Here is a 114765-nt window from a genome sequence, read left to right as displayed (position 1 = left end):
GAACGCGCTCGACCGGTTCCGCATGGACTCGACAGGCAACCTGGCCGGGGTGTACCTCCCTGCCGGCGACTACCAGACCGCCAGCAAGTTCCAGGTCTACGGCAAGGCGGTCGACATCGTGGGCGCCGGGCCGTGGTTCACCCGGTTCCACGCACCCGCCACGCAGGAGAACACCGACATCGGGTTCCGGGCCGAGGGCACGGCGAACGGCTCGACGTTCCGCGACTTCGCCTACTTCGGCAACTACACGTCGCGGATCGACGGGCCGGGCAAGGTCTTCGACTTCGCGAACATCTCCGACATGACCATCGACAACATCTGGGTCGAGCACATGATCTGCATGTTCTGGGCGGCCAACATGGACAACTCGGAGATCAAGGACTCGCGGATCCGCAACACGTTCGCGGACGCTCTGAACATGACCAACGGAAGCGCGAACAACCATGTCCACAACAACCAGGCGCGCGGCACCGGGGACGACTCCTTCGCGCTGTTCGCCGCCACCGACGCCGGGGGCAGCGGCCAGCGGGGCAACGTGTTCGAGAACCTGACGTCCACGAACACCTGGCGGGCTGCCGGGCTGGCCGTCTACGGCGGGCAGGACAACACGTTCCGCAACATCTACATCGCGGACACGCTCGTGTACTCGGGGGTGACCATCAGCTCGCTGGACTTCGGGTACCCGATGGAGGGGTTCGGTCCCGCGCCGACCACCTTCGAGGGCATCTCCGTGGTGCGCTCCGGCGGACACTTCTGGGGTGACCAGGTGTTCCCGGCGGTGTGGCTGTTCTCCGCGTCGAAGGCGTTCACCGCGATCCGGGTCGACGACCTCGACATCGTGGACCCGACGTACTCCGGGATCATGTTCCAGACCCAGTACGTCGGCGGACAGCCGGTGAACCCGATCCAGGACACCGTGTTCACGGACGTGTCGATCACCGGTGCGCAGCGCAGCGGCGACCAGTACGACGACCGCTCGGGGTACGGGATCTGGGCCAACCCGATGCCGGAGGCAGGGCAGGGCCCGGCCGTGGGTTCGGTGACGTTCAACAACCTGACCCTGGAGAACAACTACCGCGACATCGTGAACGACACGTCGACGTTCACGATCAACCGCAACTAGCCGCACCCGGTCCTTGACGTGCCGCATGGGGGGACTGCGGCCCTGACTCGGTGTACCTGGTACAGCGAGTCAGGGCCGCAGTCCGTGGCCCGGTGGGCGCTGGGCTGGCCGTACCGCCGACCGGAGCCAGGCGATCAGCTCGGCCGCCGTGCGGGGCACCGGGAGCCGAGCCGCCAGCGCCGGCGCGTCCGGCGGCCCCAGGACCGCGCGCAGCAGCGCCTCCCCCGACAGGCCCACCTCGCCCAGCAGCTCGATCTCGCGCTCGTTCACGCCGACCGGCGTCGGGCCGTTGCCCATGTCCGTCCCGTAGACGAGCGTGCCCCCCGCGGCGACGAACCGCCGCGCGTTGTCGAGTGCGCGGTCGAGACCGGCCGACCCACCGGGCGCGTCGTGGATCGCGAGCGTCGAGACCCAGGTCATGTGCGCCGCCCGGGCGATCAGCCCGGGCGACAGCGGCTCCGTCCAGGGCACGTGCACCAGCGTGTCCGCACCCGCGGTCACGGCGCGCTCGGTCTGGCCCGCACCCTCGGCGTGCACGACGACGGGCAGCCCCACCGAGTGCGCCTCCGTGACCAGCGCGCGCAGGACGTCGTCGGACAGCAGCGCCATGCCCGCGTGCAGGGCGACCTTGACCGCGAAGCCGCCCCCGGCGACGACGTCGGCCACCGCCTCGGCAGCGGCCCGCGGAGAGCCCACCTGGCGCACGGCGGCATCCGGTGCCCACGAGCGCCCGCTCGGATACCCGCCCGGCGCGGTGTGGAACGGACCGACGTACCGCACCCGGAGGCCCGACGGCGGGGCGGCCGCCCAGGCGATCGTCTCCCGGGGGTCCCAGCCCAGGTCGTGCACCTCGGTGACCGGGCCGTCGGCGAGGAGCGCCCGGTCGACCAGACCCAGGTGCACGTGGCGATCGACGACGCCGGGCAGCGCCACCTCCGGCACGGCGTCCGGCGCCGGTGCCGCGTCAGGCACCGAGCGGGCCGTCGATCTCGGTGCGCACCGAGATGAGCTCGGGAAAGAACGTCAGGTCCAGGGCACGCTTCAGGAAGCCGACGCCGCTGGAGCCACCGGTGCCGGTCTTGAAACCGATGGTGCGCTGCACGGTGCGCAGGTGGCGGAACCGCCAGAGCTGGAACGCGTCCTCGATGTCGACCAGGTCCTCGCACGCCTCGTACAGCTCCCAGTGGGCGTGCGGGTCCTCGTAGATCGTCTTGAAGACGGCGGTCAGCTCGGGGTGCTCCGTCCAGGCCTGCGTGACGTCGCGGTCCAGGATCGCGGCCGGTACCTCGTGCCCACGCCGGGCCAGCAGGCGCAGGAACGCGTCGTAGACGGTGGGCTCGCCGAGCAGCTGCTCCAGCTGCGCGTGCACCTCGGGCTTGCCCCGGAAGACCTGGAGCATGCCCGCGTTCTTGTTGCCCAGCAGGAACTCCACCGCCCGGTACTGGTGCGACTGGAAGCCCGAGGACTGCCCCAGCGACCCGCGGAACTCCGCGTACTCGCTCGGGGTCAGGGTGGCCAGCACGGACCACTGTTCCGTGATCGTGCGCTGGATGTGCTTCACCCGCGCCAGGCCCTTGAGCGCGCGCGACAGGTCGTCGCTGTCGAGAAAGCCTCGTACGGCGCGCAGCTCGTGCACCACCAGCTTGAGCCACAGCTCCGTGGTCTGGTGCTGGATGATGAACAGCAGCTCGTCGTGGTGCGGCGGGTCGCTCATCGGGTGCTGCGCCGAGAGGAGCTCGTCGAGCCCGAGGTAGGAGCCGTAGTCCATCTCGTCGCGGAAGTCCGTACGGATGGAGGCCTCGATGGGCCGGGTGTTGCCGTTCATCTCCCGAGCGTATCCCCGGGACGTCCCGGGGCCGGCCAGACCGGGATCGGGCCGGTTCGCCGATTCCTACTTCGCCCAAGCCCCAAGGAGGTCCTCGGGCGATATGACGGTGATGCCGTCCACCGAACCGCCACTCCTGGACACAGCGAGAAGCGGCGTGTCTTCCGTCGCTCCTGGCAGCTGAGAACGATGCACGAGCAGACGCCCTAGGTCCCGGTGATCGAATGGCCGAGACTCCAGCCACTTGATGGACCCTGCGAAAGTGATCCGCTTCGCAAGGGGTCCCCTGTCGGCTCCAACCAGGTCGATCTCAGGATCGTTCGTCCGGGTCCAATAGCCCCCGATCACCTTCGTCCCGGGAGCAAAGTCGTCACCCAGAGCGCGCCACAAGGCGTCCCGAATCACCGGTTCGATGGCGCGCCCTCGCCACGTCGACCATCTGTCGCGCACGTTCTCGAGGACGCGGTCGCCACGCCCGCGTTCGATCTGCGGAGTTCCTGGCTGGACGAATGAGAGCCAGAACCGAAGGTGCGGGTCGTCGATCCAGTAACGAGTCTCCTTGCTCGGCTTGGTCGACAAGGGAACCTGCGCTGCGACCGCCCGCCTCTCGATCAACAGTTGGAGTGACCTGGACAGCACGTTCGTCCCGATGTTCGACTCTCGGGCGATCAGAGAGTAGGTGCGCTCACCGTGGCCGATCGCAGAGAGGATCGCTCGCGCCTGCGCCTCCGTAGGAAACTCGGCGGCCAGTGTCCTCTCCCCACTCACGAGGAGGGCCGATGTCGGATTCTGCAAAGACCATGAGAGATAGTCCCAAAGAGACATCCCGCGCTCCCATTCCGTCAGGAGCAGCGGGAGGCCACCCGTGACGAGGTATGCGTCAAACGCATCTGCCGCGGAGAGCCCGAGCATCGTCGCCACGTCATATGGGGTCAGCGGCGGTACAACCATGTCCACGCCACGCTGATAGAAGGGACGCCCGTGCGTGTTGAGACTCTCCATCATCGCCATGTCGGATCCGATGAGAATCAGCAGCACGGGGAGCTTTGACAGCGTTCGATCGAAGGCCTTCTGCAGCGCTCCCTCGAACGCCTCGTCTTCTCGGACCAGGTAGGGCACCTCGTCAAGGACCACGATGGTCGGTGAGTCCTGCGGCAGTACCGAGGCCAGGACACGAAACGCCGCATCCCAACTGGTCGGTTCCGCGAAGTCCGACGCAAGCGCGGCGTCGGGCAGATTCGACGATCCAATTTCCTCGACGAAGCCTGCCAAGTCACCGCTCCGGTTCCCACCGACAGCCGTGAAATAGACATACGGCAGAGCCGCCCCGTCGACGAACTGCTCGACCAGGCGGGACTTTCCGACTCGACGCCGCCCCCGGATGAGCAACGCTCGCCCAGGGCGGTCGTGTCTACCAGAACTGACGACCTGGAGCTTGTCGCGCAAGACGCCGAGCTCGACGTCGCGGCCGATGAAGCCGTTCATTGACCCCCCTGAGAAGACTCTCACTTCTGAGAGTCTCACGAACGAGACTCTCAAACTTGAGAGTATGCTCGGGGGGCCCTCGCTGCAACCAGTGCCGCGTGCCCAGCATCAGGCCGCCCGGGCCTCGTCCCGGTTCGGGTTCTCGAACGCCTCCGCCATCAGGGCGATCTCCTCGGGCGGCAGGGACATCTCGCGCGCGACGCGGGTCCAGCCCGACGTCGCCGCGGCCACCTCCCCCAGCACCCGCCGCGCGTCGTCCTGCCGCAGGCCGTAGGAGTCGGCCGTCTCCAGCAGCTCCCGCACGTCCCGGTCGATGCGGTTGCCACCGGGGAGCAGCGGCGTCGACTCGGCGACGGTGAACGGGTTGGGGTTCACGTCGAACAGGGGCGAGAGGGACCAGCCGTCCGCACGGCGGAGGAAGCCGTGGTTCTTCATGTGGTCGTCCACGTTGCGCACGAGCAGCGTGAACGCGACCCGCCGGAACAGGTCGTGCCCGTCCGTGGCCGGGCGCCCCGAGTGGTCGGCGAGCGTCTCCGCGAGCGTCCGATAGTCGATGACCTCGAAGAACGCCTTCTGCGTGAGACTGTCGGCGGACAGAAAACCGATACGTGTGCCCTCCGGCCGGCGGTCGAACCGGCGCGTGAGCAGGATGGACCGTGCCGGACCGATGCGGTGCAACCGTGCCACCGGCACCTCGATGCCGGCGTCCGAGGCGAGGCGCAGCGTCAGGCACTCCCACGCCTGCACGTCCCAACGGTCGCCGCTCTCGGGCAGCTTGGCCATCCACAGGTCGCCCGCGCCGTCCCGGACGGTCACCTTGGGCCGCGCCCCACCCATCGAGGTCCCGGCCGCGACCAGGAGCCGCACGTCCTGCTCGGTCTCCCGGTGCTGTGCGACGGCGTCCGCGGCCTCCGTCAGCGACGGCAGCTCCACGAGGTCGGGGACCTCGGACCGCGGCGGTGCCAGGAACGTCCTGCCCTCGTCGAGGGAGAAGCGCAGCGCCCCCAGCCGGGTCTCGTCCTGCACCCCGAGCAGGAAGTCCACCTCGGTGAGCGTCGTGAACCCGCGGCCCTCCGTGCGGGCGGCCCGCCGTTCCGCGTGGAACAGCAGGGCGCGGCCCCACTGGTCGGGCTGACAGTCCGCGAGGACGCCGAACAGCGGCCGGTCGCTGCCGGAGGGGATGTTCCCCGGCGTCAGCGGCAGCTCGGGGCACAGCGCGTAGGCGCGCGGGTCGCGCAGGTAGGCGGCGTCGTAGCGGAAGGTGCAGCCCACCAGGGCGCCGCCGCGATTGAGGTGCATGTCGAGGTCACCGGCGTAGGTACGTCCACCACCCGGCAGCTCGACCTCGACATGTATCGACACCGCGACTCACCCTCTCAGCTGGGGACCCGGACTCGCTGTGGCAGGGCTCGTTCCGCGTGGAACCTGCCCATCTCGGTGGTCAGCGGGTCGCTGGCACCGACGACGGCGTCCGCCACGCCGAGCACCCGCAGCACCGCGAACGTGTTCTCCAGGCTCACGGTTCCGGTGCCCGTCTCGATCGCGCGGAGCGTGGTGCGGGTGATGCCCGCACGGTCGGCGACGAGCTGGGCCGTGAGGCCGTGGATCTTGCGCCAGGCGCGGACATGGTCGCCGAGGGCGGCGAGGTCGCGCTGGGTACGGAGGGACGTTCTGGCCATGTCTGCTCCTTTCGGTTACCAGGCTAGCCGACGGAGCGGGTAATGGTCACTACGCTAACCACTATCTTCTGGCCCTGTGAGCTGCCGACAGCACGACGGGCCGCCCCACGGTGTGGGACGGCCCGTCCTGCATGGCGCTCAGCGGAAGATCACGGCTGGTTGTTGATGGTGGCCTTCTCGATCGCGCCGACCGAGAGGTCGTGCTTCTCGAGGATCTTGGCGTAGGTGCCGTCGTCGATGATGCTCTGCACCGCCGCCTGGTAGGCGCGGACCAGCTCGACGTCGCCCTTGAGGAACCGGAAACCGAGCGGTGTCGGGTTGATGATCTCGGAGTTCCCGACCTCGAAGATGTCGCCGGAGCCGACCTGCTTCGCGTTGTACACACCGGTGGACCACTGCGTGAGCTCCGCGTCCGCCTTGCCCGCCTCGACCTGAGCAAGCGCTTCGGCGTCCGTACCCGAGAGCATGATCGTGATCGGCTTGGCGCTGCACTCGTTCTCATTGAGAGCCATCAGCGCCGTCTGCTGCGACGTGTGGTCCTTCGGGTCGGTGCCACCGAGCACCGCAACAGTCCGACCACACAGATCGTTGAGCGTCTTGATGCCCTCGGGGTTCCCTGCGGGGACCATGATCGCGTCACTGTCGTTGTAGTAGTCGACGAAGTCGGAGTCTTCCCGACGCAGTGCGGTGTCCGACATGGCAGCGGCGACGATGTCGACGTTGCTCGCGTACAGCTCCTCGACCAGCGAATCCCACGGCATGTCGTGGAACGTGTACTTCAGCCCCAGCCGGTCCGAGGCGGCGTCGAACAGGTCGATCTCGAAGCCGACGATGCGGCCCGCCTCGTTCGTGTACTCGAACGGCGGGTAGCCCGACTCGGTACCGACCGTGATGCGCGTGGACTCCGCCAGCAGCTCACCCGGCAGCATGGCGCGCAGCTCCGGATCGACCTCTACCGTCTGCTCCGCGGCCTCCGCCGTCTCGTCCGAGCTGGTCGAGCAGCCGGTCAGCAGCGCTCCGAGCGCGGCTGCTGCCGCGATCGAGCCGATGACCGCACGCGTGCGGTGTCCGAGAGCCATGCGGGGTCCTCCACACAAAAAAGACATGATGAGCGAGTTACGCGGGTGGAGCCTATACGGTCCTGGCGAGTTGCTGTGAATCCGAGTTTCACCTACGTCCACGGGAGCGACACCGGGGCTCAGGCGCTGGTACCGACCTTAGCCGCCGCGCCCACGTCCGCCAGAATCACCGCATCGATGAGGCCGCGCGCCCACTCCAGTACTTCGGTGCCGCGCAGCGCGCAACAACGGCACGCACCTCGTCGTGCGCACCTGCGCTCTCCTCGTGCCCCTAGCCGCCGCCCGTCCGTGGCAACGTGCAGGTCGGGCGCTAGCCGACCGCCACGGGTCAGCCGGACATTGGAGCACGGCACGTGAACTCGGTCGCCCCTGGATCAGGCGTCACCCATGCCGAAAACGGTACCCCTCGGCCATTACGAATGAAAATGCCTATCTATAGACACACGGCCCAGCCGACTCCCCGCCGAGATCGCCGCAAGCCACTGACCTCGCCAAATAGCCACCGAAAATCACTGCGGCTACGGAACCGATCCCATGATCGATTCCGTAGCCGGTACTGCCGTCCGCAGTGAGCGAGCACCCAGGCGTGAACCTTGCCGCCTGCTAGCACCCGGTGATGCAATCGAAATCAGAAATTGTGGCTATTGCTACACCCGACACGACCACTTCCACCAGGGTTCGCGCCCCACCTTAGGAACATCGCGTCGCGAGTCGTCGGACCATACTCGCCATCCGCGCCCACTCCGTGGCGGTTCTGAATTTTCTTGAGAGCATTGAGCGTATCGTCGCCGAAGTAGCCGTCCGATGCGAACCCGCCACTCCAGGAGATCCGCCCAGTGTCGATGTAGCACAACTTGATGTGGGTCTGGAGTCGCGAAACTGCCGGATTCGAGTAGCTCCGGTCATAAGCCAGCCAGCACGAGACACTTGACCCACGAGCGGGCATCTTGAAGTAGCCGTCCTGGCCGGAATCGTAGACCTCGCGAGAAGAGTTGCACTTTTCGTATGCAGCTGGCGACACCGTCGCCGACGCATGAGGCACCATGACGACCATCGTGCTGAACGCGACGACGAAGACGAAAAAGAACGCGCCTAGCACCGTCTTAATTGAATGGGTTCTACCTGCGAATGTCATTGCCACGCTCCAGGATCTCCAAGCCGACAATTTGTCAGCACCTCCCCCAAACCTAGCGGCCAACAGCCCGCGCAAGCACCGTTCACGAATGGCGGATATATGACACATTCGGGTCATGGCGTTGATCCGCCAGGGTGATTGTTGACGTCAGGTATTGACTCGGACTGCGACTTAGGTCGTGGACTTGGTCACCGCGCTCGGGTCCCAACTTTCGCGGCAGCGCCCACGTCCGCCAGAATCACGGCGTCGATGAGGCCACGCGCCCACTCGAGCACCTCGGTGCCCCGCAGCGGCCGTCCGCCGATCCGCGCGGTGGTCGGGAACGGCACGAGAATCGCCCGGATGGCGGGCTTGAGGATCGTGCCCGGGTAGAGCCGCTTGAGCCGCAGCTGCGCCGACTCGGGCAGGTTCAGCGGCGCGAACCGGATGAACTTGCCCTGGGCCGTGATGTCCGTGAGCCCGGCCTCGCGGGCGTGGTTGCGGAAGCTCGCGACGTCGAACAGCGCGCCCGCGACGTCGGGCAGCGTGCCGTAGCGGTCCGTGAGCTCGGCCCGCACCTCGTCGAGCGCCGCGGCGTCGTGCGCGGTCGCGATCTTCTTGTACGCCTCGAGCCGCAGCCGCTCGGTGGCGATGTAGGACTCGGGCAGATGCGCGTCGACGGGCAGCTCGATGGTGACCTCGGGCGCCTCCTCCTCGGCATCGCCGCGGAACGCGGAGACGGCCTCGCCGACCATGCGCACGTAGAGGTCGAACCCGACCCCGGCGATGTGGCCGGACTGCTCGCCGCCGAGCAGGTTGCCCGCACCGCGGATCTCGAGGTCCTTCATGGCGATCTGCATGCCCGCACCGAGGTCGGTGTGGGCGGCCATGGTGGCGAGCCGGTCGTGCGCCGTCTCGGTGAGCGGCTTCTCCGGCGGGTACAGGAAGTAGGCGTACGCCCGCTCGCGCCCGCGGCCGACGCGCCCGCGGAGCTGGTGCAGCTGGGACAGCCCCAGCATGTCCGAGCGCTCCAGGATCAGGGTGTTGGCGTTGGAGATGTCCAGCCCGGTCTCGATGATCGTGGTGCAGACCAGGACGTCGAGCTCCTTCTCCCAGAAGGCGCGGATGACCTGGTCGAGCTGGTGCTCGCTCATCTTGCCGTGGGCCACCCCGATGCGGGCCTCCGGCACCAGCTCGTTCAGCCGGGAGGCGGTGCGCTGGATGGTCTCCACCTTGTTGTGCACGTAGAACACCTGGCCCTCGCGCAGCAGCTCGCGGCGCAGCGCCGCGGCGATCTGCTTCTCCTCGAAGGCACCCACGTACGTGAGCACCGGGTGCCGCTCCTCCGGGGGCGTGGCCAGCGTGGACATCTCGCGGATGCCGGTGACCGCCATCTCGAGCGTGCGCGGGATCGGGGTGGCGGACATGGCGAGCACGTCCACGTTGGTCCGCAGCTGCTTGAGCGTCTCCTTGTGCTCGACGCCGAAGCGCTGCTCCTCGTCGACGACCACGAGCCCCAGGTCCTTGAACACCACGGACCCGGTGATGAGCCGGTGGGTACCGATGACGATGTCGACGCTGCCGTCCTTGAGCCCGGCGAGCGTCTCCTCGGACTCCTTGTCCGACTGGAAGCGGCTCAGGGCGCGCACGTTGACCGGGAACCCCGTGTACCGCTCGGAGAAGGTCTCGAAGTGCTGCTGCACCAGGAGTGTCGTGGGGACGAGCACGGCCACCTGCTTGCCGTCCTGCACGGCCTTGAACGCCGCCCGGATCGCGATCTCGGTCTTGCCGTACCCGACGTCGCCGCACACCAGGCGGTCCATGGGCACGGACTTCTCCATGTCGGCCTTGACCTCGTCGATCGTGGCGAGCTGGTCGGGGGTCTCGACGTACGCGAAGGCGTCCTCGAGCTCGCGCTGCCACGGGGTGTCGGGACCGTACGCGTGGCCCTGCGTCGCCATGCGCGCGCTGTAGAGCCGGATGAGCTCGCCCGCGATCTCCTTGACGTGCTTGCGCGCCTTGGCCTTGGTGTTCTTCCAGTCCGCGCCACCCATCTTGGACAGCGACGGCGACTCGCCGCCGGTGTACTTGGTGACCTGGTCCAGCTGGTCGGTGGGCACGAACAGCCGGTCGCCCGGCTGGCCGCGCTTGCTGCTCGCGTACTCGATGACGAGGTACTCGCGCGTGGCCCGGTTGCCGCCCGTGCCCATGGTGCGCTGGGCCATCTCGACGAACCGGCCGACGCCGTGCTGCTCGTGCACCACGAAGTCGCCCGCCTTGAGCTGCAGCGGGTCCACGACGTTGCGGCGGCGGCTGGGCATCTTGCGCATGTCGCGCGTGCCGGAGCCGGCCCGCCCGGTGAGGTCCTGCTCGGAGAAGACGGCGAGCCGCAGGTCGGGCGCCACGAACCCCTTGCCGACGCCGCCGGCGACCACGTGGACGATGCCGGGTTCCGGCTCGTCCTCGAGCGAGATCGCCAGGCGGGCCGCCGTGCCCGCCGCCGACAGCTGCTCCGTCATGCGCTTCGCCGGGCCGTGCCCCTCGGTGGTCAGCACGAGCCGCCAGCTCGCCACCTGCAGGCCGTGCACGTCGTCCAGGGCCCGCGCGAGGTCGCCGCGGTACGACTCGACGTCCCGGGCGCTGACGGTGAACACCGTCTCCCCCGACGTGTCGGACGCTGAGGTCACTCCGGTGGCCTGTGCGTCTGACACGTCCGTCAGTTCCATGTCCTGGGTGAACGCCGAGAGCGTCCACCAGCCCAGACCGCGCCGGGCCGCGATCTCGCGCGCCTCGGCGAACGTCGCGAAGGACGCCGCCGACAGGTCGATAGGCGCCGCGCCACCGGCCACCGCACCCGTCCAGGCCGCGGCGAGGAACTCCTCGGTGGTCTGCACGAGGTCATGGGCACGACGGCGTACCCGCTCGGGCTCGTTGAGCACGAGCAGCGCGTCGTCGGGTACGAGCTCCAGCACCGAGATCATGCGGTCCACCAGCACGGGCGCCAGCGACTCCATGCCCTCGACGGCGACGCCCGCGGCGAGCTTGTCGAGCATCTCGACCGCTCCCGGCAGGGTCTCCACGAGTTCTGCCGCCCGCGCCCGGACTGCGTCGTCCAGCAGGATCTCGCGGCAGGGCGGTGCCCAGAGGCCGTGCTCCGCGATCTCCAGGCTGCGCTGGTCGGCCACGGCGAACCAGCGGATCTCCGTGACCTCGTCGCCCCAGAACTCGCACCGCAGCGGGTGGTCCTCCGTGGGTGGGAAGATGTCGAGGATGCCGCCGCGCACCGCGTACTCGCCGCGCCGCTCCACCATGTCGACGCGGGTGTAGGCGGCGGCGGTGAGCCGCTCGGCGACATCGGTCAGGTCGGCCATGGCACCGATGTCGAGCTGGACCGGCTCGAGCTCCCCCAGGCCCTCGACGACGGGCTGCAGCAGCGCGCGGACCGGCATCACCAGGATCCGGATCGCGCCCGCCTGCCCGTGCCCCTCGGTGGGGTGGGCCAGCCGGCGGAACACCGCGAGGCGCTTGGCGACCGTGTCCGCGCGTGGGCTGAGCCGCTCGTGCGGCAGCGTCTCCCAGGCGGGGAGCACGGCGACGTCGTCCGCGTGGCCCTCCGGGAGGTAGCTGCGCAGGCTCGCGGCCAGGTCGTCGGCCTCGCGGCCCGTCGCCGTGACCACGACGAGCGGGCGCTGCCCGGACGCGGCGACCAGGAGGGGCGGACGCGCGCCCGCCGGGCCCACCACGTCCGCGAAACCGCGGGCGCGCACGTGTTCGACCGCGGCGGCCGCGCCTGGATCGCGCAAGAGGGTAGGGAGCAGGCCGGTGAGGTTCATGGGGTTCTGTCCTTCGAGGGCGCACGACGACGGGCCCATCACGAGCACGGGCCGGGTAGGACCGACGGGGTGAGGGGCTGATCCCAGGCTACTCCCGGCCACCGACAGTGGCCGTACGTCGCCCTCGTGGCGCGATCGAGACGTACTATGACCGGCGATGTTCACCCCTTCCGGACCCCCGCGGCACGGAGCCCCGGTACCAGGACCCGGCGCCGACGGGCAGCGCGCGCCCGTCCGCCTCGCCTGGCCCGACGCTGCCCGCGGGCTCGCCATCGGCCTCGTGGTGCTCTACCACGCCACCAACTGGACCTGGTCGACCGGGTACGAGGTGGGCGTGCTCCGGGAGGTCAACGAGACCCTGCGCAGCCTGCGCATGCCCCTGTTCTTCGCGGTGGCGGGCATGTTCGCGGGCAAGTGGACCACCGTGCCCTGGTCCCGGCTGGCCCGCGGCAAGCTGCTCTTCTTCGCCTGGGTCTTCGTCCTGTGGGAGCCGATCTCCCTGGTGGTCCGCCTGCTCACCGGCTACTACCAGGTGGCCGACGCCGACTGGGGCACCGTGGCGCACGACCTCACCTGGTCGCTGCTGGTTCCCCGGTCGGAGCTGTGGTTCGTCTGGACCCTCGCCGCCTTCTTCGTGATCGCCCGGGCGCTGCGCCGGGTGCCGGCTCCCGTACAGCTCGTGGCCGCCGCCGCGGTGAGCGGGTGGGCGCTGGCGGGCTGGGAGCCGGAGAGCATCGCCTGGCGTGGCACGGCGCAGTTCGTGGTGTTCTTCCTGGGCGGGCTGCACCTGCGGCCGCTGTTCGAACGGTTCGCCGAGCGGCTCACCTGGCTCTGGACCGTGGGAGCGGTCGCCGTCTGGCTCGCGATCCAGCTGACGGTGCGCGAGCTCGCCCTCGCCGACGTCCCGGGGCTCTACCTGCTGGCGAACATCGCGGGTGTGCCGGCCGGGGTCGCGGTGAGCGTGCTGGCGTCCCGCGTGCCCGGCGCGCGGTATCTGCCCAGGTCACTCGGGTTGGAGTGGATCGGCGCGCGCACGCTGCCGGTGTTCGTCACCCACACGTCGGTGGTGCTCGCGCTGCTGTCGGTGCTGTGGCGCAACGCGGTGTGGATCCCGGCGCCGCAGTCGCAGTGGTTGCCGGTGGCGCTCTGGGTGGTGGCGATCGCCGTCGGTCTCGGGCTGGGCGCCCTCGCGCCCCGGATCGGCGCACGCTGGTTGTTCGCGCCGCCGAGACGGCTCACCGGCTCGGCCGACCCGTCCCGGTGACCGATCGGGGCCGCACCGGCATCAGCAGGCTCCGGTCCTCCGGGCGCGCCAGGCAGACCATGGCCAGCACCTGACGCACGGCGTCGAGCGCCAGCGTGACGCTGTCACCGCGCAGCGCGGCGAGCGCCTCCAGCAGGTAGGCACGGTCGAACACGACGGCGCCCGGCACGCTCGGCCGCACGACGTCGACGCCGCTGTCGCGCAGCAGCACCGCCACGACGTCGGGCACACCAGGTGTGGTGGCGGGACCGCTCCCGGCACCGCTCGCGTCGTCCACAACCCGGCTGACCAGGTCGGACGCCGGAATCTGCGCCTCGCGCACCCAGCTCGCCCGCAGCAGGGCCTCGTAGTCGGGGTACTCGGCGGCGACCGGTGCCGTCACGACGGGCTCCGCCCCGGCGACGCGGAAGGCGGCCCGGTCGACCCGCAGCTCGACCCCCACCACCGGCGCGCTCGCCTCGTCGGGGCCCGCACCGCCGGGCGCACCGCTCCCGCCGTCGGGCAGCCCCGCCAGGGTCGCGAGCGGCGCGACGAACCGCACGGGCGGGCCGGCGACGTGCCGGACCGCCACCGACGCGACGGCGAGCCGGGCGCGGTCGCAGGCCACCAGCCGCAGGGTTCCCCCGGAGCAGTCGAGCAGGATGCCGGTCAGCGCGGGCCGGCCCGGGTCGGAGGCCACGGCGTAGCGGACGGAGGCGAGCGCCCGCGCGAGCTCCCCCGCCGGCACCTCGAACCGGGTGGCCGGCGGGTCGGCGAGCAGCCCACGGGCATCGGACAGATGCGTCCGGACCTCGGCGAACCGTGCTTCGAGCCCTTGCTGGTGCCGCTCCAGGACGGTCAGCGCCTCGGCGGGCCGATGCCGGCTCCCGAGGACCGCGGCAAGGTCGGCCAACGGCATCTCGACCTGACGCAGCCGGGCGACCAGCCGGGCCTGCTCCACCTGGTCGGGCGAGTACCAGCGGTAGCCCGTGCCCGGGTCGGTCCAGGCGGGCCGGAGCACGCCGGCGGCGTCGTAGAACCGCAGGGCACTGACGGGCAGGCCGCTCTCCCGCGCTACCGCGCCGATGCTCCGCAGGTGTTCGTGCATGCGCTCACTGTGCACTCTCGACCGGCTCGAGGGTCAATCGCCGCAGCGTCAGCGCACCGCCGATCGCGCAGCCCAGCAGCCCCAGCGCGCACGTGCTCCCCGCGGCCGCCGGGGACGCCACGCCCGCGAGGGCGCCCAGTCCCGCGGTGGTGAGCGTCACCGCCACGGCCTGCACCAGCCCCACGAGTGCCTGCACCCGCGCGAGGTGCGTGCGCGGGGCGGAACCGAGCACCACGGGCGCGAGGTGCGCGGTGAACAGTCCGCTGCCGGCACCCACGAGGACGGCGGCGGCCACGGCGGCCTGCTCCCCGGCGGGCGTCCCCGCCGCGGCCACCAGTCCCGCCTGCCCGAGGGCGGCCACGGCGAGCCCGCCCGACGCCGTCACACCGGGTCGCCGAGCGCCGCCCCGGCGCGCGACGACCGCCGTGACCACGAGGACCCCGGCACCCAGCCCGCCGGCGACGACGCCCGTCGACGACGCGCTCCAGCCCGCGTCGCGCGCGAGGAGCGGGAGCACGAGCGACGTGGTCGGCAGGAGGAACGCGGCGGCGCCCGCCACCAGGACCAGCGCACCGACCAGACCGGGCGTGCGGCCCACGACCCGTACACCGTCGAGGGCGGCCCGCCATACCGGCATCCCCCGGTCCGACGGCGGTGTCGCGTACCGAGGCCGGAGCAGCACCAGCACGACCAGCGCGACCAGGAACGTGCCCGCGTCGAGCGCGGCGACCGCAGCGAGGCCGCCGGCCGCGACGAGGACCCCGGCGAGCGGTGCGCCGAGCAGGACGACGGCCTGGCCGGCGCCCTGCCGCAGCGCGAGCGCACGGCTCAGCTGGGCGTCCGCGACGAGACGGCGGGGCATCGAGCCGGCCGCTGGGCGGTAGAACGCCGAGACCACCCCGCGCACCACGCTCGCTGTGAGCAGGAGCCACAGCGGTGTGCCGGCGTGCAGGACGGCGACCGCCAGTGCCACCGAGACCGTCAGCAGCACGGCGTCGCCCGCGATCAGCACGCGGCGCGCGCCGAACCGGTCGGCGATGGTCCCACCCAGCAGGAGCAGCAGCACGGAGGGCAGGCTGCCGGCCGTCAGGACCAGGCCGGCGGCCGCACCGCCGTGCTCGGCCGCCACCCAGCCCACGGCGAAGCCGAGCACCACGTCACCGAGCTGCGAGACGGTGGCGGCCCCTAGCCAGACCAGGTACGACGCCGGGAGCCGCTGACGTGCCGGGGGCGAGGGCGGCGCCGGGGGCGTGGGTCGGCGTCCGGCGACCACATACGAGAAGGTCATGCCCGGACCCTGGAGCCTCGACCTGCTGGAGAGTCAATCGCGACCTCGCGGGAGACCCCCTGTCCCACGACTCGTTCAGCCCGCCGACGGCGGACCCCAGGAGCCCGTCAGACCCGGCTCAGCGGGGAGTCGCGACGTAGTCGGTCGGCGTCCGGCCGTAGCGGTCGCGGAACGCGCGGGCGAAGTGGCTGCTGTCGGCGAACTGCCAGCGGGCCGCTATCTCCGCGATGGTCATCCGCCGCGGCCGGGCGATGAGCGCGCGCCGCGCCTCGTCGAGGCGGCGCTCCCGGATGTAGGCGCTCATCGACTGCCCCTCGGCCGCGAACGCCCGTTGCAGGGTCCGCACGGAGACGTTCAGCTGCCGGGCCACGGCCTCGGGCGAGAGCTCGGGATCGGTGAGCCGCCGGTCGGCGAGGTCTCGGGCGGCCTGGGCCAGCGCCGGCGCCAGGCGGGGCTCCACGTCGTCGAGACCGCCGTGGACGACGGCCCGGGCCAGCTCGGCCAGGGTCTCGCGCGCGGCGTCCATTCCGACCGGCTCCAGGTGGTCCAGCACCTGGCTCACCATGGTGGCGTGCGCGGTCAGCAGGCGCACCTCCGCGGCATCGGCCCGGCCGGACGACGCCGTGCCCCTCGTGCGCGGGATCTCGGCGGCGGGCAGCACGAGCACCTGGGCGGCGGTGCGTGGCATCGCGGCGAAGTACGACAGCCGCCCGGCCTGCACCAGGAACCGGCCGGCGGGCGCCCCGTGCTCGGCTCCCCGTGGCTCGCCGAACCGCCAGCCGCCCCGGTGGACGATCCACAGGCGCAGGTGGTCCTCTGCCCCGACGCCCGGCCCCGCCGTCCGGAGGGCGGCCACGTTCTCGAAGTCGTTGAAGATCAGTCCTCGCAGCCGGAACCCGCGGGACCGTGCCTGGAAGCCGGCGACGGTCGCCCGGCTGTAGGGCGGCAGCGCGAACTTCTCGCCCATCCGGGCCTGCCACGCGCGTGCGAAGTCGCTGAAGGCGTTGTCGCCGCTCAGGCTCACCGAGAACGTGCCGTCCATCGTCTGTCGCGCATCTTCCATCGGGTTGTCGCGCTGGTCCGAGCCCGCTCGGCCCCGGCCTTCCTAGGGTGTCGACGTGAACAGGAACGAGAACACCGAGGTGGGAAGATGAGCACGATCGCGATCGTCGGCGCAGGTCCGCAACTCGGTCAGGCGATCGGCAGGCGGTTCGCCGCCGAGGGGTTCGACGTGGCGCTGATCGCCCGCAACCGTACGACACTCGAGGGTGTGGCCGACAGCCTGTCCGGGGCGGGGGTCCGGGCCGAGGTGTTCCCTGCCGACGTCACCGATCGTCCGGCCCTGCACGCGGCGCTGACCGCCGCGGAGGAGCGGCTGGGGCCGATCGACGTGCTGGAGTACTCGCCCGCACCGGCCCCGGCAGACCTGCGCAGGGCGCCGCTCGTGGAGGCGACGAAGGTCACCGTCGACTCGGTCCTCGACCAGCTGGATCTCTACCTGCTCGGTGGCGTCGCGGCCGTGCAGCACGTACTGCCCGGCATGCTGGAACGGGGCACGGGGACGGTCCTGGTGACCAGCGGCGCGGGCTCCGGACCGATCATCGCCCCGCACGTCGCGAACGTGCAGATCGCCACCGGCGGCATGCGCAACTGGATTCTCAACCTGCACGCCGCGCTGGCCGGCACCGGCGTCTATGCCGCGCACGTGGCGATCGCCGCCTTCATCGGTCAGGGAGGCCACGACTCCCAGCCGCAGACGCTCGCCGACGGCTACTGGCGGCTGCACACCGAGCGCACCGAGGCGGAGCTGCTCGTCCAGGACCTGCCGGCCGACTACCTCGAACAGGGCCTGGCGGACAAGTTCGTCGAGTCCTGACCACCCAGGACGAGCATCACGCCTTGGCCGTGTGGAACTTCCCCTGGGCAGCGAGCAACCCCTCGGTGACGAGCAGCTCGACGGCGTCGGCGGCGTCGTCCACCAGGATCGGCAGATCCTTGCGCTCCGTGCCGGAGAAGTCCTTGAGCACGTGGTCCGCCGTGTCCATCCGGCCCGGCGGACGGCCGACGCCGACCCGGACCCGGTGGTAGTCCTTGGTGCCGAGGGCCTTGGTCGTGTCGCGCAGGCCGTTGTGCCCGCCCTCGCCCCCGCCGATCTTGAGCTTGATCGTGTCGAACGGGATGTCCACCTCGTCGTGCACCATGACCACCTGCTCGGGGTCGATGTCGTAGTACTTCGCGAGGGCGCTGACCGGCCCGCCCGAGACGTTCATGTAGGTGGTCGGCTTCGCGAGGACCACCCGGGGGCCCGGGGCTCCACCCGGCAGCACGCCGAGCCGCACCTCGGCGACCACGGCCTGGGCACGCGGATGCTTGCCGAAGCGCGCACCGGCGCGCTCGGCCAGCAGGTCGAGCACCATCTGCCCCACGTTGTGCCGGTTACCGGCGTACTTGGGGCCGGGGTTGCCGAGCCCGACGACGAGCCAGGGCCGGTCGCTCATGGGAGCACTCCTTCGGGACAGCGCGGACCGTGCCGCCGCGACGGCACGCGCCGCAGCAGCAGGACCAGCGGGAACAGGTCGGGCCGAGGCAGAACCCACGGCGCGCACGATCATCTCGTACGCACGAGGAAGGTTCTACCTCGGCCCGGTGCGCTCCGGCTCGTGCCGGGACGCGCTGACTGACCGGCGGAGGTCAGCCCTCCGAGGACGCCTCGGTGGGCGACTCGGCGGACGCGGCCGACTCCTCGTCCTCGCCGGCCTCGCCCCGCGGCTCGGTGACGAGCACGACGACGTAGTCGGGGTCGGTGAGCAGCTTCGAGCCCGCGGGGAGCTTGATCTCGCCCGCGTGGATCTGCGAGCCGGCCTCGAGGCCCTCGATGGAGACGTCCACGGACTCGGGCAGGTGGGTGGCCTCTGCCTCGATCGACAGCGACTGGAGCTCGACCAGGTGGATGGTGCCCGGGGCGGACTCGTCGACGATGTTCACGGAGATGTCGACGGTGATCGTCTCGCCGGCGCTCACGACCTGCAGGTCGATGTGCTCGATGACGTTGCGGACCGGGTCGCGCTGGACGTCCTTGGCGACGGCGAGCTGGCCCTTGCCGTCGAGCTGGATGTTGAGCAGCACGTTGGTCTGACGCAGCGCCAGCATCGACTCGTGGCCCGGCAGGGTGACGTGCACCGGGTCGTCGCCGTGCCCGTAGAGGACGGCGGGGATCTTGTTGTCGCGGCGGATGCGGCGGGCCGCGCCCTTGCCGAACTCGGTGCGGGGCTCAGCGGCGAGCTTGATCTCGGCCATGGAAATTCACTCCTGGAAGGTCTGTGTGTGCAACTCGGTCGGCGGCTGCGTCGGCGCGGGACACGTGACGGGCGCGGAGCGGGCACGTGGGGCGAAGTGCTGGAGGGAACTCCACCCAGGGGCCGCCGACGGCCGCCCAGTCGATCACGGACGCCGGCCGTGTGCTAGCGGGATCGAGTCCCGCCGCGGCCGTCAAGCGTCCCTCGCCGAGGCAACCTGACTACTGTACCCGCTCGTCGGCGCGGTCCGCACCGACAGGCGGTGTGACGCCGATCGTCGGCTGGGTGCGGCGCGGCTTGTAGACCACCTGGACGTGGAACACGAACCGCAGCAGGAACGCCACGACGAGCGTCACGGCCTGCACGAGCACCGGCCACATGCCCGTGAACTCGACCAGCCACCACAGCACGGGCAGGCGGATCGCCGCCTCGGTCCCGTTGAACGCGAACGAGTGCGCGAACCGCGACCAGACGCCTCGGCCCTCGTTCCGCAGGTCGCGGAACACGAACCGCTCCTGCAGCAGGAAGTTGGTCAGGATCGTCACGACGGCGGAGATCACCGCCCCCGCCACGTAGTGCACGCCCAGCGCGGTCAGCGCCCACAGGATGAGGATGTTGAGCACCGCTCCGAAGCCGCCGATGATCGCGAACCGCGACATCCGCCCGAACCGCAGGGCCGCGAGCTGTTCGAGGTAGCGCAGACCCGTCTTGAAGGTGGCCTTGGAGTGCCCGGCGTACCGCTCGCCGAACACGAACGGCTCCTCCCCCACGGCCAGCGTGTTGCGCGCGAGCAGCTCCAGCAGGATCTTGAAGCCCCGCGGGTGCAGAGCGTCGAGGTCCAGCCGGTCCACCCGGGTGGCGAAGAACCCGGTGAGCGGGTCCGTCACGTTGCGCAGGCGCACGGGGAACATCGACCGCGCCAGCAGCGCCGAACCGATCGAGACGCCGTGCCGCCACCAGCCGTCCAGCCCCCCGGCGTCGCCGTCCCCGGTGTACCGGGAGGCGACGACGATGTCGAGGCCCGCCTCCCGACCGCGGGTGACGAGAGCGGGCACGAGCTCCGGCGGGTGCTGCAGGTCCCCGTCCATGACCACGGCCCACTCCGTGGTCACCGTCCGCAGCCCGGCCACGACCGCACCGCTGAGACCGCCCTGCGCCTTCTCCCGGTGCAGCAGGCGCACGGGGACGGGCGCGGTGGCCGCGACCTCGCGGATCAGGTCGGGGGTGTCGTCCGTCGAGTCGTCGACGAAGAGGATCTCCGACAGGCCAGGTGCTCCGACGGGCGCTGGGCCACCCTCAGGACCGTGCGGTGCGCCCGGCGCGTCACCGTCGTCGGGCAGCACGCCGAAAGCGGCGCAGAGCCGCTCGGTGAGCGCCCGGACGTTGGGCCCCTCGTTGAACGTGGGCACCACGACGGTGACGGTCACTGACCCTCCCAGATCGATGTCAAGATACGGTCCTCCGTTGACCGTATCCGAGTCAAGTGCCCGACCGTATACCCGAACTGCTCAGGAGTTGCCCTCGAAGAGCGAAGTCACCGACCCGTCGGAGTGGACCTCGTTGATCGCGGAGGCGAGCAGGGGCGCGATGGAGAGCACCTTGAGGTTGTCGAACCGGCGACCGTCCTCGATCGGCAGGGTGTCGGTGACGACGACCTCGCGCGCACCGCACTCGGTGAGCCGCTGCTGGGCCGGACCGGACAGCACGCCGTGCGTCGCCGCGACGGTCACGGACTTGGCGCCCGCCGCCATGATCACCTTGACGGCCTCCGCGATCGTGCCGCCGGTGTCGATCAGGTCGTCGACCAGCACGCAGTCCCGGCCCTCGACGTCGCCCACCACACGGTTGGCGACGGACTGGTTGGGTCGCGTGACGTCGCGCGTCTTGTGCACGAACGCCAGCGGGCCACCGCCCAGCTTGGAGGCCCAGATCTCGGCGACGCGGATGCGGCCGGCGTCGGGCGAGACGACCGTGACGTTCTCGACGTCCACCCGGGAACGTACGTAGTCGACGAGGATCGGCATCGCCCACAGGTGGTCCACGGGACCGTCGAAGAAGCCCTGGATCTGCGCGGTGTGCAGGTCCACGCTCATCAGACGGTCCGCGCCCGCCGTCTTGAACAGGTCGGCGATGAGCCGGGCCGAGATCGGCTCACGGCCACGGCTCTTCTTGTCCTGCCGTGCGTAGCCGAAGAACGGCGCGACGACCGTGACCGAGTGCGCGGAGGCCCGCTTGGCGGCGTCGACCATGAGCAGCTGCTCCATGATCCACTGGTTGACCGGCATGGTGTGCGACTGCAGCAGGAACAGGTCCATGCCACGCACGGACTCGGAGAACCGCACGTAGGTCTCGCTGTTCGCGAAGTCGTACGCGGACACGCCGAGCAGGTCGATGCCCAGCTCTTTCGCCACGTTCTTCGCCAGCTCGGGGTGTGCTCGTCCGGCGGCGAGGACGAGGGGATGGCGGTTCGGGCCGGGAGCGATGCTGGACATCAGTGGGACTTTCCTTCCTTGTCGGCCCCGGGGACGGGGGCCAGGTCGGCCTGCTCGGCCTGAGCGGCCGCGGCCTGCGGGGCCGTGGGGGCCCCAGCTGCATTCTGTTGGGCGAGCTGCCGCTGCGCCTGATCACCGAGACCGGAGGGTCGGCCGTGGGCGTTCGCCGCGGCGTCCGCCGCCGCCGTTCCCGGCCGACGACGGGCGACCCAGCCCTCGATGTTGCGCTGCTGCCCGGCGGTGACACCGAGCGCGCCCGCCGGCACGTCCCGGCGGATCACGGAGCCGGCGGCGGTGTAGGCGCCGTCGCCCACCGTCACGGGCGCGACGAACATGTTGTCCGCGCCCGTGCGGGCGTGCGAGCCGATCACGGTGCGGTGCTTGCGCACACCGTCGTAGTTGACGGTCACCGACGCGGCGCCGACGTTGGAGTGCTCGCCGATGGTGGCGTCGCCCACGTAGGACAGGTGCGGCACCTTGCTGCCCTCACCGATCTCGGCGTTCTTGGTCTCGACGAACGTGCCGATCTTCCCCTTGCGACCCAGGCTGGTACCCGGGCGCAGGTAGGCGAACGGGCCGACGGACGCGCCCTCGCCGATGACGGCGAGCGACCCGTGCGTGCGGACGACCGTCGCGCCGACGCCCACCTCGACGTCGGTCAGCGTGGTGTCGGGGCCGATCGTGGCGCCCGTGGCGACCACCGTGGCGCCGTGGAGCTGCGTGTTCGGCAGGAGCGTGACGTCGGGGGCGAGCTCGACGTCGACGTCGATCCACGTGGTGGCCGGGTCCTGCACCGTGACGCCGGCGCGCTGCCACTCCTCGACGATGCGGCGGTTCATCTCGCGGGCGAGGACCGAGAGGGCCACCCGGTCGTTGACGCCCTCGACCAGCATCGGGTCGTCGGCCAGCAGGGCCCGCACGTGCAGCCCCTCGGTGCGGGCGAACGCGATGACGTCGGTCAGGTAGACCTCGCCCTGTGCGTTCTTGCTGCCGAGACCACCCAGGCCACGACGGAGCGTGGCGGCGTCGAACACGTAGACCGAGGAGTTGATCTCCCGGATCTGGAGCTGGTCCGCGCTGGCGTCCTTGTGCTCCACGATCTCGAGCACGTCCCCCGTGTCCGGCTCACGGACGATGCGGCCGTAGCCGGTCGCGTCGGCGACCTCGGTGGTGAGGACGGTCACCGCGTTGCCGTCGGCGTGGTGCGCCGACAGGAGCTGGCCGAGCGTGGCGCCGTCGAGCAGCGGCACGTCGCCCGCCACCACGACGACCGGCCCCTCGACGCCGTCGCCGACGATCTCGCCGTCGGCCAGGCCCGCGGCGGCCGCGGCCGCCTGCGCCTTGGAGTCGAGCGCCGCGAGGGCGCACTGCACCGCCCGGCCCGTTCCCGGGATGTCGTCCTGGTCCACGAGGACGGCGCCGGGATCGAGCCGGCCGACCGCCTCCGCGACGAGCTCACGCTCGTGCCGGACCACCACGGCGACCTGCACGGGATCGAGCTCCCGAGCCGCCGTGAGCGCGTGCCCGACCATCGGCTTGCCGCCGAGCGGATGCAAGATCTTCGGCAACGCGGACTTCATGCGGGTGCCCTGGCCGGCGGCGAGGACGACAACTGCTGCCGGCTGAGGTGTCTCGGTCACGAGTGCTCCGATCGGTGGGTTAGTCAGATCCGGATGGCTCCGCCCCCAGGATTCGAACCTGGACTAAAGGCACCAAAAACCTCTGTGCTGCCGATTACACCAAGGCGGACCGGGCGCGCGCGAGGCTCCGTCGTGACCCGAAGCGGGCGTGTGCCACCGTCGCACGTCCGTGAACAGTCTGCCAGGTCCTCGGGCATGCCCCTGCCCGTGCCCGGCGAGTCGTCAGCCACACCGTTCACGCGACCGACGCCTTCCGGACACGTCCGGAACAGCCGCTCGGGCACAATGAACACCATGGCCGCCGACAACCGACGTACCCACCGACCTCGCATGACGGCCAGTCAGCGCCGTGAGCAGCTACTCGCGGTCAGCCGCGGACTGTTCGCCGGGAAAGGCTTCGAAGGCACCAGCGTGGAGGAGATCGCGGCACGCGCCGAGGTCTCCAAACCCGTCGTGTACGAGCACTTCGGCGGCAAGGAGGGCATCTACGCCGTCGTCGTGGACCGCGAGGTGCAGGCGCTGACCACCGCCCTGACCGGTGCCCTGGGATCCGGCGGGCACCCCAAGGTGCTCCTGGAGCGCACCGCCCTCGCCCTGCTCGACTACATCGAGTCGTCCGAGGACGGGTTCCGCATCCTCGTGCGCGACTCCCCCGTCGCGCAGGCGACCGGCACCTTCTCCAGCCTGATCGGCGACGTCGCCACCCAGGTCGAGTCGATCCTCGAGCCGCAGTTCCGGGTGAACGGGCTCGAGACCAAGACCGCGCCCCTCTACGCCCAGATGCTGGTCGGCATGATCGCGCTCACCGGCCAGTACTGGCTGGACGCACGGAGCCCCAAGAAGACCGAGGTGGCGGCGCACCTGGTCAACCTGGCGTGGAACGGGCTGCACAACATGGAAAAGAAGCCGACGCTCACGAAGGTGCCGCGCTGACGCAGCCCGGCACGGCCCGCTGACGATCTGTCAATACGGCCCGGCAATATGCCCGACAGACCCGGAAATCTCCGACCTTGGCGCGCCGCAATTGCGTCGACGCAACCAGTTTTGCTTTCGAGCAACAATGTGTGCGTGACCAGTTATATGACGAACACCCCTCGCGGAATATCGCGAGGGGTGTTCGCACAAGCTGGGGATGTTCCTGACGCAGCTACCGGCAGTTCGGTGCTACGTCGTTGCAGATCAGAGGCCCAGGAGGCAAAGAATCTGCTCGACGCTCCAGCCGAGGTTGTGGATCAGTTCGGAGACGATGTCAACGAGGTTCATGGAGCTATTCCTTCCAGAAAACGGGAATCACAGGATGATCACCTGCGAGCGGAACAGTGTTCGCGTTCCATACATTAAGCACACGACCCGGACTCTGCAACGGGAATTGGATATTCGCTTTTGATGCGCATCACGTTTCACCCTGTGATAGTGGGTCAGGAATTGAACCATGCAGCGCCATAAACTGGACATATTCTTGAGCTGGGGTCAGTTGGGGTGGTGCTCGCGGCGGGGGCCGGGGGCCGTCGGCGAGGTGCGGGGGCCCTGGATGTGGGTTCCGCGGGCGGGCGTGCTGGTGTGCGGGTCGGGGGCCGGGGCCCCGGGGGCGGGTGTGCTGGTGTTGATCCCGCTGGTGTTGATCCCGCTGGTGTTGATCCCGCTGGTGTTGATCCCGCTGGTGGAGTGCGGCACAGTCCGGAAGGAGAGGTCGACCTGGCGGAGCTGGCTCAGCACGCCGAACCGCAAGCTCCGTGTCCATCACGGCGCGCGGCAGCGCCGAACCGCAAGCTTCGCGTCTTCGATGGTCTCGAACCGAAGGTTGCAGGTCCGCAGAGCCTTCAGTGGACCTGCAACCTTCGGTTGGGCCACCGCCACCACGCGTAACTTGCGGCTCGACACCACAGAGCCGCCGCCCACCACGCGTAACTTGCGGCTCGACACCACAGAGCCGCCGCCCACCACGCGTAGCTTGCGGTTCGACGCCAATGAACCACGCCAAGCACGCGCAACCTGCGGCTCGGCACGTCAGGGGATCGATCGCCGGCCGCCCCACACACCACACCCGCACCCCCGTCAGAACCTCACCGCCGATCGGGGGCACGCCAGTGGCCGACGTCGGCGGCGGGCTCCGCGAGGTCGCCGCGAAGCGGACCACCGGCTCCGCTCAGGAGCAGGCCACCCTCCCGATCTCCACCGCAGCCTGCGGCTCAAAAAGCCGCGAGCAGCAGATCCTCCACCGCGTCAGCGGTCACCGGCCGCGGATTCGGGTAGGGCTCGGCCGCCACCCGCTCAGCCACCTCGCGCAGTGCGTCGCGCGGCACGCCGAGCGCATGCAGCGTCGTCGGGCCATCGTGCATCGAGGCGAGGGAGGCGACGGCGCGCGTCGGGTCGCCGCCCGCGACCCGGGCGAGCCGCTCCGCGGCGTCCGGCGCCGCCACCAGGTTGACCCGCATGACGTGCGCCAGCAGGAGGGCGTGCAGCTCCGCGTGCGGAAGGCCGAAGGTCCCGCCGAGCGCGTGCGCGAGCTGGTGGTGCAGACCCATCCGGGCCTGCGCGAGGCACGCACCCGCGAGCCATGCGGCCTCCTGGAGCCGTCCCCGGGCGACGACGTCGGACGGGCGGTCCAGCACCACCGGGAGCGCCGTGAGGATCCCGTCGGCGGACTCGACCGCGAAGGCGCGCGTCGCCGCGCTCGCACCGGCGTCCCACAGCGCCTCGACGGCGTGCGCCAGCGCGTTGAGCGCCGAGGTCAGCGTCATCCCTCGGGGCAGGGACAGTGTGAGCTCCGGGTCGTACACGACGGTCCCCGGCGCCAGGGCAGGGTCCCGCCGGGTGGCCTTGATCCCGTTCTCTGTCTCCCCGAGCACCGGCGTGGCCTCCGAGCCCGCGTAGGTCGTCGGTACCGCGATCTGGGGCATGCCGGTCCGGACGGCCAGCGCCTTCGACAGCCCGATGGCCGAGCCGCCACCGATCGCGACCAGCGCGTCGGCACGCGTCTCGCCGGCCAGGGCGAGCGCTTCGGCGGTCACCTCGACCGGGCTGTGCTGCACCGGTCGGCCGAAGGTGGCGGCGTACCGCTCCCCCAGCGCGGCGGCCAGGTCCTGCGCCACCGCGGCCGACGACGGCGCCACGACCACCAGCACCCGCCGCGCCCCGAGCCGCTCCACCTCGTCCGGCACGAGGGTCCGCGCGCCCGGACCGGACAGCACTCGACCGGCGTACACCTGGTGCAGCCTGATTCCTGTTCCCACGAGGGCTGAGCCTACGGTCGCCGGGGGTACGCCGACCACGAACACCCGACCCTCGGGACGCGCTATCGAGATTCTTGATATCGAGACATCCGATAGCCTCTCGCCATGGAGCACACAGGTCCCGCCGACGAGGTCGACCGCATCGTCGCCGCGTGGCACCACGTGCGCCCGGACCTGGAGCTCGAACCGCTCACCGTGTTCAGCCGCGTGTCCCGCCTCGCCCGGCACCTCGACCTCGCGCGCCGCACCGCGTTCGCCCGGCACAGCCTGGAGACGTGGGAGTTCGACGTGCTCTCGGCGCTACGCCGCGCCGGGGAGCCGTACCGGCTCTCGCCCGGCACGCTCGTCACCCAGACCTTGGTCACCAGCGGCACGATGACCAACCGCATCGACCGCCTGGAGTCGCGTGGGTTCGTGCAGCGGCACCGCTCCCCGGACGATCGCCGTGGCGTGCTCGTCGAGCTCACCGAAGAGGGACTGGCACGGGTCGACGCGGCGATGAGCGATCTGCTCGACATCGAGGCCAAGGTGCTGGCCGCTCTGTCCCCCACCGAACGCCCACAACTGGCAGCCCTGCTGCGCACGGTCACCGCCCAGTTCGACGAGTAGGCGTGGCGATGAGGCGTGGCGATGAGCCGTAGGACGCCGTGGTCGCCGCCGGAGCGGTGGTGGTGACGGCTCCTCCCGCGCAGTAGCTCGGTAGTGCGTCAGCGGCCCGGCTCACCGCGGCTGACCATGATCTTCTCGCGGCCGAGCCGGTCGGGCAGGAAGAAGAGGTCGTCGGCGTCGGCGACGTACAGCGGCAGCTCCCCGAGCTCCGTCGGCCGGCCGTCGGCGTCGGTGACCGTCAGCTCGACGCGGTCGGGAGCGGTCTTCGAGACGTACCTCCACGTGCCCTCGAGCTCGGCGGGTGCCTCCTCGACCGGGCCGTCCATCGCGTCGTCGAGCACCTCGTCCGGCACCCCGACGGCCCGGAACGTGCGGTCCTTGCCCAGCGCGACCACCATCGTGGCACCGTCGCCCACGTAGGAGCCCACGAACTCGGGTTCCGTGTAGTCGAGCGTGCCGAGATCGATCCCGCACCCCGACATCAGGAGTACACCGACGAGTGCCCCCACACCTCGGAGAACCTGCCGCTGCCGCATGCCACACCTGCCGTCGTTCCGCACCTGCTGACCGGTCGCCCAATCTAACGGGAAATGCGCCGTCCCTCCTGCGGAACGGAGCTGACCGCCACCACACCGTGTGGTGACGCGATGGACGCCCGGCGCAACCAACTGGCCCCGTCGCGCACAATGACAGCATCATGAGCAACATCCGCCGGACGGCAGGCGGCTCCGCGCTGCTCGTCGCCGTCCTCGTCTTCGCGCTGAACCTGCGCACCCCCATCACATCCCTCCCGCCGGTCATGGCCGACGTCGCGACCGGTCTCGGCCTGGACCAGACCGTGGCCGGCCTGCTCGTCGGGATCCCCGCCCTCTGCTTCAGCGTGGTGGCGCCGGCGGCGTCGGCCCTGATCGCCCGGGTCGGTCCGTACTCGGCGGTCACCGTCGCCCTGATGGGAGTCATCGCAGGAACGCTGATCCGGTCGGCCGGAACGGGCACGCTCGGCGTGGTGGCGGCCTTCACGGGGACGGTGGTGCTCGGCTCCGCGATCACCGTGGGCAACGTGGTGGTCCCCGTCATCATCGCGCGGGACTTCCCGGCCAGGGCGGCGCTCGCGACAGGACTGTACTCGTCGACGATGAACCTCGGATCGGTCTTCGCGACGTCGCTCACCGCGCCGTTCGCCGCCCTGCTCGGCTGGCAGGGCGCCATCGCGTCCTGGTCGGTCGTCGCGGTGGTGGCGCTGGTCGTGTGGCTGGTCACCACCCGCCACCTGACCGACCCGCACGTCACCCGGGTGGCTGCCGTGGCGCCCGCCGAGCGAACCGGCGAGACGTGGGGCGGGGTGCTGCGCCGCCCGATCACCTGGGCGCTGACGGTGGCGTTCGCGGGACAGTCGTTCTCCTACTACGCGGTCACCGGCTGGCTGCCGGAGCTGCTGCGCGACCTGCTCGACGTATCCGTGACCACGGCAGGCAACGCGGCGGCACCGTTCCAGGGCCTGGCCATCGCGGGCAGCGTGCTGGTCCCGCTCGCCCTGGCCACCCGCATACCGATGCGCGGTGCCGCGGTGACGATGGGCCTGCTGTGGGTCTCGCTGCCCCTGGGCCTGCTGCTCGCACCCGAGTGGTGGCTCCTGTGGGTGAGCCTCGCCGGGATCGCGCAGGGCGGCAACTTCGTGGTGATCTTCACCATCGTCGCCCAGCGGTGCCGCACCGTGGCGCAGACCCGGCGGACGGTGGCGGCAGTCCAGGCGTTCGGCTACGCCGTCGGCGCCACCGCTCCCACGGCGATCGGCGCGGTCCACACGGTGGCCGGCGGCTGGAACGCGGTGCTCCTGGTGCTGCTCGGGTCCACCCTGGCCCTCGCTACCGCCGAGCTGATCGCGACGCGGCGACCCCGGCGGCCGCGACCGTCACAGGAAGATTTCCATAGTCATTGAAACTTGGCAGGATGATTGCCTACCTTTCCAGCATGACGACACACCTTGAGCCCACCGCAGTGCTCCCCACCCTCCGCGAGCACCTCCTGGTCGACGGGTTCGACCTCGTCCTCGACCTCACCCGGTCCCATGGCTCCACCCTTGTCGACGCGCGCGACGGCCGCGAGTGGCTCGACCTGTTCACCTTCTTCGCCTCCTCCCCTCTCGGGATGAATCACCCCGCCCTGGCCGACGACGCGGCGTTCTGCGACGAGCTCGCCACCGCCGCGATCAACAAACCGTCCAACTCCGACATCTACACGGTCGAGATGGCACGCTTCGCCGACACGTTCGCGCGTGTGCTCGGCGACCCGGCACTGCCGCATCTGTTCTTCATCGACGGCGGCGCCCTCGCCGTCGAGAACGCGCTCAAGGTCGCGTTCGACTGGAAGTCGCGCCACAACGAGGCCAACGGCCGCTCCGCCGAGCTCGGCACGAAGGTGCTGCACCTGGAGCACGCGTTCCACGGCCGCTCCGGTTACACGATGTCGCTGACGAACACGGAGCCAGGGAAGGTCGCGCGGTTCCCGAAGTTCGACTGGCCGCGCATCCCCTCCCCGTACGTCGCGGAGGGCAAGGACATGGACGCGGCCGAGGCTGCCGCGCTCGGGGCGGCCCGGGCAGCGTTCGAGGCGAACCCGCACGACGTCGCGGCGTTCATCATGGAGCCCATCCAGGGCGAGGGCGGCGACCACCACTTCCGCACCTCGTTCCTCCAGGGCATGCAGGCGCTGTGCCGCGAGTACGACGCGCTGTTCATCGTGGACGAGGTCCAGACCGGCGCCGGGATCACCGGGACCACGTGGGCCTACCAGCAGCTCGCCATCACGCCCGACATCGTCGCGTTCGGCAAGAAGACGCAGGTCTGCGGCATCATGGCCGGCGGCCGCGTCGACGAGATCCCGGACAACGCGTTCGCCGTCTCGTCGCGCATCAACTCCACCTGGGGCGGCAACCTCACCGACATGGTGCGGTCGCGCAAGATCCTGGAGACCTACGAGGCCGAAGGGCTCGTGGACCGGGCCCGGGCCATGGGCAAGCGCCTCCAGGACGCACTCACCGAGCTGGCCGCCCGCCACGACGGCGTGACCGACGTACGCGGCCGCGGCCTCATGTGTGCGATGACGCTGCCGTCGCGCGAGGTCCGGGACCGGGTGCTGGCCGCCCTCACCGAGCGGAGCGTGCTCCTGCTGGGCTGCGGCGAGCGGTCGGTCCGCTTCCGCCCCGCGCTGACGGTGCCCACCGAGGCGCTGGAGGCGGGCGTGCGGGCCCTCGACGAGGTCCTGTCCGAGACCCTCTGACCTGTCAGGCGCTCAGGTCACTCGACGTGACCTGAGCGTCTGACGTGTCGTGGGCTGCTCGTCGTGCAGTTGCTCGTCGTGGGCTGCTCGTCGTGGCGCTACTCGTCGTCGGCGGCGACGCTGTCGGCGATCTTGATCAGCTCCGCCACCGTCGGCCCCGCGTTCCCGGTGGGCGTGCGGCCGACGGTGGACAGCAGCAGGTACGAGCCGGCGTCGTCGGACCATTCGACCCGCACGGGGCCGAACCCGTTGTTGTCCACCCGGGTGACGCGCGCCTCGAGCCCGGACTCCGCGAGGTCCTCCCACTCCACCATCACGTTGTCCCCGGAGAGCTCGTCGGACAGCTCCGCCGACCCCGGGTACGCCACGTACGTGATGGCGGCCAGCGGGTGGTACGCGCCGGCGCGGACCTCGTCCTCCGGCCAGGCGAGTCCGGGCGCGCCGCGGAACGTCTCCTTGTTCTCGGCACCGTCCAGCGGGTAGCTGATCCAGGTGCCCAGGTGGTCCTCCGCCGTCGTGCGGCCGATCCCGGCCGAGATGTCGGCGGGGCACTCGACCACCGCACGCCGGACGTCGTCCGGCACCCAGTGCGGCTGCCGCAGGTCCTCGGCACACGTGCCGGCCGTGAGGTCGGAGGCGTCGGCCGGGGTGACGACGGGTTCGTCCTCCCTGGCGCCGAGAACCAGCGTGACCACGACGATGATGATCGCGCCGAGCAGGGTCACCGCGCCGCCGAGCAGCCACTCCGGCCGGATTCGCGGCTCATCGATGGTCGTGACCACGTCAGCCCTCGCACTCGATCTCGGTGACCGCGTCCCGGGAGAGCGCCATGACCTTGCTCGACGAGACGGGGCTGCGCGCCACACCTGGCAGCACGAAGGAGCCCCAGTCGCAGTCGTTCTCGGCGAAGTACGCCTCCCTAGCGCCACCCGGCGCGGCGTAGTGCACGCGGTGGTCGGGACCCCGGCAGTCGAACTCCGGGTCGCACAACGAGACGACGAGCGCGCGCATGGTCACCCAGGTGCCGGTGTCCACGCAGCCGTTGACCGGCAGGCCGTTGTAGGCCTGGAACGCCTTGGTCGCCACCTCCGACTCCGGGTCCCACGACCCGTCCACCGGCTCGAGCCCGGTGCCGGCCGACAGGACGTTCTGCGCCGCGACCACGGCACCGCCGGACGTCTGACCGCACTCGCCGACCGGATCGTTGGAGACCCACATCGCGCTCGAGTTCATCGCCTGCACGATGGCGGCGATGATCAGGGCAGCGGCCACGGTGCCACCGCCCGCCTGCAGCCAGGTTCGGGTCGTGGGCATTCCCTCGGTGCTCCTTCGTCTGCCCGGGCGCCGGGGCTCCCACGAGGTCCCGCACGAAGCGAGGACGCTTCGCGGGTGGGGCACCGCGCCGGACGATGTACTGGCGTCCGTGAGCGTAACAATCCGCCCTTACGCGACGGAAGCGACGCACCGGACGAAAAGGTACGGGAGGGGTCCGGGACGCGGACGGGGACACGGACGGGGACACGGCCGGGGACGCGGTCGGCGGCTGCGGGCCGGCGGGTCCAGCACGGCGGGTCCGGGCGGCAGCTCTGGGCCTGGCGCCCGATGCGCTGCCGGACGCCACCGGACGCCGAACCGCAACTTCCCGGTCACCGGCTGGGCCGAACCGCAACCTGATGGTCCATCGGCGGCCGAGCCGCAAGGCGCACGTCGATCAGGCACGTAATGGACGATCAACCTGCGGATCGACGCCAGATAGGACATCCAACGTGCGGCTCGGCGCCCGCCAACCGTCAGACGGACGCGCAACGTGCGGCTCGGCACGCTACCTCTCGCAAGTCCGACGCCTATCTTGCGGCTCGACATCCACCAGCCCCTCAGACGGACGTCAAGGTTGCGGCTCGACGCCCGCACACCCGCATCGGCGGCCGAGCCGCACGGTGCACGTCGATCAGGCAACTTATGGACGATCAACCTGCGGATCGACGCCAGGTAGACGTTCATCTTGCGGCTCGGCACCCGCCGCACCCCGCCACGCCCTGCCCCGAACCGAGCCGAACCGAGCCGAACCGAGCCGAGCCGAACCGAGCCGAACCGCACCAGCCCAGCCAGCCCAGCCCAGCCAGAGATCACCGCGTAGTGTGCGCTCCCCCGTTCACGTGCAGCGTCTGTCCGGTGACATGGCGGGCACCCGGCGAGGCAAGGAAAGACACCAGCGCGGCGACGTCGTCGGGCCGGCCCGGGCGCCCGTCGTGCGTGGCGGCGACGAGCCGGTCGCGGCGCTGCTCGGTGAGGCGCCCCTTGAAGTACTCGGTGTCCGCGATGTAGCCGGGCGCGACGCAGTTCGCCGTGATGCCGCGGGGACCGACCGATGCGGACAGCCCGGCGGTCCATGCCTGGACCGCCGCCTTGGCGACGCCGTACGAGGTCCCCGCGTACTCGGCCCCGATCGAGCCGACGGTGATCACGGAGCCGCCGGCCGGCATGGTGTCGAGCGCGGCGGTCACCACCAGGACCGTGCTGAGCAGGTTCGCCTCGAGGTTGGCGCGCCAGCCCTCGGCCACCCCGGCAAGGCCGACCGCCTCGGGCCGGTCGAAGTCCGTGTTGCCGCCGGCCAGTGCCACCAGGACGTCGACGGGTGCGTCGAGCTGGGCCATGAGCGCCGCGACATCGTCCGGCTGGCCGACGTCGCAGACGATGCCGCGCGCACCCGACAGCCCTGCCGCCCGGTGGAGCCGATCCGCGTCCCGGCCGGTGATGACGACGTCGTCGCCCTGCTCGACGAACTGACGCGCCACCGCGCTCCCTATGCCGCCGGACCCACCGGTGACGAGAACAAGTCTGGGCATGCTGCTGCCTCCGATCGTGTACGTTTAGACCTAAACATACAGGAGGCCCCCGTGACCGAGTACCCCTTCGACTCCACAGCGGCCGTTCCGCCCGAGGCGATCGCGGCCGCGTGGGAGCGCGAGCTGCCGGGCGTGCCGGTGTCGTCGATCGGCGTGATCACGCCCTTGTGGCGAGCGGCGAAGGCTCTGGCGGACGACCGGCGCCGCACCCTGCACCGGATCGGGATCGACCCAGCGACCCTCGACCTGCTCAGCACCCTGCGCCGCTCGGGCGCGCCCTGGAGCCTGACGACACGCGAGCTGGCGGCGCAGACGCTCGTGACCGCCGGGGCGATCTCGCAACGGGTCGCACGGGCGGAGGTAGCCGGCCTGGTGACCCGGTCGCCGTCCGACGCCGGACGGCGCGCCGTGGCGGTCAGCCTGACCGACGCGGGGCACCAGCTGGTCGAGCGCGCGGTGCGCGACCTGCTCACGCACGAGGAGGAACTGGTCGGCGGCCTGACCGACGAGGACCGTCAGGTGCTGGGCGAGCTGCTCGGCCGGCTGGCGGCGGCCCGGGACGCGACAGATATTCGATCGTGACGCACGGTGCGGCGCCACCGGGAGCCGCCAGGCACAAAAGGTAATCTCAGCCCATGCTGCGGCCCTTGATCAGCCCGCCGCGACTGCGGCCGGGTGACACCGTTGCCATCGTCGCCCCCTCCGGTCCGGTTCCCGCGGAGCGGCTCGACGTCGGGGTCGCCCACCTCCGGGAATGGGGGCTGGACGTGCACGTGATGCCGCACGTCCTGGACACGCACCCGGACCACCGCTACCTCGCCGGCTCGGACGCGGCGCGCGCGGCCGACTTCCAGGAGGCCTGGCTCGACCCCGACGTCCGCGCCGTCATCACGGCGCGCGGTGGGTACGGTGCGACCCGGATGGTCGACCTGGTCGACTGGGACGCGCTCGCCGCGACCGACCCGAAGGTGCTCGTCGGCTACAGCGACTGCACGGTGCTGCACCAGGCCGTCGCCGCCCACCTCGGGCTGGTGTCGCTGCACGGCCCGATGTCGGCGACGGTGTCGTTCCTCAAGTCCGAGCCGGCTCGCGAGCACCTGCGGCGCACCCTGTTCGAGCCGGAGGCCACGCAGACGCTCACCGGTCCGCTCTCCCACACCCTGGTGGGTGGCACGGCCCGCGGCGTCACGGTCGGCGGCTGCCTCTCGCTCCTGGCGACGTCCGTCGGCTGCGGCGCGACGCCGCCGTCCGCGGCGGGTGGGATCGTCCTGCTGGAGGACGTCGACGAGCGGGCCTACCGGGTCGACTCGTTCCTCACGTACCTGCTGCGCTCCGGCTGGTTCGACGGCGCGCTCGGGATCGTGCTGGGCTCGTGGCAGGACTGCGACCCGGTCGAGCCGGTGGTCCTGGACCTGCTGGCACCGCTCGGTATCCCGATCGTCGGCGAGCTCGGGTTCGGCCACGGCCCGGACCCGCTCACCGTGCCGCTGGGCGTACCGGTCGAGCTGGACGCCGACGCCGGCACGCTCACCCTCGACCAGCCGGCCCTCGACCAGCCCTGACGGGGCCAGTCTCCCCTTCGAGGCCTAAGTTTCTTCGCTTTGGGGGCCTCGAAAGCGAAGAAACTTAGGCCTCGAAGGGAAGTGGCGGCAGAACTCGCGGACCTGGTCAGCCGGGCTCGGTCGTCTGTCCCTCGAAGTACGTCTGCAGCACCACGGTGGTGCGCGTCGAGACCTTCGCGGTGCGACGGATCCGCCCGAGCAGCTCCTCCAACGCCCGCGGCGACGCGACCCGCGCGGTGAGCAGGTAGTTGGCGTTGCCCGCTACCGAGTAGCAGGACTCGATGCCCGGCATGCCACGCAGGCGTTCCGGCGCGTCGTCCTCCTGCGCCTGGTCCAGCGGGGTGATCTCGATGAACGCGGAGAGCGGCAGTCCTACCGCCTCGGCGTTCACCACGGCCCGGTAGCCCGTGATGACGCCGCGCGCCTCCAGCTTGCGCACCCGCACCTGCACCGCGGACAGGGACAGCCCCGAGATCTCGGACAGGACCGCGAGCGTGGTGCGCCCGTCCTTGCGCAGTGCGTCGACGAGGGCCCGGTCGACCCCGTCGAGCGGTGCCAGATCGTTGTCGGTCATTCCGCCACCTCCGCCGCTTCCAACCAGGCCACCTCGAGCTCGTCGCGCTCGGTCGCCAGCTCGCGGAGCTCCGCGTCCAGCCGAGCGACAGCCTGGTAGTCCGTGGCCTGCTGCGCAATAGTCTCGTGCAGCTCGGCCTCCTTCTGGGCAATCTTCGCAAGACGCCGCTCGATGCGGGAGGCCTCCTTCTTCGCGGCACGGATGTCACGCTGCGAGAGCGCCTCGTTGCCGGAGCCGCTGCCGGACGCCTCGCCCCCGCCCGACGTCGTCGCACGCGTGCCCGCACCGGCAGGGGTGCCCGACGCCGAGGCTCCGGCAGCCTTGGCCGCGGCCCGGAGCCGCAGGTACTCCTCGACGCCGCCGGGCAGGTCCCGGATGGTCCCGTCGCCGAGCAGCGCCACCTGCCGGTCCGCGACCCGCTCCAGGAGGTACCGGTCGTGCGAGACGACGATCAGCGTGCCGAGCCAGCCGTCGAGCAGGTCCTCGACGGCGGCGAGGGTGTCGGTGTCGAGGTCGTTGGTGGGCTCGTCGAGCAGCAGCACGTTGGGCTCGGCCACCAGCAGGCGCAGGAGCTGGAGCCGGCGTCGCTCGCCGCCGGACAGGTCGCGCACCGGGGTGTAGGCACGCTCGCGCGTGAAGCCGAGCTTCTCGGTGAGCTGCGACGCCGTGAGCTCCTTGCCGTCGACGACGACTCGGCCCTTCTCCTGCTCGACCACCTCGACCGCCGTCAGGCCGCCGAGCTCGTCGAGCTCGGCGACGTCCTGCGAGAGCTCCTTGACGTGGATGGTCTTGCCCCGCTTGACCTGGCCCGCGTCGGGCGCTCGCCGGCCGGCGAGCAGCGCGAGCAGCGTCGTCTTGCCCGCACCGTTGACGCCCACGACGCCGTAGCGGTCACCCGGGCCCAGGCGCCAGGTCACGTCGTCGAACAGGACCTTGCCGGGCACCGTCACGCTGACGTTCTCGAGGTCCAGCACGTCCTTGCCCAGCCGCCGGGTCGCCATGCGGGTCAGCTCCATCGAGTCCCGGGGCGGCGGCTCGTCGTCGATCAGCGCGGATGCGGCGTCGAGCCGGAACTTCGGCTTGGACGTACGTGCCGGTGCGCCGCGCCGCAGCCAGGCGAGCTCCTTGCGCAGCAGGTTGTCCCGCTTCTCCGCGGCCGTGGCGGCCTGCCGCGCCCGCTCGGCACGCGCCAGGATGTAGGCCGCGTAACCGCCCTCGTAGCCGTCGATGGCACCCGTGTGGTCGCCGCGCACCTCCCACATGCGCGAACAGACCTCGTCGAGGAACCAGCGGTCGTGCGTCACGACCGCGAGCGCACCGGTCGCGCCGGGACGTCCGTACCGCTCGCGCAGATGGGCGGCGAGCCAGGCCACGCCCTCGACGTCGAGGTGGTTGGTCGGCTCGTCGAGCAGCAGCAGGTCCGGGTCCTGGACGAGCAGGGCCGCGAGCGCCACCCGGCGGCGCTGGCCGCCGGAGAGCTTGGCGACGGGGGCGTCCCAGCCGAGGTCGGCGAGCAGCCCCTCCTGCACCTGGCGCACCCGGGCGTCGGACGCCCAGACGTGCGTCTCCGCGTCGCCGTGCACGAGGTCGAGCACCGTCGCGTCCTCGGACAGCTCGTCCCGCTGGTCGAGCATGCCCAGGGTGGAGCCGCCCACCCGGGTGACCCGTCCGGCGTCGGGCAGCGACGTGCCCGCGAGGATGCGCAGCAGCGTGGACTTGCCCGCGCCGTTGGGCCCGACGACGCCGACGCGGTCGCCGTCGTCGAGGCCGAGCGAGACGTCGGACAGGAGGGTGCGAGTACCGATGGTCAGCGCTATGCCGTCCGCGCCGAGAAGATGTGCCACCCAAGAAGACTAGTTTGCCGCGGGCCCCGCCTCGGACACGGACCGGGCACTGGTACGCCTGGCATGCGTGTACTCGATGTCGGAGGCCGCGGCTACGCTGTCCACCGTCGACGGCGACCGCGCCCTGGAGGACTCCGCCGTCGCCCCCTGTAGACGACTACGCCGAGGAGCACCCCGTGGCCCAGTTCGACATGCCGCTGACCGATCTCGAGAGGTACGCCCCCGAGGTCGACGAGCCCGGCGACTTCGACGAGTTCTGGTCGGCGACGCTGGCGGAGGCGCGCACGTTCGACCAGGCGCCCACGGTGGAGCGGATCGACGTCGGGCTCACCGAGGTCGTGGTGGACGACGTGACGTTCCCGGGCTTCGGCGGCCATCCGATCAAGGCCTGGCTCACGCGCCCGGCCCATGCCGACGGCGACCTGCCCGTCGTGGTCGAGTACGAGGGCTACGGCGGCGGTCGGGGCCTGCCCCACGAGAAGATCCACTGGGCGGCGGCCGGCTACGCGCACCTGCGGATGGACACCCGCGGGCAGGCGTCGGGGCACGGGGCCGGTGGAGCGACGCCGGACCCGGTCGGTTCCGGGCCCGCGTCACCGGGTTACCTCACCCGGGGCATCCTCGATCCGCACGACCACTACTACCGCCGTGTGTTCACGGACGCCGTCCGTGCCGTGGACGCGGTGCGCCGTGTCCCGGGCCTGGACCCGGAGCGCGTGGCCGTGGCCGGCGGCAGCCAGGGCGGCGGGATCAGCCTCGCGGTGGCGGGCCTGGTGCCCGACGTCGTGGCCGCGATGCCCGACGTGCCGTTCCTGACCCACTACCGCCGCGCGGTGGCGATCACCGATGCCCTTCCGTACGGCGAGATCACGAAGTACCTCTCCGTGCACCGCGGTCCGGAGGTCGAGGCGCAGGTCTGGCGCACGTTCTCGTACCTGGACGGGGTGTCGTTCGCCCGGCGGGCGCGCGCGGCCGCCCTGTTCTCGGTGGCGCTCATGGACATCGTCTGCCCGCCGTCCACGGTGTACGCGGCGTTCAACGGCTGGGCCCTGGGGCAGGCGGAACCGGTCGAGAAGGAGATCGACGTCTACCCGTACAACAACCACGAGGGCGGCGGCGACTACCGGTTCCCCCGCAAGCTCGCGTGGCTGGGCAAGATCATCTGACCGGTGGCCGGACACCGTCCGAACCGGAAAATTGCCTGTCGCACCCGGGCGGTAGGCTCCGCAGCGCACGTCCATCCCCGGAGGTCTCCCCGTGCTTGAGTACGACCTGCCGCTCGTCACGGTGACGCCGGCGACCCCGCCCGCCACCGATGAGCCCGCGAACTTCGATCTGTTCTGGGCGCAGAACCTCGCCGCGCACCGCGACATCGAGGTGGCGCCCGTGCTGACCGCGTCCTCCGCCCGTGCCAAGGACCTCACGGCCGAGGCCGTGACGTTCGCCGGGTTCGAGGGGCGTCCCGTGACCGGCCGGCTCCTTGCCCCGTCGCGGGCCGACGCCACCCTGCCCGGCCTGGTCGAGCTGCGGCCCGCGGGCCGTGCTGCCGGCCGTGACCTCGAGTGGCTCGCGCCGGACGGGTTCGCACACCTGGTGGTGGAGCTGCCACAGGACGACCTCGACGACCCGTACAACCGTGGCGTGTTCACCGACGCGGTCCGGGCAGTGCAGGCCCTGCGCACCCTCGCGACCGTGGACCCGTCGCGGATAGCGGTGCTCGGCACCGGCCCGGTGGCGGCAGCCGTCGTGGCGGCGGCCGGGCTGCTGCCCGACCTCGCGTGCGCACTGGTCGAGGGCGACATCCCGGCCGCGCACAAGGACTCCCTCGTCGCGTTCGCCCGCCGGGCGAGCACTCCGCTGCAGCTCACGCAGGGTGCGGGCGCGCAGGTCCTGCTGGAGGAGTGGGGCTTCAACGCGGCGCTCGCGCTGGCCGCGATGACGGGTTCCGTCGAGCGGGTGGTCGAGTGCGTCGTGACGACGGAGCACAACACGGCGGCCCGCCGCACCCGCTGGATCACGAGGCATACCCGCCTGGCGGACGTCTTCGTCCCGCAGATCGCCTACTGAGTCCCGGCGCCCCGACCCCCGCACGGAGGTAGGCGGAGGTTCTACCTCGGCGGGTCGGCTAGCGGGAGACCGACGTGACGACCTGCGTCCCCGCAGCAGGCCCGGTGGCGCACCAGACCGCGTCGACGACGTCGGCCGCCGTCCACGCGGCACCCAGCGCCAGCGCGTGCTGGCGCGAGCGGCCGAGCGCGGCGACCGTGGGGCCGGACCCGGAGACGACCACGCCCAGCGCACCGGAGTCGGTGGCCACCTGCAGCACGGCGGCGAGCTCGGGCCGCAGGTCGAGTGCCGCCGCCTCCAGATCGTTGTGCAGAGCCTTGCCCAGCGCCACCGCGTCCCCGGCACGCAGCGCGTGCATGAGCTCGGTGTCGTCGGCGGCAGGCCCGACCTCGGGCGTCGACGGACCGGCCAGCTCGTCGAACCGCCGGAACACGCTGGGGGTCGGCAGGCCCTCGCGCTGCGTGCCGAAGCACCAGTGGAACTCACCACGTGTCATCGCCGGCGTCAGGAGGTCACCCCGTCCCGTGCCGACGGCAGTGTGCCCCAGGAGCGAGAACGGCACGTCCGCCCCGAGCTCGGCGGCCATCTCCACGAGCTCGGGGCGCGGGAGCCCGGCGTCCCAGAGCGTGTCGCAGGCCAGGAGCGCGGCGGCAGCGTCGGCGGACCCGCCGGCCATCCCTCCGGCAACCGGCACGCCCTTGGTGATGTGTAGCCGGACATCGGCCGCCAGCCCCGTACGTTCGGCGAGGAGCGCGGCGGCCCGCCAGGCGAGATTGGACGCGTCGGTCGGCACGGCGTCCGCCTGCGGCCCGGAGACCGTCAGCGAGATGCCGGATCCCGGCGCGGTCTGCGTGGCCGTGACCTCCTCGAACAGGGACACGGCCTGGAAGATCGTCGCCAGCGGGTGGTAGCCGTCGCTGCCGACGGGACCCACGCGCAGCGCGAGATTGACCTTTCCGGGCGCGCGGACGCGAACCGACGGCTGCGGGGCCGCGGTCAGGCGCGCGCTCACCGAGCCCCCTCCGCGTCGTCGGACACCGGGGTCACCCGGTCCGGCAGGTCGGGGAGCTGTTCCGCGATGCGCGCGAACTGCTCGACGACGAGCGTCTCGCCGCGCACACCCGGGTCGACACCCGCGGCGCGGAGCGCCACCTCGGCTGCGGCGCCCGAGCCGAACAGTCCGGCCAGCGCGGCACGCAGCGTCTTGCGGCGCTGGGCGAACGCCGTGTCCACGACGGCGAAGACCCGTTCCCGCGGTGCGGTGGTCGACGGCGGCTCACGGCGCTCCAGGTACACCAGCGCGGAGTCCACGTTCGGGGCGGGCCAGAAGACGTTGCGACCGATGGTCCCCACACGGCGGGCCGACGTGTACCAGGCGGCCTTGACCGAGGGGATGCCGTAGATCTTGGATCCCGGCACCGCGGCGATCCGGTCGGCCACCTCGGCCTGGACCATCACGAGCACGCGTTCCAGCGAGTCGAACCGCTGCAGCATGGTGAGCAGTACCGGCACGGCCACGTTGTACGGAAGGTTCGCCACGAGCGCCGTCGGCGGCGCACCGGGCAGGGTGGTCACGTCCATCGCGTCGGAGAGCACCACCTCGAAGTCGGAGTCCGGGAACCGCGCCTGCACCGTTGCGGCGATCTGGCCGGCGAGGACCGGGTCGATCTCGATGGCCACCACGGAGGCTCCGGCCTCCACCAGGCCGAGGGTCAGCGACCCCAGCCCAGGGCCGACCTCGACGACCCGCTCACCTGGCTTGAGGCCCGCGATCCGCACGATCTTGCGGACCGTGCCGCCGTCGTGGAGGAAGTTCTGCCCCAGCGTCTTGGTGGGCCGAACGCCCAAGCGCCCTGCCAGGTCGCGGATCTCCGCGGGACCGAGCAGGGCGCTTGAGGTTTCGTTCATGCAGGGGAGCCTATCTGGAGCGTTCGTGCGGAGCGCACTTGGAGGTGGGACGCAGCGAAGCAAGTTCCGCCGGAGAGTGCGCGCAGCACGAGAGCGACCTTGAGTCAGGCGTTCGTGCGGAGCGCACTTGGAGGTGGGACGCAGCGAAGCAAGTTCCGCCGGAGAGTGCGCGCAGCACGAGAGCGACCTATGGCTGGATCAGTACCAACCCACCGACTCCGAGTGGCCCCACGCACCGCACGGCGTGCCGTAACGGTCCGCGATGTAGCCAAGACCCCACTCGATCTGGGTGGCCGGGTTGGTGGCCCAGTCCGAGCCCGCCGAGCCCATCTTGGAGCCCGGCAGCGCCTGCGGGATGCCGTAGGCACCCGACGACGGGTTGGCGGCCTGGTAGTTCCAGCCCGACTCGCGCTCCCACAGGAGCTCGAGGCAGGTCCACTCCTGGCCGGTCCAGCCGCGTGCGGCGGCCATCTGCTGACCGATCTCCTTGACGGAGCCCGACGGCGCCGGGGCGCTGGGCTCTGGTGCCTCGGTAGTGGCCTCGACCTCGGCCTCTGCCTCGACAGGGGCCTCCTCCACGACAGGGCGCTCCTTGGTGCCCTCGACGATGACGCGGTCGACGGGCTCCTTCGTCACCTTGTTGGAGAGCTTCTTGCGGTCCACGACCTGGCCGTCGACCGTGCGCAGGACGACGACGCGGGTGCGCACGCCCTCCTTGCCCTCGGTCCGGACGAGGTCGCCCTCGTCGACGTAGCGGTCGCCGTCCTTGACGGTCTTGGTCTCGAAGGGCAGGTCGAACTTCTGGGTGACCTTCTTGGAGTCGACGCGCTGCACCTGGACGGCGACGTCGGCACCGGCTTCCTCGGCCGACTTCGCGGCCTTGCCGCCGATCGCCTTGTCCTCGACCAGGCTGGTGACCGGGACGATGCTCACGAGGTCGTTCTTGTCGACCTCGACCTCGACGTCGTCCAGCAGGCTGTCGATGCTCGCCGCGTGGTCCTCGACCACCTGGGTCGAACCGTCCGCCACGACCGCGACGGGTCCGTCGTCGTTCAGGCGGAGCGGGAGCGAGACACGGTCGCCGGAGCGGGACGCCACCAGGGCGACGTCGCCGCCGCGCTCGGCGAGGGTGGTCAGCGCCTCGCCCGCGTCGGTGACGGTGACCCAGACGTCGCGCTCCGCGTCGCCGTCGGTCATGGTGACCTGGCGGGCGTAGCGAACCACGATCTGATCGCCGTCCGAGAGCTCGGCATCGGTTCCGGGGGCCACGAGATCGCGTTCGCCCAGGCGGACGTTCTGCGACTCGAGCATGCCCTCGACGGAACCGGCGTAGGTGGTGATGGTCTTGGTTGTGCCGTCGACGTCGAGCGTGACGGTCTTGCGTGCCTCGGCGAAGGCCACCGATCCGGACGCGACGATCGCGACGGCCGAGAGGCCGGCAACGAGCGGCCAGCGACGGCGACGCTTCGAGGGGGCGTCCTGAGGTGTCACGGCCTCGGACTCTGAGTTGATGCTGGGGATGGAGCCAGAACTCTGCTGCTCAAAACGGGGGTTCACTCGTGTCCAGTCGTCGGACGTCCCGGGCACGGGCGGCGAGCCGGGCGCCCCGCGTACGCGGGAATCCCTACCACGATTCGGCCTGGGGGCCAGGCGGCTCTTGCGAGCCGTCGCGGTCTCGACCGGCCGATCCGGCGGTCTCGCACTACCCGCGAGATGCCGCGGCCAGTGCCGCCCTGCCGCCGTTGAGATGCGTGTGGCTTACACCACGTCGCACCCCCGCGCCAGCGAGGACAACCGAACGTAACTGATTTGTTATCGCTCGGCCAAGTGTGTTGGGGCGTTCTCTGTGTGGTCTCGGTCACTCGTCCAGGACAAGCGTCCAAGTCTGCGAAGGACCGGTAGCCGGTCGGTGGGGAGTCGGCGGCGGATCAGCGCAGGCCGAGCGAGGCGGAGCATGCGGGCCACTGACCCCAGCCGGACTGCTGCTGGAGCGCCTGCGCGCGCATGGTCTGCTCGGCGGCGGAAGCCTCGGACGGGAGGCCGGAACCACCCATCGCCGTCCAGGTGGACTGCGAGAACTGGTAGAGGCCGTAGTACCCGTTACCGGTGTTGGTCGCGGGGTCGCCACCCGACTCGCACTGGGCGAGCCGCGACCACACGTCACCCACCGGCGCCGACATGGTCTTCGCCTCCGGCTCCCGCTCCGGCTTGTCCACCGGCTTCTCGTCCTGCTGCTCGGACTCGGCCTTCGAGTCCGGCTTAGATTCCGGCTTGGCGTCGGGCTCCGGCTCGGACTTCGAGCCGGACTTCGGGTCCTGCTTCGAGTCGGACTTCGAGTCGGACTTCGGCTTCGGCTCGGGTTCCGGCTCCGGCGCCGGGCGTGCCTTGGTGCCGTACATGATCACCTTGTCGACGGGCGCCCGCTCGACCCAGCTGTTGAGCTTCTCCTTCTCCACGACCTTGCCGTCGATCGTGGTCACGTCCCACGAGGTGACGCGCTTGCCGACGGCTCCTTCGCTCGCCAGGTACGGGCCCAGGTCCTCGTAGCGGTCGGGGTCCGTCGCCGTCACCGTGTCGAACGGCAGCTTGCTCGAGGTCTCCTCGATCGAGCTCTGCACCTCCTTCACGACGACGGTCACCGCGGCCGCACCCTGGCCGTCCGCATGCTCGACGACCACCCGGTCGTCCCCGTCGACCGACACCTCGTTCGCGGCGAGCAGCTCGTCGAGCGCCACGTCGCCGTCGGCCACCTGCCGCGTCTCCCCGCCGGCCACCAGGTTCACCGGGCCGTCGGCGTCGAGCCGCATCGGGAGCGTCACGGTCCTTTCGGCGCGGGCCGGGATCAGCACCACGTCGTCGGCCCCCTCGGAGAGCTTGGCCAGGGCCTCGTCGGCGTCGAGCGCGGTGACCCATACGGTCTGCCGGTCACCGTCGGCCCGCAGGGTGACCTTGTGCCCGTACCGGACCACCACCGTGCCGCCCTCGCGCAGCGCACCGTCGGCGCCGGGGGTCACGGCGTCCCGGCCGGTGACCTCGACGCCCTCGTCGGTCAGGAGGTCGGCGACGTCGCCCTGGAAGGTCTCGACGGTGGTGACCTCGCCGTCCACGTCGAGCGTGACGGTCTTGTGGGCGGAGCCGTAGGCCACGGCGCCGCCCGTACCTGCCACCGCGACCACCGCGAAGCTCACGAGGAGGGCCACCCTGCGCCGGCGCCTCGGCGGCTCCGGCTCGGGTGGCGGAGGAGGTGGCGGTGGTGGCACCGGCAGGGCGCCGTCGCCGTCGGCCACCACGACCGGCATCGGTCCGGACGGATGGCCGGGCGGAAGGCTGGCCATCACGTCGGACAGTGCGCCGGCCTGGGTGCCGGCTGCGGCGAACATCGCCGCAGGAAATACCTCGTCCGCCGGTGGTGGCGGGCCGAAGAGCTCGGTGATGCCGACGTCGCCGTCGACCTCAGGGTTGATGAGTGAATCACTGGGGCTGCCCTGAGCCGGATGCGGAAAGGTCACGCGATTCCAGTCCTCGAGCGGTCCGGGCACGGTGGCCGGGGCGGCACGACTCGCACGTGCCTCCCACGCGGGGCGTGGGCCCGGCCTGCCGATCCGGCGGTCTCTGAGACCGTAACCCCGCCGTTATCAAATGCAAGCGCTATTCCGCGATTCGTCCGACAAAGAGCCCGGAACGCCGTGCAATATCCTAAATGTCGTCGGGTGAAACCGGTTCAGTACCAACCGCGCTCGACCGAGTGTGCCCATGCTCCGCACGGCGTGCCATAGCGCCCGGAGATGTATCCGAGGCCCCACTCGATCTGGGTGGCCGGGTTGGTCAGCCAGTCGCTACCGACGGTGGCCATCTTGGACCCCGGGTTTGCCTGCGCGATGCCGTAGGCGCTGCTGCTCGGGTTGTCGGCGTTCCAGCGCCAGCCGCTCTCCTTCTCCCAGAGCCGGTCCAGGCACGAGAACTCGTCGGCACCCCAGCCCCGCTCCGCGGCCATCGCCTGCCCCAGCGCCCGTGCGGACCCGGGGTCCACGGGGGCCGTCGCGACGTCCATGGTCCCCACCACGACCACCTCGTCCACCGGCTTGCGGACAACCTTGCGCTCCACCTCGGTGCGCTCGACGACGGCGCCGCCGACCGTCTTCACCGCGTACTTCACCCTGAGCTCGCCCGGCACGCCCGCCGTGCGGATCGACTCGTACCCCTCGGGGAGGCTCGGGTCCTCGACCGTCTCGGTCTCGAACGGCAGCACCTCGGTCACCGTGCGCGACGACGACGCGTCGCGGCTGACCATGATCACCATCCCGTCCACCGCTGCCGCGTCGAGCGGCACGGACGTCACGTCGCCCTCGGCCAGGGAGATGCCCGCCTCCCGGAACACACCGCGCACCGTCGACCGGGTGGTGTGGAACTCGAGCACCGAGCCGTCCACCGCGACACTCACCTCCTTGACCGTGGAGAACCGGACCGCGGTCCGGTCCAGCCGCGCGTTGCGGGAGGCCGTGGCGAGGGCGCCGTCGCCGCGCGGCCCGAGGGCGGCGAGCAGCTCGCCGACGGTGCCCGCCGTGGTCCGGAGCGTGATGATCTGCCCGTCGAGCTCGACCGTGACCTCGCGGCTGGTGCGAACCACCACGGTGCCGCCGAGCTCGGTGCCCGAGCTCCCGGCCGGCTGCACGACGTCGTCCCGGCCGAGCTCGATGTGCTGCGACGCGAGGGCCTCGTCGACGGTGTCGCCATAGACGCCGACGGTGCGGACGACACCGTTGTAGTCGATCGTCAGGGTGTTCGCGTTGGCGACGTACAGGCCGCTCACAGCGGCGAGCGTGCCCACGACAATGCCCCGGACCACCCACTGGGCCGCTCGGCTCCCGAGCCACGGTCGTGCGTACCTCACCACGAGCACCAGACCGTAACGGAACAAAGCATGCGAGAAAACCCATCGGGGCAGGAAATGAAATGCCGCATTCTTCGCATCAATGGGCCGTTCTCACCAGGTGCCGTAGACGCGTTCCGCGTTCGTCGCAATGTCGGCACACAGTGTGCCGAGGTCTTCCTCGAGGTGACCTGCCATGAAACGGACCGTGTGCGCCGCGGCGAACGGGGCGTTCGGCTGCCCCCGGAACGGGTGCGGGGTGAGGTACGGCGCGTCGGTCTCCAGCAGGATCAGCTCCCGCGGCACCGCGCTCAGGGCCGCACGCAGGTGGTGGTTCGCCTTGAACGTGACCGGGCCGGCGAACGACAGGTACCACCCGTTCTCGGCGCACACCCGGGCCATCTCGGCATCACCGCTGAAGCAGTGGAAGACGGTACGTTCGGGCGCGCCCTCGGCCAGCAGCACCTCGATCACCTGCGCGTGCGCGTCGCGGTCGTGGATCTGCAGGGCCAGGCCCAGCTCCTTGGCCAGGGCGATGTGCGCACGGAAGCTCTCCCGCTGGACCCGTTCGCCGCGCGGTCCCGTTCGGAACAGGTCCATGCCCGTCTCACCGATGGCGCGGACCCGGTCGTTGCCCTTCGCGAGGTCCGCGATCTCGGAGATCGCCTGGTCGAGGGACGCCGTGTGGTGCGCCTCGGGCTCGGGCGTGAGACCGTCCGGCCCCACCTCGTCGATCCCGACGTGCAGCGTGGCCTCGTTCGGATGGATGGCAACGGCCCCCACCACCCCGGCCCGCCGGGCGGACAGGAAGTCGACGGTCCAGCGGGCCGACGGGAGGTCGCTGCCCACCTGGACCACCCGGTCCACGCCCGCACGCGCCGCACGGACCAGGTGGTCGTCGGCCGACGGTGGCCAGGCGGCGCCCGCCTCGCCGTCCGAGGCCGCGTCCGGGGCCTCGGACGGCAGCACCGTACCGATGTGGTCGAGGTGGGTGTGGTTGTCCACGACCGGTACGGGCAGCGGCTCGGGGTCGGTCGGAAATCCGCGCTCGCGCGTGCGCCTGGCCATCTGCGGGTCAGTCCACCGGCCCTGCGCCGAAGCGCTCTCGGAAGCCTTCCAGGTCCTCGTCGCTGATCTTGGCGAACAGCACAGGGGGCACGGAGAAGCTCGCACCGGCGGGCACCACGTCGAGCGACGCCGCCGCCTCGCCGGACACCCAGGTCGCGCTGTCGTCGTCGAGGTCGAACACCCCGCGCAGCACCGCGGCGCTGGCCGGGATGAACGGCTCCGACACGACGGCGTACAGGTGGATCAGGTTCATCGCGGTACGCAGCGTCACGGCAGCCGCGGCCTCGTCCGTCTTGACCTGCTTCCAGGGCTCCTTCTCGACCAGGTACGCGTTGCCCGCCGCCCAGAGGGCCCGCAGGGCGTTCGTCGCCTTGCGGTACTGGAGGGCCTCCATGTGCTCCTCGAGCTCGACCAGGAGCCGGGCGACCTCGGCCCCGAGCTTCTGCTCCGCCTCGCCCGGCTCGCCGCCCGCGGGAACGGTCTCGCCGAACCGCTTCGCCGAGAAGGTCAGCACCCGGTTCACGAAGTTGCCGAGGGTGTCGGCCAGGTCCTTGTTCACCGTGCCGGCGAAGTGCTCCCAGGTGAACGAGGAGTCGTCGGACTCCGGCGCGTTCGCGATGAGGAAGTACCGCCAGTAGTCGGCGGGCAGGATCTCCAGGGCGGCGTCGGTGAAGACACCGCGCTGCTGGGACGTCGAGAACTTGCCGCCGTAGTAGGTGAGCCAGCTGAAGCCCTTGACGTAGTCGACCATGGTCCACGGCTCGCGGACGCCGAGCTGGGTGGCCGGGAACATCACCGTGTGGAACGGGACGTTGTCCTTGGCCATGAACTGCGTGTAGCGGACGTCGTCGGCCTCGTACCACCACGACTTCCAGTTGCGTGCCTCGCCGTCGGGCGCGGCGTCCGCCCACTCCTTGGTGGCGCCGATGTACTCGATCGGGGCGTCGAACCAGACGTAGAAGACCTTGCCGGCGGCAGCAAGCTCCGGCCAGGTGTCGGCCGGGACCGGCACGCCCCAGTCCAGGTCGCGCGTGATCGCCCGGTCGTGCAGGCCCTCGGCGAGCCACTTGCGCGCGATCGACGTCGACAGCAGCGGCCACTCCTTGCTGTTCTCGTCGATCCACGCCTCGACCTCGCCCTGCAGCTTCGACTGGAGCAGGAACAGGTGCGACGTCTCACGCACCTCGAGGGCGGTGGACCCGCTGATCGCCGAGCGGGGGTTGATCAGGTCCGTCGGGTCCAGCACGCGGGTGCAGTTCTCGCACTGGTCGCCGCGCGCCTTGTCGTACCCGCAGTGGGGGCACGTGCCCTCGACATAACGGTCGGGCAGGAACCGCCCGTCGACCGGCGAGTACACCTGCCGGATGGCGCGCTCTTCGATGAACCCGTTCTCGTGCAGGCGCCGAGCGAAGTGCTGCGTGATCTCCGCGTTCTGCTGCGACGAGCTGCGGCCGAAGTAGTCGAACGTCAGCCCGAAGCCGTCGTAGATCTCCTTCTGCGTCTCGTGCGCCTCGGCGCAGAACTCGGCGACGGGCCGCCCGGCCTGCGCGGCGGCGAGCTCCGCGGGCGTGCCGTGCTCGTCGGTGGCGCAGACGTACAGCACGTCGTGGCCGCGCTGGCGCTGGTACCGCGCGTAGACGTCGGCCGGGAGCATCGACCCGACCATGTTCCCCAGGTGCTTGATGCCGTTGATGTACGGAAGCGCACTGGTGACAAGGTGGCGAGCCATCGCTGGATGCTCCAATTCGTAAGGATGGGAAAACTTCTCACCAATCCTAGAGCCACGCGCCCAGCGGATTTGCCGGTAGCTGTGGTTGTCGCGTCACTCCACCGGCGTCAGTCCGAGCCGCAGCAGCCGGTCGTCGACCGGACGACCGTCCTCGATCATCGGCTCGCCCCGCCCGTCGGTGTTGTTGGTGAGCACGTAGAGCTCACCGGCGGACCCCGCCCGGACCGCCCTGAGCCGGCCGAACTCGCCCTCGAGCAGCGCGTGCGGCTCCCCGAACCCCGGGCTCTCCCCGTCCGCGACGGCCGAGGGCCCGCCGAGCAGCGGCACGCGCCACAGGCGCTCCCCGCGCAGCGACGCCAGGTACACGCCCTCCTCGGTGACGGCGATGCCCGACGGCGACGCCTCCGACGTGGGCCACCACACGACCGGGTCCCGGAAGCCGGCCTGGTCCCCGGCGCTCTCCCCGGGCCCCTCGACGTCCGGCCAGCCGTAATTGGCGCCCGGCTCGATGACGTTGAGCTCGTCGAGCCGGTCCTGCCCGAACTCGCTGGCGAACATCCGCCCGCTCGGGTCCCAGCCCAGGCCCTGGACGTTCCGGTGGCCCATGGACCACACCGGCGAGCCGGGGTCGGGGTTGCCGGGTGCCGGCTCGCCGTCGGGCGTGATGCGGAGGATCTTTCCGCCCAGCGACTCCGGGTCCTGGGCGTTGGCCGGGTCACCGGCGTCGCCCGTGGCCACGTACAGATACCCGTCGGGCCCGAACGCGATGCGGCCGCCGTTGTGGTTCGACGACCTCGGGATGCCGTCCAGGATGGTCGTGAGGTCGCGCAGCCCCATGCCGTCGAGGTCCAGCTCCGCACGGAGCACGGCGTTGTCACGCTCGCCCGTGCGGTAGAGGAAGACGGTGAACAGCGGTCCGGAGTCCTCCGGCTCCACGGCCACGCCCAGGAGCCCGCCCTCACCGTCGGCCACGGTCTGGTCGACGAGCTGCTGCGGTCCCTCCGAACCGTCCACCGGCTCGACGTCTCCGCTCGGGTGCACCACGGCGAGCGTCGCGTCGTCCCGCATCGTGACCAGGAACCGGTCGCCGGGGAGCTGGGCCATGCCCCACGGGACGGGAAGCTCCTGGGCGACCACGTCGACGTCGGCCGTCACCGGCCCGTCCCAGGGATCCGCGCCCGACGCCGCCGCGCTCGCCGAGGCGGTAGGGCTCGGCGACACGACACCAGGTTCTGGCGAGCCGGTGCAGCCGGAGAGCAGCAGAGCCACCCCGACCACCGCGACTCCAGCGCGAAAGTCGTCCACCCGCCCATCCAAGCACCGTGCGACCTCGAATGGTCGGTAAATAGTCAGGCGATCGGCATTCCGAGGAACCGATCATGTGACGAACTACCGACCACACTCGGCTGCCGCCCCCGGGCGGGCGGCTGCCGTTCCCCCGGGCGCGGTGGCAGAGTGGGGGTATGAGCCTTGTCGAGTCAGCGGCCGTTCGGGCCCTCATCGTCGTCGACGTGCAGCCCACGTTCTGCGAGGGCGGTGAGCTCGCCACCGAGGGCGCGAACGAGATAGCGCACCGCGTGGCCGCCTACGCCGCGGCCCACCGGGACCGGTACACGACCGTGCTCACCACGCAGGACTGGCACATCGACCCGGGTGAACACTTCAGCGAGAACCCGGACTTCGTCGACTCCTGGCCGCCCCACGGCATCGCCGGCTCCCCCAACGCCGAGCTGCACCCGGCCCTGGCCGACCTGGCCCCCGACGTGCAGCTCAAGAAGGGCCAGTACTCCCACGGGTACTCCGGGTTCGACGGCGCGGACGAGCGCGGCCGCACCCTCGCGACCGTCCTGGCGGAGGCCGGGGTCACCGAGGTCGACGTCGTGGGGCTCGTCGAGTCGCACTGCGTGAAGCACACCGCGCTCGACGCCCGCCGCGCGGGCCTGGCCACGCGCGTGCTGACCGACCTGACCATCCCCGTGTCCCCCGAGCAGGGGCGTACGGCGCACCAGGAGCTGGTGGCGGCCGGCGTGGAGCTGCGCGACTCCGCCGCCCTCTGACACACGGGCTAGATCCAGCTCGGGAGCACCATCAACCGCTGCCAGTACTCGTACGGGACCGGCATCGCCGTCCAGATCGGGTAGTACAGCACGCTGACGCCCACGATCAGCACCACCAGCACGGCCCCGAGCCACCCGACGATGCGCCGGTCCGTGCTCCTGCGCGAGGTGCGCTCGATCCCGACCGCCAGCAGGTACACGAGCGTCAGGATCACGAACGGTGTGAACACGATCGTGTAGAACGTGAAGATGGTCCGGTCCGCCAGGGGCCAGGAGTACAGGAACCAGGGCAGCCAGCCGGCCGCGATCCCCGTCAGGGCGGCGGCGCCCCGCCAGTCGCGGAACCGGATCGCGAGGACGAGCACCACGGGGATCGCCAGCGCTGCCAGCCACCACAGCAGGGGGTTGCCGAGCGAGGTCACCGCGGTCGCGCAGTCGCCGACGGCGTCGGCCGGGCAGGGTCCTTCGCCGGGTGCGTACTTGTCCCAGTAGAACGACGTCGGCCGCCACTGCACGATCCAGCCCAGCGGGTGCGACGCGTAGTTGTGCTCGGAGTCCAGGCCGTTGTGGAAGTCCCACATCATGTGGTGGTACTCCCAGAGCGACCGCCCGGCCTCCCAGGCACCCTGTGCCCAGCCCGCGTCGGGCCACCAGCCCGGCGGCGCCACGCCGTTCGCGACCGCCCAGTCCCTGAGGTACGACTTGGGATGCGCGAACCAGGCCGACCAGGACGCGACGTACACCGCGACCACCGTGGGCAGCATGATGAGGGCGGCCGGGACGGCGTCGACCACCAGGGCGTCCTCCCACCAGCGCTCGATGCCGGCGGTGCGGCGCGCCGTCAGGTCCCAGACGACCGTGAGCACGCAGAACGCCGCGACGAAGTACAGGCCCGACCACTTGACGCCGCACGCGAGACCCAGCGACACGGCCGCCGCGAACCGCCACCCCCGGAACCCGAGGTGCGGACCGTACTTGCCGATCGCCCCGCCCGCCTCGACGATCTGCGCCACGCGGTCCGCGAGCCGCCGCCGGGCCCACTCCCGGTCCAGCACCAGGCAGCCGAACGCGACGAGCACCCAGAACATGAGGAACTGGTCCAGCAGACCGGTACGCGAGTGCACTATCGCCTCGCCGTCGACGGCGAGCAGCAGCCCCGCGACCAGACCCAGCAACGTCGACGAGAACAGCCGGCGTGCGATCCGCACCAGCAGCAGCACCGCGAGGATGCCGATCACCGCGCTCGCGATACGCCAGGCCATCGGGTTCTCGGCCCCGCCCATGAGGCGCATCCCGAGGGCGATCATCCACTTGCCGACCGGCGGGTGCACCACGTACTCGGCCTCGTCGGTCTTGTACGAGCTGACGTCACCGGCCTCGAACGCCGGGTTGGGCTCCTCGGGCCACGCGGCCTCGAAGCCGAGGCTGGCCAGCGACCAGCCCTCCTTGACGTAGTACGTCTCGTCGAAGACCAGCTTGCCGGGGCGACCCAGCTCCCACAGCCGCGCGCCCGCGGCGACCGCGGTCACCAGCAGCGCCCCGAGCAGGCCCCAGAACCGGTCGGACGCCCGTCGGCCGAGCGCGAGCCGCCGCTCGCCCAGGAGGTCGCGCAGGAGACGTTCGCGCACCGACGGTTCGGGCCGCGCGGCGTGGCCGACGGCGGGGAACGAGCCGGTGCGCGTCATCCGGCCGGCGACGGCCTCCCGGCGCACGTGTGCGCCGTACGTTCCGGGCAGAGCCTGCTGCGCTGCGGCGAAATGCGCTCCTGTGGCGTCAGGCTGCTGAGACACCGGGCCAGCATAGAGCGTGGGACCCTGTGGTTCATGACCGACCCGTCCCCGGTTCCCGGGCCCCCGCCCGAGGCCGGCTCCCTCGTCCTGGCCGCCACCCCGATCGGCAACACGGAGGACGCCTCGCCCCGGCTGCTCCGCCTTCTGGCCGACGCCGACGTCGTGGCCGCCGAGGACACCCGCCGTCTCCACGGGTTGGTCGGGCGGCTGGGCGTCGAGGTCCGTGGCAAGGTCATCAGCTATCACGAGCACAACGAGACGGCACGCGCGGACGAGCTGCTCGACGTGGTCGCGGACGGCGGCACCGTGGTGGTGGTGACCGACGCCGGGATGCCGTCGGTGTCCGACCCGGGCTACCGGATCGTGGAGCGCGCCATCGAACGCGAGCTGCGCGTCACCGCCGCCCCCGGGCCGAGCGCCGTGCTGACGGCGCTGGCGCTCTCCGGCCTGCCGACCGACCGGTTCACGTTCGAGGGATTCGTGCCCCGCAAGGCGGGCGACCGCGCGCGGACGCTCTCCGCCCTGGCCGCCGAACCGCGCACCATGGTGTTCTTCGAGGCACCGCACCGGATCGCGGAGACGCTCGGCGCCATGGCCACGGCCTTCGGCGGGACCCGGCCGGCCGCCGTCGCGCGCGAGCTCACCAAGACCTACGAGGAGGTGCTGCGCGGCCCGCTCGCGGGTCTCGCCGAGCGCGCGGCGGCGGAGCAGCTGCGCGGCGAGATCTGCGTGGTCGTGAGCGGAGCCCCGGCGGTGCAGGCCAGCGTGGAGGACGTCGTGGGCGAGGTGCTCGACCGGGTGGCCCAGGGCGACCGGCTCAAGGCGGCGGTCACCGAGGTGGCCGAGGCCGCAGGCGTGCCCAAGCGCGACCTCTACGCGGCAGCCTTGGCGGCCCGCCCGGCCAAGTAGTCACCAGTCGATCTGGGGGGTGGGGTGGTATCGGGCGCCGTCGCGGCGCCAGGTGGCCGCCTCCGTCGCCACCCGGGTCCGGAACGACTCCCAGTCCTTGGCCCCCGGGCGCGACCAGGCGATCTCCGCCACCGCGGCGAGCCGGGGCAGCAGCATCGAGAACAGGTCGTCGCGGTTCAGCAGGGTCTCGGTCCAGACCGCCGCCGACACGCCCTCGACGGCGGACTCGGGCAGGCCGTCGATGAGCGTCGTGGGATCCCAGTCGTAGGAGTCGCGCAGCTCGACGAAGCCGGCCCACTGCAGGCCGAGCGGGTGCTCGGGCGTGTACTTCATGTCGAGATAGGCCCGGTCGGCCGGGGACATCACGAACTTGGCGCCGGCGTGCGCCGCGCGCAGGAACGGCGCCGGGTCGGGCCGGGTGTCCCAGTACTGCAGCACGGTGCCGGGCCGGACGAGCACCGGAACCGCACCCTCCGCGGGCTCCGGCGTGCCCTCGGCCGGCACATCGTCGGCCGGTACTGCGCCAGCCGGCACCGCGTCGCTCGCCAGCGCCGCGACCGCCGACTGGTCGCCGTGGGCGGAGCCTGCGGCCTCCTGCCATGCGACGGGCGTCTTTCCCGCGGCCGTGACGATCTCCTGGCAGAGGGTGATGAACCGGCCGAACTCGTCGGGCTGCATGGTGTGCACCTCGTCGGCGCCGAAGTGCACCCACGGTCCCTGGGTCATGCGCGCGACGTCGGTGAACACGTCCCGCAGGAAGGGCTCGGTGTCCGGCAGGTCGAGGTGCAGCCGCGAGAACCCGACCTCGATCCCGTCGTACGAGTCGGTGGGCTCGCCCGACGGCGTGAGCTCACCGTAGGCGTGGGTCGCCGCGTTGACGTGCCCGGGGACGTCGATCTCCGGCACGATCACGATCTCCCGATCGGCCGCGTACTCCTGCAGCTCGCGGTACTCGTCGGCGCTGAGGAACCCGCCGGCCGCCCCGTCGACGGCACCCTGCGACGACCTCGCCGTCAGCGCGGGCCGGGACGGGATCTCCAGCCGCCAGCCCTGGTCGTCGCTCAGGTGCAGGTGGAGCCGGTTCATCTTGTACGACCCCACGAGGTCCACGACGGCCCGCAGGTCGGCGGGCCCGAACCAGTGGCGCACCACGTCGAGGGAGAGGCCCCGCCACGGGTACCGCGGCTCGTCGCGCACGACGACGGCGCCCACCTCCAGCGGCCCGCTCGTCTCCCGGCGGCCCGCGTTGATCAGCTGCCGCAGCGTCCGCACGCCGTGGAGCAGGCCGGCGCGCCCGGGAGCGGTGACGGTCACGCCGGCGGCGGCCACGGCCAGGGTGTACCGCTCGGCGTTCCCGGAGCCGTCGGGACCCGCGGCAGGGTCCAGGACCAGGACCACGGCCACCTCGTGACCGTTCGCCGCGGGCTCCGCGTCGCGGCGGGGGTCGTCCTGGCGGCCCTTGGACGCCGGCACCACGACCGTCCCGGTGGTGGCGAGCAGCTCCTCCGCGAGGCGCGCGAGCACGTCGTCGGGCGCCTCGATGACGACGGCACCGAGGTCCACCACCCCCTCGGCCGGCTCGATCTCCACGGGTGCTGGGATGACGGCGTCGGGGACGATGCCCGCGCGGCTGCTCACGGTGGTCACGATTGTTAGGGCCCCTTCGCTGGCGATGGTTGCCCGCAGTTTGGCAGGTTCAGCCTGCGGAGACCAGGCCAAGGAGGGGTTCGGTCGGCATGATGCTCGTGGGATCCGCGGGAACCTCGCTCGGCGCGGACCAGCCGAGGAACGTGTGCGCGGGGATCTCGTGGGCGACGTCGGCCCAGACACCACCCGCCGTCGCCTGGCCCTCACCAGGGCCCGCGGCGGTGAAGATCACGGCGACCTGCGGCGGCGCCTGCAGCTTCGACCGGTCCACGACGGACGCCGCCCTGGACTGGTGCACCTCCAGCATGACCTGCGGCAGACCTTGCGCGGTCGCGATCTCGGCGAGCCGGTCCACCACCGCCTGCAGCTCCGCGACGGGTACGGCGCCCGACTCCGCACCGTTGCCGGCCACGCGGAACTCCGGGTGCACGGACAGGCCGACGCCCGGTTGCGACAGCAGCGGCTCGAGGTCGTCCAGCTGCTCGACCAGCGGCTGGTTGCCGGGAGCGATGTCGAGCAGCACGAGCTGCCCGGCCGCCCGGATCGCCTCGACCGCCGGCGTGATCGTCTCCAGCGGCTGCTCGGCGACGTAGTCGCCGTCCTCCCCTGCCTCCGCCGACCGCAGGCTCGCGGTCACGGTGACCAGCGGCGCACCGCCCAGCAGCTCGCCGTTGATCGCCGCGGCGTCCACCGCCCGGGCCGCGTCCGCGGCCGGGTCGGCCACCCCGACCGGCACCGCGTACGACGTCGACACGTACCGGCCCGGGAACAGCCGCAACGAGCCGTCCGGCAGCGTCGCGCCCGACGTCGCCACGCTCACCTGCCAGCCCAGGTTGTCGGCCGAACCGAACCCGTCGCCGATGCCCACGACACCGAGCGGCTTGAGGGTACGGATCGTCTCGACGGTCTCCGGGTTCGCGGCAACGCTGCCGCCGGGTACCTCGACCGGGACGGCGCCCGCGGCGAGGGCGGTGCCGATCGCCGCCTCCTGCCCCAGCTTCGGGTCCACGGCGACCAGGACCTCCTGCAGCAGGCGCGGTTCGGCGACGTCCGGGATCTCCGTACGCAGCCGGTCCACGTCGGCGGTGTCGAGGCGGTCGGCGGTCGGCATCTCGACCTTGGCCTGGTTCCGCTTCTTGTCACCGCCCCCGCCACCACCGCGGCCGGCGGAAGCCGCCGCCTCGGCGGCCGCGCTCAGCGCGCCGGGATCGAAGCTGACGGCGTCCGCCTCGCCCGTGGCGACCCCGGCCTCTGTGATCGCCTCCTCGTCGCCGATGACGACCACGCTGGTGGCACCGAGCCGTTCGAGCTCCGTGACGAGGTTGTTGTCCGAGACGCCACCGTCGGTGAGCAGCACGGGGGCGGCGACGGCGGCTCCGGTGGCCGCCGCGGTCGAGCGCGCGTCGTCGTCGTCGGCCGAGGCGAGCACGGCGACCGGGGACGCGTGGAAGAACGCCTGGCTGGCGGTGAGAGCGAGCTCGGCGGGGTCCGTCGAGTCGAGCACGAGCGCCGGCCCGGACGGTTCACGGACCTGGAAGTTCTCTCCCGTCTTGCCGCCGACGCCCTCGGCCGTCGGCACGGTGCAACCGGCGAGGACGAGGGTTGCCGCGGCGAGCACAGCCGCAGCGGAGGCAGGACGGTGGTGCGGGACGAATCGGGCGTTCCGGATGGCCACGGATCATATTGTCCCCCACACGGCGGCGAAGACGAAACCCTGGACGGCTGACATCCGGATGTCAGCCGAACGTCATCGTGAAGACCTGCACGCCCTCGGGAACCGCCAGGTCCACGATCCCCTCGGTCGGGTCGTCGCCCTCGAGCACGGGGTAGAGCCGTGGGTTGCCCGAGACGTCGATGCTCGTGGTGGTCGGTTCCCCGTCGGAACCGGGGCACGATCCCATGCAGCACGTTCGACGCAGCGACCGTTTCGGAGGGGTGCGGCGGGCGGTCCCCGACCACTCCGGGCGGCGATCCAGGACGTCGGAAACTCGTGCCGCCGTACTCCCATCCGGGTCGCGGTCGGCTCCGAACCACGGTCAAGACGGCCCGTGAGACGCGGGGCGACGACATACCGAGGAGAGTCCGATGAACGTTCGAACCCGCAAGTCCTACGCAGCAGCCGGCATCGCCGCCCTGACCGTGTTCGTCCTCGCAGCCTGCAGCTCCGGCTCCGAGGACGACGCGACTGGTACGAGCGAGACCGCGGCGACCGAGGAGGCCGCGCCCGAGGAGGAGCCGGCGGACGAGATGTCCGAGGACATGACTGCCGACCCGGCCGCGAACCTGGTCGGCCCGGGCTGCGCCGCCTACGCGGAGGAGGTGCCCGACGGTCCCGGTTCGGTCACCGGAATGGCCACCGACCCGGTCGCGGTCGCGGCGTCCAACAACCCGCTGCTCACCACGCTGGTCTCGGCCGTGAGCGGTGAGGTCAACCCGGACGTGAACCTCGTGGACACGCTGAACGGCGACGAGTTCACCGTGTTCGCCCCGGTGGACGACGCCTTCAAGGCGATCGACGCCGAGACGATGGAGACGCTGTCGAAGGACAGCGAGATGCTGACCGAGATCCTCACGTACCACGTGGTTCCCGGACAGCTCACGCCCGACCAGGTGGTCGGCGAGCAGACCACGGTCCAGGGCGGCACCATCGAGGTCAGCGGCAGCGGCGACGAGCTCATGGTGAACGACGCGAACGTGATCTGTGGTGGCGTGATGACGCAGAACGCGACGGTCTACCTCGTCGACTCGGTCCTCATGCCGAAGATGTGACCTGGCCGCACCCCGCCACCAGCCGGCGCTGAACACCGACGGCCCGTCCCGACCTCCCCGGTCGGGACGGGCCGTTCGCCGTGCTCCGACCGGGCGCACGGACGGCCCGGTCTTCCTGGGGCAGTCGGTCAGGAGGCGGCCGGTGAGTGCTGGCCGGTCAGGACGCGGCCGGTCAGGCGCCGAGGACGACGACCGGCTCCGTCGTCGGCTGTTCCGAGCCGCCCTCCGGCTCGACCGACACGGCCATGCCGACACCGTCGACGCCCTGGACCAGCGAGGACGTCTCGCCGTCCCGGAGGGACAGGACCCCGGCCGAGGAGACGCTGCCGTCGGCAGCCAGGATCCAGAGCTGGTAGGTCTTGCCCGCACCCGGCTCGGGCAGGTCGTCGGCGCGGAAGAGCATGGCGTCGTCGGCGACCAGCACGGATGCCGCGCCGCCGCCCTTGACCGGCGCACGCAGGATCGAGGCGTCGGGATCGACGAGCATCTCGGACACGATCTCGCTCTGCTCGCGCAGCCGGTCGCGCTCCGCCGACACCTGCACGGCGATCGTCGTGGGCACGGCGATCGCGGCCGCGGCGGCCACCGCGGTGGCCGCGATACCCCAGCGGCGCGCTCGGCGGCGGGCCGAGAGATCGACGACGCCGGGTGTTGTGCCCGTCGTGTGACCCGGGGCCGACGGCGCGGCCGGCTGCGTGGCAGCCGGTGCGTTCGGCACGGAGACCTGCGGCGTCTGCCGCACCCGGTCCAGGACGCTCGCGCGCAGATGAGCGGGGGGCGCGGTCTCGACGGCGAACGCCGCGAGAACGTCGCGGTACTCGTCGAGCGCCCGCCGGGCGTCGGCATCGGACTCGAGGAGCCGCTCGACCGAACGCCGTTCCAGGTCGTCGAGCGCGTCGAGGGCGTAGCCCGGCAGCAGGTCCCACATGTCGGTGGGCGCGCCGCGCTGTTCACCGTGGTCGGTCGAGTCAGCCATGCCGCACCCCCAGGCACTCACGCAGCCGGTTGAGCCCGTCGCGGATCCTGCTCTTGACGGTCGGCAGGGCGGCACCGAGCTGCTCGGCCACCTCGCGATAGGTCAGGCCGCCGTAGTACGCGACGACCACCGCTTCCCGCTGGGTGGGCGTGAGCCCTTCGATGCAGCGGCGCACGGCCGAACCTTCGAGGCTCCGCTCGACGTCCTCGACGACGACGTCGCGCGTCGACTCCCCCATCCGCAGATCGGTGTCGCGCTGGTCGCGGTCGCGGCGGGACTGCTCGGAGCGCACGCGGTCGACCGCTCGACGGCGCGCGAGCGTCGCCACCCAGGTGCGGGCGGAACCGCGCGTCGCGTCGAATCGTGCTGCCGTCTGCCACACTTCCACCATCACCTCCTGGGTCACTTCTGCCGCATGGTCGGGGTCGCGCAGGACGCCGAGGCAAGCACCGTAGGCAACCGGCCCGAGCGCGTCGTAGACGGGCGTGAACGACACCGGGTCGCCTCCGGCGCACGCCGCGAGCAGCGCGTCGACGGAATCGCGCGATGAGGTTCGGACTGGTGGTGAGGCCACCGACCCAGTCTGCCCCACGACTACCTCCGTTCGTCTCTGCACACGTGGTTCGGCGCCGGAGCGATCCCGGATGGGGTGACCCCGGTCACCAGTCGTGGACGGATCCGTCCTGGAGGCGGTTGACCGGGAGGTAGCCGGGCACGTACGGATGGGCGGCCGCGAGCTCGGCGTCCAGCTCCACGCCGATACCGGGGGCCTCGCCCGGGTGCAGGTAGCCGTCGTCGAACGTGTACGCGTGCCGGAAGACCTCGTTGGTGCGGTCCGTGTGACCCGAGTACTCCTGAATGCCGAAGTTGTGGATCGCGAGGTCGAGGTGGAGCGCCGCGGCCATCCCCACCGGGGAGATGTCCTCGGGGCCGTGGACGGCGCTCTTGATCCCGCGCTGGCCCGCGTAGTCGAACAGCTTCCTCAGGGGGCTGACGCCGCCGAAGTGCGTCACGGCGGAGCGCGCGTAGTCGATCAGCCGCTCGTCGATCAGCGTCTGGTAGTCGAACACGGTGTTGAACACCTCACCGACCGCCAGCGGCGTCGTCGTGTGCTGCCGCACCAGGCGCAGCGCGTCCTGGTCCTCGGCGGGCGTGCAGTCCTCGAGCCAGAACAGGTCGTACGGCTCCAGGTCCTTGCCGAGCCGGGCGGCCTCGATCGGGGACAGCCGATGGTGCGCGTCGTGCAGCAGCGGCAGGTCCGGGCCGAACTCGTTGCGGACCGCCTCGAACACGCGCGGGATGTACCGCAGGTAGGCGGCGGTGTCCCAGTCCTCGACGACGGGCCGGGCGAGCACGTCCGGTGCCGACCCGTCGGCCGACGTCGTGGTGTGCACCCCGTAGACCGACTGCAGGCCCGGGACTCCGCTCTGGACCCGGACGGCGCGGTAGCCGCGCTCCCGCAGCGCCCGCACGGAGTCGAAGATCTCGGGCAGGCTCGAACCGTTCGCGTGGCCGTAGGCGCGGATCCGGTCCCGGCTGGCGCCGCCGAGCAGCTGGTACAGCGGCAGACCCGCGACCTTCGCCTTGATGTCCCACAGTGCGACGTCGACCGCGGCGATGGCCGCCATGGTGACGGGCCCCCGACGCCAGTAGGCGCCGCGGTAGAGGTACTGCCACGTGTCCTCGATCCGGTGCGGGTCCCGACCGATCAGCAGGGGTGCGACGTGGTCGCGCAGGTAGCTGACGACGGCGAGCTCGCGGCCGTTGAGGGTGGCGTCGCCGAGTCCGGTCACACCGTCGTCGGTGGTGAGCTGGAGCGTGACGAAGTTACGGCCGGGCGAGGTGACGACGACCTGCGCGTCGACGATCTTCATGCGGAGACTCTCTGTTGGCGGGAGCGGCTGGCCGGATCGAGGACAGCACCGGTCGGTCACTCGACGGCACAGTAGCGCGCCGCAACGGTAGGTTCTGCACCGGGCTCCGCCAGGTCAGCACTGGTCGTAGACGTACGCGGCGTCGTCGGGTCCCACCAGGCCCCGGTCGCGCAGGATCGTCAGGGGGGCGCGGTCCGCGCCGGCACAGACGACGTCGAAGCTCTCCGGCAGGTTGTCGGTGTACTCGATCTGCAGCACGTGCTCCCCGTAGACCTCGGTATAGGCGGCGCACTCGTCGTAGGCCGCGCACTCCTCCGTGACCGCGAAGTCGAAGCCGACCGCGCGCGCCGCCGGCGTCGCCTCGGCCGCGTTCTTCTGCCCGATGGCGAGCCCCGACTCGTGCGCGAGCGCGACGTAGGAGCGGGCGAGCGCCAGCGCGTCCTCCTGCTCGACCAGGCCCGTGCCCGGGTCGGTGAACCGTGTCCACGTGTCGAGGTTGTCGATCTCCACCGCGTCGAAGCCCGCCTCCGCGCACCCGGTGACCACCGGGCCCAGCACGCCGAGGATGCGGTCGCGCTTCGCCTCGGTGGACGGGTCCAGCACGTACTCGTCCGGCCAGTCCGGGTCGACGACGAGCTCCCCTGCGGCGTCGTGCAGCAGCAGGTCCTCGTTGCCGTCGAGCCAGCGGTCCGCCTGGCCGGGCTGCGTCTGGAACCCGTTGACGTAGCAGACGCCGTACGCCCCCGCGGCGGGCTCGGCGGTCGCGTCCCGCACGACGACGTCGAGCCCGCCGTCGAGCTCGTAGGCGGCACCGAGCTGGTAGTCGAACCTGCCGCTCGCCGGCGGGAGCGTGACATCGACGGCAGGCGCGGACCCGGCAGCTTGGCCGGCGCTCCGTCCCGGCTCCTGCCCCACGTTCGGGCCGCCCTGGCACGCGGTCAGCGTGAGGGCGAGGAGGGCGACGACGATCAGCTGCGGCATCCGGCGATCGTAGGCGGAGCGGCACGAGGCGACGCGCCGCCGACGACCCCGTCCGGGCGGCCGCACCCGCCCGGACGGCCGGTCAGACCTCCGTGACCGTGACCGCCTCCGCGATCGACGTCCCCCCGTTGCCGAACGGGATGGTGCGCCCCACGGTGCTGTCGTCCGCGAGCACCGCGGCGGCCACCGCCGCGACGTCGGCCCGCGAGACCCGCCCGTCACCAGGGTTGACCACCTCGATGAGTCCCGTCGGCTCCTCCATCGTGAGCGGCCCGGGCTGCAGGATCGTGTAGTCGAGGGCGGACGCCCGCAGGTGCTCGTCCGCCGCGGCCTTCGCCTCCGCGTACGCGAAGAACGAGTTGTCCTCCGGCACGCCGTGGTCGGGTCCGGCGCCGAGGTACGACACCATGACGTAGCGCATCACGCCCGCCTCGTTCGCGGCGTCCATCGAGCGCATCGCGGCGTCCCGGTCGACGGCGTAGGTGCGCTGGGGGTTGCCGCCCCCGGCGCCGGCCGACCAGACCACCGCGTCCTGTCCCTCCACCACCGTGACGAGGTCCTCGACATCGAGATTCTCGACGTCGGCGATCAGCGGGATCGCGCCCGTGGCCGCGACCTCGTCCTGGTGGTCCGGGTTGCGGATCACGCTCGTGACGACGTCGCCTCGCTCGACGAGCAGAGGGGCGAGCCGGAGCGCGATCTTGCCGTGACCACCGATGATCAGAACACGGGACATGGTGCTTCCTTCCGTCAGGTTCGGCTCCAGGCTATGCCGGGTTGCTGTCTTGGTCGGTTCGAGGACGCCGAACCGCGGGGTGGCGACTGCGACAGCCGAGCCGCACGTTGAACGTCATGGCTGGCGCCGAACCGCACGATGCTCGTCACCGCCAGCGCCGAACCGCAAGATCCACGTCACCCACGCCGCCGAACCGCACGATGTTGGTCATGGTCGGCGCCGAACCGCAGCGTTCTTGTCGATACGGGACCTGATGGACGTGTTCACTTCGGTTCGGCGCCTCCGACCACGTTCAACGTGCGGTTCGGCACCCGACAACCACCCGACGGCCAGCACACCCGCCCGCTCAGGCGTGCTGCCGCTCCTCGCGCTGCCGCACCAGCTCCTCGACGGCGCTCGGCAGGGTCGTCTCGAAGTCGATCAGCTTCACCCACGTCGGCGTCACGACGATCCGGATCATCCCGTCGTAGAGCGAACGCACCTCCGCCTCCCACGCCACCCGCTGCTCAGCCGTCATCTCGTAGCTCGTGTTCGCCTCGAGGTACTCGTCCGGGATGCCGTCCACGACGTCGAGCTCGGCGGAGCCCCGGATGAGCAGGATCTTCGGCGGGTGCACCTCGGTGTCGATGGTCAGGGCGACCATCGGGTTCGCCCGTAGGGACGGCAGCTTGGGCGCGTTCTTCGTGGTGCACATGACGATCTCCGCGCCGTTCCAGACGAAGGCGATCGGGACGTTGCGCGGCGTGCCGTCCTTGGCGACGTAGGCCAGGCGGGTGAGGTCCCGGCCCAGCAGCTCCTGGCTGATCGGGTGATTCAGGATCTCCGCGATCTCGTTCTGTTCCATCGTGATCACTCCCGTTGTCGTGCGGCCCCTCATGACCGCTCTCACCCCTGGGACGGAGCTGATGCCCGGCCCTCGACACCCGCATCAAGAATGGAATTTCATTGTTCCCCGCGTCATGGTCGGATGTCCTTCGTCCGAGTCTGCACAGCACCGCCGCCGTGAGGAACAGATGACCGAGCGCCCTCTGCCCGACGTCGAGACGATCGAGGCCGCCCTCGCCTCTCACGAGGGCCCCTGGGGTGCCGGCGTGCGAGTGCTCTCGGTGCGGGACCTGTCCACCGGACTGGGTCAGGCAGCCGTGCTGCGGGTGAGTGCCGCGGCACCACAGACCTGCCCGGCCCCGTGGATCGTCAAGATCCTGGGTTGGGGCCGCCAGACCCTGCTGGACTCGAGCGACCGCCTGCTGGACCGTCGCGAGGCGCACTTCTACGGCAGCGGCGTGGCCGACCTGCTTCCCGGCGGGCTGACGACGCCATCGGGCGCGACGGTCTTTCGCCACCACGACCGCACCTGGCTCGTCATGCGGGACATCGGCGCCGTCCTGCAGCAGACCTGGACCCCGGACTCCGCCATGACCGCGGCCCGGCGTGCCGCCCTGCTGTACGTCCCGGGGACGGTACGCCCCGGTTTGCTCGACGCCCCCTGGCTCGAGCTGGCCGGCTACGCCGCGTATGCCCATCACGTCCCGACCGGCCACGACAACCTCGACACGCTGGCCCACGACGCGCGGCTGCGGGCCCTGTTCACGCCCGAGCAGGTCCACGCCCTGCACCACTGCCTGGATGCGGCCGAGGAGCTGGGCCGACGTGCCGCGGAGCTGCCCGCCACCCTGGTGCACGGCGATCTCACTCCCCGCAACGCCGGCCTGGACCCGTACGGCGCTCTCGCGCTCATCGACTGGGAGCACGTCGGCGTCGGGCCCGTGGGATTCGATCTCGGCACCTTCGTCTCGCTCTACCGCGGCTTCGGAGGCCACGGCGAGCTGGACGAGCCGGCCCTCCTGGAGGCCTACGGCGGAGCGGTCAGCGAGCTCGCCGGCACCGACCTCCGCCCCGCCGCAGCCCTCGGGGTCGCCACCGCGCATCTGACCTGGGGCCTGCACCTCCGCCTCGGTCCCGGGCTGACGGCGGTGCGCCAGGGCCTCAACCGCGATGCCCCGGCCGAGCTCGCGGCGCACCTCGACGACATCCGGTCGGGCTGTCTCCGCGCCCTGTCCTGGGCGGGCGCGGCAGGCGCGGCGGGCGCCGACACCGTCCGCCGCTGACACCGCCGCCCACCGGGCTCAGCCCACGGAGCTCATGGCGCGCGGATCGCCGAGCCCCTCGGCCTGCGCCGCGCCCGCCGGCACCACTGGGCCCCCCAACACTGTGCCCGCCCCCACCTGCACCACGCCCACCTGAGCCACCACCTGCCCGGCCAGCCGGGCCTCCACCTGTCCCGCCACCTGAGCCTCCACCTGAGTCACGGCCCGCGACCCGGCGAGGCTGTCCCAGGCGGTCCGGACGGCGACGGTCACCCACGCCGCCACCAGAGCCGCGAAGAGCAGCACGGACAGCACCACCAGCGCCGTCAGCCCGGTGTGGGCGGCCAGCCCGGCGGTCGCGGTGACGCACGTGCCGACCGGGAAGGTGAACGACCACCAGGTCAGCGAGAACGGCAGTCCTCGCACGGCGGCCCGCAGCGTGATCGCGGCAGCGATGCCCGCCCACATCAGGGCGAAGCCCAGCACCGAGACACCGAAGACGATGGCGAAGGACATGAGCCCGCGGTCGAAGCTCGCACCGAACGTACCGCCGGCATTCGCCGCCAGCAGGTTCGCCGCCGTGACCGACTGACCGAGCGGGCCGAGCGCTATCCACAGGGTGGGGACCATCCTGCTCGCGCCCACCTGGTGATGCATGAGCCGGCCCCAGAGCTGGGGAAGGACCACCAGCGACGCGATCAGGCTCAGCCCGAACATCGCGTAGCACGCCAGCAGCATCGTCTCGCGCGCCTCGCCGGGCGGCAGGTACGGCAGCAGGAGCGCCCCGGTCGCCGCGGAGACCATGGGCGGGACGACCGGCATGAGCCATCCCGCGAACGCGGAGCCTGCCGGGTTCTGGTGCCGCGTGAAGGCGAGGTACGGCACGGCGACCGCGCTGACCAGGCCGGCGACGGTCCCCACGGACCAGAGCACGGTGTCGATGGCGACGGCGGCCTGCAGCCCCACCACGTCCCGCCCGACCAGGAGCGTTCCGGCGCCCACGGTGAGCAGCGCCATCGGCGGAGCCCCGTAGAAGTGCGCCATCACCGGGTCGGCGTGGTGCGCACGCGCGGCCGCGGGGTGCCGCGCCCAGTGCAGCGCCGTGGCGGTCAGGAGGAAGAGCAGCATCGCGGACGCGAGCAGCCATACGCCCACGGCACCCTGGCGCAGGCCGGGGAACTGGGCCGGCAGCGTCGCCGCGGAGGTCGCGACGATCCCGGTGCCCATCACGGAGGCGAACCAGTTGGGGGTCACGTGGGCGATGCTGAAACGGGCCATACGCCTCAGTCTCCCCAGCGTCGGGGCCGCCCGGTATCCTCAATCTCATTGTGGAACCACAACCTCACGTTGTAGCCGGGAGCGGTGTCGACCTGCCGGCGCTCCGCCTCCTCTCGGCGATCGCGGAGGTCGGGTCGATCACCGCGGCCAGCAGAACGCTGGGCATCACCCAGCAGGCCGCCTCGACGCGGATGCGCCGGCTCGAACGCCAGCTCGGGGTCGCCCTCCTGGTCCGGAGCCCGCGCGGTAGCTCGCTCACCCTCGACGGCACGATGGCCGCCCAGTGGGCCGCCGAGACCGTCGAGGCCGCCGACCGGTTCGACGCCGGTGTGGCCGCGCTGCGGACGGCGGGGCACGCCCGGCCCTTGGCCATCGCCGCGAGCCTCACGGTCGCGGAGTACCTGCTCCCTCGCTGGCTCATGACGCTCCGGGGACGCGACCATACCGAGCACGCCATCTCCGTGACCGCCACGAACAGCGCGCACGCCATCGAGCTGGTCACCGACCGTAGCCACCAGCTCGGCTTCGTCGAGACGCCCACGGAGATTCCCGGCCTCCTGACCACCACCGTCGCCAAGGACGAGCTGGTCGCCGTCGTCGCACCACAGCATCCCTGGGCCCGACGTCGCGGCGTGAGCGCCGCGGAGCTCGCGCGCACGCCGCTCGTCACGCGCGAGAAAGGCTCGGGCACCAGGCTCAGCGCGGAACAGATCCTGGCCGACGCCGGGCACGAGATCCCGCACCCGCTGGCCGAGCTGCCGACCACGGCCGCCGTCCGCACGGCCGTGGCGTCCGGTGCGGCCCCGGCAGTGCTCAGCATCCTGGCGGTCCGGGACGACCTCACGGCCGGCCGTCTGGTCCGCGTACCCGTCAAGGGCCTGCGCTTCGTGCGCGAGCTGCGGGCCATCCGTTCGCCGGGGGCCGCGCCGTTGCCCCAGCTGGAGACGCTGCTGTCCATCGCGGCCCGGAACGGCTGAGCCGGCGGCGCCCGGACCCTGCGGCTCAGTCCTCGTCGTCGAACCGTGCGCGCGCCCGCTCGACGTCCGGCATGTTCGCCCTGCTCCAGTGGAACAGCGCGTCGATGAGGTCCTGGATGGACCGGCCGAGCGACGAGATGCGGTACTCGACGGCGACCGGACGTGAGCTCACCACGACGCGGTCGACCATCCCGTTGCGCTCGAGGCGCCGCAGGGTGGTGGTCAGCGACTTCTGCGTCACCACGGGGATGGCCCGGCGTAGCTCGTTGAACCGCAGCGGCTGCTCGCACAGCTCGTCGAGCACCTGCAGCGACCACTTGTCGAGGACCTGGTCGAGCAGCTCCCGATGGTGGACGGAGATCTGGATGCGTTCGGCGGGTTCGGTGGTATCCGGCATGAAACCTAGTCTCGTTGAAGTTCCCTTCGGACACCAAGTACACAAGGGATACCTGCTTGACCCACCAGCGAAGGGACCTCCCATGACCGTGCAGCTGCTCACCCCCGAAGGCATGTTCCAGCCCGTTCCCTACCACCACGTCTCGATCGGCACGGGCAGCCGCCATGTGCACGTGGCCGGCCAGATCGCCCGCGACGCCGAGGCGAACCACATCGCGCCCGACGACCTCGCCGGCCAGGTGGCGCAGGTGCTGCGCAACACGGCCCGCGGGCTGGCGGGTGCCGGCGCGACCTTCTCCGACGTCGTGCGCCTGAGGTTCTTCGTCACCCACTGGGACCCGGAGACGATCGACGACTTCATGGCGGGCATCGCGAGCGTGACCGAGGAGCTGGCGCTCCCGCAGCCGCTGCCGCCGATCTCCGCCATCGGCGTCGACCACCTGTTCGAGCCCGACGTGCTGGTCGAGGTCGAGGCATACGCGATCCTCGACTGACCACCTCGGCCATGGGTGCGATCTTGACGGCGCGGTCAAGATCGACCTAGGGTTCTTGACCATGACGTCAAGTAACACGACCGCGGAGCCGGCCCCGGCGGCCGACCTCCCGGCAGAGCAGTCCCCCGAGGCCGTCGGCGACGGTCCCGTCAACCCGTCACCGTTCGAGCTCCTGCCCACCGGCGAGGCGTTCGGCGTCTGCGACCTGGACGGAGTGTGCTCCTGATGGCCGGCGAGAGCCTCGGCCAGGCCGCGGACCGGCTGGTGGTCGACGTGTGGAGCGACGTGATGTGCCCGTTCTGCTACATGGGCGACACGCTCCTGGACCAGGCGTTGCAGAAGTTTCCGCACGCGACCGGCGTCGAGGTGCGGTACCACAGCTTCCTCCTGATGCCGGACCTGGCCGACGACGCCGCCCCGGTCAGCCCGTCCGAGCTGCTGTCGGCCAAGCACGGCGTTCCGCTCGAACAGGCGCAGGCCATGAACGACCAGGTCACGGAGCGCGCGCGGCAGGTAGGACTGGACTACCACCTCGACCGCGCGCAGGCCGTGGGCACGCGCACCGCGCACCAGCTCAGCCACTTCGCCGCCACGCAGGGCAAGCAGCACGAGATGGTTCGGCGGCTGTTCGAGGCGTACTTCACCGAGGGGCTCAACATCGCCGACCACCAGGTGCTCGCCGGCCTGGCCGCCGACGTCGGCCTGGACCGCGACGCCGCCGGCGCGGCCCTGACCAGCGGCGAGTTCGCCGACGCCGTCGAGGCAGACATCCAGCAGGCCCGGCAGTACGGCATCCAGGGCGTTCCGTTCTTCGTGTTCGGCGGCAAGTACGCCGTCTCGGGCGCGCAGCCGGTCGAGGCGTTCCTCCAGGCACTGGACACGAGCTGGGCCGAGGCCGCCGGCTCGTCCGGCACCGTCGACAGCGTGGCCGGCACGGGTCGATGACCTCGGACGCCCCTCGCCTGCGTGCCGACGCGCGGCGCAACGTCGAGGGCATCCGCACGGCTGCCCTCGACGTGTTCCGCGCGCACGGACTGAACAGTCCGCTCGACGAGGTCGCGCGGGCAGCCGGGGTCAGCAAGGGCACCATCTACCACCGCTTCGGGGGCCGCCAGGGCCTGATCGACGCCGTGGTCGAGGAGCTGGTCGCCGAACGGATCAAGGGCATCATCACTGCCGTCGGCGCCCTCGACGACCCCGTCGAACGGTTCGAGAGCTACCTGCGACAGATCTGGCTGCTCCAGTACGACGAGCCCGCCGCCAACGACGTGCTGCTCCGTACCCTGCCCGGCTCCGAACCGCTGGCCGCCCTGTGCGAGCACGCCAGCGCGGCGGCCGGAGGATTCCTCCGCGACGCCCAGGCGACCGGAGCGATCCGGGACGACCTCACCCCGGAGGACGTCTACCTGCTCATCTGGGAGCGGGGCATCATCGCCCGCGCCTGCGCCGAGCAGCCCCGTGCCGGCTACCGCCGGCGCCTCGAGTACACCCTGCGCGGTCTGCGCAGCGCCCCGTAGTGGGAGCAACCGCGCGGCCCGTCCGGCCTGCCCACGTCGTCTACGGTGGAGCGATGGAACCTGCGACGGAGGGGACGGCCCGACCGACCATCGTGTTCGATGTTCTGGGCACCCTGGTGGACCAGACCGGAAGCATGGAACGTCGCGTGTCGGCACTGATCGGGCTCGACCGTGGCGCGGCGGCAGAGGTGGCGCGCCGATGGCTGGGCCACGTCGCCGAGCAGGAGCGCGCGATCGTGGAGGGACGGCGCGCGTTCGTGCCCAGCCACGAGCTGGATCGCGAGGCCGTCAGCCTGCTGGTCCGCGAGCGCCTCCTGCCGGCCGACCGCGCGGACCGGGTCGCCGACGCGTCGGAGTGGCTGCAGCCCTGGTCCGACACGGTCGCCGGCCTGGACCTGCTCTCGGCCGACGTCACGGTGCTCGGCCTGTCGAACGCGAGCCGCCGGGTTCTCACGGGGCTCAGCGCCCATGCCGGGCTGCGCTGGCACCAGCTGCTGTCGGCCGAGGACGCGGGCACCTACAAGCCCGGCCGCGCGGTGTACGAGGTGGCGATGGCCGCCACACCTGCCGACTCGGGCGTGCCCTTCATGGTCGCCGCGCACGCGTGGGACCTGCGGGCGGCCGCGGCGGTGGGGATGCGGACGGCGTACGTGCCGCGCGCCGACGGCGATCCGCCCGGCCCCGGCGACGCCTTCGACCTGCGGGCGACCAACCTGCTGGACCTGCACGCGCAGCTGCTCGACCTCGGGCCCGGGTAGCCCTGGGGCGTACGTGGTCAGGTGAAGGTCCCGCCCGCCTCCACGGCCAGCTCCGGCCCGAACGCGACCCCGGGCGTGTGGGCACCGGGCTTGCCCTCGCCCCGAGCGAGGCGGGCCGCGACCCCGGCGGCGACGGCGGCGGTGAAGTCCATCGCCTCGCCCGCCCGTAGCCAGCCCTCCCGCTCGGTGCCGTCGGGCCAGGTGACGACCGCGTGCCCCCAGGTGTGCTCGCGAGGTCGCGGCGCAGCCTTGACCGTCATCCGGCCGATCCGGTCGACGGCCAGGCGTCGCACGGCGGGCACGGACAGCAGCGCCCCGAGCAGGGGCAGCAGCGCACGCACCGCTGGTGCGGTCGGGACGAGCATCGAGGTGGCGATCACGGACGGTGCACCGCTCGCGGCGCGTGCCCCGTAGAGCTCGCCGGTGGGCCCACCGACGGTCGTGACGACCTCGCCGTCGGGCAGCGTGAGGCGATAGGTATCGGCTCCGAGCCTCGTGCGCACGAGCCGGCCGCCCTCGTAGCGGCGTCCGCCCGTCGCGATGACGTCGACCATGCTGGCGGCCAGGGCTGTTCCCAGCCGGCCCTCCTCCATGGCGACCGACGCGAGCGCGTCCACGCGCACCCTGCTCGGGGCAGGCCGGCCCGCGCACAGCCTTGCCACGACGGCCTCGGTGCCCAGCACGCCGAACCCCGCGCCGGTGACCAGGGTGCTGCCTGCGTCCACCGCGTCCTGGTGAAGCTCGGAGAGCTGGGTCATCGCGTCCAGGTCGGAGGCGAAGTCGACGTAGTGGCCGCCCGGCAGGCAGGCGCGGACGATGGGTAGCGCCGTCCTGGCGTAGTCGCCGATGGTGTTGACCACCACGGCGGGCCGCTGCCGGGCGATCTCGGCCGCGATCGTCTCGGCCGTGTCGGCGACGACCACCTTCGCGTCCTCGCCCAGCCCGAGCGTCGCACCGACCTGTCGGAGCCGTTCCCGGCTGCGCCCGACCAGCACGGGCGGCGCGCCGTCCTGCGTCAGCCGGGCCGCCACCGCCCGGCCGGTCCGTCCCGTCGCGCCGAGCACCCACACCTCGTCGGACCGATTGCTTGATTCCATCAGGGTCTCCTGTTCTCCGGCCCGGCCTGAGCCGGACACGACTGATGACACTGTGTGCCATCACTGAGACTAGCACTGACGACACTGGGTGTCATCAGTGCTAGGATTCGGAGCATGGCGAGATGGGATCCCGGAGCGCAGGAGCGCCTGACCGAGGCCGCACTCGACCTGTATCTGGAGCGCGGGTACGACAACGTGACGGTGGCGGACATCGCCGAGCGCGCCGGCCTCACCCGCCGCTCCTACTTCCGCTACTTCCCGGACAAGCGCGAGGTGCTCTTCCCCGGCGCGGAACGGCTGCCCGAGATCGTGGGCGAAGCCGTCCTCGCCGCCGACCCGGCGGCCGCACCGCTCGGTGCGGTCCTCGCCGCGCTCCACCAGGTCGGCGCAGAGGTCGCCGAGCACGTGGACCACGCCCACGCCGTCCGACGCCGGGCGGTGATCGATACCTCCGCCGAGCTCCAGGAGCGCGAACGATCCAAGTCCGCCGCCGTCGCCGCCGCGATCGACGAGTCCCTGCGCCGGCGTGGCACCGATCCCGGCACGGCAACCCTCGTGGCGCAGGTCGGGTCCGTGGTCCTCGGCCTGGCCTTCCGCCGCTGGGTCACGGCCGGCGAGGCCGCCTTCTCCGCCGGGCTGCACGCGGTCGTGGAGGATCTCCGGTCGTCGCTGGACGCCGCAGCCGCCACCACGCAACCGGACGCCGGAACCACCTCGGGTTCGGCCGGCTGACCTGGGCAAAGACAACTTCTTCAGTTTTTTCTTCCGGTGGGCCCATCCGGATCGGCACTCGCTCCGAACCTCCGATGCCCAACAAAAGGCGGCACCATGTCGCCGGTACACAGGAGGATTCCTCATGCGTAAGACACGACTCGCAGCCATCGCGGCCGGCGTGGCCCTCGTCGGCCTGCCCTTGGCAGCCGGGCCTGCCAGTGCTGACGACCACGGTGGTGAGCTCACCGCCGAGCTCTCGCAGCTCAACGACTCGGGCGCGTCCGGCACCGCGTGGGCCAAGGTCGACGGCACCACGGTGGAGATCAGCCTCGAGACCCAGGGCCTGCTCGACGGCGCCCCGCACGCCCAGCACATCCACATCGGCGGGCAGAACATCTGCCCGTCCAACGACCAGGAGGGCAACGGCTTCGAGGGCGCCCTGCAGACCAGTGACGGAGCCGACCAGTACGGCGCCGTCGCGGTGTCGCTGACGAAGGAGCCGGGCAAGACCGGTGCGGACGCCGCACTCGACGTCCCGAACTTCCCCGCCGGGGCCAGCTACTCCTACTCGCGGACCATCGAGGTCTCCGATGAGCTGGCGCAGCAGATCGCCGGCGGTGACGGCGTGGTCGTCGTCCACGGCGTCGACCACGACGGTTCCGGCAAGTACGACGGTGACACGAAGTCGGACCTCGACCCGAGCCTGCCGTCCGAGGCGACCGACCCGGCCGCCTGCGGTGAGCTCAACGCCGCCCAGATGAGCATGCCGCACGGCGGCGTCGAGACCGGTGGCGCCAGCACGGCGGGCATCGAGTACCCGGCCGCCCTCGCCCTCGGCACCCTGGCGCTGGGCCTCGGCGGTATCGGCCTCGTCGCCGCCCGCCGCCGCGCCACCAACTGACGCACATGGGACTCGGGCAGCACAGCGTGCGCCGCCGCCGCCACACCGTGGTGGTGGCGGCGTGCGCCGTCCTGATCGTGGTCGGTGGCGGCGCGGTCACCTGGGCCGCCACCCAGCAGGTGGAATCGCCGCCGGCACCACCGGCGGCCGGCAGCACGACGCCGGCGGAGTCGCCCGCGCCGGGCGTCGCCCCGGAGGACGCGGCCACGCAGCGGCCCGCCGAGCCCTCGGCGCCGAAGCCGGCCGCCGAGAGCTCCTCCCCGGCATCCGGGGTACAGCCCCTGCCCGCCTCGCCGCCCGTGGCGGTACGCATCCCCGGCATCGACGTCGAGTCGCCCGTCCACGGACTCGGCCTCGACGCGGAGGGCAAGCTACAGGTCCCCACCGGGGAGCGTTACAACGAGGTGGCCTGGTACGACGGATCTCCCACCCCGGGCGAGGTCGGCCCCGCCGTGCTCGAAGGGCACGTCACCGGCACCGGTTACGCCCCCTCGGTCTTCTTCGAGCTGGGGAACACCCGCAAGGGCGACCTGATCGAGGTCGACCGGGCCGACGGCACCACGGCGACCTTCGAGGTGACCGAGGTCAAGAGCAGCCCCAAGGACGACTTTCCCCGCATCGACGTCTATGGCGCGACCGACGGTCCGGAGCTGCGGGTCATCACCTGCGGGGGCACCTTCGACCAGGCAGCGGGGCGCCACCTGAACAACGTGATCGTGTTCGCGGAGCTCGTGCAGGCCTGACGGCCGAGAACGGCGACGCCACCGACCGCGATGCCGGGTGCCATGGTCTGGGGCCGTGGCGCCCGGCATCGCTGCGTCCGGGCATCGCTGCCGCTCAGCCCGGCTGGACCAGGTGCCGGGCGAAGAACCGGGTGGCGCTGTCCAGCTCGTGGCGCGGCAGCTCGCCATGCTCACCCGGGTTGGCGTGCAGGGTCTTCTCCGCGGATCCCAGCGCGTCGAACAGCGCCAGGCTCCGGTCGCGTGGGACGCGCTCGTCGTCCCACTGCACGAGGAACTCCACCGGTACGGTGATCCGCCGCGCGAGGTCGGCGGCCGCCCCGAAGGCGCCGCCGAGGCCGAGCACGGCTGCCGTCACCCGCGGTTCCGCGGCGACGAACGGCACGCCGAGCCCGCAACCCAGCGAGACGCCCCAGTAGCCCACCGGGCCGGCGCCGACGTGGTCGAGCTCCTGGACGGCGTCGAGGACCGCACGCCACTCGGGCACGGTCTGACGCGCGGCCAGCTCCTGGAAGGAGCCGACCACCGACGAGAGGTCCTCGCCCGCCGCCACACGGGCCCGGTTCTCGGCGACGATGCGGTCGTACCGCTCGTCGATCCGGTCACCGTGGTTGGGCACGTCGACGGCGACGGCGGCGACGCCGAGCTCGGTGACGAAACGGTGCGCCCGGAACACGACGCCCGGCGCCATCTTGTGCTGACCACCGCCGTGCCCCAGGAGGATCAGGGGCCGAGGGCCGGCCGCGTCCTGGGGCGTCCACAGCACGCCGGGGACGTCACCGAGCTGGAAGATCTGTTCGCGGACGCCGTCGGACGACGTCGGGGAGCTGAAGCGCATAGCGATCGAGCCTTTCGAGTGCCTTCTGCGGGCGCTCCCTAGGCCATGCGAAGGAGGGAGCTCCGACCTGTCTGTGTGCTGATCGGTCTCACCTCCTCGATACGCGGCGCTGCACGGCGGATCCAGAAACTATCACGGAGGTGCACACGCCTGTTGACCAGGTACCCCTCCGAGGTATACACATACCCCCGTAGGGTATCCGGTCACCGAGGAGAAGGAATCATGTCGGAATCAACCACAGCCCCGGCGGGACGCCGCTGGCTCGGCCTCGCGCTCATCGCGGCGGCCCAGTTCGTCGTCATCATGGACACGTCGATCATCGGGGTCGCGCTCCCGGACCTGCAGGCTGAGCTCGGGTTCACGCCCGAGTCGCTGTCCTGGGTGTTCAACGCCTACGTCGTCGCCTTCGGTGGCCTCCTGCTCCTCGGGGGCCGGCTCGCCGACCTGCTCGGTGCCAGGAAGGTCTTCATCGGCGGATGGATCGTCCTCGCCGCCGGGTCCGTGCTCGCCGGCGCCGCCGGCAGCGTCGGCACCGAGATCGCGGGGCGCGCCATCCAGGGTGCCGGCGCGGCGCTCGTCGCACCCGCCGCCCTCAGCCTCCTGATGGCCCTCTTCGGCGGGACGAACGAGCTGCCCCGGGCATTCGCCGTCTACGGCGCGGCCGCCCCGATCGGCGGAACCGCCGGCGTCTTCCTGGGCGGTGTGCTCACCGAGTACGCCAGCTGGCCGTGGGTCTTCTACGTCACCGTGCCCATCGCCGTGCTCGTGGTGGCCCTCACGCCGGCAGCGCTGCCGAGCATCGCGGGCCGGCGCGGCACGGTCGACGTCGGCGGCGCGATCACCGGCACCGTCGGCCTCGCGGCCCTCGTCTACGGCGTCGTCCGTGCTCCCGAGGCCGGCTGGTCCGCGGTCGAGACGCTCGTCGGGGTCGGCGGCGGCGCCGTGCTGCTCCTCGCGTTCTTCCTGATCCAGGCCCGCTCGCGCGAGCCGCTGCTCCGGCTCGGGGTCTTCCGCACCCCGCAGCTCGGTGCGGCCAATCTCGCGCAGCTCCTCCTCGGTGCGGCCTGGGTACCGATGTGGTTCTTCCTGAACCTCTACCTGCAGCAGGTGCTCGGCGCCGGCGCGTTCGCGGCGGGCGCGGCACTGCTCCCGATGACGGTCCTGATCGTGCTCGGGATGACGCTCGTCGCGCCACGCCTGCTGGCAAGGTTCGGTGCTCGGTCGCTGATCACCGCAGGCTTCGCGTTCCTCGCGGCCGGGCTCGTCTGGCTGGCGTTCGCCCGCCCGGACGGCAGCTACGCCGTCGATGTGCTGCCCGCCTCGCTGGTCGCCGCATTCGGTATGGCGCTGGCGTTCGTACCGTCGTTGGGCACCGCCATCGGTGCGGCTCGACCGGAGGAGACCGGCGTCGCCTCCGGTCTGGTGAACACCAGCTACCAGATCGGCTCGGCGGTAGGCCTGGCGGCCCTGACCGTGCTGAGCTCGACGGTCGCCGCCGGCGCCGTCGACCCGGGCGCGCTGACGAGCGGCTACGCGGCCGCGTTCGTCGGAGCCGCCGTCGTCGCAGCGGTCGGGGGCGTCGTCGCCGTCGCGACCCTCCGCGCCCAGGGCGCGAAGGAACCGGAGCCGGAGCTGGTCGCCGGCTGACGGCGCACCGGGCTGAACGAGGACGGGGTGCGGGCAGCACGGCGCGCACCCCGTCCTGCGGGCAGGCCGGACGGAGCCGTCACTGGTCGAGCATCGACGAGAACGTGTCGCCACCATCGGTCGAGACCAGCACAGTGCCGTCGGCAGCGGCGTAGACGTTCGTGGCCGAGTCGATCGTCAGGGCCTCCGGCCGGCCGGGCAGCGCGGCCCGTTCCGTCCACTCGCCACCCGGTCCGCTCGCCGTGTGGACGACGCCGTCCGGCGTGACCCCGGCGAGCGTGCCGTCCTCGGCCCAGCTGACGAAGATCAGCACCGGTGCGGACTCGACGACCTCGAAGGTGGCAGCGGCGTCGGTGCTCCGGGTGAGCCCGTCCTCGGTGGTCGCCACGAGCACGTCGGGGTCCTCCGGGCTGACCGCGAAGTCCGCGATCTCCGCCCGGGTGAGCTCCTCCCAGGACCGCTTGTCGCCGCTGACCAGGAGCTGCCCGGTCATGGAGTTGAGACCGTAGACGCGGTCGTGGCGGTACTCGAGAGCATGGAAGTCGGCCGCACCGCTCAGCGAGAGCGTCTCCCAGGTCTGCCCCGCGTCAGTACTCTCGATGAGGCCCACCGAGCTCGGGCCGCCCTGCCCCTCGCCGGGGTGACCGCTGGCCAGGAACTGGCCGGGCCCGGCGACGGTGAACCCCATGTAGTCCTGCACCCGGTCCCCGACCCTGGTGACGTCGCCGTCGGCGACGCGGAACAGGCCGTAGTGCGTGCCCGCATAGACGGCTCCGTCATGAGGATCGATCCCGATCCCGTGAATGTGCTCCATCTTCGGTGCCGCCCCGCCGCCGGCATCGCCGTGGGCATGGCCGTCGCCGTCGTCGTCTCCGCGGAGCAGGTTGTCGGCGGCCAACCTCGGGATCATGAGCGCCGCCACCACGAGACCTAGGGCGAGCATGACCGCCACGATCATGGCGACGGGTCTTGGTCGAGCCACGGCTGAGGCCTTTCTGTCGGGCGCCGGGATCCGGCGCCGGGTAGCTCGTGCCGACGGCTGAGGAGGTGCTGCCGGTCAGCGCACCAGGACGCGGCTGCCGCGTCCGTGCGCACGAGATGTTCGGGTCGAGCGGCGCTCGTCAGAAGGGGCCGACGGGTCGCCCGGTGGTGGGGTGAGAGGCAGGCCTGGGCCCGCCCCTCACCCCGCAGGGGTCAGCCGACGCGCAGGACGACGGGGTTGGACTGCCAGACCTCGGTGTACCGGACGGACTGGCCCGGGACCGGTGCCTCGATCTGCATGCCGTCACCGGCATAGATCGCGATGTGGCCGGGCGACCAGAGCAGGTCACCGGCCTGGGCCTGGGACCACGGCACCTCGGTCCCCGCGTAGCGCTGCTCCGACGAGGTGCGGGGAAGATCGATCCCGACCTGCGCGAACACGTACGACGTGAACCCCGAGCAGTCGAAGCCTGACGGCGTGGACCCACCCCACAGGTACGGCACCCCCAGGTACCGCATCCCGATCGACACGACGGCGGAACCGGCAGCCGACGCGGGGATGTTCACGGCCGCTGCCTCCGCGGCTGCGGCGGCCTCCGCGGCGGCCTCGGCCGCTGCCTCGGCGGCGAGCTGCGCCTGGTACTCCTCGTTCTCCTCGGCGGAGACGACCGAGACGGCGGCCGTCTCGACCTTCAGCTCCGCGTCGGGGGCGACGGTGACCACGGGGGCCGCCGCGACCGCCTGGCGCGCCTTCGCGGTGAGCGCGTTGAGATCGGTCGCGTTGAGCGCGCCGCTCACTGTCTTGCCGGCGGGCAAGGTGTCGGCCGGTGCTGCCTGCGCCGGGGCGGCGACCAGGGACAGCAGCATGCCGGAGCCGGCGGCGGCCAACGCGGTGCGACCGGCGAAGGTCGTCACCTGCTCGGTGGCGGCACGGGCGACGTGCGCCAGGACCGGGCGGCGTGCCGCTCGGTGGCGACCGCGGCCGCGCACGGTCGGGTTCGGGTTGAAGCTGGGCTCCATGAAAGCTGGGACCTTTCGGATCGGAGTAGAACCACACGCGCACCCGTGTTCGGGGCGCGCGGAACCGGCCGACACCCTGGATGGGGTGGTGTCGACGGGATCTGGTGGTCTACGTCCGGGAGATTCCCAGCGCGTGCAGTGAGGGCGCGGTGGTCACGGCCGCACCCGGCGGCGTCGGCGAACCCTGGTACGCCAGGTCGGGAACGCGCCACTGCTGGGCGAGTACCGGGACCCCGGCCAGATCAGGGAAGGGCGACAGCGTCCTGTCGTACCGGGCGGTCGCCGTGCGCTCTTCCGAGCAGTGGTTCGGGTCCTCGCCATGATGCCCGTGGTCCGGCTCGGCGACCAGGTCCGCGGTGCCGACCGCGGCAGGGGTCGCATGGTGCCCGGCCGCGGCATCCCCGTGTGCGCTGCCGTGACCGCCGTCCAGGTGGATGCCGCACAGGATCTGCACGCCCAGCACGGTGAGCACCACCGACACGACCGCAAGGATGCTCGCGAACCCTCGCCGAGGATCGGCGAGCTGCGAGCGGGCGGTACGGGTCAGGTTCATAGCGTGCCCAAGAGTAACGGAATGGACACGGTGCTGGGCAACACCGAGCCGTGGTGCCGCCACGCTGCGCCTCGGTCCAGGACAGGTTTCGACGCCGTCGAACTCCCGGCCGTGGCCTTCCACGGCTGGTCAGAAGGCGAGGATCAACACTGTCGTGCCGTAGGCCAGCACCAGACCGACACCTTCGAACCCGACCCTCGCCGGACCACGGTTCTGCCGGACGAGGAGCCCGGCGAGGACGATGACGGTCATCAGCATGCTCGCGACGGTGAGGAAGAGCGAGTCCGGTGTCGCCGCGTGGTAGATCGATCCGCCGGCGTAGAACAGGTCGCCGATCGCGACGTTGAGCACGTCCAGCGTGTTCCCGCCGAGGATCGCGGCGATGGCGAGGGTCAGGGCCTTGCGACGCACCGCGGCGATGGCCGTCACCGTCTCGGGCAAGGCGTTGACGACACCCATCAGGACGGCTCCCACGAACCCCTCGCTCAGGGCCGTCTCCGTCACGATCTGGTCGGCGGCCCACGCGATGACGGCGCCTCCCGCGCCGACCACCGCGCCGATCGCGGCGAACTCGGCCCAGAGACCACGCAGGCGCCGCCCGGGAGCTGTCTGCTCCTCCGTGGCGTCCTCGCGGGTCTGCTCGGTCCGGACGGCGCGCCACATGGGTCGAGCGGCCGAGCGCCGCATGAGCACCAGGCCTGCGCCGTAGACGGCGACGATCACCAGGGTGGCCGGGTGCACCGGGCCGAGCAGGACCTCGGGGACGAAGCTGCCCATGAGCGTGAGCGCCAGCAACGCCATGAGCAGGCACCCGAAGAGCATGTTCGGCAAGGATGCGGCCGCGTGCTCGAGGTTGGACCCGCGGTAGAAGAGGTCGGCGACGGCGATCGCGAACGTCTGCGCGGCGACGCCGCCGATCGCGTTGGAGTACGCGAGCTCGGCGTTGTCGCCCGCGGCGGAGACGGCAGTCATGACGATTCCGCTGAGCGAGGTGAAGACGCCGAAGAAGACCGCGCCGAAGATCGCCTCACCCCACCCGGTCCGGTCGGCGAGGACATCACCGAGCCCGGCGAGCCGGATGCTGCCCAGGACGGTGACGACAGCGGCGCCGGCGAAGACGAGGGCCGCGAGCAGGAGGGGAGTCATCCGGTCATTCCCCGGCCGAGCGCGCACCACGCACGGGCCGTCCGTGGCACGCCCTCGTGGGTCGACGACGGTGCCACGCCGGCGCGCGGTCCGGGCTCGCAACCATCCATCGACACTAACGCGAGACGTTCGACGGCCGCCGTGCTGCCAGGCTGACCCAGGCCGACACACCTCGGGCCGCACGAAAAACCCTCGCGAGGCGGTGGCGACAGGATGTTGGATCGGCGCATGACGGTCATCATCAGCCGGCCCGGGATCGACGATCCTGACCATGATCGTCGGCGTGCTCGCCGAGTGGCAGAACGACGCGGCGCCGGTGCAGCTGCACCCCGGGGACGTGGGCTGGTACTGGAGGTTCGGCGCTCAGGAGACCGCTGCCGCCGTCCGGACCTGGACCAGGGACGGCCGGGTGCTCGCCGTCGGACTGCTGGATGGCGACAGACTGCTCCGGCTCACGACCGCGCCCGATGTACGCAGGGACGAGGAGCTGGGGCGGCAGCTGGCCGCGGACCTGACGACACCGGAGCGCGGGGTGCTCCCCGGCGGCGCGGTGAACGTCGAGGCTCCGGCCGACGCCCTGGTGAACGAGCTGCTCGCGGACGAGGGGTGGGGCACTGACGCGCCGTTCGCGCCCTTGCTGCGCGACCTTGCCGAGCCGGTAGAGGCGACCGGCGTCCGGGTCGAGGTGGCCGGCCCCGACCGGGTGAGCGAGCGGACCGCTGTGCAACGCGCATCGTGGGGGCGGTAACCGTGTGGTCGGCCGGTCCCGGCCGACCCGGGCTCATCGAACCGCTGGGAGTGCACCCGGACCACCGCGGCCACGGTTACGGCAGCGTGATCACGCTCGCCGGCGCGGCGGCCCTCCGCGAGCTGGGGTCGTCGAACGCCCTCGTCATCACCAGCTCCCTCGTGGCCGCCGCGGCTACCTACCGGTCCGCCGGCTTCGAGCTGCTCCCCGAGCGCTACGACCGACGTCGAGAGGGGTGACGGTCGCCCGCACGACCGCGACCGAGCCTTGTCGACGTCGCCACCGAACTGGCGCTTCGCATGCAGAACCAGATCAAGCGGGTGCCCCATGCCGAAAGCCCGAGCGACATGTCTGCCTATCCCCCACAGCGCGCCCGCCACGCCCGTCGCTCCGACAACCATCACGACGATTCGGAAGAGCGGGCTAAACAGTGAGGTCCTCTCACCGCATTCGGCGCTGGGCGAGAAACCCAACTGACCTAAATGACACCCTGCCCTTCGCCTATGGTGCATGAAACATCGAGGCACACGATGTCGTATACACCATGCTCGTCGAAGGCGATTCGAAGATGCCGGAGATCACCAGGAGAAACTATTGGACGTGCCATTCGACTAAGGACGCCAAAGGAAACAAAGCTGGATACGAGCTGCGATTCCATGCACTCGATTAGCCCAAATTCCAGCTCGTCACCGTCAGGGTACGGTAGCCCAATTTCGAAATCATAGAAATGAAAGTCGAGCACTCGGTCGAAGGTGACCGTAGCACGATCCCACCTGCCGTCTACCGTAGGTGAAACCGCGAAGCGCATCGTTACGTGCGATCGCTCGGCAACAGCATCAAGTGATACTTGCGGAAACTCTGCAAACGTCGTACGCAGTCCGTCGAACGGTATCCGGTACATATGCCCTCCCAGCGCTAGTCTACGGGATGTTGACGATCTCCATGATCGTCCGATTACCTGGTGACGGCGTGATTGCAATGCTCGTCCAGGGCAACTGACCCCCGACGACCGTAATTTCTCAGATTCGGGAAGGAGTTTGCTCGACGGTGAAACGATAGAGATGTTCGTGGGCCGCTGGCCGGCCATGATTAGAGTTGTGAGACTACGGTTGTTCACCCGTCACGAGATCGTCACCGTGCCGGAAGGCCTCGATTGGCAAGCCATCTGCAGTGAATGGCCTGCCGTTAGACTGAACGCCAGCAATGAGATCATCAGCGACGGATCGAGTGGTTCTCCGGCTGAAGATCCCTTGCAGCGAGAACTTCGGCCCGACCCGCGCCTGGCCGAACAAGACCCGACGCGACACGGCGCCGGCGACTGGGCGTGCAACCGCAGTGGCAGCAGGCTTGGCCACTGCCCCCGCGCCCTCTCCGATCGCTGGGATTGCGCTGACGGCACTAGCCGCAAGGTTTATAGCGGTCTTGATACCGCCCTCGACAACACCCTCGCTGGCAAAGATGTGTGTATTCCTCGCCACAGTCATCTGCTGATTGAGAGCCATAGCGGTGGGATTGGGGGCCACTTCGGCCGCGAGACGCCGACCGAGCCTTGTCAACGTACCGAACTGGAGTTTCGCATGCAGAATCAGATCAAGCGGGAGCGCTTGCCGAAGGACCGAGCGATATGTCTCCCTGTCCCCCACAGTGACCCGCCACGCCCGTCGATTCGACAACTATAAAAGTAATTCGGAAGAACGGGGCTGAATAGTGAACGCTCAAACCGGCCCAAAATTTTCGACCGCAATCAATGAGCTTGTCATCACCATGCCCATCCAAGCCCTCCCCACAGGCCGCCCAACAGGTCTTCACTAGCACTCTGGCCCGCTCTGGCGCCAATCCAGCCGCCGCCAAAGGCTCCGACCGAAGCACCGATGGGTGTGAGAGCTCCTCCACTCACACTCCCGGCGGCAGACCCCACGACAAGAGCGCCAGCAGTCGCGACAAGCTTCCATGCCCGCCTGCAGGAGGATGAGACCCACCATTCCATCCACGGCTGTAGTACTGGGAACGGAATGTGGCGAGAAAACCTCAGCGGACGAGGGATCGAGGATCGCCACAGGAAGTTCGCGGCTACGCGGGTTTCCAACCTGCAATCACCTCAGGCCGAGCATCGAGTCTGAGCTCCCCATTTGGCATATAGGCAACAACGAAAGCCTCCAACTTCGTGCCGACAATTGGGAAGTAGGTCGGCGCAACCTGTCCGTCGCGACCTGGCAGCAATACAAAGTCAATGAACGCCTGCACACCGGCCGGCGGTGCGGTGACTTCAACATCCACACCAAATCGGCCTCGATGCGCCAATACCCGACATTCAACGATCGTTCCGTGTGCAAGTTCCGGTATTACCGGACGTTCAGGAGCCACCTGAGATATGACAATCCTCGTTCTCCTTCGCGGCGAAATCCCGCAGTCGCACTTCCCACCAAGTGGAGCCCAAACGAGGCGACCGACCCTACGCAGGATCGCAGAAAAACCTGCAGACCCGACGGGATGAACGCCTCTCCATGGAACCGTCAATCGTTGCTAAGGAGCAGGCCGCGCCGACGTTCAAGCGCGGCTCGGGTTCCATCCCACCCGCCTTTACACCCCCAACGCCGCACCCGCACTTCCGGTCTCCCGCAACGACGCGCAAGACCCGAGCGGAAGATCAACTTTGACACCGCCCTTGGATACACCGGCGCCGGGATTGGCATCGCGGTGCCGATCAAAGGCCATAACCTCGCGCTCGATAACGTCTCTCGCAAGGCGATGATCAACGCCCTGCGCGCCCCGGTCGAACGCGCCAACGCGCTACTCAAGGCGACCTGGCCCACACTCCCCCGAGTCCAGCTCGCCCCCTGGCGCATCACCGAGTTCACCGCAGCTGCTCTCGTACTGCTTCACCTTCAACGACCAGTCACTCAATGAGGCGAGAAAACCTCACTTTTTGTGCTACCCCCATTTAGCCGATCTCCTTTAGCACACGATCCAGTTTCCTGTATGCCCGATCGAACCAAGAATCATCTAGGGTGACGGCAAATCTAGGAACCACGAACGGGTAAGTCACGCTATGGGCGGACACCCAGTAATCAACCTCGCGCGTGTCGTCGCTTGGCACAAATTCAAGTGACAGCCCACGTTCACCCATTCTCCATCCGGCAGCCTGGCCGAGATCGAGACTGTCGAGCACAGCCTGCCACGCAAGTACATCTTCCTCATCGGCCCAGATGGAGTCCTTCGCACGAATAAACCCATTGCGCATCTGGAATTCACCATGGAATTGCTGAAAGGATCCGCTGCTACCACGATCCGCGGAATGAAACGATAGTTCCGCGACGAAACTATCCGGACCTGGCAAACTCGCCAAGGTCAACTTGTCCATTGACTCACCATCCCGAGCACGGGTTTTCTGGTGCGGCCCAACTGTCGGTGTTGGGCACCCAGAGCTGGCAACTATACCCGCTCGACGTGCTCATGGCCATGGTAACCCCATAGGGGCGAACCTCGTTGCCCCTATAATGCGGAATCGAAGAGTAGAACACGACCTCATTCATCCCGAGGCGCTTGTTTGCCTCTTTTTCCATCCGACGCATCCCCCAATACGAGTTCTGATTGGCCTCCGCTGCCATCGGAACAATGTTTGGCAGATCAGCTGTCCCTCCAAGTTCGCGCGCAATCAGGTGCGAGCGATTGTCACCGGGCTGGAACCCGGCCGGTTCGGAAGGCTTGCGGAGATCGGTCTTAAATACATGAGGCGGATTGAGGCACGCAAGCGCACCGGTCGCGCGGTAGTCATCATCAAGATCGCCATAGTAATAGGTCGAGCCTTGATACTTACCGCCGAAGCACCCCCGAGCTTCCTGCTCGGTATCGACCTTCCATGACTTTGCCTGCGCCGCGCTCCCTGACGTACTGAGCACCATCGAAAGCCCTATACTAAGTTTGCCAAATGGTGTGCGGATCGGTGATTTTCTGTTGCTGGCAGAAACGCTCTGAGACCGATCTTGCGGCGGCTTGACGGTGCCCGGGGACACCACAGCGCTTCTATCGGCGAGCATTACACCGCCTCGATTCGGTTGCGGCGACCCTCCTAACGCAAGTGCCGTGTCCCGCAAATCACCGTCGATATGTCCGTCAAGCTCTATGCGGTTAATGGGGTTGCCACCAGTGAAGGCGTACCGGTTGCCCGTGTACGGGTCGGATCCGAGGCTCATGTTGGCCAGCGACCCGTTGTACATGTCGCGGGTGGTGAACCGGTTCAATCCGGGCGCGTAGTCGCGGAACCCCATGTCGTAGGTGCCGGATCCGGTGTCCCAGCGCTTGGAGTTGTACCGGTAAGCGTTGTATGGCTCTGTGTCCTCCGGCGCACCGGCCTCGGGCTTGTCGATCCCGGTGTACTCCGTCTCATCGGCGCTCCCGTACGCGGTGTACCCATAGGTCGCGACCGTGGTGCCGGTGTCGTCCGTCAGGGTCTCGACGTCGGTGTGCGAGTTGTATCCGTAGTACGCGCTCTCCCCTGCCTCGACACCGGCCTCTGGGTCGGCCTGGTGGGTGATCTGGGAGAGCCGCTGCCCCCACGGGGAGTACTGGTACGACTTGGTCAGCTGCCCGGCAACCTCCTCACCCAGGACCTCGCTGGACAAGCCGAGGTAGGTGTAGTCAGTGGTCTCCCCGCCGGCTGTCTTGGATGCCGTTCGGTCCAGCGGGTCGTACGCGTACGTCGTCGACTCCAGCGCCCCGGCGTCGTTGATCTTCTCGGACTTGGCGATGTGGTCGAACCCGTCATACGTCGTCCGGGAGATCGTCTGCCCGGCTGAGACCACCGATGTCTTCCGACCGAACGGGTCATACCGGTAGGACGCCGTAGCCCCGTCAGCTGTGGCGGTCAGGAGCCGGTTGCGGTCGTACGAGTACGTCGTCGCCGTCCCACCCACGTCCTGGGAGATGACGTTGGCGTTGTCGTCGTGCACGTACGTTTCGGTCTTGGCCCCGTTGCCCGTCTTCACGGACTCCGCGAGCCGGTCGACCGGGTCGTACGTGTACGTCGTGGTCGACTCGAGGTACGCCCCGGCAACATCGGCGTTTGCCTTGGAGGCGACATCGGTGTGCTTGTTCCCGTTGTCGTCGTACGTATACGTGTGCGAGGAGACCAGGGCTCCGCCGGCCTTCTCTTCACGCAGCGACTTGAGGGCACCGTCGAGGAAGTACCCGTTGGTGACGACGTTCCCGTTCGCCTTCGTCTCCGTCGCTCGACGTCCGAGGTTGTCGTACGTGTACCCGGTGACCTTCGCCCCCGCGGTGTCGTTCAGGTCGTCCACGCTCACGGACGTGAGCAGGTGCCGCGGATCCTGGTACTCATACGTCGAGGCCTGGTCCGGGTGGTCGACCGTGACCGGCTGCCCCAGCACGTCGTACCCGTAGTTGGTCGTCGTCGCACCCTCCACCCCGGTCAACGACTCCGTGACGCTCTCGACCTGGTTCAGGCCGGTGTAGGTGACCTGGTAGTCATCTGCCCGGGCACCCGAGCTCGTGTCGTTGATCCCGGTCAGGTTCCCGTTGATGTCGTAGGAGTAGGCGAACGCCTTGGCTTCGGTGTCGGTGTCGGCGGCGTTGTCCCGCACCAACCGCACGGAGTCAGCCACGACGACACCGGTAGAAGACGGCGCCAGCTTCACCGTGACCGGGTCCCCCTTGCGGAGCTCGACCCGCCCCATGTCGGACCACCCGCCGGCACCCGCCGACTGATCCACCACGTAGGCCGGCTCGGTCACCTCACCGCCCTGACCGTCACCATCCTCACCGTGCGTCAGCTCGAACTTCGCATCGGTGGCCGCCCCGGCGACCTGCGGGTAGGTCACCGCGACCGCATACGTCCCGTCCGCCGGGACATCCAGGGTCCAGGTGAACTCATCCGTGCTCGACGCCGCCGCCGCATGCGTGCGGTGGTTCGTGCCCTGCTCACCCGCGGCCGACCCGGTCGCCCAGGTCCCGGTCGCTTCGGCCAGCCCGGCGGTGTCGTTGTCCGTGACCACCGAGTGCGAACCGACCGGCACACCGTCATCCGACTTGGTCTCCAGCTTCCCGTCCGGGAAGTACGACCAGGACATCGTCCGGTTCGCCGACCCGTCCGCCGACGTCAGAGTCCGGGCCGTCTGCGCACCCAGATCGTCATACTCGTACGTCGTGGAGATGTCCCACACATCCGCGGACTTCTTGATCCACCCGTTGTCGAAGTACTCGGTGACCGACTCGTTGCGCGCCGTCTGTCCCTCCGACGGCGGCATCGACGTCTTCACCACCCGGCCGGCGGCGTCGTACGTCGTCTCGGTGAAGACATTCGCGTCGTTGTAGCGGGTATCCGCCGGGTCATAGGGCTGGAAGGACCGCACTGGCCGGTTCAGCGCGTCGTACTCCGTCCGGGACGCGAAGTCGTCCGGGTCCGCGGTCGCCACACCCCGCGGCGTGACCACCCGGGTCGTGTTACCGACCTCGTCGTACTCCACCTTCGTCGTGCGGTACTGCACCACCCCGTCGACAGACTCGTGCGGGGACTTGGTCTCGACCTGCGCCCCACGCTCGTCATAGGTGACGTGCGACGTGTTGCCGTCCGGGTCCGTCGAGGACACCGCCAGGCCGTCCGCGTCATACGCGGTCGAGCTCGTGTTGCCCGCGGCGTCCGTGCCCGAGACGGGCCGGTGGTTCAGGTCGTACTCGGTCGTGGACGTGAAGTCGTCGGGGTCCGCCGACGCGTTCTTCTTCGGGTCCACCGTCTTGACCAGGTTGCCGACCTCGTCATAGGTGTAGCTGATGACGTCACCGTCAGCGTTGGTCACCGACGTCTGCTGATAGATCGCGTCATATGCGTACGACGTCGTGTAGTCGTCCGGGACCGTCGTGGTCGCGACACCCTTCGGCTCGGTGGTCTTGAGCAGGTTGCCGACCGTGTCGTACTCGTACTGCGAGATACGGTCCGGGCCGGTCTCGGTGTCCTTCGGCATCGTGGACTTGATGACCTGGTCGGCCTGGTCGTACGTCGCCGTGGACACCGCACCGTTCGGCGCGGTCGAGACGGTCACGTTGTCGTTCGCGTCATACACCGGAGCCGGCGTCGTGATCGTCTCGTCCGCCGACTTCCGGGTCGTGCCCGCCAGCGGCCGCCCGAACACGTCGTACGCCTGCGTCACCAGACCATCCAACGGGTCCTCGACCTGGGTCACCAGGCCACGCCCGTCGTTCGAGTACGTGGTCCGCGAGACGTTACCCAACGCGTCCTCGGTGACCTCCGGGTACCCCACGGCGGTGTACCCGCGGTACTGCGTGACGTTCTCGTTCGCGTCCGTCGCCGTCAGCAGCTGCCCGTACTGGTCGTACGTGTACGACGTCGTGTAGTCCCCCGCCGTGGCCGTCGCGATGCCCTTGCCGTCCGTGACGGTCAGCAGGTTGCCCTTGGGGTCGTACGTGAACTGGTTCTTCCGGCCCTCGGGCGACGTGGTCCGCGCGATCTGCGCGACGTGCCCGTTCTCCCAGGTCTGGTACTCCATGACCTGCGCACCGGCCGGCGCCAGCTCAGCGGTCTCCCCAGACACACACTCCGACGCGGCAGGCGCACCACCCTGGGCTGCGTTCTGCTCGGCGTCACGCTGCCAGAGGGGGTACCCGGTCTTCGGGTCGTAGCAGTACGCCGTGACCGCGCCGTTCGCCTCGGTCAGCGTCCGGACGTTGTTGTCCCCGTCCCACGTCAGCGAGACCGTCTCGTCCTTCGCGTTCGTCACCGACCGGGGCCGCCCGAAGTCGTCCGAGACGTACGTCGTCGCGTGCCCCTCGGCATCCGTGACGCTCGTGTTCCACCAGTCATCGTTCGTCGCGTGCGGCACGTAGTCGAACGTGGTGTCCCCACCGAGTCGGTCGGTGATGGTCTGCACCGACCAGTGGTCCTTCGGGTCATCTCCCTCGGCCGGGTAGTAGTACCCGATCCGCGTGGTGTTGCCCCGCGGGTCGGTCACCGCCGTCAGCTTCGCGTTCTTGTTGCCCTGGTCGGCGTCGTACGTGAACCTGAAGTGCTTCGCGATCGACTCACCGGCGTCATCGGTGGCGCCGGCGCCGTCGATCATCCGGCCCATCAGGCCCTTGTCGGTGTAGTAGAACTCGACGGTTCGACCGGAGACGTCGGTCATGGACCGCACGTGGTCGTAGATCTTGGAGTTGGTCAGCTTGCCCGACCCGTCGACCAGGTTTCCCGTGGTCTCGTCCACGTACCGCCAGTCGGTCTGCCCCTTGTCCCAGTAGTCGACCGTGAGGGTCTGCCGGCCCGTGGGGTCAGTGATGTACTGCAGGAACTTGCGGGGCTGGTTGTTCGACTGCTGTGACGTGTAGGTGAACTGCTGCGTGTTGCCGTTCTTGTCGATCACCTGGTTCAGATATCCGTCGCAGCCGAACACGAACGTCGTGCCGTCGGGACGCAGCATCTGCCAGGCGTCCGCGACGTAGTCCTGGTTGCCGGGGCAGGTCACATCGGCGGCGCTCTGCGTCAGCCGGTAGTTCACGCCCGCCGGGGCGTCCCACTCGCCCGTCGTCTCGTTCAGCCGGAACACGTGGGTGGTGCCGTCGCCGTCCGGCAGCATGATCTCCCGCGGACCATTGTTCGGGTGGAACTCCAGCGGCGCACCGAGCCGGATCGGCCCGGACACCTGCGCGGACCAGCCGAACCCGGACACCGTGTCGGAGGTGTCCTGCGAGTTGTACGAGAACCGCGCGAACGTCGACAACCCGCGGCCCGGGTTGCTGAACGCGTCATAGGACCACACGGCGTTACCGGCAGCCACGTTGTTCATCAGGGTGCCACCCGCACCCGTGTTCTTCCCCGCGTAGGTGTAGAAGCTCTCCAGACCCAGCTGGTCCGACGTCGGGTCCTCGACCGCGACGTTCTGCTTCAGCTTCCCCGCCGGCAGTGCCGCGATGCCGGCCTCGGCCAGGGTGCTCTCCTCGGTCTGCTCGCCTGCCTCACCGGTCGCTGTGGCGTCCAGCCCCTGGGCCGACGCCGCCGCCTGCGCCGACTGGTCGCCCTTTGTCTCCGCGTCCTGCCGAGCGGTCTTCTCCTGCGTGGGCGACGCCGTGTTGGCGATCTCCCACGACAACGAGTAGTCCGAGCGCAGGTTTCCGTCACTGACGGGCGGAGCGACGACGGTCGCCGTCATCTCGGCCAGCGCGCCGGGGACCAGGTCCTGCGGGAGCGCCGTCGTCGACGATTGCGAGCCTGGGGCCACGGAACCGTCCGGCAGGGTCCAGGACGCGACGAGCTCCTGACCACCGGTGGTCCACGTGGTCTGCGTCGTGTTGGACACCGTGACCGGCACCTGATAGCTGACGCCCGGCTGCATCCGCTCGGGGGTGTCCGGCGCGTAGAACGTGTCCTCCGGCGCCGTGCTGAGGTACGTCACGGACAAGCGCGGACCGGAGCGTTCCAGGCCACCGTTGTCCTCGGCCTCCGCCGAGGCGAACAGGGACCGGTCCTGAGAGGCGTCCTCGTCCTCCATCCGCACGATCAGGGACCTGTTCCAGGACGGGTTGTTCACGAACGCCTGAGTGACCGCTTTCGCGTCCCAGGACAACCGGTCAGGCCCCTCCCCGACGTCCGAGACCGTCGACTGGACGGCGGAGGTGTGCGTGCCCCCCGGGTTCCACGTCCCGGGACCGGACCCGTCCGGATCGTTCCACGTCGCGAGCGTCTCGTCGAAGTCGACCGTCGCGCGACGTAGCTGATAGTCGCCCTCGGTCGGGTAAACCATGCTGCCGTCCGCGTTCGTACGGGTGGTCTCCGTGGTCTCCTGCCACATCCGCAGGAACGCCTCGGTCACCACCGCGTTATCAGGGATCTCCCACGCCGCGTCGTCCCACTCCATGACCGTGCGCGTGACGCCATAGCGTTCCGATGCGTTACCGACCAGGTCCCAGTGCTGGGTCGTGATGTCCTGCACCGTGTCCCAGTTCTGGTTCGGCTCCCCACTGGCCAGCGACGTATCTCCCGAAGCGACCAGCACCTTGGTCGTGTGCCCCGCCTTGGGCAATCGCACGATCTGCGTCGAGGACGGGACGATGCTGCCGTCCCGGCGCTTGACCGCAACCTGGTAGTAGTACAACCCGCCCACCCCGGACGAGTCGGCCGGCGTCGGCACCGCCGTCGTGTCCACGAACTGTGTGGTGCCGGGGTCCACCGGCGCGATCAACGTCGAGGCCGACGGCGTGAACGTCTGCGAGACCGACCGGTGCACCTGGTACTCCACCAGGTCGTCCCGCAGGTACGAGGACGGATCCTTGTACGACGACCAGGACAGCTCCGCACCGTTGGCGTGAATCGTGTCCGGAATATCCATCACCACGCCCGGCTGCCCATAGGTCACCGTCAGGCGCGGCATGTTGCGCGTCTCCCCGCCGTACACGTTCTCGCCGGCCTCGTACCGCGGACCGCCCAGCGGCCCGTTGACGCTCTCGTCAGTGGCACGGATCATGAACCCGTTGTTCGCCAACGACCCGGCAGCCCACTTCTTCACCGTCTGGGTCACGTCGTAGTCGTGCCACTTGCCGATCTGCCCCGACGTGCGGATCGCCGTACCGCCCTTGATCAGGCGGATCGCGTCCGCGAGCACCACGCGGTCGGTCTGCACGTCCGCGTCGGTCACCGCGACCCGCGCACCCGGGTTCAGGGTGTGCGACTGCACCACCGACCACACCCCACCCGACGTCGGGGTGCCACGCTGCATGTTGACCTTGTAGGTGCGCGTGCTCCCGCCCGGGAACGTCACCTGCAGCTTCGCCGCCCTCGCCCGGTCCACCCCCGGCACGTGCGCCACTCGGATCTGCCAGACGCCACCCTCCGGCAGGTTCGGTGTCACCCCGAACTCGTCCGTCGTGCCGTCACCGTTCCCGTACGAGAACTGGTAGGTGCGCCCGTATGCGTACTGCGTCAACGACGTGTTGCCCGACGCCGGCCAGTCACCCGAGAACTCCGCATCCGCGTGCGTGTTGTCGAACGTGCGCTGGAACCCGGCGATCCCGCCCTGCAACCCGTTCGCGTTCGACCAGTTCGTCGTGCGCGACTCCCACGCACCCGTGACCTCCCGCACCTCCAGCGGCACCTTGGTCGCCCAGTCCGTGTGCGCCTGGTCGAAATAGAGCTCCAGATCGGCATCCGTCACCGTGGAGCCGGCCGGGACCACGTCGTGCAGCTGCGGGAACTCCAGCATCGACCGCGCCAGACCACCCCCGGTACGGCCGACGGACAGGCGGCTGCTCGTGTAGTACTCCGTGGTCGGCGCCTCCGACAGGATCATCGTGTCCTTCGAGAAGTTCCCCGTCGGCGAGATGATGATCGTCGGGTCCACCGTCACCGGCCACACCCGCGCCTCAGCCATGAGCCAGTCCAGGTCAGGCGTCACGGTCAGCGTCCACGCGCCCTGGCCCGACCGCTCCAGCTCGTAGGCAACGTCCCGGGACACGGCAGCGCCCTGGTCGTCCGGCGCGGACAGCTTGCCGCCCTCAGTGGTCTCGGCCTCGCGGGAGTCCCACATCACGCCCGCCGGGATCGACACCGCAGGCTCCGGCTCGAGCTCCCCGTAGAACCCGATCGAGCCGTCCTTCTCGAGGCGCGGCGTCAGGCCATCGAGGTCGGACAGCGTGAACACGTACTCCAGTGGTCCGGCGTCCTCGGCCGGAGCCTCGGAGAGGGTGATCGACTCCTTGACCCGTCCCGGCAGCACCTCGTACGACAGGTCCGCGCCGTCCAACGCAGCCACGTCCTGGTGGGTCACCGTGGCACCGTCGACCCGCGGGGAGGACAGCTCACCGTTCGCGGCGTCGGGCAGGCCCACCGTCACGCCACGACCCGCGGCGTCCTCCACCCGGACCACCCGGTCCGACCGCTGACCGAACCAGGACCGTGCGGTGTTGGCGACGCTCGCGTGCGACCAGCCCCGCGACGAAGCAGCCTTGCCGGCCTTCGCCGGGAGATTCTTCGCACCCGCGGCGGCCACCGCCTTGCCCGTCGGCGCGACGGTCGTGTCGATCTCGACCAGACCGTCCTGGGCAGTCTCGTAGAACAGCGGCTCGCCGGCCATCTCGACCTGCCGCTGACCGTCGTCCAGCAGGAACGTCCTGGTGTTCGCGGTGCGCTGCCCCTTCAGCTCCCGCACCCGCTCGCCAGGCTCAGCCGGTGTGGCCACCTCCGGAACCACCGGATTCGACTCGGGCGACAGCTCGCGGTCCTCCGGGATCGGATCAGCCTCCGGCGCGTCATCGCCACCGAACAGGTCCGTGAACCAGTTACCGCCCTCGCCCTCCCGCTCAGCAGGCGGGGCGGCTGCCTCAGCGGCCGCCGCACGATCCGCCTCCGACAACCCGTCCTCCGTCGCCGCGAGAGCGGGCCCGGCAGGAACCAGATAGACCCCCAGCAGCGCCGCGGCAGTGACCACGACGGTCATCGCCCGGGCCCACAAGCGCATGGAGGGTCCACTCGCCGTCCCGAACAGGGCTCTCCACTCGAACCCGGTCTTGACCGCAGAACCAGACGACCGACGCGCACCCATCAGACAGGCCTCCCGACCAGTACAGATACAGAGCAGGCACTGATGCGAACGACCCCGAGATCAGGGGAACGGTCAGGACCCAGTCAAGCCATAGCCATGACAACAACAACAACCAGGAGACTCACAGCAAACGGACGAATTGCGCAACGTGGACACTCGTCCAGAAACCTCCCAGGACGGTCTGGAGGGGGGGTGAAAAATGCTCCGCTTTTCACCCGGACTGTCAACAGGGTGAAAAGCGGAGCTCCTGAAATCAGCCACTCGACGACCCGCTAGCCTGTGGACAACTCGGGCACAAAATCTTCACTGAGATCGGGCAGCCTGGCGGTCCGCAACCCAGCTCGGCGTGGGCGGATCCCGTGCCCGGTCCGGTGGAACGGGCGCCGGCCATGTGCTGCTTCGCCAGCCGGACGCAGGGTTACCGGAACGCGCCGATGTTGCGGGTGACCCAGTCAGCGAAGCTCCGCGGGGCACGGCCGAGTGCGAGCGCGGTCTCGGGCGACGGCTTCCGCTCGTCGTCGGTCGGGGTCCCTAGCGCGTCCAGGGTCTTGTCGACGACCGCAGGGGGCCAGATCTGCGACAGCTGGGCGAAAGCTTGCTCGCGGGTCTGCTCAAGGAGCTCGACCGGTTCACCGAGCGCCTCTCCGATCGCGGCGACCTGCTCGCGCGGCGTGACCGCAGCGGGGCCGTTCAGGGTGTAGTACCGGCCCACGTGGGTGTCCCCCAGCAGGGCTGCCGCTGCCGCTGCGGCGATGTCTGCCGGATCGATCGGCGGCAGCCCGACATCGGCAAAGGGCGCCTGAACCGTCCGGGAGGAACGGACCGAGTCGGCCCACAGGAGCGCATTGGAGGCGAAGCCCCCGGGCGCAGCACGGTCCACTCCGGAACAGCGCTGGTCACGGTCTGCTCCATGCCCGTCAGGTACGGATCCTGTCTCGACTGGGCGCGTTGCGAGGACAGCAGCACGATGCGGCTGATGCCGCTGGCCCGGGCCGTCTCGACGATCTGGGACACCGGCAGCGCGGGGTCCGGAACCATGAGGAAGAGCCGGTCCGCACCTCGGAAGGCGGGCTCCAGCCCTTCCGGGTCGGTCAGGTCCCCGGCGAAGTGCCGTGCCCCGTCGGGAAGTCCGACCGGGTTGCGCGAGACGGCCGTGACCGACTCCCCCGCGGCGGTGAGGGCGTCGAGCAGGGGGCGTCCGATGTTGCCGGTGGATCCGGTGACTACGATCATGACGATTCCTTCCGGTGTCAGGTACGCGGCAGACTCTAGGAACGCCGCTTACTATCAGAAAGGACGTACCTCCAAGTAAGGTCCTGACATGGAGATCGGAATCTCGGAGGCGCCGTCGTCCTCGACCAAGGACCGTGACCCGTTTCACACGAACTGCGATGCCCGGCAGGTGCTCGACCACGTCACGAGCCGCTGGGGCGTCTGGGTCCTGCTCAGGCTCCAGGAGCAGCCGCTGCGGTTCTTCGAGCTGCGTGACCACATCGACGGCATCAGCGAAAAGATGCTGTCGCAGACCCTGCGGAACCTGGCTCAGGACGGACTTGTCTGGCGCAAGGTCGAGCCGACGTCACCGCCCCAGGTCACCTACGGCCTGACCCCTCTCGGCAGCGGGCTCCGCGGACACCTTGCGACCATGCTGGACTGGATCCAGGACCACACCGAGCCGTCCCGTCGCACCGAGGCGCCCGCACAGACGGAGAGTTGACGCTGCGCGAACGCCGCCGTCGAGCCGCGGCCGACAAGCCGGCCGGCACCCGTCGCCCAGGACGACTCGACCCGATCGGCAAAGCACCGGTCCGATCTACTCGAACCGGCTGATGGCGTGCAGCACGAGCAGCACGATGCCGCCGAAGGTGGTGACGGCGCTGAGCGCGATGGTGAGCCACTGCAGGGCACGGTTGCCCACGCCGGCGCGCAGCCGCATGATCGCCCAGACCAGGGTGACCGGGGCCAGCGGCCAGAGCACGACGGCGAGCACGGCCAGCACCGCATCCGTGGCCTCGGTCTTTCGCCCTGTGGTGACGGGCGCCGGAACGGGGGTGGCCTCGGCGGCGATGGCCTCCACGGGGCCCAGCTCGTCGAGCACGCGGCGGACCGACTCGTCGTCCGTGCCGTGCTGTGCGAGTGACTCGGCGGCATGCTCACGCACCGCCGCCACGGTCTCGGCGCGCTCGCGCGGGTCGGCGGCGGCCAGGGCACGGTCGAGGTCGGCGAGGTAGGCCTCGACCAGGGTCGGGAAGTCGGGCGTCGTGGTCATCAGGACTCCAGGGTCGTACGGACGTCTGTCGTGAAACGGGACCAGGTGGCAGTGAAGGTCTCCAGTGCCGCCCGGCCCTCGTCGGTGATCTCGTAGTACCGACGCGGGGGGCCCACCGCGGAGGGGACCTGGGTCGTGGTGACCCAGCTCTGCTGACGTAGACGCGACAGCAGCGGATACAGCGTGCCCTCGCTGGTCAGCAGGGAGTTGTCGGTGCCGAGGCGCTCGGCGAGCTCGAGCCCGTAGGCAGGTGCCGAGCGCAGGCAAGCCAGGACGCAGTACTCCACGACCCCCTTGCGGAGCTGCGTCAGGACCATGTCCGGTGTCGGTATCATGCGTTACACGATAGCAGTCTCTTGCGACACAAGGTACCCCCCAGGCCTGCTGGTGGGTTCGATTACCGTCATTGACCGCGGTGGGGACGACGCCGAAGGCTGACGCTCACGACCTGAAGGCGGCACCCGACCTGTTGCACGCGGGCCGCCGATCTCAAAGGAGAGAATCGTGAACCGACCCCGCATGACGCGCCGCGCGCCTTTCGCCGCTGCAGCGAGCCTCCTCGCCGTCGTCCTGGCGGTGACCGCCTCCGCGTCCGCATCCGGCGCCGAGACTGCGAGCGATCCGTCCACGTTCCCGGAGTTCAGCTACGTCGGCACGGCGTTCGACAAGGGCGACCTGGCGTACAACCCGACGGACGAGTTCATCTTCCCCAGCGTGATCCGCGCTGCGGACTACTTCGCGGAGCCGCTCGGGACCTACTACATGTACTACGCCCCGCACGAGCGACCGGGCGGCATCGCCCTGGCCTACTCCGACTCGATAGACGGCCCGTGGACCGAGTACGACGGCAACCCGCTCATCACCAACAGCTGGCCGCCGCACTACGGCACCGTCAGCCACATCTCGTCGCCGCATGCCATGTGGGTGGAAGACGAGGAGCGACTCTTCCTGTACTTCCACGGCGAGAACACGATCACCAGGTACGCCACCTCGGTCGACGGCATCCACTTCGAGTACGGCGGAACCGCGGTCCAGCGGGACGAGACCACCGGCCGGGAGACGTCGTACGCGCGCGTCCTCGAACAGCCCGTGGCGCGGCTCGGCACCCGCTACCTGATGCTGTTCATGGACAACCCGGCGAACGCGCTGCCCGGCCAGAACGGACCCGTTGCCCGGCGGATCCGCTGGGCGGTGTCCAACGACGCGCGAAGCTGGACGGTGCAGCCCGAGCCCCTCGTGACGCCACGGGGCATCGAGGAACCGAACGTCTCGGGGCCGTTCTTCCTGCGCTGGGAGGGCAAGAACCTGGTGATCTTCCACGCCAGCGACGGCAACATGCACGCAGTGGACGTGGGCGAGAACTTCGACCAGGAGATCCACCTCGGCATGGTTCACGACTCGATGGCGGAGGCCCCTGACCTCGGCCGATCGGCGGCCCCGACCTTCTACTTCGACGGCCGCACCGCGCACATGTACTACGAGTCCGGCGGCCGGCTGACCGCGACCATCGGCCACGCCGTCGCCACCCTGGACGAGCCCGTTCCCGCGCGTGACCTGGACTGCACGGTCGACCGGCCGGTGCTCTGGCCGCCGAACCGGCAGCTGGTGGACGTCACCGTCGACGTCGACCTCCCTGACGGCATCCTGGGCCCGCGAGCGTTCGAGCTCGTCGATGTCTCCGGCGGCGGCGAGGGAGACGTGTCCGGATTCGACACCGGAACACCGTCGGTCGCCGGCCAGCTGCGCGCCGAGCGAGACGGCGACGGCAGCGGCCGGGCCTACACCCTGACCTACGCCGGCCACGACGAGCTCGGCCGCGCCGTGGGTTGCACCGTCGACGTCACCGTTCCGCACGACCTCGGTCACTGAGCGGCGCTGAGCGACGCTGAGCGGCGCGCAGCGGCACGGGCGGGTCACCGCCGTATCTTCGACCGCGTTCCGTCCGCGCGCGGACGGCTGCGCAGCGAGGTCCCCTCGATGTCGACGTGAGGAAGTATGCGGTCGAGCCATCGCGGGAGCCACCAGACGCTCTTGCCGAGCAGGTGCATGAGCGCGGGCATGAGCAGCAGCCTGACGACGAAGGCGTCCAGGAGCACACCGAAGGCGAGACCGAACCCGATGGAACGGACCAGCGTGGCCTCCGAGAAGATGAACCCGCCGAAGACGGCCACCATGATGAGCGCGGCGGCGATCACCACCGATCGCCCTGCATGGAGGCCCTTCGTCACGGCGGTCCGCGCCGGCGCGCCATGGACATACGCCTCTCGCATCCCGGACGCGAGGAAGAGCTGATAGTCCATCGCGAGTCCGAACAGGATGCCGACCAACAGCACGGGCAGGAAGCTGAGGATCGGTCCCGTGCTGTGGACGCCGATGAGCTCTGCCCCCCAGCCGAACTGGAAGAGGGCGACGACGAGGCCGAACGTCGCGAACAACGAGAGCACGAAACCACCGGTGGCGATGATCGGCACGAGCAGCGAGCGGAACACGATGATCATGATCAGCAGCGACAACCCGATGACGACGCCGAGGTACCGGGGCAGCACATCGACGATCGCCTCCGAGATGTCGATGTTGATCGCGGCCTGGCCGGCGACCCCGAGGGTGATGTCGCCGTCGAGAGCCGGCAGCGCTCGGATGTCCTCGACGAGCTCCGCGGTCGACGCGCTGTTGGGTCCTTCTTTCGGCTTCACCTGGAAGGCGAGGAGCGTGTTGTCGTCCGTCGCAGCGATCGGCGCGACCGCCTCCACCCCGGCCAGGCCCCCAAGAGTCTCCGCGATGTCCACCTGGGCGGCGAGCACCTCCTCGTCGCCGAGCCCGTCGGGGACGTCGGCCGCGACGAGGAGCGGGCCGTTCGCACCGGGACCGAACGCCTCGTCCACGGCGTCGAACGCCTGAAAACTGGTGGACTCCTGCGGGTCGCTCGAGCTGTCCGGCAGCCCAAGGCGCATCGACAGGGCCGGCACGGCGATGGTCAGCAGCACGGCCACCGAGATCGAAGCGGTGAGAACGGCACGGAGCGTTCCCATCGGCTTCGCCTGGCGTTCGCGGTGGTGTCGCTCTCCGACGGTTGCTCGCGCGCCCTTTCTCAGGAGGCGGTCGCCGACCAGGCCGAGTAGGGCCGGGGTGAGCGTCAGTGCGATGAGCACGGCAATCGCGACACACACGGCGCCGACCGTCCCCATCAGGCCGAGGAACTGGATCCCGGTGACGTTCAGGGCGAGCAGCGCGACGACCACCGTCGACCCGGCGAAGAGGACGGCCGTGCCCGCTGTCCCCGCGGCGACACCGATCGATTCGTGGACGGGCATGGCGGCGAGCAGCTGCTTGCGGTGCCGGTTCACGATGAAGAGGGAGTAGTCGATGCCGACAGCCAGCCCCAGCATGACGCCCAGCACCGGCGTCACGGCCGCCATGTCGACCATGCCCGAGAAGGACAGGGATCCGGCGACGCCGATGCCGACGCCGACCAGTGCGGTGACGAGCGGGAGCGCGGCGGCGAGGACCGAACCGAGCACCATGATCAGCACCACGGCGGCGATGCCCAGTCCGATCATCTCCGCCGTGCCGAAGAGCTGCGGATCTCCCTGCGAGATCTCCGCGCTGAAGTCCACGGAGGTGCCGCTCACGGGTTCACCCTCGAAGTGCCCTAGCGTCGCGTCCTTCACCTCGCTGGACAGATCGAGGCGGGAATCGGTGAAGGCGACGTTCACGATCGCCGTCGACTCGTCCTCGGACACGACGGCGATGCCGTCCGCAAGCTTGAGCAGGGTGGCGGCGAGGCCGGCCTCGCGGGCGGGCTCCTCCAGATCGCTCCGGTTCTCCTCGAGCCCCCGGAGCTGCTGGGCCTGTTCCTCCGTCATCTCGAAGGGGTCGACGACTGTCGCGACTCCTTCGAGATGCTCCGCGCTCGCTGCCAGAGCGGAGATCTGCGATCGCTGCTCGGCAGTGAACGCTTCTCCGTCTCGGGTGCGGTAGACGACCGTTCCCGTTCCACCCGCCGTGTCCGGCAGCTTGTCCGCGAGCTCATCGACGACCGCACCGGACGCGGTACCGGGGATGTCGAAGCTGCTCTTCAGTTCTCCACCGAAGCCGGCGAAGGCCCCGAGGGCGAGCCCGAATGCCGCCACCCATCCGAGGATCACGATCCACGCGCGGCGTGCGGCGAAGGAACCAAGACGAAAGAGGAGAGATGCCATGGGTGAGTACTCCATAGGGGTGCTGTCTGACGATGAGGGTTCCGGTCCGGCACTGACCGAGCTCGCGGCGAGGGTCGTGCCGGGTCCTGGTGGTTCGCATCCGTGCGGGTCAGGCGGCTTCCGGGCCGTCAAGCGGGGCGGCGACCTGGACGATCACCTTGCCGCGCACCCCTCCGGCTTCCAGCCGTGCGTGCGCGGCGGCGATCTCTTCGAGAGGGAAGACGGTGTCGACCACCGGACGCAGTTCTCCCGCCTCAGCGGCCGCGGTCAGGGTCTCGAAGAGTGACCTTGCGGGGTGCCCGAAGAACAGTCGGACGCGACGTGAGCCGTGGATGCTGGAGAGCAGGACGTACCCGAGGCTGCGTACCGGGTGATCGAGGTCGAAGGCGATAGTCACGATCCGCCCGCCGTCCGCGAGGATTCGGCGGTAATCACGCAGCTGTGTGCCCCGGGTATCGAACACCACGTCGAACGCGCCGAGCTCTCGTGGAGGCAGGTCGTAGTCCACGACGTGGTCGGCTCCGAGCTCTCGGACGAAGTCGATCGTTGCGGGACTCGTGGACGCGGTGACGCTGGCACCGAGCATCTTCGCGACCTGCACGGCAACGCTGCCGACACCACCGGCGGCACCGCGGATCAGCACCCGCTCTCCGGGGCGGAGGGAAACCTTGTCGCGCAACGCCGAGAGCGCTGTGTTTCCCCCGGAGAGAAGCGACACCGCCTCGACGAGGGTGAGGTCGGACGGCGCGTGCGCGATCCTGCCGACGTCGGCGGCCACGTACTCCGCCGCCGACCCCACATCGCCCCGTTCGTCGACGGCGCCCCACACGCGGTCACCGACGGCGAAGTCGGTCACGCCGTGGCCGAGCGCGACGATCTCGCCGCTGAAGTCGATTCCGATTCGCCGGGGGAACTTCCGTCCGGTGACGATCTTCAACCGTCCCTGACGTCCGGCCAGCTCGCCACCGTTGACGGTCGAGGCGACGACGCGCACCAGCACCTGACCTGAGTCGGGGTCGGGGCGCGGAGCCGTCGACGTGTACAAGACCTCCGGTGGTCCGTAGCGGGCATACATCGCGGTGCGCATCGGCTGGCTCATTCAGGTTCCCTTTCCTTCGCTTCGAGATCGACGCTAAGGTAAGAAACGGGCGGCACCGCCCGTTTCTGTCGAAGTGGGAAGAAGTCCCGTCCGGCCTTCCCGGAAAGGAGCCGGATGCCCGCTCGAAACGTGAGGAAGGACGCCGCGCGCAACCGCGAGCGCATCATCGACGCCGCGCGCATCGTGTTTCGAGAGCACGGCATCTCAGCGCCGGTTGCGACCATCGCCCGCATCGCGGGTGTGGGCACGGCGACGCTCTACCGTCACTTCCCCTCACGCGATGATCTGCTGACCGCGATGTTCGGAGACCAGGCCCGTCATCGCATCGCCGTGCTCGATGACGCCGTCGCGGACCCGGACCCGTGGCGCGGATTCGTGCGGTCGCTCGAGACCGTCGTCGAGATGGAGATGGAGAACCCCGGCCTGTCCGAGGCGATCGTCTCGCAGCGCCATGCGATCCCCGTGTACGAAGAGCTGCGCGTGCACGCCGTGGCTGCGCTGGCCACCCTCGCCGCGCGCCTGCGCGACGGCGGGATCGTCGGCGAGGATTTCCGCGTCGCCGACATCCTCCTGATCCTCGCGGCCTTGAAGGGGATCAGCGATACCGCCGGAGAGAACGCCGTTCCCCAGGCACGACGGTTCATCCACCATCTCGCCCATGGGATCAAGCGTCCGTGACGGCGTGCCGTCCCGCTTCACACCAGGAGTAGCGGAAATAGAGACCTCCGGCCCAGGGCCTCGACATGGCCCGAAACCGGTTGGCGCTCGTCGGGTAGCCCCTACCCCCGCTACCTCGTCAGCCGACCTTCGTGAGGTAGTCCTGCACCGCTGGCGCGAAGCCGTAGGGCACGTAGTCGGTGAACTCGTCCGGCGTCGCCCACACGACGTCTGCGAGCTCTTCCGTGTCGGCGACGTACGCCTCGCCGCTGACGACGTCGCACGCGACGTAGCCCATGAGGCGACCGGTGTTCGGGTGCACGCGCTCCCCCAAAACCGTCACGGCCTCGACGGTGAGCCCGGCCTCTTCGGCCGTCTCACGAACGGCGGCCTGCTCGAACGTCTCTCCTTGCTCGACGGCGCCGGCGGGGAACTGCCACGAGAGCGAGCCCTCGGAAACGCGCCGCTGGACCAGCAGCAGCTTCCCGTCCTGGACGATGACCGCCGCCGCGACGGCGGCCTTCTCGTCGGTGACTCCCTCAGACACGCGCACCTCCTGGCCCCAGCCCCTCGCACCGTACGCCGAGCGCCGTGCCAGTGGCGGAATGAGGCCCTCAAACGCAACCAGTACGGCGTTCGACGGCCTCCGGTGGCCGGGAAAGGGTCCGGGCCAGGCGGGAGAGCCCCTCAGCAACGGAGAAACCCCGCTTGACCCGGGCGTTTGCCCTGGTCAAGCGGGGTTTCAGTCTGTGGAGCTAGGGGGATTCGAACCCCCGACCTTCTCATTGCGAACGAGACGCGCTACCAACTGCGCCATAGCCCCTCGGACTGCAGAAGACTAGCACTTCACCGCCGGTGATCCGCAACTTGGCCGAGTGTCGCGCGGGTCACGGACCCGTGGCCCGCGCGACCTCGACCAGCCTCGGCACCCGGCACCCCGGCACCCGGCACTCGGCACCCAGCACCAGCCCCGTCACCCCGGCACCAGTCTCGTCACCCAGCCGCACGGCGCCGGGCCAGGATCTCTTCCAGCGGCTTGCCGAGCGTCTCGGACTTCGTCCGCGGCGGCTCGCCCCGCAGCAGCTCGTCCTCAGCGACCGGATCGGACGCCGTCCCTGAGGAGCTCGACACGGGTATCGACGGCGGCGCGGAGGTCCGGCCGCCCGTGGCGCTGGACCGGGCAGCGGAGCCGCCGGACGCCGTCGGACCCTTGGGAGCGGTCGACGACGCCGGGAGCGCCGCGGGCTGGCGCTGCGGCGCGGCGGGCTTGGTCACGTAGGTCGGCAGCGGAACGGGCACGGGGTCCCACGCGCGTCCGCTGGGTACCTGGTCCCGCTTCTCGGGCTCCTCGTCCTTCGCTGCCGGCTCGGCCGTCGTCGTGCCCTCGTCCGAGGCCTCGGGCTGGACCTCGATGACCTTCGGCTTCGCGGGACCGTCGAGGATCTCGTCGAGCACGTCCTTGCGGGCGACCCGTGGGATCGCCTGTGTCTCCGTGCTCGAGCCGTGGGTGGCCAGGCCGGTGACCTGCGCGCGGTTGCGGGGCGCGTACGGGCCGCCGTTGGCGAGGGCACGCGCCTGCGTGGCGCGCTGCCGTGCTGCTCGCACGGTGGCCTGCCACCTGGCGTCCGCGCGCCGTGCCGCCCGGGCCGCACGGCGGCCGAGGAACAGCACGAACAGCAGCATGGCCGACGGCACGACCGCCGTGCCCCAGTGCAGCCGGTCGAGCCCGACGAGCGCCCAGGCGCCGATGCTGCACACCAGCAGGAGCGCCGAGACGATGAGGCGACGTCGGGCGCGCGCGGCTCGCCGTGCCCGCCGCTCGACCCGGCGGATGCGCTCCGTCGTCAGCGGCCTACCTCGGACCATGATCTGGAGCGGGTATCCCTTCGGGGTCGGACGAGCGACACGCGGCACGCCCTGGCCGGTCCCCCGCGGCTTGCCGTCAGTAACCATCGCCCCTCCTCTCCTGCCGGAGCCGCTCATCGCGACGATGCGCAGCCCTACCGAAAACCGGTCCGTCACCCGCGAGTCCGCGAGCTCTGACCGATGGCGCACCAGGCTTGGCAGCCAGTAGCCCAACCACAGGACGAACAGCGCTGCGGCTGTCAATCCTGCAGTCGGTTCCACGACACGACGTTAGGCGAGCATCGCCGCGCCCAGCCGCACCGCGCACGGCGTGTCCCACCGTCAGGGCGCGTCCCGCAGCCGCTGCCAGCGCGTCAGCAGCCCCTCGGGAACCTCTTCCCGGGTGATGGCGAACGTGCGGTGGTCGCGCCACTGACCCTGGATGTGCAGGAAGCGTTCGCGCACCCCCTCGTCGCGCAGACCGAGCTTCTCGACCACGCGCAGGCTCGGCTTGTTCTCGGGCCGGATGTTGATCTCGATGCGGTGCAGCCCGAGAAAGAACGCGTAGTCGGTGGCCATCGCCACGCCCGTGGGGATCACGCCCCGCCCGGCAACGCTCTGACTGACCCAGTAGCCGATGCTCGCCGAGCACATCGAGCCCCACGTGATGGAGGAGACCGTCAGCTGTCCGACGAGGGCGCCGTCGAGCTCCACGCCGAACGGGAGCGACGTCCCGGCGCGTGCCTGCGCGGAGAGCGACCGCACGTACTCGCCGAACGTGGAGGCGATGTACCGGTTCGCACCGGGCGCCGTCGCCTCCCAGCGTTCCAGCCAGGCTGCGTTCTCGGCCCGCAGCCGGGCCCAGTCGCTCGCGTCGCGCCGCCGGAGCGGGCGCAGCACGACCGATCCGGCCGCCGTGTCCTCACGCAGCGTCACCGGCCAAGGCTTGGCCACCGTCCACCCCTTAACAAACTTTCCCGTCGCACCTTCTGGCGCGTCTGACTTGCTCGACGGCATCATCGTTCGCCCCTTGCCACGTCCCATGACGAATCCCGGCGTTGGAGAGGGTCTACCACGCTCGGTGGTCTCGGACCCGTCGAGCAGCCGCTCGGTCATGTTCTCGCCTTCTTCGTACGCTGTTCGTAACAATCTTGTCTCGGAGTCTTGGCACAATAGCGGTCATGAGCGGCATCTCTGTTCCGACGCCACAGCCGTACCCCGTCCTACCCGGGATGGAGACCGGCGACGCCAAGGAAGAGCTCCGCCGCGCGATCCGCGCGCAGCGCGGGCACCGAACGGCCCGACAGCGGGCACAAGCGGCCGAATCACTAGCCGACATCATCGAGTCAATTCCCGAGGTTCGCGACGCGGGCTGCGTCGCCGCGTACGCCGCGCGCAGCGCCGAACCGGGCATGCTGCCGCTCCTGGACCGCCTCACGGGTAGCGGGGTCCGTGTGCTGCTCCCGGTGCTCGGTGCGGGCCTGGCGCGCGACTGGGCGGACTACACCGGTCCGGACGACCTGCTGGAGCGTGCCCCGGGCAGGCCGCCCGAGCCCGGCGGTCCCACCCTGGGCACCGACGCCACCAAGCTGGCCGACGTCGTCCTGGCGCCCGCCCTTGCCATCGACACCCGTGGGGTGCGCCTCGGCCAGGGTGGCGGCTGGTACGACCGGGCCCTGACGCACCTGCGGCCGGGCGCGCACGTGATCGCCGTCGTCTTCCCCGAGGAGGTGTACGACGCCGCGGAGCACCCGCTGCCCCGCGAGGAGCACGACGTCCTCGTGCACGCCGTCGCCACCACCACCGACTGGCGCTGGCTCGGCGAGCCGTAGCCCCCGCCGCTCGCCGGTCGCCGGTCGGGCAGCCGAACGGCCGAGCAGGTCGAGACGTGCCCTGACCCGCTCGGCCGGCGCGAGCGCTACCTCACGGGGTGAGGATGAGCTCGTCCTCCTGTGCGGCGTCGACCGCCTCGGCGCTGAACGGCCACGCGAAGGTCTCCCCCGTCGCCCACGCGTCGAGCTGGTCGTCGTAGTGCTCCGCCGCCGGGTGCGCGGACGTGCCGGTCACGACCACCCAGGTCGAGGCGTCGAGGTCCGCGAGGTCGACGACCATGCGCATCGACGGGCCGCTCGTCACCTCGAAGCTGCCGCTGGCGGCGTCCCACGCCGTGGCGTTCACGATCGAGGAGCCGCCCCCGACCTTGACCGGCAGCGGGTTCATGTACGCGGCGACCGGGGCCGGGATGCCGGACCCGCCGAGCACCAGGTGCTCCAGCCTCAGCTGGTGGAGCGTTCCCCACTCCCAGTCGCTGGTGTCCTTGCCGAGCTCGACGGTGAGGTCCTGGCGCGCGCTGACCAGTGCCTCGGTGAGCACCTGGTCCCGGCTCTCCACCACGGCCACGGTGGACTTGTCGTCCCAGAAGGCGTCGTTGGGGTTGTCCAGCATGCCCTGGATCACCGCCAGCCACCGGCTGCCGCCGTCGGGCCACATGGATTCCGGCAGCTCGTCGTTGAAGGTGGTCTTCAGGAGGTTGCGCCACACGGCGGCGAAGTACGCGGCGGCCGCGGAGTCCGCGTCCATGGAGTAGTCGTCCCAGTCGGCGAGGAGCGCCTGGCCGTCCGAGTCGTAGCCGGCGGGGAGCTCCACCTCGAGCAGCACGGGCACCAGCGTGTCGGCGAACACGCTCCACTGGTCCATCTGGATGTCCGACATGTCGGAGGCCGAGAGCTTGCTGCCCTGCGCGATCCGATCGCTGAGCAGCGTGCGAATGCGTTCCGACCGGTACCCGTAGTCCCAGTCCCGGGTGAGGAACGGCCCGCTGCCCCCGGGCAGCACGGCCTGGTTCGCCGCGACGACGAAGCCCTCCTTGGGGTCGATCACGCCCGGCATCTGCTCCTTGGCCACGAACCCGGTCCAGTCGTAGCGGGCGTCCCAGCCGGGGCGCGGCCACGTGCCGTCCGACTCCACCGCACCCGGCACGCTCGCCCGCACCGGGATCTTGCCCGGCGCCTGGTAGCCGATCTGCCCGTCCGTCGTGGCGAAGACGATGTTCTGCGCCGGCACCTCGAACTTGGCGGCCGCCGCCTTCATGTCCGCCGGGTTCTTCGCACGGTTCATCTCGAACACGGCATCGGCGGTGTGGCCCGGCTCGAGTGCCGTCCACTGCAGCGATATCTCGTACTGGCCCAGCTCGGTGCCGGTCTCCGTGGGCGCGTTGCGCACCGCCTCCATCGTGGCCTCGTCCATGACGGACGAGACGATCGGGCCGTGCACGGTGCGTCGGACCTCGAGGTCGACCGGGCTACCACCGTCGACCCGGATCACCTCCGTCTCCTTCTCCATCGGGACCCATTCGTCCGCGCCACGCAGGTACGTATCGTTGCGGACCCGCTCGATGAAGAAGTCGGTGACGTCGGCGCCCATGTTCGTCAGGCCCCAGGCGATGTCCGCGTTGTGCCCGATGATCACGCCCGGAAAGCCGGAGAACGAGAACCCGGACACGTCGAAGGGACACTCGGGCCCCACCTCGTTGCAGTGCAGGCCCACCTGCGCCCAGATGCCGGGAGCGGCGAGGTCGAGGTGGGGGTCGTTCGCCAGCAGCGGCTTGCCCGACTCGGTGTACTGGCCCGATACCGCCCACGAGTTCGAGCCGGTGCCCTCGCCGCGAGCGATCTGCACCGGTACCGCGTCCAGGGCCCGCTGCGCCGACTCCAGCGCCTCCGTGAGGTGCGGGCTCTTGTACACGTCCCCGGCACCCGACGCCGTCTCGGTCGCCTGGGTCTGCTGCGTCGCCTGCGGAACCCCTGCCTCTGCGGGATCGAGCACGGTCGCGTTGCCGGTGCCCGAATAGGCGGGGAAGAGCTCCGCGACGCGCGACGCGTCCCCCAGCGTGCTGTACGCCAGCGCGCGGTCGAGCTCGTCGTCGTAGTTTCCGCGCAGGTCCCAGGCCATGGCCTTGAGCCAGGCGAGCGAGTCGATCGGGTCCCACGGCTCCGGCTCGTTCACCTCGACGCTGACGTCGAGCACCGTGTACTCCACGGCGGTCTCGGCCGGGTCGCGGTCCGCGATGTAGGCGTTCACGCCGTCCGCGTACGCCTGGAGGTACTGCCGCGTCGTGTCGTCGAGGATGTTGAACTCCTCCTCGGCGACATGCCGCCAGCCGAACGTGCGAATGACCATGTCGGCCTGGATCGCGTCGGCGTTGTTGCCCACGAGCTCGGCCAGACGGCCGGCGGTCACGTGGCGGCGGTAGTCCATCTCGAAGAACCGGTCCTGCGCGTGCACGTAACCCTGTGCGCGGAACAGGTCGTCGGCCGAGTCGGCGTAGATCTGCGGCACGCCCTGGGCATCGCGGCTGACGCGGACGTCGGAGCTGAGCCCCTCCACCTGCACCTCGCCGGAATGCTCCGGAAGCGGACGGCGCCCGGTCAGCCAGCCGAAGGTCGTCAGTGCGACCAGGACGAGCACCAGGACGACTGTCGTGCCGACGATGAACTGGCGGACACGCGTGGTACGAGTACGACGGGGCTTGGTGGGTCGCGCACCGTCGGAGGTGGCTGTTTCGGCGGGCTCTAAGGGCTCGGCGGAAGTGGTCGCGGACACGCAGTGGAGACTACCGCCCGCCCCTGTGCTTGAGTGAACGCTCCCCGGTGAACACGTTCAGGAGTTCCTGGGACTATCCCCAGCCGCTCGACCGTTACTATTGGCACTCGGAAACCCCGAGTGCCAGAGCCGGTTCGTGCGGGCGCGCGACGCCCCGCCCGGCCTGACGTCCAAGAGGAGTGCACGTGCCCACCTACGCGTACCGGTGTGCCGACTGCGGCCACGCGTTCGACATCCACCAGGAGTTCAGCGACTCGTCGCTGACGATCTGCCCCGAGTGCCAGGGCCGGCTGCGAAAGGTGTTCAGCTCCGTGGGCGTCACCTTCAAGGGCTCCGGCTTCTACCGCACGGACTCACGCAGCACCTCGACGAACAGCACCGTGAAGTCCGGCAAGGGTGAGTCCTCGTCGGACTCGTCGTCCGGCTCGTCCAGCTCGTCCAGCGGCTCGTCCTCGGACAGCTCCGGCTCGTCGTCGGGCTCGTCGAGCTCGTCCGGGTCCTCGTCCGGCGGGTCGTCGAGCGGGTCCAGCACGTCGAAGGCCGCCTCGGCCTGACCGCGCGCCACGACGACTTCGGTCCTTGGTCGGGAGATCGGTCCATCGACGGACCGATCTCCCGGTGAGGCACCGAGGCCGGTCTCCCGAGCCTCGGATGCCCTGCCCGGCGGGCCGACCCGCCCGACGGGGCTGCAACGCTGCGAGCCCGACCACAGGCAGCGCTTTTCCCCCACCGTGCACAGCCGACCCGCAGACGACGGCGCGACCGACCGTCGCTGCATAACGTCACGGGCATGGGACTCCTCGACACGATCGCCGAACCGGTCGCACGCCACGGTTCACCGCCCGGCCCCGGCCCGCGCACGCCGTGGAGCCGGGCGGAGGCGCCGGCATCGGCCCGGCCGCGTTCGAGCCTCGCCGACGTCCTCTCCCGTCCGAGCCGGCTTCGGCCACCTGGGCCGCGGTCACGACGGCCCCGATCCGTGGCGTTCCGCCGGGCACGACGGGTCCTGTGGCGCTGGCGCTTCGCCCTCGCGGCCGCCCTGTTCGGCCTTGCGGTCGCTCAGACGGTGCACGTCCTGCGCCCGCCGCCGCCACCGACGGTGGACGTCGCGGTCACTACGCGCCCCGTCGCGGCCGGTACGGAGCTCACCAGGGACGACGTGGTAGTGCGCGCGATCGCCACCGATCTCGCCCCACCGGGCGCGGTACGCACCGTGCACGGTCTGCTGGGCCGCGCGGCGGTCGTCGGACTGCCTGCGGGGGCACCCCTGCACACGACCCTCCTGTCCGATGCCGGCGTCTCCGCCGCCGCCCCGCGCGGCACCGTGGTGGTCCCGGTCCGCCTGTCCGACGACGCCGTCGCTGCCCTGCTGCGTCCCGGCGACCGGGTCGACCTGCTGTCCGCGACGACGTCGGGGCCCGCACAGCCCGGAGCGCCCCGTTACCTCGCACGCGGTGCGCTGGTGCTTCCGGTGCCCGCCGGCCGCGAGCCGGCGGCAGCGGGTGGGTTGCTCGGCCCGGCACCGGACGGCGACCGGACCGTCACGCTCGTCGCCGTCGCCCCGGACGACGCGCCGGACCTGTCGGCGGTCTCGGGCTGGGGATCGGTCACGGCGGTCTTGGTCCCGTAGGTCGATCTCCGACGGCGAGATCGGGCATAGTTGGGCAAACGGCGCCGCAATTCTGCCGAATGTCCGGTCAAGGTGCGGAATCGCCAGAAGAACCGCAGAATCCCTTGACCGGGCCGGTCCTGGCGGCCCAAGACCAACGCGAACAACTGCAGGGGACCACAATGCTTCAGGGCTTCAAAGAATTCATCACGCGCGGCAACGTGCTCGACCTCGCTGTCGCCGTCGTGATCGGCGGTGCTTTCTCGGCGGTGATCGACGGCCTCGTCAAGGGCTTCATCATGCCGCTCATCGGGTGGCTCGTGGGCGCCCCCAACTTCTCGGCGATCGCGTTCAGCGTCCCCAACTGGCGCGGCGGGTCCACCGAGTTCCCGATCGGCCTGTTCATCCAGGGCCTGATCATGTTCCTGCTGATCGCGGCCGCGGTCTACTTCTTCGTGATCGTTCCGATCAACAGGCTGAAGTCTCTGCACAAGTCCTCGGAGGAGGTCGTCGAGGAGGCCGCTGCCGAAGAGGTCGTGCTGCTCACCGAGATCCGCGACCTGCTGCGTGTCCAGTCGGGCACCACCGCCAACCCGAACTCCAACTAGCAGGGGGTCGGTAACACGGATGGTCGGTAAAAGGTCAGGTGGTCGGCAGCCCGGGCTGCCGACCACCTGACCTTTACCGACCATCCGACAGTCGTCCGGTGAGCACACCTCTCAAGCCCAGTGGGGCGGGACGTCGCGGCGGAGCTGTTCGTCGTTCGAGTCGTGGCCGGCGTCGGAGGCGGTCCGGCCGTCGGCCCCCTCGCCCCAGCCCGCCGGGCGCTCGTCGGCGCTCACGCCGGGCACTGCCTCGCGCTCGGTCCCGCGCCGTACGGCGCGCCGCGGCCCTCGACGCCGCGCCGGGCCGTCGCCGTTCGTCGCCGGCGCAGCGGCAACCGCCGACCCAGCGGCAACCGCCGGCCCGGCACCAGTCCCCGGCTCGGCACCAGTCGCCGGCACAGCGGCAGCCGCCGACTCGGCAGCAGTCGCCGGCGAATCGGCCGAGGACGCTGGATCGGCTGACTGGTTCTCGGGCTCGTTCACCCCACCATTGTCGCCCCGCAGCGGACCAGGCTCGCTCACCTCGGCAACCGACCGCGCTCAGCACCACCGCACCACCGCGGCCCGAGCCCTCAGTCGTCCAGGACCTGCGGCACCACGAGCTCCGCCGCCGGCGCCACCCCGCCCGAGACTCCCACGCGAGCATCGCGCACGGACAGCACCACGCGCCGCACCCGCTCCGCCTCGGCGTCCGGGTCCAGGAACGCGGCCGCCGACCACACCTGCGCCACGACCCAGCCGAGCCGCTCGAGCCGCTCCGCGAGCTGCCGGTCACGCACCCGGATGGAGGGCTCGGCCACGTACGCGGCGTCGTCGGTGAGCACGGCCACCAGCAGCTCGCCCGGCAGGTCGGGATGTCCCACCGCGAGCGGGATGCGGTCTCCACCGGGCAGCCCGTAGTCGGTCTCCACCACCAGGCCGGAGCGCCACAGCCGCTCCCCCAGGTCCACGACCAGGCGGTCCACCGACCGGGCCACGTCCACGCCGTTGCCGATCTCGACCTGGTCGGCGAGCCCCGACCGCTCCTCGGCGAAGGACAGCACCTTCGCCAGCATCTGCGGACCAGGTCCCCGCAACCGCTCGGGATCCAGGTCGGAGGCCGGGAAGCACGACACCACGTGCAGCCGCTTGCGTGCCGCGCCCAGGGAGCCGAGCAGCATCGCCTCGCCACCCCCGTCGCCCAGCACGCCGAAGCGGTGCAGCACGCGGCCGTGCGGGGTGCGTCCGAACCCGAGGGTGAGCACGATCGTGTCGCGAGCGAGCCCGGCCACACCCGTGACGTCGGCGACGACGACCGGCTCGGGCCGCGACCCGGCGAAGAACGGCGCCAGCGCGGGGTTGGCACGCACCTCGGCGAGCAGGCGCTCACGGATGCGGTCGGCGTGCGCAGCGGTGACGGTGACGATGCCGAACGTCTCCTCGGGCCGGGTCATCGCGTGCTCGATGGCGAGGTCGACCACGCGCTCCACCTCGGCGGTCGTCGACTCGACGGTGCCGGAGTCCGGGTCGGGCATGCCGGTCCCGTCCACGAGCGAGAAGTGCACCAGCGCCTCGGTGCGCGGTACGGGTGCGGGCCGCATGATGCCCTCGTAGCCGTGCGCGGTCAGCAGCCCCGTCAGCTGCGGGTCCCGGCGCGCGGGCTCGGACTGCAGCGTGACGCGTGGCAGCAGCCGCGCCAGGTCCCGCACCGCGGTACCCGACGCCGACCGCGGATCACCGACCACGACGATCTGCCGGCCCCGGGCCAGCGCCGGTACGACCACCTCGACCGGCACGTGCTGCACGGCGTCGAGGATCACGAGGTCGGCGCTGCGCTCGGCGGGCAGCAGGTGCGGCACCATCGTCGGTGTGGACACCCAGGTGGGCCGCAACCGCCGCACGGTGGACCCGTGCGCGGACACGAGGTCGCGCATGGAGCTCAGGCCACCGTCGACGAGCTTCGCGTAGAGCGCCTCGGCGTCCTCCCGCTCGTCCCGCATCGCCCCGCCGAGGTGCGCACGCACCGCGGCCCGCACGGGTGCGGAGAGCGAGGCGACGTGTCGGCGGTCGAGCTCGCGGAACCGGCCGGCGAGGGCGTCCAGCCCCGCACCGTCCTGTCCGGCGAGGTCCGGCTCGGTGGACAGGATCTGCTCGAACACCGAGGACCACCACGACAGCTCCAGCTCCGGCCCCACGAGGTCGACCTCCACGCGGCGGTCGGTGAGGTCGTCGACGAGCTCGCCCAGCCCCGCCTTGCGCAGCCGACGCAGCACGGCGGTGCGCTCGGGCAGCGGGGCCAGCGCCTCCTCCGTCTCCGCGAGGGAGGCGAGCCGCTGGACCAGCGCGAACAGGTCGAGGTCGAGCAGCTCGCCGCCCGCGTGCGACGAGCGCAGCACCGGTTCCAGCGCCTCGAGGTCGATCCGGACGGCCTCGTAGGTCTCCTCGACGCCCGCCAGGCCCTCCGGCAGCGTGGGCCACCCGCCGCGCGGGCACTGCGCCTGCCACACCTCACGCTGACGCTGCACCTCGACGAGAGCGGCGTGCATGTCGGGCACGCGGACACCCGGGCGCACCATCTCGCGCGCCCGCCGCTTCAGCCGACGCCGTGCGAGCCAACCCATCTCGACGCCCTGCTCGGCGCGGGTCCGCCGCGACGCCGTCGCCTGCACCATGTCGGCGGCGGTGCGCTCGAAGACCATCGGCTGGAACACGTCGAGCGTGCCCCGCATCCCGCCCAGCATCGTGAGCTGTTCGCCCCACTGGTGTGCCGTCGACGCCTTGACCAGGCCTGTCACCCGCGCGACGTACTCGATCTGGTCCCGCAGCTTCGGCAGGGTCTGGTCGACCAGCCGAGTGACCCTGGTCAGGGTCGACCGTGCGTCGTCGTCGGTCAGGATGTGCGCGCCGAACCACGGGCTCGACGAGGACTTCAGCGTGAACGCGCCCAGCTCGGCAGCGCGCACGAGGTCGGCGGCGAGCTCGGCGCGGCGCTCCGTGCTCAGCGCGAGCACCTCCTCGGAGCCGAGGCGCACCCGGGTCGCCGGCGCGGGCCGCTCGGACGTGAGCCGGGCGAGGGCCTGCAGGGCGTCGTACGCCGAGACCCGCCACGGGTCGCGCACACGGTGCAGCGCTCCGATGTAGCCGGCGAGCTGCGCCCGGGAGCCGATCAGCGCGTCGCGCACGCGGGCCACCTCGTCGGCGTCGATGCGCTCCTGCACGGGCGCCATCGCCTCGAGGAGGCGGCGCGACGTCGACGTCCGCCAGGTCGGGACCGGTGCGATGTCGAGCAGCAGCCCGCCCAGCCCGAGCGACTCCAGCCGCGCGGCCAGCGCGTCCGCGGCCCGACGATGTCCCGGGACGTACAGCACCGACCTGCCGCTCGCGTTCGCCTCGGCGACGACGGCGGCGAGCGTGCCCGCGACGTCCGACCCGACCGGGGCGTCGACGAACAGGTGGCTCCCCGTGGCGAGTGCGTCCACCACGTGGCGCTGGTGCGGGTCGAGGTCGCCGACGCCGCGCTCGTGCGCCGGGTCGGCGTCGCCCACGCGGGGCTCGGGGAGCTCCACCTTCCCCAGGCGCCGCACCGAGTCGTCCACGCCGCCGAGCGCCGAGACCACCTCGTGCTCGCCCAGGTCGGGCCCGAGCTCGTCGAGATCGTCGACCAGGACCTGCCCGGGGTGCACGAACGTGCCCACGAGAACGCGCCGGTCCAGCTGGAACTCGCCGAGCACCGCCGACCCGAGGCTCGCGACGCGGTCCAGCACATCGGTCGGGTTGAAGCCGGCGAGCGTGAACGTCGCCTTGGCCAGCGCGGCGGGGTCGATCAGGGCGCCGTGCGCGCGCAGCGTGCGCGCCACCACCGGGTTGATCTCGGCGGTGGGGTCGAGCGTGATGTCGTAGTCGCCCTCGCCGTCACTGCGCGGCGTGAGCATGACGGGCCGCAGCAGCACGGGTGCGCGCACCACACGGGGCTCGTCCTCTCGCCCGCTCTCCGACGGCGCCCCCGAGCGGCCGGCCGGCATGGCCAGCGTCACGATGGGGACGGAGCCGGTGAGGGCAGGGGCGTCGGCCGGGCTGTCGGCGGAGTCGTGCTCGGGTGCCGGGGCGACGCTCGCCGGTCCCAGCACCCGGGTGATGGCCTCCATGTCGTTCGAGTCGCTGCCCGGAGCCGGCCGTTCGGTCCAGGTGGCGACGCCGATCGCCAGATACGTGGGCGACACCCCGTACCGCTGCGCGTGCTCGGCGGAGCGCGCGGCCACGGCCCGCGCCCGACGCCGTGCGGTCGGCAGCGCGCCGGCCTCACGCACCAGGTTGGACAGCCGGGTGGGTCGGCCGGCGAAGAGCTGGGCGACTCCCGAGGGATGAGCCGCCGACAGGTCGATCACGGCCTCGCCCAGCAGTCCGACGTCTGCCAGGGAGGATCCCCCGGCGAGCTGGACCAGCCCGGCGCGCCAGCGCGCGACCGACTCGGTCATGGGGTCCCGGACACCGTCCGGCGTGGACCCCGTGGCCTCCGACGCGGCCAGCTCGGTGGCCGGGTCCACGTTCTCGTCCTGCAGCGCGGCCGAGATCTCCTCGGACAGATCGGCCGAGATCTCAGGGGCGGCTGCGGTCTGGCGGCGTGCAGCGTTCACACCAGCACGCTAACCGCGTGGCATGCGCAAGAGCCGGACGCCACGCCGCGCGACACGCCGGGTCCCCAGATCCTCCGGGCGTGTCAGAACCATGGGCCACCCGGGTGACCCGAGGTTCTGACGCCTTCTTGCGGGCGCCCGCGGCAGGTTGCCCCGGGCGCCCCCAGCAGGTTGCCGGGGAATGCAAGAGCCCCTCCGGCAGGGGGTCCGAAGGGGCTTCGCAGACGGACCGAGGTCCGACGGGGTATGACGGTGCGCACCGCGCAGGGGGCGGGCGATGCGCAC

Annotated in this window: 98 protein-coding genes, 2 tRNA genes and 2 pseudogenes (1 of these 102 cut by a window edge); 35 read left to right on the top strand and 67 right to left on the bottom strand. The window is 70.6% G+C overall.

What is annotated here, in order from left to right; translation table 11 throughout:
• A protein-coding gene (locus tag ACFSL2_RS20950) for a discoidin domain-containing protein (protein ID WP_377199691.1) crosses the window boundary here: on the top strand, positions 1-1123 show its 3' end. 2171 nt of this gene lie to the left of the window's left edge; the window shows 1123 of its 3294 coding nt (coding positions 2172-3294); its start codon lies beyond the left edge, outside the window; the stop codon is at positions 1121-1123.
• A 69-nt stretch (positions 1124-1192) separates the two neighbouring features.
• On the opposite strand, the gene ACFSL2_RS20945 is transcribed toward ACFSL2_RS20950, so the two are convergent.
• The 8 genes from ACFSL2_RS20945 to mfd form a co-directional block, all read right to left on the bottom strand.
• Positions 1193-2095 (bottom strand): amidohydrolase family protein, encoded by a 903-nt coding sequence (locus tag ACFSL2_RS20945; protein ID WP_377199690.1) that lies wholly within the window; start codon positions 2093-2095, stop codon positions 1193-1195.
• Entirely contained in the window at positions 2088-2948 is an 861-nt protein-coding gene (kynA, locus tag ACFSL2_RS20940; protein ID WP_377199689.1) for a tryptophan 2,3-dioxygenase, read from the bottom strand. Before kynA ends, ACFSL2_RS20945 begins: the two co-directional genes overlap by 8 nt.
• Positions 2949-3014: 66 nt before the next feature.
• The gene (locus ACFSL2_RS20935; RefSeq protein ID WP_377199688.1) at positions 3015-4433 is read right to left on the bottom strand and encodes an ATP-binding protein; all 1419 of its coding nucleotides are present in this window, start codon (positions 4431-4433) and stop codon (positions 3015-3017) included.
• Between the two features lie 108 nt (positions 4434-4541).
• Complete coding sequence (locus tag ACFSL2_RS20930) at positions 4542-5795, bottom strand: type II toxin-antitoxin system HipA family toxin (RefSeq protein WP_377199687.1); 1254 nt, start codon at positions 5793-5795, stop codon at positions 4542-4544.
• 14 nt (positions 5796-5809) lie between these two features.
• Positions 5810-6112 (bottom strand): helix-turn-helix transcriptional regulator, encoded by a 303-nt coding sequence (locus ACFSL2_RS20925; RefSeq protein WP_357474878.1) that lies wholly within the window; start codon positions 6110-6112, stop codon positions 5810-5812.
• 149 nt (positions 6113-6261) lie between these two features.
• Positions 6262-7191 carry an ABC transporter substrate-binding protein gene (locus ACFSL2_RS20920; protein WP_377199686.1) on the bottom strand — a complete coding sequence of 310 codons (930 nt, stop codon included), beginning with the start codon at positions 7189-7191 and terminating at the stop codon, positions 6262-6264.
• A gap of 628 nt (positions 7192-7819) precedes the next feature.
• Positions 7820-8326: a peptidoglycan-binding domain-containing protein gene (locus ACFSL2_RS20915; protein WP_377200864.1), complete on the bottom strand. Its 507-nt coding sequence runs from the start codon at positions 8324-8326 to the stop codon at positions 7820-7822.
• Positions 8327-8514: 188 nt separating this feature from the next.
• Positions 8515-12138, bottom strand: a complete 3624-nt coding sequence (gene mfd, locus ACFSL2_RS20910; protein WP_377199685.1) for a transcription-repair coupling factor — start codon at positions 12136-12138, stop codon at positions 8515-8517.
• 157 nt (positions 12139-12295) lie between these two features.
• Here mfd and ACFSL2_RS20905 point away from each other — a divergent pair, with 157 nt between their 5' ends.
• Positions 12296-13402, top strand: coding sequence for an acyltransferase family protein (locus ACFSL2_RS20905; protein WP_377199684.1), 1107 nt, complete (start codon positions 12296-12298; stop codon positions 13400-13402).
• On the opposite strand, the gene ACFSL2_RS20900 is transcribed toward ACFSL2_RS20905, so the two are convergent.
• The 3 genes from ACFSL2_RS20900 to ACFSL2_RS20890 all read right to left on the bottom strand — a co-directional run bounded on the left by ACFSL2_RS20900 (position 13374) and on the right by ACFSL2_RS20890 (position 16819).
• The gene (locus ACFSL2_RS20900) at positions 13374-14489 is read right to left on the bottom strand and encodes a DNA polymerase III subunit beta family protein (RefSeq protein WP_377199683.1); all 1116 of its coding nucleotides are present in this window, start codon (positions 14487-14489) and stop codon (positions 13374-13376) included. The genes ACFSL2_RS20905 and ACFSL2_RS20900 overlap by 29 nt on opposite strands.
• Positions 14490-14493: 4 nt before the next feature.
• A complete protein-coding gene (locus ACFSL2_RS20895) occupies positions 14494-15777 on the bottom strand; it encodes an MFS transporter (protein ID WP_377199682.1) in 1284 nt (427 codons plus the stop codon).
• A gap of 118 nt (positions 15778-15895) precedes the next feature.
• Entirely contained in the window at positions 15896-16819 is a 924-nt protein-coding gene (locus tag ACFSL2_RS20890) for a helix-turn-helix domain-containing protein (RefSeq protein ID WP_377199681.1), read from the bottom strand.
• A gap of 108 nt (positions 16820-16927) precedes the next feature.
• Between ACFSL2_RS20890 and ACFSL2_RS20885 the strand changes: the two genes are divergently transcribed.
• On the top strand, positions 16928-17653 hold the full coding sequence (locus ACFSL2_RS20885; protein ID WP_377199680.1) for an SDR family NAD(P)-dependent oxidoreductase: 726 nt from the start codon (positions 16928-16930) through the stop codon (positions 17651-17653).
• Positions 17654-17669: 16 nt separating this feature from the next.
• On the opposite strand, the gene pth is transcribed toward ACFSL2_RS20885, so the two are convergent.
• From pth to ACFSL2_RS20855, 6 genes are all read right to left on the bottom strand, one after another.
• A complete protein-coding gene (gene pth, locus ACFSL2_RS20880) occupies positions 17670-18275 on the bottom strand; it encodes an aminoacyl-tRNA hydrolase (protein ID WP_377199679.1) in 606 nt (201 codons plus the stop codon).
• A gap of 193 nt (positions 18276-18468) precedes the next feature.
• Positions 18469-19074 (bottom strand): 50S ribosomal protein L25/general stress protein Ctc, encoded by a 606-nt coding sequence (locus ACFSL2_RS20875; protein ID WP_377199678.1) that lies wholly within the window; start codon positions 19072-19074, stop codon positions 18469-18471.
• 220 nt (positions 19075-19294) lie between these two features.
• Entirely contained in the window at positions 19295-20500 is a 1206-nt protein-coding gene (locus ACFSL2_RS20870) for a glycosyltransferase (protein WP_377199677.1), read from the bottom strand.
• Positions 20501-20581: 81 nt separating this feature from the next.
• The gene (locus ACFSL2_RS20865) at positions 20582-21565 is read right to left on the bottom strand and encodes a ribose-phosphate diphosphokinase (protein WP_377199676.1); all 984 of its coding nucleotides are present in this window, start codon (positions 21563-21565) and stop codon (positions 20582-20584) included.
• A complete protein-coding gene (glmU, locus tag ACFSL2_RS20860) occupies positions 21565-23145 on the bottom strand; it encodes a bifunctional UDP-N-acetylglucosamine diphosphorylase/glucosamine-1-phosphate N-acetyltransferase GlmU (RefSeq protein ID WP_377200863.1) in 1581 nt (526 codons plus the stop codon). The genes ACFSL2_RS20865 and glmU overlap by 1 nt, the downstream gene beginning before the upstream one ends.
• Positions 23146-23239: 94 nt before the next feature.
• Positions 23240-23314, bottom strand: a tRNA-Gln gene (locus ACFSL2_RS20855).
• A gap of 221 nt (positions 23315-23535) precedes the next feature.
• Here ACFSL2_RS20855 and ACFSL2_RS20850 point away from each other — a divergent pair.
• A complete protein-coding gene (locus tag ACFSL2_RS20850) occupies positions 23536-24138 on the top strand; it encodes a TetR/AcrR family transcriptional regulator (RefSeq protein WP_377199675.1) in 603 nt (200 codons plus the stop codon).
• Between the two features lie 537 nt (positions 24139-24675).
• Here ACFSL2_RS20850 and ACFSL2_RS20845 read toward each other — a convergent pair.
• Both ACFSL2_RS20845 and ACFSL2_RS20840 read right to left on the bottom strand, forming a co-directional pair.
• Positions 24676-24921: a hypothetical protein gene (locus ACFSL2_RS20845; RefSeq protein WP_377199674.1), complete on the bottom strand. Its 246-nt coding sequence runs from the start codon at positions 24919-24921 to the stop codon at positions 24676-24678.
• Between the two features lie 473 nt (positions 24922-25394).
• The gene (locus ACFSL2_RS20840; RefSeq protein WP_377199673.1) at positions 25395-26411 is read right to left on the bottom strand and encodes a maleylacetate reductase; all 1017 of its coding nucleotides are present in this window, start codon (positions 26409-26411) and stop codon (positions 25395-25397) included.
• Between the two features lie 132 nt (positions 26412-26543).
• Between ACFSL2_RS20840 and ACFSL2_RS20835 the strand changes: the two genes are divergently transcribed.
• Entirely contained in the window at positions 26544-27047 is a 504-nt protein-coding gene (locus ACFSL2_RS20835) for a MarR family winged helix-turn-helix transcriptional regulator (protein WP_377199672.1), read from the top strand.
• A gap of 98 nt (positions 27048-27145) precedes the next feature.
• Here ACFSL2_RS20835 and ACFSL2_RS20830 read toward each other — a convergent pair whose 3' ends face one another.
• Positions 27146-27556: a hypothetical protein gene (locus ACFSL2_RS20830; RefSeq protein ID WP_377199671.1), complete on the bottom strand. Its 411-nt coding sequence runs from the start codon at positions 27554-27556 to the stop codon at positions 27146-27148.
• A 188-nt stretch (positions 27557-27744) separates the two neighbouring features.
• Here ACFSL2_RS20830 and ACFSL2_RS20825 point away from each other — a divergent pair, with 188 nt between their 5' ends.
• A complete protein-coding gene (locus ACFSL2_RS20825) occupies positions 27745-28986 on the top strand; it encodes an MFS transporter (RefSeq protein ID WP_377199670.1) in 1242 nt (413 codons plus the stop codon).
• 32 nt (positions 28987-29018) lie between these two features.
• Positions 29019-30326: an L-lysine 6-transaminase gene (lat, locus tag ACFSL2_RS20820; protein ID WP_377199669.1), complete on the top strand. Its 1308-nt coding sequence runs from the start codon at positions 29019-29021 to the stop codon at positions 30324-30326.
• 98 nt (positions 30327-30424) lie between these two features.
• Here the strand turns inward: lat and ACFSL2_RS20815 are convergent, their stop codons facing one another.
• The 3 genes from ACFSL2_RS20815 to ACFSL2_RS20805 all read right to left on the bottom strand — a co-directional run bounded on the left by ACFSL2_RS20815 (position 30425) and on the right by ACFSL2_RS20805 (position 33172).
• Complete coding sequence (locus tag ACFSL2_RS20815) at positions 30425-31108, bottom strand: hypothetical protein (RefSeq protein WP_377199668.1); 684 nt, start codon at positions 31106-31108, stop codon at positions 30425-30427.
• 1 nt (position 31109) lies between these two features.
• The gene (locus ACFSL2_RS20810; RefSeq protein WP_377199667.1) at positions 31110-31640 is read right to left on the bottom strand and encodes a peptidoglycan-binding domain-containing protein; all 531 of its coding nucleotides are present in this window, start codon (positions 31638-31640) and stop codon (positions 31110-31112) included.
• 812 nt (positions 31641-32452) lie between these two features.
• Positions 32453-33172, bottom strand: a complete 720-nt coding sequence (locus ACFSL2_RS20805; protein ID WP_377199666.1) for an SDR family NAD(P)-dependent oxidoreductase — start codon at positions 33170-33172, stop codon at positions 32453-32455.
• A gap of 51 nt (positions 33173-33223) precedes the next feature.
• Here ACFSL2_RS20805 and ACFSL2_RS20800 point away from each other — a divergent pair, with 51 nt between their 5' ends.
• Positions 33224-33754 (top strand): MarR family winged helix-turn-helix transcriptional regulator, encoded by a 531-nt coding sequence (locus tag ACFSL2_RS20800; RefSeq protein ID WP_377199665.1) that lies wholly within the window; start codon positions 33224-33226, stop codon positions 33752-33754.
• Between the two features lie 53 nt (positions 33755-33807).
• Entirely contained in the window at positions 33808-34734 is a 927-nt protein-coding gene (locus ACFSL2_RS20795; RefSeq protein ID WP_377199664.1) for a S66 peptidase family protein, read from the top strand.
• 106 nt (positions 34735-34840) lie between these two features.
• On the opposite strand, the gene ACFSL2_RS20790 is transcribed toward ACFSL2_RS20795, so the two are convergent.
• Positions 34841-35308 (bottom strand): Lrp/AsnC family transcriptional regulator, encoded by a 468-nt coding sequence (locus ACFSL2_RS20790; protein ID WP_377199663.1) that lies wholly within the window; start codon positions 35306-35308, stop codon positions 34841-34843.
• A complete protein-coding gene (locus ACFSL2_RS20785) occupies positions 35305-37152 on the bottom strand; it encodes an ABC-F family ATP-binding cassette domain-containing protein (protein WP_377199662.1) in 1848 nt (615 codons plus the stop codon). The genes ACFSL2_RS20790 and ACFSL2_RS20785 overlap by 4 nt, the downstream gene beginning before the upstream one ends.
• A 176-nt stretch (positions 37153-37328) precedes the next feature.
• Here ACFSL2_RS20785 and ACFSL2_RS20780 point away from each other — a divergent pair, with 176 nt between their 5' ends.
• A complete protein-coding gene (locus ACFSL2_RS20780; protein ID WP_377199661.1) occupies positions 37329-38318 on the top strand; it encodes an acetylxylan esterase in 990 nt (329 codons plus the stop codon).
• Positions 38319-38409: 91 nt separating this feature from the next.
• The gene (locus ACFSL2_RS20775) at positions 38410-39219 is read left to right on the top strand and encodes an acetylxylan esterase (RefSeq protein WP_377199660.1); all 810 of its coding nucleotides are present in this window, start codon (positions 38410-38412) and stop codon (positions 39217-39219) included.
• Between the two features lie 58 nt (positions 39220-39277).
• Here ACFSL2_RS20775 and ACFSL2_RS20770 read toward each other — a convergent pair whose 3' ends face one another.
• The 8 genes from ACFSL2_RS20770 to ACFSL2_RS20735 form a co-directional block, all read right to left on the bottom strand.
• The gene (locus tag ACFSL2_RS20770; RefSeq protein ID WP_377199659.1) at positions 39278-40231 is read right to left on the bottom strand and encodes a 4-(cytidine 5'-diphospho)-2-C-methyl-D-erythritol kinase; all 954 of its coding nucleotides are present in this window, start codon (positions 40229-40231) and stop codon (positions 39278-39280) included.
• Complete coding sequence (rsmA, locus tag ACFSL2_RS20765; RefSeq protein WP_377199658.1) at positions 40228-41127, bottom strand: 16S rRNA (adenine(1518)-N(6)/adenine(1519)-N(6))-dimethyltransferase RsmA; 900 nt, start codon at positions 41125-41127, stop codon at positions 40228-40230. The genes ACFSL2_RS20770 and rsmA overlap by 4 nt, the downstream gene beginning before the upstream one ends.
• 198 nt (positions 41128-41325) lie before the next feature.
• On the bottom strand, positions 41326-42618 hold the full coding sequence (locus ACFSL2_RS20760) for an aggregation-promoting factor C-terminal-like domain-containing protein (RefSeq protein WP_377199657.1): 1293 nt from the start codon (positions 42616-42618) through the stop codon (positions 41326-41328).
• Between the two features lie 437 nt (positions 42619-43055).
• Positions 43056-44636, bottom strand: a complete 1581-nt coding sequence (locus tag ACFSL2_RS20755; protein WP_377199656.1) for a transglycosylase family protein — start codon at positions 44634-44636, stop codon at positions 43056-43058.
• A gap of 212 nt (positions 44637-44848) precedes the next feature.
• Positions 44849-46018 (bottom strand): aggregation-promoting factor C-terminal-like domain-containing protein, encoded by a 1170-nt coding sequence (locus ACFSL2_RS20750; protein ID WP_377199655.1) that lies wholly within the window; start codon positions 46016-46018, stop codon positions 44849-44851.
• 93 nt (positions 46019-46111) lie between these two features.
• Positions 46112-47065: a TatD family hydrolase gene (locus tag ACFSL2_RS20745; RefSeq protein ID WP_377199654.1), complete on the bottom strand. Its 954-nt coding sequence runs from the start codon at positions 47063-47065 to the stop codon at positions 46112-46114.
• 7 nt (positions 47066-47072) lie between these two features.
• Positions 47073-48794, bottom strand: a complete 1722-nt coding sequence (gene metG, locus ACFSL2_RS20740) for a methionine--tRNA ligase (protein ID WP_377199653.1) — start codon at positions 48792-48794, stop codon at positions 47073-47075.
• A 93-nt stretch (positions 48795-48887) separates the two neighbouring features.
• Positions 48888-50099 (bottom strand): PQQ-dependent sugar dehydrogenase, encoded by a 1212-nt coding sequence (locus tag ACFSL2_RS20735; RefSeq protein ID WP_377199652.1) that lies wholly within the window; start codon positions 50097-50099, stop codon positions 48888-48890.
• Between the two features lie 158 nt (positions 50100-50257).
• Between ACFSL2_RS20735 and ACFSL2_RS20730 the strand changes: the two genes are divergently transcribed.
• Entirely contained in the window at positions 50258-50851 is a 594-nt protein-coding gene (locus tag ACFSL2_RS20730; RefSeq protein WP_377199651.1) for an isochorismatase family protein, read from the top strand.
• 8 nt (positions 50852-50859) lie between these two features.
• On the opposite strand, the gene ACFSL2_RS20725 is transcribed toward ACFSL2_RS20730, so the two are convergent.
• The gene (locus ACFSL2_RS20725; protein WP_377199650.1) at positions 50860-52641 is read right to left on the bottom strand and encodes a dolichyl-phosphate-mannose--protein mannosyltransferase; all 1782 of its coding nucleotides are present in this window, start codon (positions 52639-52641) and stop codon (positions 50860-50862) included.
• A gap of 33 nt (positions 52642-52674) precedes the next feature.
• On the opposite strand from ACFSL2_RS20725, the gene rsmI reads away from it, so the two are divergent.
• Positions 52675-53550 carry a 16S rRNA (cytidine(1402)-2'-O)-methyltransferase gene (rsmI, locus tag ACFSL2_RS20720; protein WP_377199649.1) on the top strand — a complete coding sequence of 292 codons (876 nt, stop codon included), beginning with the start codon at positions 52675-52677 and terminating at the stop codon, positions 53548-53550.
• Here rsmI and ACFSL2_RS20715 read toward each other — a convergent pair whose 3' ends face one another.
• The 3 genes from ACFSL2_RS20715 to ACFSL2_RS20705 form a co-directional block, all read right to left on the bottom strand.
• The gene (locus ACFSL2_RS20715; protein WP_377199648.1) at positions 53551-55197 is read right to left on the bottom strand and encodes a family 20 glycosylhydrolase; all 1647 of its coding nucleotides are present in this window, start codon (positions 55195-55197) and stop codon (positions 53551-53553) included.
• Positions 55198-55246: 49 nt separating this feature from the next.
• Entirely contained in the window at positions 55247-56872 is a 1626-nt protein-coding gene (locus ACFSL2_RS20710; protein WP_377199647.1) for a hypothetical protein, read from the bottom strand.
• Positions 56873-56933: 61 nt separating this feature from the next.
• Positions 56934-57098 (bottom strand): hypothetical protein, encoded by a 165-nt coding sequence (locus tag ACFSL2_RS20705; protein WP_377199646.1) that lies wholly within the window; start codon positions 57096-57098, stop codon positions 56934-56936.
• Between the two features lie 184 nt (positions 57099-57282).
• Between ACFSL2_RS20705 and ACFSL2_RS20700 the strand changes: the two genes are divergently transcribed.
• Positions 57283-57966, top strand: coding sequence for a fasciclin domain-containing protein (locus ACFSL2_RS20700; protein WP_377199645.1), 684 nt, complete (start codon positions 57283-57285; stop codon positions 57964-57966).
• A gap of 172 nt (positions 57967-58138) precedes the next feature.
• Here ACFSL2_RS20700 and ACFSL2_RS20695 read toward each other — a convergent pair whose 3' ends face one another.
• From ACFSL2_RS20695 to ACFSL2_RS20670, 6 genes are all read right to left on the bottom strand, one after another.
• Positions 58139-58942: an anti-sigma factor gene (locus tag ACFSL2_RS20695; RefSeq protein ID WP_377199644.1), complete on the bottom strand. Its 804-nt coding sequence runs from the start codon at positions 58940-58942 to the stop codon at positions 58139-58141.
• Positions 58935-59516, bottom strand: coding sequence for an ECF RNA polymerase sigma factor SigK (gene sigK / locus ACFSL2_RS20690; protein WP_377199643.1), 582 nt, complete (start codon positions 59514-59516; stop codon positions 58935-58937). Before sigK ends, ACFSL2_RS20695 begins: the two co-directional genes overlap by 8 nt.
• 85 nt (positions 59517-59601) lie before the next feature.
• Positions 59602-60816: a D-mannonate dehydratase ManD gene (gene manD, locus ACFSL2_RS20685; protein WP_377199642.1), complete on the bottom strand. Its 1215-nt coding sequence runs from the start codon at positions 60814-60816 to the stop codon at positions 59602-59604.
• A 114-nt stretch (positions 60817-60930) separates the two neighbouring features.
• On the bottom strand, positions 60931-61797 hold the full coding sequence (locus ACFSL2_RS20680; RefSeq protein WP_377199641.1) for an endo alpha-1,4 polygalactosaminidase: 867 nt from the start codon (positions 61795-61797) through the stop codon (positions 60931-60933).
• An 82-nt stretch (positions 61798-61879) separates the two neighbouring features.
• Complete coding sequence (locus tag ACFSL2_RS20675; RefSeq protein WP_377199640.1) at positions 61880-62533, bottom strand: NAD(P)H-binding protein; 654 nt, start codon at positions 62531-62533, stop codon at positions 61880-61882.
• A gap of 346 nt (positions 62534-62879) precedes the next feature.
• Positions 62880-63377 carry a pyridoxamine 5'-phosphate oxidase family protein gene (locus tag ACFSL2_RS20670; protein WP_377199639.1) on the bottom strand — a complete coding sequence of 166 codons (498 nt, stop codon included), beginning with the start codon at positions 63375-63377 and terminating at the stop codon, positions 62880-62882.
• Positions 63378-63546: 169 nt separating this feature from the next.
• Here ACFSL2_RS20670 and ACFSL2_RS20665 point away from each other — a divergent pair, with 169 nt between their 5' ends.
• Complete coding sequence (locus ACFSL2_RS20665) at positions 63547-64641, top strand: phosphotransferase family protein (RefSeq protein ID WP_377199638.1); 1095 nt, start codon at positions 63547-63549, stop codon at positions 64639-64641.
• A gap of 18 nt (positions 64642-64659) precedes the next feature.
• Here the strand turns inward: ACFSL2_RS20665 and ACFSL2_RS20660 are convergent, their stop codons facing one another.
• A complete protein-coding gene (locus ACFSL2_RS20660) occupies positions 64660-65898 on the bottom strand; it encodes a TDT family transporter (protein WP_377199637.1) in 1239 nt (412 codons plus the stop codon).
• Positions 65899-65948: 50 nt separating this feature from the next.
• Between ACFSL2_RS20660 and ACFSL2_RS20655 the strand changes: the two genes are divergently transcribed.
• Positions 65949-66875 carry a LysR family transcriptional regulator gene (locus tag ACFSL2_RS20655; protein ID WP_377199636.1) on the top strand — a complete coding sequence of 309 codons (927 nt, stop codon included), beginning with the start codon at positions 65949-65951 and terminating at the stop codon, positions 66873-66875.
• 25 nt (positions 66876-66900) lie between these two features.
• On the opposite strand, the gene ACFSL2_RS20650 is transcribed toward ACFSL2_RS20655, so the two are convergent.
• Positions 66901-67272, bottom strand: a complete 372-nt coding sequence (locus ACFSL2_RS20650; protein WP_377199635.1) for a winged helix-turn-helix transcriptional regulator — start codon at positions 67270-67272, stop codon at positions 66901-66903.
• Positions 67273-67354: 82 nt separating this feature from the next.
• Between ACFSL2_RS20650 and ACFSL2_RS20645 the strand changes: the two genes are divergently transcribed.
• The 5 genes from ACFSL2_RS20645 to ACFSL2_RS20625 all read left to right on the top strand — a co-directional run bounded on the left by ACFSL2_RS20645 (position 67355) and on the right by ACFSL2_RS20625 (position 70040).
• The gene (locus tag ACFSL2_RS20645; protein ID WP_377199634.1) at positions 67355-67765 is read left to right on the top strand and encodes a RidA family protein; all 411 of its coding nucleotides are present in this window, start codon (positions 67355-67357) and stop codon (positions 67763-67765) included.
• A gap of 61 nt (positions 67766-67826) precedes the next feature.
• A complete protein-coding gene (locus tag ACFSL2_RS20640; RefSeq protein ID WP_377199633.1) occupies positions 67827-67991 on the top strand; it encodes a hypothetical protein in 165 nt (54 codons plus the stop codon).
• Positions 67991-68710, top strand: coding sequence for a DsbA family oxidoreductase (locus tag ACFSL2_RS20635; RefSeq protein WP_377199632.1), 720 nt, complete (start codon positions 67991-67993; stop codon positions 68708-68710). The genes ACFSL2_RS20640 and ACFSL2_RS20635 overlap by 1 nt, the downstream gene beginning before the upstream one ends.
• On the top strand, positions 68707-69282 hold the full coding sequence (locus tag ACFSL2_RS20630; protein WP_377199631.1) for a TetR/AcrR family transcriptional regulator: 576 nt from the start codon (positions 68707-68709) through the stop codon (positions 69280-69282). Before ACFSL2_RS20635 ends, ACFSL2_RS20630 begins: the two co-directional genes overlap by 4 nt.
• A gap of 53 nt (positions 69283-69335) precedes the next feature.
• Positions 69336-70040 (top strand): haloacid dehalogenase type II, encoded by a 705-nt coding sequence (locus ACFSL2_RS20625; RefSeq protein ID WP_377199630.1) that lies wholly within the window; start codon positions 69336-69338, stop codon positions 70038-70040.
• Between the two features lie 17 nt (positions 70041-70057).
• Here ACFSL2_RS20625 and ACFSL2_RS20620 read toward each other — a convergent pair whose 3' ends face one another.
• On the bottom strand, positions 70058-71137 hold the full coding sequence (locus ACFSL2_RS20620) for a saccharopine dehydrogenase NADP-binding domain-containing protein (protein ID WP_377199629.1): 1080 nt from the start codon (positions 71135-71137) through the stop codon (positions 70058-70060).
• Positions 71138-71251: 114 nt separating this feature from the next.
• On the opposite strand from ACFSL2_RS20620, the gene ACFSL2_RS20615 reads away from it, so the two are divergent.
• From ACFSL2_RS20615 to ACFSL2_RS20605, 3 genes are all read left to right on the top strand, one after another.
• The gene (locus tag ACFSL2_RS20615; protein WP_377199628.1) at positions 71252-71869 is read left to right on the top strand and encodes a TetR/AcrR family transcriptional regulator; all 618 of its coding nucleotides are present in this window, start codon (positions 71252-71254) and stop codon (positions 71867-71869) included.
• 124 nt (positions 71870-71993) lie between these two features.
• Positions 71994-72752 carry a CHRD domain-containing protein gene (locus ACFSL2_RS20610; RefSeq protein WP_377199627.1) on the top strand — a complete coding sequence of 253 codons (759 nt, stop codon included), beginning with the start codon at positions 71994-71996 and terminating at the stop codon, positions 72750-72752.
• A 5-nt stretch (positions 72753-72757) separates the two neighbouring features.
• Complete coding sequence (locus ACFSL2_RS20605) at positions 72758-73495, top strand: class F sortase (protein ID WP_377199626.1); 738 nt, start codon at positions 72758-72760, stop codon at positions 73493-73495.
• Positions 73496-73589: 94 nt separating this feature from the next.
• Here the strand turns inward: ACFSL2_RS20605 and ACFSL2_RS20600 are convergent, their stop codons facing one another.
• Positions 73590-74330 (bottom strand): alpha/beta hydrolase family protein, encoded by a 741-nt coding sequence (locus ACFSL2_RS20600; RefSeq protein WP_377199625.1) that lies wholly within the window; start codon positions 74328-74330, stop codon positions 73590-73592.
• Positions 74331-74552: 222 nt separating this feature from the next.
• Between ACFSL2_RS20600 and ACFSL2_RS20595 the strand changes: the two genes are divergently transcribed.
• Positions 74553-75977: an MFS transporter gene (locus ACFSL2_RS20595; protein WP_377199624.1), complete on the top strand. Its 1425-nt coding sequence runs from the start codon at positions 74553-74555 to the stop codon at positions 75975-75977.
• Positions 75978-76056: 79 nt separating this feature from the next.
• Here the strand turns inward: ACFSL2_RS20595 and ACFSL2_RS20590 are convergent, their stop codons facing one another.
• The 4 genes from ACFSL2_RS20590 to ACFSL2_RS20575 all read right to left on the bottom strand — a co-directional run bounded on the left by ACFSL2_RS20590 (position 76057) and on the right by ACFSL2_RS20575 (position 79677).
• A complete protein-coding gene (locus ACFSL2_RS20590; RefSeq protein ID WP_377199623.1) occupies positions 76057-76959 on the bottom strand; it encodes a F510_1955 family glycosylhydrolase in 903 nt (300 codons plus the stop codon).
• A 212-nt stretch (positions 76960-77171) separates the two neighbouring features.
• The gene (locus tag ACFSL2_RS20585; RefSeq protein ID WP_377199622.1) at positions 77172-77978 is read right to left on the bottom strand and encodes a C40 family peptidase; all 807 of its coding nucleotides are present in this window, start codon (positions 77976-77978) and stop codon (positions 77172-77174) included.
• 109 nt (positions 77979-78087) lie between these two features.
• Positions 78088-78531 (bottom strand): hypothetical protein, encoded by a 444-nt coding sequence (locus ACFSL2_RS20580; protein WP_377199621.1) that lies wholly within the window; start codon positions 78529-78531, stop codon positions 78088-78090.
• 129 nt (positions 78532-78660) lie between these two features.
• Positions 78661-79677: a sodium:calcium antiporter gene (locus ACFSL2_RS20575; RefSeq protein ID WP_377199620.1), complete on the bottom strand. Its 1017-nt coding sequence runs from the start codon at positions 79675-79677 to the stop codon at positions 78661-78663.
• A gap of 271 nt (positions 79678-79948) precedes the next feature.
• Between ACFSL2_RS20575 and ACFSL2_RS20570 the strand changes: the two genes are divergently transcribed.
• From ACFSL2_RS20570 to ACFSL2_RS20560, 3 genes are read left to right on the top strand one after another with little or no spacing between them, the layout of a single operon-like run.
• Positions 79949-80425, top strand: a complete 477-nt coding sequence (locus ACFSL2_RS20570) for a hypothetical protein (protein ID WP_377199619.1) — start codon at positions 79949-79951, stop codon at positions 80423-80425.
• A complete protein-coding gene (locus ACFSL2_RS20565) occupies positions 80413-80664 on the top strand; it encodes a GNAT family N-acetyltransferase (protein WP_377199618.1) in 252 nt (83 codons plus the stop codon). The genes ACFSL2_RS20570 and ACFSL2_RS20565 overlap by 13 nt, the downstream gene beginning before the upstream one ends.
• A 60-nt stretch (positions 80665-80724) precedes the next feature.
• On the top strand, positions 80725-80859 hold the full coding sequence (locus tag ACFSL2_RS20560; protein WP_377199617.1) for a hypothetical protein: 135 nt from the start codon (positions 80725-80727) through the stop codon (positions 80857-80859).
• A 2507-nt stretch (positions 80860-83366) separates the two neighbouring features.
• Here ACFSL2_RS20560 and ACFSL2_RS20555 read toward each other — a convergent pair.
• From ACFSL2_RS20555 to ACFSL2_RS20540, 4 genes and pseudogenes are all read right to left on the bottom strand, one after another.
• Positions 83367-83786 (bottom strand): DUF5959 family protein, encoded by a 420-nt coding sequence (locus ACFSL2_RS20555; protein ID WP_377199616.1) that lies wholly within the window; start codon positions 83784-83786, stop codon positions 83367-83369.
• A 4-nt stretch (positions 83787-83790) separates the two neighbouring features.
• Positions 83791-92898 (bottom strand): golvesin C-terminal-like domain-containing protein, encoded by a 9108-nt coding sequence (locus ACFSL2_RS20550; protein WP_377199615.1) that lies wholly within the window; start codon positions 92896-92898, stop codon positions 83791-83793.
• Between the two features lie 502 nt (positions 92899-93400).
• On the bottom strand, positions 93401-93862 hold the full coding sequence (locus ACFSL2_RS20545; RefSeq protein WP_377200905.1) for a Rossmann-fold NAD(P)-binding domain-containing protein: 462 nt from the start codon (positions 93860-93862) through the stop codon (positions 93401-93403).
• Between the two features lie 107 nt (positions 93863-93969).
• A pseudogene (locus ACFSL2_RS20540) lies at positions 93970-94215 on the bottom strand (SDR family oxidoreductase); the annotation flags it as partial.
• Positions 94216-94303: 88 nt separating this feature from the next.
• Here ACFSL2_RS20540 and ACFSL2_RS20535 point away from each other — a divergent pair.
• The gene (locus ACFSL2_RS20535; RefSeq protein ID WP_377199614.1) at positions 94304-94699 is read left to right on the top strand and encodes a winged helix-turn-helix transcriptional regulator; all 396 of its coding nucleotides are present in this window, start codon (positions 94304-94306) and stop codon (positions 94697-94699) included.
• A 96-nt stretch (positions 94700-94795) separates the two neighbouring features.
• Here the strand turns inward: ACFSL2_RS20535 and ACFSL2_RS20530 are convergent, their stop codons facing one another.
• Together ACFSL2_RS20530 and ACFSL2_RS20525 are read right to left on the bottom strand one after the other, a co-directional pair.
• A complete protein-coding gene (locus ACFSL2_RS20530; protein ID WP_377199613.1) occupies positions 94796-95251 on the bottom strand; it encodes an HAAS signaling domain-containing protein in 456 nt (151 codons plus the stop codon).
• Positions 95251-95586: a PadR family transcriptional regulator gene (locus tag ACFSL2_RS20525; RefSeq protein WP_377199612.1), complete on the bottom strand. Its 336-nt coding sequence runs from the start codon at positions 95584-95586 to the stop codon at positions 95251-95253. Before ACFSL2_RS20525 ends, ACFSL2_RS20530 begins: the two co-directional genes overlap by 1 nt.
• 169 nt (positions 95587-95755) lie before the next feature.
• On the opposite strand from ACFSL2_RS20525, the gene ACFSL2_RS20520 reads away from it, so the two are divergent.
• The gene (locus ACFSL2_RS20520; protein ID WP_377199611.1) at positions 95756-97120 is read left to right on the top strand and encodes a glycoside hydrolase family protein; all 1365 of its coding nucleotides are present in this window, start codon (positions 95756-95758) and stop codon (positions 97118-97120) included.
• A 44-nt stretch (positions 97121-97164) separates the two neighbouring features.
• Here the strand turns inward: ACFSL2_RS20520 and ACFSL2_RS20515 are convergent, their stop codons facing one another.
• Together ACFSL2_RS20515 and ACFSL2_RS20510 are read right to left on the bottom strand one after the other, a co-directional pair.
• Positions 97165-99450 (bottom strand): MMPL family transporter, encoded by a 2286-nt coding sequence (locus ACFSL2_RS20515; RefSeq protein WP_377199610.1) that lies wholly within the window; start codon positions 99448-99450, stop codon positions 97165-97167.
• A gap of 109 nt (positions 99451-99559) precedes the next feature.
• Positions 99560-100549, bottom strand: coding sequence for an NAD(P)-dependent alcohol dehydrogenase (locus ACFSL2_RS20510; RefSeq protein WP_377199609.1), 990 nt, complete (start codon positions 100547-100549; stop codon positions 99560-99562).
• Between the two features lie 114 nt (positions 100550-100663).
• Here ACFSL2_RS20510 and ACFSL2_RS20505 point away from each other — a divergent pair, with 114 nt between their 5' ends.
• On the top strand, positions 100664-101227 hold the full coding sequence (locus ACFSL2_RS20505) for a TetR/AcrR family transcriptional regulator (RefSeq protein ID WP_377199608.1): 564 nt from the start codon (positions 100664-100666) through the stop codon (positions 101225-101227).
• Between the two features lie 118 nt (positions 101228-101345).
• Here ACFSL2_RS20505 and ACFSL2_RS20500 read toward each other — a convergent pair whose 3' ends face one another.
• From ACFSL2_RS20500 to ACFSL2_RS20485, 4 genes are all read right to left on the bottom strand, one after another.
• Complete coding sequence (locus ACFSL2_RS20500) at positions 101346-101753, bottom strand: NUDIX hydrolase (RefSeq protein ID WP_377199607.1); 408 nt, start codon at positions 101751-101753, stop codon at positions 101346-101348.
• 203 nt (positions 101754-101956) lie between these two features.
• Positions 101957-102029 (bottom strand) — tRNA-Ala (locus ACFSL2_RS20495).
• A gap of 170 nt (positions 102030-102199) precedes the next feature.
• The gene (locus ACFSL2_RS20490) at positions 102200-103159 is read right to left on the bottom strand and encodes a hypothetical protein (protein ID WP_377199606.1); all 960 of its coding nucleotides are present in this window, start codon (positions 103157-103159) and stop codon (positions 102200-102202) included.
• Positions 103160-103393: 234 nt separating this feature from the next.
• Complete coding sequence (locus ACFSL2_RS20485; protein WP_377199605.1) at positions 103394-104005, bottom strand: GNAT family N-acetyltransferase; 612 nt, start codon at positions 104003-104005, stop codon at positions 103394-103396.
• 227 nt (positions 104006-104232) lie between these two features.
• On the opposite strand from ACFSL2_RS20485, the gene ACFSL2_RS20480 reads away from it, so the two are divergent.
• Positions 104233-104883 carry a 5-formyltetrahydrofolate cyclo-ligase gene (locus ACFSL2_RS20480; RefSeq protein WP_377199604.1) on the top strand — a complete coding sequence of 217 codons (651 nt, stop codon included), beginning with the start codon at positions 104233-104235 and terminating at the stop codon, positions 104881-104883.
• A gap of 91 nt (positions 104884-104974) precedes the next feature.
• Here the strand turns inward: ACFSL2_RS20480 and ACFSL2_RS20475 are convergent, their stop codons facing one another.
• Positions 104975-107518 carry a penicillin acylase family protein gene (locus tag ACFSL2_RS20475; RefSeq protein WP_465264546.1) on the bottom strand — a complete coding sequence of 848 codons (2544 nt, stop codon included), beginning with the start codon at positions 107516-107518 and terminating at the stop codon, positions 104975-104977.
• A gap of 314 nt (positions 107519-107832) precedes the next feature.
• On the opposite strand from ACFSL2_RS20475, the pseudogene ACFSL2_RS20470 reads away from it, so the two are divergent.
• Positions 107833-107931: pseudogene (locus ACFSL2_RS20470) on the top strand (FmdB family zinc ribbon protein); the annotation flags it as partial.
• 62 nt (positions 107932-107993) lie between these two features.
• On the opposite strand, the gene ACFSL2_RS20465 reads toward ACFSL2_RS20470, so the two are convergent.
• Complete coding sequence (locus ACFSL2_RS20465; protein ID WP_377200904.1) at positions 107994-108218, bottom strand: hypothetical protein; 225 nt, start codon at positions 108216-108218, stop codon at positions 107994-107996.
• Between the two features lie 225 nt (positions 108219-108443).
• Here ACFSL2_RS20465 and cpaB point away from each other — a divergent pair, with 225 nt between their 5' ends.
• Together cpaB and mscL are read left to right on the top strand one after the other, a co-directional pair.
• On the top strand, positions 108444-109283 hold the full coding sequence (gene cpaB / locus ACFSL2_RS20460; protein WP_377199602.1) for a Flp pilus assembly protein CpaB: 840 nt from the start codon (positions 108444-108446) through the stop codon (positions 109281-109283).
• Positions 109284-109444: 161 nt separating this feature from the next.
• A complete protein-coding gene (mscL, locus tag ACFSL2_RS20455; protein WP_377199601.1) occupies positions 109445-109870 on the top strand; it encodes a large conductance mechanosensitive channel protein MscL in 426 nt (141 codons plus the stop codon).
• A gap of 111 nt (positions 109871-109981) precedes the next feature.
• Here the strand turns inward: mscL and ACFSL2_RS20450 are convergent, their stop codons facing one another.
• Both ACFSL2_RS20450 and ACFSL2_RS20445 read right to left on the bottom strand, forming a co-directional pair.
• On the bottom strand, positions 109982-110350 hold the full coding sequence (locus ACFSL2_RS20450) for a hypothetical protein (RefSeq protein ID WP_377199600.1): 369 nt from the start codon (positions 110348-110350) through the stop codon (positions 109982-109984).
• 89 nt (positions 110351-110439) lie between these two features.
• Complete coding sequence (locus ACFSL2_RS20445) at positions 110440-114480, bottom strand: hypothetical protein (RefSeq protein WP_377199599.1); 4041 nt, start codon at positions 114478-114480, stop codon at positions 110440-110442.
• Positions 114481-114765: the final 285 nt, after the last annotated feature.

The sequence above is a fragment of the Promicromonospora aerolata genome (genome assembly GCF_042682255.1).
Classification (GTDB): domain Bacteria; phylum Actinomycetota; class Actinomycetes; order Actinomycetales; family Cellulomonadaceae; genus Promicromonospora; species Promicromonospora aerolata.
The sequence above is the reverse complement of the archived record's forward strand: the minus strand, read 5'-3'. Positions and strand labels throughout refer to the sequence as shown.

What these genes read in the sequence shown, in the direction of transcription:
- ACFSL2_RS20595 (WP_377199624.1), top strand. Translation starts at nt 74,553, where the DNA reads ATGTCGGAATCAACCACAGCCCCGGCGGGACGCCGCTGGCTCGGCCTC.
- ACFSL2_RS20575 (WP_377199620.1), bottom strand. Translation starts at nt 79,677, where the DNA reads ATGACTCCCCTCCTGCTCGCGGCCCTCGTCTTCGCCGGCGCCGCTGTC.
- ACFSL2_RS20560 (WP_377199617.1), top strand. Translation starts at nt 80,725, where the DNA reads ATGCAGAACCAGATCAAGCGGGTGCCCCATGCCGAAAGCCCGAGCGAC.
- ACFSL2_RS20675 (WP_377199640.1), bottom strand. Translation starts at nt 62,533, where the DNA reads ATGTCCCGTGTTCTGATCATCGGTGGTCACGGCAAGATCGCGCTCCGG.
- ACFSL2_RS20700 (WP_377199645.1), top strand. Translation starts at nt 57,283, where the DNA reads ATGAACGTTCGAACCCGCAAGTCCTACGCAGCAGCCGGCATCGCCGCC.
- ACFSL2_RS20660 (WP_377199637.1), bottom strand. Translation starts at nt 65,898, where the DNA reads ATGGCCCGTTTCAGCATCGCCCACGTGACCCCCAACTGGTTCGCCTCC.
- cpaB (WP_377199602.1), top strand. Translation starts at nt 108,444, where the DNA reads ATGGGACTCCTCGACACGATCGCCGAACCGGTCGCACGCCACGGTTCA.
- ACFSL2_RS20745 (WP_377199654.1), bottom strand. Translation starts at nt 47,065, where the DNA reads ATGGCCAGGCGCACGCGCGAGCGCGGATTTCCGACCGACCCCGAGCCG.
- mfd (WP_377199685.1), bottom strand. Translation starts at nt 12,138, where the DNA reads ATGAACCTCACCGGCCTGCTCCCTACCCTCTTGCGCGATCCAGGCGCG.
- ACFSL2_RS20605 (WP_377199626.1), top strand. Translation starts at nt 72,758, where the DNA reads ATGGGACTCGGGCAGCACAGCGTGCGCCGCCGCCGCCACACCGTGGTG.
- ACFSL2_RS20635 (WP_377199632.1), top strand. Translation starts at nt 67,991, where the DNA reads ATGGCCGGCGAGAGCCTCGGCCAGGCCGCGGACCGGCTGGTGGTCGAC.
- ACFSL2_RS20650 (WP_377199635.1), bottom strand. Translation starts at nt 67,272, where the DNA reads ATGCCGGATACCACCGAACCCGCCGAACGCATCCAGATCTCCGTCCAC.
- ACFSL2_RS20935 (WP_377199688.1), bottom strand. Translation starts at nt 4,433, where the DNA reads ATGAACGGCTTCATCGGCCGCGACGTCGAGCTCGGCGTCTTGCGCGAC.
- ACFSL2_RS20795 (WP_377199664.1), top strand. Translation starts at nt 33,808, where the DNA reads ATGCTGCGGCCCTTGATCAGCCCGCCGCGACTGCGGCCGGGTGACACC.
- ACFSL2_RS20550 (WP_377199615.1), bottom strand. Translation starts at nt 92,898, where the DNA reads ATGCGCTTGTGGGCCCGGGCGATGACCGTCGTGGTCACTGCCGCGGCG.
- ACFSL2_RS20530 (WP_377199613.1), bottom strand. Translation starts at nt 95,251, where the DNA reads ATGACCACGACGCCCGACTTCCCGACCCTGGTCGAGGCCTACCTCGCC.
- ACFSL2_RS20825 (WP_377199670.1), top strand. Translation starts at nt 27,745, where the DNA reads ATGAGCAACATCCGCCGGACGGCAGGCGGCTCCGCGCTGCTCGTCGCC.
- ACFSL2_RS20695 (WP_377199644.1), bottom strand. Translation starts at nt 58,942, where the DNA reads ATGGCTGACTCGACCGACCACGGTGAACAGCGCGGCGCGCCCACCGAC.
- ACFSL2_RS20835 (WP_377199672.1), top strand. Translation starts at nt 26,544, where the DNA reads ATGGAGCACACAGGTCCCGCCGACGAGGTCGACCGCATCGTCGCCGCG.
- ACFSL2_RS20885 (WP_377199680.1), top strand. Translation starts at nt 16,928, where the DNA reads ATGAGCACGATCGCGATCGTCGGCGCAGGTCCGCAACTCGGTCAGGCG.
- ACFSL2_RS20580 (WP_377199621.1), bottom strand. Translation starts at nt 78,531, where the DNA reads ATGAACCTGACCCGTACCGCCCGCTCGCAGCTCGCCGATCCTCGGCGA.
- glmU (WP_377200863.1), bottom strand. Translation starts at nt 23,145, where the DNA reads ATGAAGTCCGCGTTGCCGAAGATCTTGCATCCGCTCGGCGGCAAGCCG.
- ACFSL2_RS20510 (WP_377199609.1), bottom strand. Translation starts at nt 100,549, where the DNA reads ATGAGCCAGCCGATGCGCACCGCGATGTATGCCCGCTACGGACCACCG.
- ACFSL2_RS20925 (WP_357474878.1), bottom strand. Translation starts at nt 6,112, where the DNA reads ATGGCCAGAACGTCCCTCCGTACCCAGCGCGACCTCGCCGCCCTCGGC.
- ACFSL2_RS20905 (WP_377199684.1), top strand. Translation starts at nt 12,296, where the DNA reads ATGTTCACCCCTTCCGGACCCCCGCGGCACGGAGCCCCGGTACCAGGA.
- ACFSL2_RS20890 (WP_377199681.1), bottom strand. Translation starts at nt 16,819, where the DNA reads ATGGACGGCACGTTCTCGGTGAGCCTGAGCGGCGACAACGCCTTCAGC.
- rsmI (WP_377199649.1), top strand. Translation starts at nt 52,675, where the DNA reads ATGACCGACCCGTCCCCGGTTCCCGGGCCCCCGCCCGAGGCCGGCTCC.
- ACFSL2_RS20805 (WP_377199666.1), bottom strand. Translation starts at nt 33,172, where the DNA reads ATGCCCAGACTTGTTCTCGTCACCGGTGGGTCCGGCGGCATAGGGAGC.
- ACFSL2_RS20865 (WP_377199676.1), bottom strand. Translation starts at nt 21,565, where the DNA reads ATGTCCAGCATCGCTCCCGGCCCGAACCGCCATCCCCTCGTCCTCGCC.
- ACFSL2_RS20705 (WP_377199646.1), bottom strand. Translation starts at nt 57,098, where the DNA reads ATGGGATCGTGCCCCGGTTCCGACGGGGAACCGACCACCACGAGCATC.
- ACFSL2_RS20680 (WP_377199641.1), bottom strand. Translation starts at nt 61,797, where the DNA reads ATGCCGCAGCTGATCGTCGTCGCCCTCCTCGCCCTCACGCTGACCGCG.
- pth (WP_377199679.1), bottom strand. Translation starts at nt 18,275, where the DNA reads ATGAGCGACCGGCCCTGGCTCGTCGTCGGGCTCGGCAACCCCGGCCCC.
- lat (WP_377199669.1), top strand. Translation starts at nt 29,019, where the DNA reads ATGACGACACACCTTGAGCCCACCGCAGTGCTCCCCACCCTCCGCGAG.
- ACFSL2_RS20915 (WP_377200864.1), bottom strand. Translation starts at nt 8,326, where the DNA reads ATGACATTCGCAGGTAGAACCCATTCAATTAAGACGGTGCTAGGCGCG.
- ACFSL2_RS20850 (WP_377199675.1), top strand. Translation starts at nt 23,536, where the DNA reads ATGACGGCCAGTCAGCGCCGTGAGCAGCTACTCGCGGTCAGCCGCGGA.
- ACFSL2_RS20670 (WP_377199639.1), bottom strand. Translation starts at nt 63,377, where the DNA reads ATGGAACAGAACGAGATCGCGGAGATCCTGAATCACCCGATCAGCCAG.
- rsmA (WP_377199658.1), bottom strand. Translation starts at nt 41,127, where the DNA reads ATGAACGAAACCTCAAGCGCCCTGCTCGGTCCCGCGGAGATCCGCGAC.
- ACFSL2_RS20895 (WP_377199682.1), bottom strand. Translation starts at nt 15,777, where the DNA reads ATGACCTTCTCGTATGTGGTCGCCGGACGCCGACCCACGCCCCCGGCG.
- kynA (WP_377199689.1), bottom strand. Translation starts at nt 2,948, where the DNA reads ATGAACGGCAACACCCGGCCCATCGAGGCCTCCATCCGTACGGACTTC.
- ACFSL2_RS20875 (WP_377199678.1), bottom strand. Translation starts at nt 19,074, where the DNA reads ATGGCCGAGATCAAGCTCGCCGCTGAGCCCCGCACCGAGTTCGGCAAG.
- ACFSL2_RS20665 (WP_377199638.1), top strand. Translation starts at nt 63,547, where the DNA reads ATGACCGAGCGCCCTCTGCCCGACGTCGAGACGATCGAGGCCGCCCTC.
- ACFSL2_RS20570 (WP_377199619.1), top strand. Translation starts at nt 79,949, where the DNA reads ATGATCGTCGGCGTGCTCGCCGAGTGGCAGAACGACGCGGCGCCGGTG.
- ACFSL2_RS20645 (WP_377199634.1), top strand. Translation starts at nt 67,355, where the DNA reads ATGACCGTGCAGCTGCTCACCCCCGAAGGCATGTTCCAGCCCGTTCCC.
- ACFSL2_RS20515 (WP_377199610.1), bottom strand. Translation starts at nt 99,450, where the DNA reads ATGGCATCTCTCCTCTTTCGTCTTGGTTCCTTCGCCGCACGCCGCGCG.
- ACFSL2_RS20585 (WP_377199622.1), bottom strand. Translation starts at nt 77,978, where the DNA reads ATGGAGCCCAGCTTCAACCCGAACCCGACCGTGCGCGGCCGCGGTCGC.
- ACFSL2_RS20555 (WP_377199616.1), bottom strand. Translation starts at nt 83,786, where the DNA reads ATGGACAAGTTGACCTTGGCGAGTTTGCCAGGTCCGGATAGTTTCGTC.
- manD (WP_377199642.1), bottom strand. Translation starts at nt 60,816, where the DNA reads ATGAAGATCGTCGACGCGCAGGTCGTCGTCACCTCGCCCGGCCGTAAC.
- ACFSL2_RS20505 (WP_377199608.1), top strand. Translation starts at nt 100,664, where the DNA reads ATGCCCGCTCGAAACGTGAGGAAGGACGCCGCGCGCAACCGCGAGCGC.
- mscL (WP_377199601.1), top strand. Translation starts at nt 109,445, where the DNA reads ATGCTTCAGGGCTTCAAAGAATTCATCACGCGCGGCAACGTGCTCGAC.
- ACFSL2_RS20810 (WP_377199667.1), bottom strand. Translation starts at nt 31,640, where the DNA reads ATGCCCACGACCCGAACCTGGCTGCAGGCGGGCGGTGGCACCGTGGCC.
- ACFSL2_RS20640 (WP_377199633.1), top strand. Translation starts at nt 67,827, where the DNA reads ATGACGTCAAGTAACACGACCGCGGAGCCGGCCCCGGCGGCCGACCTC.
- ACFSL2_RS20480 (WP_377199604.1), top strand. Translation starts at nt 104,233, where the DNA reads ATGAGCGGCATCTCTGTTCCGACGCCACAGCCGTACCCCGTCCTACCC.
- ACFSL2_RS20920 (WP_377199686.1), bottom strand. Translation starts at nt 7,191, where the DNA reads ATGGCTCTCGGACACCGCACGCGTGCGGTCATCGGCTCGATCGCGGCA.
- ACFSL2_RS20610 (WP_377199627.1), top strand. Translation starts at nt 71,994, where the DNA reads ATGCGTAAGACACGACTCGCAGCCATCGCGGCCGGCGTGGCCCTCGTC.
- ACFSL2_RS20525 (WP_377199612.1), bottom strand. Translation starts at nt 95,586, where the DNA reads ATGATACCGACACCGGACATGGTCCTGACGCAGCTCCGCAAGGGGGTC.
- ACFSL2_RS20790 (WP_377199663.1), bottom strand. Translation starts at nt 35,308, where the DNA reads ATGACCGACAACGATCTGGCACCGCTCGACGGGGTCGACCGGGCCCTC.
- metG (WP_377199653.1), bottom strand. Translation starts at nt 48,794, where the DNA reads ATGGCTCGCCACCTTGTCACCAGTGCGCTTCCGTACATCAACGGCATC.
- ACFSL2_RS20620 (WP_377199629.1), bottom strand. Translation starts at nt 71,137, where the DNA reads ATGGAATCAAGCAATCGGTCCGACGAGGTGTGGGTGCTCGGCGCGACG.
- ACFSL2_RS20625 (WP_377199630.1), top strand. Translation starts at nt 69,336, where the DNA reads ATGGAACCTGCGACGGAGGGGACGGCCCGACCGACCATCGTGTTCGAT.
- ACFSL2_RS20535 (WP_377199614.1), top strand. Translation starts at nt 94,304, where the DNA reads ATGGAGATCGGAATCTCGGAGGCGCCGTCGTCCTCGACCAAGGACCGT.
- ACFSL2_RS20900 (WP_377199683.1), bottom strand. Translation starts at nt 14,489, where the DNA reads ATGCACGAACACCTGCGGAGCATCGGCGCGGTAGCGCGGGAGAGCGGC.
- ACFSL2_RS20490 (WP_377199606.1), bottom strand. Translation starts at nt 103,159, where the DNA reads ATGGTTACTGACGGCAAGCCGCGGGGGACCGGCCAGGGCGTGCCGCGT.
- ACFSL2_RS20630 (WP_377199631.1), top strand. Translation starts at nt 68,707, where the DNA reads ATGACCTCGGACGCCCCTCGCCTGCGTGCCGACGCGCGGCGCAACGTC.
- ACFSL2_RS20600 (WP_377199625.1), bottom strand. Translation starts at nt 74,330, where the DNA reads ATGCGCTTCAGCTCCCCGACGTCGTCCGACGGCGTCCGCGAACAGATC.
- ACFSL2_RS20730 (WP_377199651.1), top strand. Translation starts at nt 50,258, where the DNA reads ATGAGCCTTGTCGAGTCAGCGGCCGTTCGGGCCCTCATCGTCGTCGAC.
- ACFSL2_RS20615 (WP_377199628.1), top strand. Translation starts at nt 71,252, where the DNA reads ATGGCGAGATGGGATCCCGGAGCGCAGGAGCGCCTGACCGAGGCCGCA.